This is a genomic window from Paenibacillus sp. OV219, assembly GCF_900110075.1.
Taxonomy (GTDB): domain Bacteria; phylum Bacillota; class Bacilli; order Paenibacillales; family Paenibacillaceae; genus Paenibacillus_Z.
Window position 1 is genome coordinate 576,714 of sequence record NZ_FOCJ01000001.1, and the last position, 115,343, is coordinate 692,056.

Sequence of the window (115,343 nt, forward strand, 5' to 3'; positions counted from 1 at the left end):
TTCATCGAGAAATTGGACGCTACTGAAGGTCAAGAGGTAACTTTCGACCGCGTACTGGCTGTTTCCAAAGGTGCAGAGCTTGTAACAGGAACTCCGGTTGTTTCCGGCGCTACTGTAACAGCGACTGTTGAGAAACACGGCAGAGGTCAAAAAATCATCGTTTATAAATACAAAGCGAAGAAAAACTACCGCCGTAAGCAAGGTCACCGTCAACCGTACTCCAAAGTAACGATTGGCAAGATCCAAGGCTAAGAGGTTCCATTATGATAACGGTCACGATTGAGCGCCTATCGGCAGCTAATACACGGATCTTATCGTTTGCAATTGAAGGACATGCCAAGTTCGCGAAGCCCGGCAAAGACATTGTCTGCGCTGGCGTATCGGCTGTATCAGTCGGTACCGTGAACGCGATTGAGCAGCTGGCGGGCATTGAGCTACCGGCTTCCATGAAGAGCGGCTGGCTCCGATCAGATATTCCGGTCACGGCTGATGCAGCCTCTAACGAGAAGGCTCAGCTTCTGCTGGAGGGTATGATCGTGATGCTGAATTCAATTGCGGCCTCATACGGGAAGTATGTTGATATTCGTCAACAATTTCGGGAATAAAGGAGGGAAAATCCATGTTGAAATTGAATCTTCAGCTCTTCGCTTCGAAGAAAGGTGTAGGTTCCACGAAAAACGGACGCGACAGCCAATCGAAACGTCTTGGCGCAAAACGCGCTGACGGCCAAACGGTTACTGCAGGTAGCATCCTGTTTCGTCAACGCGGAACGAAAGTTCACCCGGGCAACAACGTTGGTATCGGTAAAGACGACACACTCTTCGCGAAAATCGAAGGCGTTGTGAAGTTTGAGCGTTGGGGACGCGATCGTAAGAAAGTTAGCGTTTACCCAGTTGCAGTTGCTCCAGTAGCGGCAGCAGAATAATAGTTCTCCCTGGTCTGCATGCAGGCCGGGGTTTTCTTTTTTTTGCTCCGCTTTTTAGCGATGCCCACTAAAACTTTTTTAGAGGCCGAGGACGGCAAAAAGGTATAGCTTGTGCTATACTGTTTAAGCTAGGAAAGAATAGGAAAGTGGGCTCGGTTCATGAATCGGATCGGATTGACCAAACGACTTGCGGCTGCATCGTCAATTGTGGTGCCTGCGGCTGCAGTGCTCATCTGGCCGTCACAGCTGTGGCTGCTGGCTGTGTTCGTACTCTGGCTTACACTTGCTTCCGTATACTGGATATGGACAGAGCGCAAAGCGTATGAAACACGGATAGAGAGGTCAACAGAGGCGATACAGCAAACCGCAATTCGTACATTAAATCATCATCGACATGACTGGATGAATGATCTGCAAGTGATATATGGGTATATTCGGATGAACAAAACGGATAGAACCGTCCAGTACGTGGAACAGATAAGAGATAGAATGTTGACGGAGAGCAAGATCGCAAAGCTCGGTGTACCGTCGCTTGTCTTATTTATTCAATCCTTTCGCACGTTAACGCACTCATTAATTATCGATTGGGAGATTGACGGGGATTTGAATATGGCGGACCTGAATGTGGACGGTGAAGCCTGTGCGAAGACGATTATTGAAATCATTAACGCCTATCGGTTTGCAGTCCAGCCGGGAATGGGAGATGCCGCAAGGCTTGGCATTCAATTGTCGGAGATTGAGCGGAAGCTTCTTGTGACGTTCAGCTGTGAAGGGCAAGCCGGTGAGCTTGACGATTGGAAATTGAAATGCAATGAAGCGCTGGAAGGATCACCGCTGAAGCTGGCGGAGAACGGATTAAACAGCAGATATATGAGGCTGCAATCGCAGCTTGGGAACTAAACGGAGGCTAACACATGTTTGTCGATAAGGCGAAGATATTTGTAAAAGGCGGGGACGGTGGCAACGGGATCGTCTCGTACCGCAGAGAGAAATACGTGCCGAACGGCGGTCCTGCCGGCGGTGATGGTGGTCATGGTGGAGACGTTATCTTTCGAGTAGACGAAGGACTTCGTACACTGATGGATTTCCGTTACCAGAAGCACTTTAAGGGCGAGAAGGGCGAGCGCGGCAAAGTAAAGTCGATGCACGGCGCGAACGCGGAGGATACGATTGTTCGCATCCCGCCGGGAACGGTTATTCTCGACTCGGATTCGGAAGCCATATTGGCGGATATGACGCAGCACGGCTCAGAGATTATTGTTGCAAAGGGCGGACGTGGCGGACGCGGCAACTGCCGCTTCGCAACAGCGGCAAACCCAGCTCCTGACTTTTGCGAGAATGGTGAAGATGGCGAAGAACGCTGGATTACGCTTGAGCTGAAGGTAATGGCTGACGTCGGACTTGTGGGCTTCCCGAGCGTAGGCAAGTCGACATTACTGTCGGTTGTATCGGCTGCAACGCCGAAGATCGGCGCGTATCACTTCACAACGCTTACGCCGAATCTCGGTGTCGTTGATGTAGGCGATAGCCGCAGCTTCGTTATGGCGGATCTGCCTGGACTCATTGAAGGGGCGCACGAAGGTGTCGGACTTGGTCATGATTTCTTGCGCCACGTTGAACGTACGCGCATTATTTTGCACATTCTCGATATGTCCGGCTCCGAAGGCCGCGATCCTTATGAGGATTGGGTGAAGATCAACGAAGAGCTGAAGCTGTACAATCCGCTCTTGGCAGATCGTCCGCAAATTATTGTAGCGAACAAGATGGACATGCCAGATGCCGAAGAGCAGCTCGCAATGTTCAAGGAACAGCTGGAAGCGGCTGGCCTTGCTGAGAACCACACGCTCGTAGCAATGTCCTCCTTGACGAAGAAGGGGGTTCAGGAGCTGCTGTACAAGGCGGCTGACCTGCTGGAGACCGTTCCAGAAACCCGGACGATCGAGGAAGTGAAGGACGTTGCGGAGCGCAAGGTGTACACGCTTGATCAGGCAGAGGACCGTTCGTTCAAGGTTGGTAAGGAGAACGAAGGCTTCTATGTGGAGAGCGCGTATATTGAGAAGTTCATGAAGCGTGTTAACTTGAACAACTCCTATGATGCAATCATGCGTTTCGCGCGGACGATGCGTACGTTAGGTGTCGATGCGGAGCTGCGGAAGATTGGAGCGAAGGACGGCAATATCGTCAGAATCGGCGACTATTCGTTCGAGTTTTTCGAAGGAAGCGACTTCTATTACAACGAATAACGTGTATCAAGCTGCTTTGGCCAGGCTTGCAGAATCTCTGCAGGCTTGCATGCTGAAGTGGCTTTTTCTTTTACGTACAATGGGATATTCAGGTATAATATAAAAGTTGTAGATGTCACATTTCCTATTGCCGCATTCGTCGTTTTTCGATATAATGTCCTCTATGGAAGAACAGATGTCTATTGTAGGAGGACGGCGAGTGGAGGAACGATATTTTGTCGTCCGCGAGGATATGTTGCCGGAAGCCATCGTGAAGACGATTCAGGTGAAAGAGATGCTCCGTCGCGGGGAAGCGGCTACCGTTCATGAAGCAGCTGAGCGGGTTGGCCTGAGCCGAAGCGCTTTTTACAAGTACAAGGACGGCGTATATACGCAGAATCAGCTGCAGCGTGAAGCCATCGTAACGATCTCTATGGATTTGGATCACCGTTCAGGCGTATTGTCCAAAGTGCTTGGCCTTGTTGCCGGCTCGGAAGGCAATGTGCTGACGATCCACCAGACGATTCCGCTGCAAGGATTAGCAAGTGTCATTATTTCGGTCGAAACGTCGATGATGACAAAGCCGATATCCGAAATGATGGATGCCATTCGTAAGCATGACGGCGTCCGCAAGGCGTCGATAATAGGACAAGGATAAACTGAATTTTCATACATGGAGGAACTGGAATGAAACCGATTAAAGTAGGATTGCTCGGCCTTGGAACGGTCGGAACAGGCGTTGTCCGCCTCGTGGAAGGTCATCAGAGCGATTTGGAGAGCCAAGTCGGCTCGCCGATCGTTATCGAGAAAGTGCTCGTACAGAACAAGAGCAAAGCGCGTTCGATCAATATTGATTCGAGCAAGCTGACAGAAGATGTTTGGGAAATTATTCATAACCCTGAGATTGACGTTATCGTGGAAGTGATGGGCGGCATTGATCTGACGCGCAGCTACATCCTTGAGGCGATTTCTCGCGGTAAACATATCGTAACAGCGAACAAGGATTTGATGGCGCTGCACGGACCAGAGATACTGTCCAAGGCGCAAGAGCATGGCTGCGACATCATGTATGAAGCTTCCGTAGCTGGCGGTATCCCGATTATCCGTACGCTGGTCGAAGGCTTCTCCTCCGACCGCATTACGAAGATCATGGGTATCGTGAATGGTACAACGAACTACATCCTGACGAAGATGAGCCAGGAAGGTGCGGATTACAGCGAAGTGCTGAAGGAAGCGCAAGAGCTTGGTTATGCAGAATCGGATCCAACGTCTGACGTGGAAGGCCTGGATGCAGCACGCAAAATGACCATTCTCGCGACACTTGGCTTCCGTGCCAACATTGCGCTTGAAGATGTGGATGTAAAAGGGATTTCGTCGATCTCCCGTGAAGATATTCTCTATGCAAAGCGCCTTGGCTACGAAGTGAAGCTGCTTGGCATCGCGGAGCGTCAAGATGACTATATCAGCGTGAGCGTACAGCCGACGATGGTGAAGCGTTCGCACCCAATCGCTTCCGTAAACGGTGTGTTCAACGCGGTTTACGTGTATGGCGAAGCGGTAGGCGAGACGATGTTCTACGGCGCAGGAGCAGGCGAGCTGCCGACAGCGACTTCCGTCGTTGCTGACCTTGTTGCGGTTGTGAAGAATCTTAAGCTTGGCGTGAATGGCAAGCAAGAGAAGCTCGCGTACAAAGAGAAGAAACTTAAGACTGACGAACAGATCGCGTCGAAATACTTCCTGCTGCTGCATGTTGCGGACCGCGCTGGTGTGCTGGCACGTATTACGCAAGCTTTTGCCGAGTTTGAAGTAAGCCTTGAGTCTGTATTACAGCAGCCGAATGCGAGCAATCCGGAAGCGGAAATCATCATTATTACGCATGATGCGAACAAAGCGGCTATGAAGAAAGTGCTTGGCGTACTCGAGAGCATGGATGTCGTGAAAGTAATCAAGAGCGTTTACCGTGTAGAAGGCTAGTAAGCTAATCTTATAGACATAAAGGAGCATTACTTACGATGAGATACCTTGGCTTGATTGAAACGTACAAAGAATATTTGCCTGTAACCGACAAAACTCCCATGTTGACGCTGCAGGAGGGCAATACGCCGCTTGTTCGCGCAGAAAACTTGTCTAAGGAGCTTGGGCTGAACCTGTTCTTCAAGTATGAAGGCTTGAACCCGACAGGCTCGTTTAAGGACCGTGGTATGGTAATGGCAGTTGCCAAAGCGATGGAGGAAGGCAGCACGACAATTATGTGTGCGTCGACTGGCAACACGTCAGCAGCAGCTGCTGCTTATGCGGCTCGTGGCGGACTAAACTGCATCGTTCTTATTCCGAATAATAATATTGCGCTTGGCAAGCTTGCTCAAGCGGTTATCTATGGTGCCAAAGTGATCGCGATCAACGGCAACTTCGACCGCGCGCTCGAGATCGTCCGTGAAATTACGGCTAAACATCCGATCACGCTTGTGAACTCGGTTAACCCGTACCGTATCGAAGGACAGAAGACAGCTGCGTTCGAAGTTGTAGATCAGCTGGACGGCGTAGCACCGGACTATTTGGCAATTCCAGTAGGTAACGCGGGTAACATCTCTGCGTACTGGAAGGGCTTCAAGGAGCTTCAAGCACATGGCCGGATTTCGAAGCTGCCGAAGATGGTCGGCTTCGAAGCGGAAGGCGCGATGGCGATTGTGAAGGGCGAGCCAATCGCTGAGCCAGAGACGATTGCTACTGCGATCCGAATCGGCAATCCGGCTAGCTGGAAAACTGCGGTTGCTGCTGCAGAAGAATCCGAAGGTCAAATCAACTTCGTCACAGACGAAGAGATTCTTCATGCGTACAAGTTAATCGCAAGCCGTGAAGGAATCTTCGCAGAGCCTGCATCCGCGGCATCGATCGCTGGCGTGTTGAAGCTTAAGCGCGAAGGCAAATTCCAAGGCGGCGAGACGGTCGTCTGCGTACTTACAGGCCACGGTTTGAAGGATCCGAACATCGCGATCAAGAGCGTACAAGCTGAGCCGATCGTTGTTGACGATACGGAAGAAGCGGTTATGAATGCCATCCGCCAGCTTGAGGAAGCAGCACAGTGATGAATCGCCGGGTAATGGTGAAGGTTCCGGCCAGCACGGCGAATCTTGGTCCTGGCTTTGACGCGCTTGGCATGGCGTTGTCACTGTATGCCTGGATTGAGATGGCAATTCCCGAGGATGGCAGAACTGTAATCAACCTGCATGGAGATGGACTGGGCGGCATTCCAGTCGATAAATCCAACCTGATTTATAAAGTGGCTCAGCTCGTGTTCGAGAAAGCAGGCGTATCCGTACCTGAGATCACCATTGATATGTATATCGAAATTCCTCTGACAAGAGGGCTCGGCAGCAGTGCATCCGCCATTATTGGCGGACTCGTTGCCGCGAATGCACTAATCGGAAGCCCGCTCAGTGAGGACGAGCTGTTCCAGCTGTCAACGGAGCTTGAAGGCCATCCGGATAATGTCGGAGCATCGCTCTTCGGCGGTATCGTCGTAGCGTCATGGGACGGTACTCGCGCTGCGAAGGTGACGATTGCGCCGCCAGCGGATCTAGAAGTGCTCGTTGCGATTCCACAGTTTGAACTAGCAACAGAGAAAGCGCGCCATGCGCTTCCTACACAGCTTAGCATGAAGGATGCCGTCTTCAACGTAGCTAACAGCTCCTTGCTAGTTGCTGCGCTCGCAAGCGGTCAACTGGAACTTATCCCGCATGCGATGCGAGATCGGCTCCATCAGCCTTACCGGGCACCACTCGTGCCGGGTATGGCAGAAATACTGGAGCATGCCACAGAGCATGGCGCACTTGGAGTTGCACTCAGCGGAGCGGGCCCGACACTGCTGACGCTCGTTCACCGCGGCAGCACGCAGAAGGCAGAGCTAGAAGCATTCCTGATCGACACGCTGAAGCTTCACGGCATTGAAGCGGAGACGATGTGGCTTGAGCCATGCACCGGTGGGCCAGAGCTCACCGTTGTAAGGGAGCCAAGTGGACAATCGTTCATGGAACGGGTTAAAGGAGAAGTCAGGGCATGATAAATGTAGCATGTTTGACGAAAGGCTCCACCTCGGATGAGGCGGCAAAATATTTATTCGGTGCGCACAACGATTCGATTCAGTACACTTACCACCGAATGATCGCGGATGTATTTCTGGCGACGGCGGAGGGTAAAACGGACTACTCCATTATTCCGATTGAGAATACGATTGACGGCTCGGTGGGCTTACATACCGATTGGCTCGTTGATGAGGTCGATTTGCCGATTCAAGCCGAATGGGTATATCCGTCTATTCAGAATTTGATTGGCCCTGCATCAGAATTGCTTGATGATACGGGCGGTCTCGCTTACGAACGGATTACGAAGGTGATGAGCCACCCTGTGGCGATGGCTCAATGCACGCAATATTTGAAGCGCCATCTTCCTCATGCGGAGCTTGAACATGTTGGCAGCACATCAGAAGCTGTTCGTATTGTACGAGACAATCCGGGCCGCGGCTGGGCGGCGATTGGCCAAGTATCCGCAGCGGCGGACAACAACTTGTCCGTGCTGGAAGCTGCGGTGACCGATCACGACAACAATTTCACCAGGTTCCTACTTGTCGGCAGCAAGCCGTTCACCATTCGTGAATCGGCAGCGCATAAGACGAGCATTCTGATTACGATGCCAGAAGATTATCCTGGCGCTCTTCATCAGGTGCTGTCGGCGTTTTCGTGGCGTCGAATCAACTTGTCTCGCATCGAATCGCGTCCAACGAAGAAGAAGCTCGGCAATTATTATTTTCTGATCGACATTGAGATGTCGCTGGATACGGTGCTGCTTCCGTCAGCAATTGCTGAAATCGAAGCTATCGGCTGCCAGGTTCGTGTATTAGGAAGCTATCCTAGCTTTAAATATGTTACAGCGTAAACGATAATGGCTAGAAGCAAACATTTCGGAGGTGCATGAGCAGTCATGGCAGAGCAAGTCATTTATTTAAACGGTGAGTATGTAAGCAAAGAAGATGCAAAAATTTCCGTATTCGACCATGGTTTTCTATACGGAGACGGAATCTTCGAAGGGATCCGAATCTACGGCGGCAATATCTTCAAATGCAAAGAGCATCTAGACCGTCTCTATGACTCGGCAAAATCAATCATGCTGGATATTCCTCTAACTCAAGATGAGATGGAGCAGGCTCTAGTTGAGACGATTCGAAAGAATGGCCTGCGCGATGGTTATATTCGGCTAGTCGTATCTCGTGGTCCCGGCAACCTGGGCCTTGATCCGAAGCGCTGCCCGCAAGCTTGGGTTATCATCATCGTTGAACAGCTGGCGATTTACCCTGCAGAAGCTTACCGCGATGGACTTGTATCGGTATCGGTATCTCAGCGTCGCAACATTCCAGATGCGCTGAATCCGAAGATCAAGTCGCTGAACTACTTAAACAATATTCTCGTTAAAATCCAAGCAAACCTTGCAGGCGTTGGTGAAGCGATTATGCTGAACTCCCAAGGCTATGTTGCTGAAGGCTCCAGCGATAACATCTTCATCATTAAGCGTGGAGTTGTCTACACACCGCCTTGCTACGTAGGCGCGCTGGAAGGTATTACACGTGCAACGATTATGGAGCTGTGTGCGAAGCTAGGCTACACGCTGAAGGAAGAGCCGTTCACGCTGCATGATGTTTATGTGGCTGACGAGGTGTTCTTCACGGGGACGGCAGCAGAAGTTATTGCGGTTCGTGAAGTCGACGGCCGTACGATTGGAAGCGGTAAAGCTGGTCCAATTACGACGCATCTGCTTGAAGAATTCCGTATGACCGTTGAAGTGGACGGCGTTAAAGTTTACGAATAGTGGTTTCATTCATAAAGTTGAAGTTCTCTTGGCGCGGACCTGTGCCCCGAGGAACTTCAACTTTTTTTTGTATGCATAGGTGACACTCGCCTAGCTGGTGCATAAGATGTAGGGATTGATAACGGGCGTTTGCCGCGTCTTCCGCGTAAGGCGTACGAACGTGACAGGAGGTATTAAGCGGGTGAAAATTCATATTGTAAAAAAAGGCGATACCTTATACCTAATTGCACAAAAGTACAACGTATCGCTGGAAGAAATCATTAAGCTCAACCCGGATATTACAAATCCGGATCAAATCAACATCGGCATGAAAGTGAAAGTGCCAACGGGCTCGGGTCACCATGGCGGTCAAATGGACATCATGCATCAGCATGTTGTACAGCAAGGGGACACGTTATGGAAGCTGTCGAAGGCTTGGGGCGTGCCGCTTGGCGATATGATTAAGGCGAATCCGCAGCTGAAAAATCCGAACGTACTGCTGACTGGAGAGATCGTCAATATTCCGACACCAGGCTCTTCGGGCATGATGCATGACATGAGTGAGAATAGCGGCAAAGGCACGGGTCACCATATGTTGTCGCCGACTTCGGTTATGCACGGCGTTCAAGGCTTGATGGGCAAAATACCGACAGGGAAGAAGCCGACTGGCCAAAAGCCAAGCACAATGCCAATTCCGGAAGTGCTCCCGGAAGCCATCGAGCCAGCTCCGGCTCCAGAGCCAGTACCTACACCGCTGCCTGCCCCAGTTCCGGTAGTGGAGAAGAAGTATCCGGTTTATAATGCGCAGCAACACGTCGATCTGTTCAAGCAATATGGCGTGCCGGCAACAGAAGTGATGTCGCTTTATGATATGCCTAAGATGCCTGAAGCGGTATCGCCGGCATCACAAGGTCCAATGAAGCATGGTTATGGCTTCAGTAATCCGACTGTTGTATCGCCAGCGATGACAGGCGGCTATGGCAATCCAACGGCAGTATCGCCAGCGATGACAGGTGGTTATGGAATGAATCCAACTGCAGTGTCGCCAGCGATGACAGGTGGTTATGGAATGAATCCAACTGCAGTGTCGCCAGCGATGACAGGCGGTTATGGCAACCCAACGGCAGTATCGCCAGCATCGATAGGTGGCGGCTATGGGATGAATCCAACTGCAGTTAGCCCTGCGGAAGAAGGACCAGAATGGGGTCCGCCAATGACATTGCCATGGGGCGCGCCAAGCTACGGCTTTAACCCATCGATGGTATCTCCTGCAGAAATGGGTCCTCAAGGCGGCTATGGTTATGGTGGCTTCGATCCATCGATGGTATCTCCAGCTGAGATGGGACCCCAAGGCGGCTATGGTTATGGTGGCTTCGATCCATCGATGGTATCTCCAGCTGAGATGGGACCGCATGGGGGCTATGGCTATGATCCATCAATGGTATCTCCGGCAAACGTAGGCCCGCAAGGTGGCTATGGTTATGGCTATGATCCATCGATGGTATCTCCAGCTAATGTTGGACCGCATGGCGGCTATGGATTTGACCCATCAATGGTATCTCCAGCTAATGTTGGACCGCATGGGGGCTATGGCTATGATCCATCAATGGTATCTCCGGCAAACATAGGCCCACAAGGCGGCTATGGATTTGATCCATCAATGGTATCTCCAGCTAACGTAGGCCCGCAAGGCGGCTATGGTTATGGCTATGATCCGTCGATGGTATCCCCGGCTAACATGGGGCCACAAGGCGGCTATGGTTATGGCTATGATCCGTCGATGGTATCTCCAGCAAACATGGGGCCATCGGGCTACACGTATATGGGCAATGGTCAAGTTTCTCCAATCGTAGCAGGTGCAACCGACAAGAATTGCAACTGCGGCTGCCGCGATGACGAGGGGCCACACATTGACGAAGAAAGCATTGGGTTTAACGAGCCGAAAGCCAAAGTTGCCCGCAAGAAAAAGCCGGTTATTCGTACTGTACGTACTGCAAAACCGAAACGCCGTGGCAGCTACCCGTGGATTAACAGATAACAGATCAGAATAGATCGGTTTGCGTACAGCCCCGCGCTTGCTCCTGGCACTCTACTGCCGGGCGCCAGCCGGGGCTTTTGACAATGGAAGGACTTAATTAGAAAACGGTGCATATTTCACCAACAACGTTGAGAGACTAACAAAAAAGGAAAAAAGAGGAGTTCCCATTATGGAATTCAGCCTGTGGAAAAAAATAAAACAGAAACTTCGCCGCTCCCGCCGCCCTATGTGGCAGCTTGGCAGTATGATCGCTGCTGTAATGCTACTCTTTAGTTGCACAGGGAATGATGTATCTGCTGCTGAGCCGGACAAGCCTTTGTACGGTAGTCCAAGCAGTGTCATTGAGACACTCTCTGGGCAATCCGAGCAGGTTAATGTAAAGCTGCGACTGATCTATTTATGCGGAGATGAAATGAAGACGCTTGGCAAAATGAGTGCCAAAGCCGCGCTCAGCATGCTGGCGCAGCACCCCGAGTGGAACGCGGTCATGCATCCGGGCGGTGCGGTCGTTATGGAGCAGCGAGTTGATGATTTGTCAGATTCGTGCAAACGAAATGGCTATATCAGCCTCGATAAGTCGGGCAATTTGACTATGTTCGACGGTTCGCCGAAAGAGAAGAAAGTGATGCGCACCTTCTTTCAGCTTGATGTCCGCTACATGGAGAGCAGTTTGCCGAAGGAGCGTATCGACCAACTGATGAACGGCATCCGCATAAACGATAAAGACGAATTCAACAGTGTCATCTCGACGTTCAGCGATTATGCGATCGACCGTAATGAGAAGGTAGAAAAAGTAATGAAACGTTCATTTTGATCGAAAAGGAAAGCTGAAGGGACGGCCCGGAATTACGGTCCGTCCTTCTTCTTTGCCTATCTCTTGAACCCGAGACAAAACGCGTGTTCTCATCCTGCTCATCATTTGGTATAATAGGGGGAAGCCAATTTTTGATAGGTAGCATGAAGTTGGCCTGGGGAGAGAATTGCATTGCGAGTATTAGGTATCGATCCGGGGATTGCCATTGTCGGATTTGGATTTATTGACAAAATCGGGAGCAAGCTCGTTCCCGTTCAATACGGCTGCATTCAGACGGAGGCGCATACGCCTCAAGAGGAGCGGCTCAAGCAGGTTTACGAATCTACCTGTTCGCTTATTGACCGTTACAAGCCCGATACCGTTGCAGTCGAGAAGCTGTTCTTCAACAAGAACGTCACGACAGCCTTCTCGGTCGGGCAGGCGCGTGGCGTCATGATTCTAGCAGCGGCACAGCGCGGATTGCCTGTAACGGAATATACGCCGCTTCAAGTGAAGCAAGCGGTAGTCGGCTACGGTAAAGCGGAGAAACGTCAGGTCCAGGAAATGGTTAAGATGCTCCTGAATCTCTCCGCCATCCCGAAGCCCGATGACGTTGCGGATGCGCTTGCGGTGGCAATTTGCCATGCCCATTCATCGGTTCTGACGCAAAAAATTAACGAGGTGAACCGAAGATGATCGATTATATTCGAGGACGTGTCGTCCATTTGGATACCGAGTATGTCGTCGTGGATGTACGTGATATCGGCTACCAGGTTTTTACGCCGAATCCGTATGCCTTTGTGAAGAGTGATGATTCCGTTACGATTTTTACCCATCATCATGTGCGTGAAGATGCGAATCTGCTCTTCGGATTCTCGAATCGGGAGGAGCAGGCGATGTTCCGCAAGCTGCTTGATGTCTCTGGCATCGGTCCGCGCGTTGCGCTTGGCATTCTCGCTGGCGGTAAGCCGGAGACGATTGCGGCAGCAATTCAGCAAGAGAACTTAACGTTCCTGACGAAGCTTCCTGGCATCGGCAAGAAAACCGCGCAGCGGATGGTGCTTGATCTGAAGGATAAACTTGATCATATCCCCGGCGGGTTCAGCTTTGCGGCAGCTAGCTTTGTTCTTGATGATGAAGGCACGAGCGGCACTTTGCTCGAAGGTGGAGAAGTTTGGCGCGAGGCACGTGAAGCGCTTATGGCGCTTGGGTATACCGCAGCCGAGCTTGACCGAGCATGGCAGGGCATGAAACAGACTGAAGTGCCGAATGAGAGCGTGGATTTGCTCATGAAGCGGGCGTTGCAGCAGCTGTTTAAAGGCTGATTGAAGGAGGTAAGCGTAAATGGACGATCGGATAATTTCCGCCAACCTCATGATGGAAGATCAAGCGGTGGAGTATAGCTTACGTCCCCGCTATTTGTCTGAGTATATCGGCCAATCGCAAGTGAAAGAGAATTTGAAAGTATTCATTGAAGCGGCGAAGCTGCGCAAAGAAGCGCTGGATCACGTGCTACTATATGGGCCACCGGGACTTGGCAAGACGACGCTGTCGAACATTATTGCTAATGAGCTCGGCGTCAATCTGCGTACAACGAGTGGACCTGCAATTGAACGGCCAGGCGATCTTGCAGCGCTGCTCACGAATTTGCAGGAAGGCGAGGTACTGTTCATCGACGAGATTCACCGGCTGCACCGGACGGTAGAGGAAGTGCTCTACCCGGCGATGGAAGACTTCGCGCTCGATATTATGATCGGCAAAGGACCGAGCGCAAGATCGGTTCGCCTTGATTTGCCGCCGTTCACGCTCATCGGGGCAACGACGCGTGCGGGACTATTGTCAGCACCACTTCGTGACCGCTTCGGCGTTGTGAGCCGACTTGAGTTCTACACGGTCGACGAGCTGGCGTTTATCGTCTCGCGCGCGTCAGAAATTCTCGGCGTGAGCATTATCGGCGAAGCCGCGCAAGAGATTGCGATGCGCTCGCGAGGAACGCCGCGAATTGCGAATCGGCTCTTGAAGCGGGTGCGCGACTTCGCTCAAGTGCGCGGAGACGGTATTGTTACACATGAGCTGGCGCGTTCAGCGCTTAGCCTTATTCAAGTCGATCCGCTTGGTCTCGACAGCATAGACCATAAGATGCTCCGCGCGATGATTAGCATTTATCGCGGCGGACCGGTCGGGCTGGATACGATTGCGGCGACAATTGGCGAAGAAAGCCAGACGATTGAAGATGTGTATGAGCCTTATCTCATGCAGATCGGCTTCCTGCAGCGAACGCCGCGCGGCCGGATGGTTACTCCGCTCGCATACCGGCATCTAGGGCTTCCTGTTCCGGAGGAGAAAGGCGGCGCTGCCGATCAATCAGGCGATTCCGATGAAGGAGGCGTCATCCTTTAATGGCCCGAACACCGAAACAGTCGGAAGAGCGAAGTCGCGAGAAACTGATTGTGTTGTATGACGGTGAGTGCATTTTATGTCTGGCTAGCGTGAAGCGCTTGAAGGAACTGCAATCGAGCGCGATTGTTCGATTTATTGCCGTGCAAGCATTGGGTGAGACGTACGAGACCATTCCCGGTCTTGATCATGTAACTACGGAGCAGCTATTATCGAAGATTCATGTCGTGGAGATGGATGGGACGCTGCATGCCGGAGCGGCAGGCATTGTTCGTATCTTACGCACGACGAGAGGGCTGCGTTGGCTAGCATGGCTGTATCGGGTACCAGGCCTTCACAGTGCGGCAGATGGCTTATACCGGATCATAGCAGCAAAGCGCTATGATTGGTTTGGCAAAGCGGATCAAAGCTGTCATGAAGGGGCTTGTTCGCTGCCACCGCGCAAGGAGTAGACATGAGGGGGTTAATGAGGCCGATGAGTGGCGTTAACGTTCATACGAACGAGACGAAGGAACCGGCACGAATGCTGTTTCGGATGCCGATGACGATGCGAACGGTTACCGCGATTTTGGCTGGCGTAATTGGACTCTCTGTGTGGACGGCGCTTCCTTCTAATGGAGCGGCTGTCCCACATCTGGATACGATACGCGTTGGCATATTCATGGATACGAGTAAGTATAAGCTGAATACCACTGCTGCATCATTTAGTTCAGCAGAGGCTATGCAGGTTGGCCTGAGATTGCCGTCAGGGGTCATTCCGATGTTTCAGACGGGCAGTGGAGAGATGATCCGGTTCACGTTGGATGATTACAAGCCAATGCTGCTTGAGTCGACGAACTACCAGACTGCGCTTGCTTTGTTGAAGCGGCTGAAGGCGATGAGCGGCTCGGGCATGTTGACTACGACGAATGATCCGAGAGGGAAAGTGTATCAGATCGTTGAAGGCTCTTATTCTTCGGTAGCAGAGGCGAAGGCGGCAGGCGACCGCTGGCTCAAAGACGCTACGGTTGCGAGCTACGCCGGAAAGTCTAGCAATGCTAGCTTGATTGGCCCATTACATCTCGAGACAGGAATGACGTATACGTCGAAGAGCGAAGCTGTAAAAGCAGCGCAATCACTCAGTGCGAGCGGTGCTGAAGCGTATGCGGCGCTCAAGCAATCCGGCAGTGCTGCTGCGGTATATACGGTACTGATCGGTGCGGAGAGCGATCAGACGGCGCTTGGTAAAGCAAAGGCCGCGGCGCTGCAAGCGAATCCTGCACTTGCGCTTCGCCAGACGGATGCAGCGAATGTATACTCGCTTATCCGCGACGATTACACCACAGCGGAGTCTGCTTCTAAGCCGCCAGTCGCACTCTATTCCATTCCAGCTACAGGAGCGAAGCTGTGGGTTTCTACGATAGCAGGGGCCGGTATTAAGCTAACCGAGCGATACAATCGCAGCTATAGGGGAAGCTTTGAAGTGAGCGGCTTGAACAACAAGCTGGCTGTTATTAACGAGCTGCCATTTGAGCAATACGTTTACGCAGTAGTTGGCGCAGAGATGCCTGCGTCCTGGCCGGCGGAAGCGTTGAAGTCGCAAGCGATTGCGGCGCGTACATATGCCCTCTATCAAGGGTTTGGGTTTCAAATTGCACATGTCGTCGATACAACGCTGAGTCAGGCGTATGGTGGCATTGGCTCTGAGAAGCCGACGACGATCGCTGCCGTAGATGCGACACGCGGGGAAGTTGCGATGTATAACGGCAAACTCATAGAGACCGTGTTCTCCTCAAGCGCTGGCGGTATGACGGCGGACTCGAAAGAAATTTGGGGAAGCGACATTGCGTATCTGAAGAGTGTCTCGAGTCCTGACACCTCATCAGAGAAAGGGCTTTACAAGTGGTACCGGATCGTTACGCCGAGTGGAGCTGTCGGCTATATGCGAGAGGATCTGCTCGAACCGACGGACAAGCTCTCAACGGCAGGACAACCTTTGCTGCGCGTCAAAACGGGCGGCTCGAAAGTACGTCCGATTCCGCTCATTCAAGAGGATATTCCGATCGTAGATTCAGTTAGCGCCGGATCGCTTGTCGTTCAATTGGACATGGTGACCCAGTCCAATGAGATGTCTTGGGTTCGCGGTACGTATTCAGCGGATGCGTTGCTCAGTCTTACGAAAGGTAAGCTGCAGAAACCGATTAGCGGGCGGATTACGACACTTGAGGTCAGCCAGCGCGGCCCTTCAGGCAGACCGACCGAAATTCAGGTTAACGGCCAGAAGCTGCAGGTCAAGAATCCCGATGGATATCGCTCCGCATTCGGCGGCTTGCCGAGTACGTTCTTTACGATTGATGAGACAGCGAGAGTAACGATGGCGGGAGCGGATAATGCGCTTCGCAATCGGCCGGAAGACAGCGGGACTGTCTATATCCAAGGTGGCGATGGCTCTGCACGAGAGTTGAAGGAGTCGAACTATTTCATTCTAAGCGGTGACGGGCAGGTTCGGGCAGCGACGAAGGATCCAGGCTACCGCTTTGTTGGCGGGGGTTATGGCCATGGCGTCGGGTTATCTCAATACGGGGCTCGAGGATTGGCAGAGCTTGGGTATGACTATAAATATATAATGCAATACTACTACAAAGACGCGAAGATCGTTAAGGAATGACACTAAACTATGAATGTAAATGATTTTGATTTTGAACTGCCGGAGCAATTGATTGCTCAGACACCGCTTGTGGATCGAACTGCTTCGCGCCTGTTGACGCTAAACCATGCTACCGGTGATGTTGAGCATCATTCGTTCCCGTATCTTACGGAGATGCTCCAGGATGGCGATACGCTCATTCTCAATGATACGCGCGTGATGCCTGCAAGGCTGATGGGCGTAAAGTCGGACACTGGCGCGAAGGTGGAGTTACTGCTCCTCAAGCAGCTTGAAGGTGACCGCTGGGAGACGCTTGCGAAGCCAGGCAAACGGCTGAAGGTTGGCGCTCAGCTCTCCTTCGGCGACGATGGCAACGGCGAGCCGCTCCTTCGGGCGACTGTTGTTGCAGAAGGCGAAATGGGTGGACGCGAGATTGAGTTCCACTACGAAGGCATATTTAATGAGCTGCTGGATCGCCTTGGCGAAATGCCGCTGCCGCCTTATATCAAGGAGCGGCTGGATGACCGCGAACGGTATCAGACGGTGTATGCGAAGCATGAAGGCTCGGCAGCTGCGCCGACAGCGGGACTTCACTTCACGAAGCCGTTTCTCGAGCAGCTGCAAGCGAAAGGCGTGCAGATCGGCTATATTACGCTGCATGTCGGGCTTGGAACGTTTCGTCCGATGTCAGTTGACACGATCGAAGAGCATACCATGCACTCGGAGTATTACGAGCTGAGCGAAGAGACAGCCGCGATGCTGCGTGCTGCGAAGGAGCGAGGCGGTCGAATTGTCGCCGTTGGCACAACTTCTTGCCGAACGCTTGAAACCGTTGCATCCCGGTTTACGTATGAAGACATACGGGCATGCAGCGGCTGGACCGACATCTTTATTTTTCCGGGCTATGAATTCAAGCTCGTGAACGCACTGCTGACCAACTTCCATCTGCCAAAGTCGACTCTCGTGATGCTTGTGAGCGCGCTGGCTGGACGTACAGCTGTGATGAAGGCGTACAAGGAAGCGATTGAACAGGAATATCGGTTCTTCAGCTTCGGCGACGCAATGTTTATTTACTAGGAATAGAAAGAGGACGTGCTGCAGTGGCAATCACCTATGAATTAATTAAAACATGTAAACAAACAGGAGCACGGCTGGGCCGCGTGCATACGCCTCATGGCGTCATTGAAACACCAACTTTCATGCCGGTCGGCACACAGGCAACGGTCAAGACGATAAGCCCGGAAGAGCTGAAGACGCTTGATGCCCACATCATTCTAAGCAATACATACCATCTGTTCATTCGCCCTGGACATGAGATCGTCCGCCAAGCTGGCGGGCTTCATAAGTTCATGAACTGGGACCGTCCAATTCTGACGGACAGCGGTGGCTTCCAAGTGTTCAGCCTTAGCAATATGCGCAAAATCAGCGAAGAGGGCGTCGAGTTCCGCAACCATCTGAACGGAGACAAGCTATTCATCTCACCTGAGAAGGCGATGGAGATTCAGAATGCGCTTGGCTCTGACATTATGATGGCGTTCGATGAATGCGCTCCGTATCCGGCTGAATACGACTATGTGAAGAAGTCGATGGAACGGACGACGCGTTGGGCGGAGCGGTGCCTCGCTGCGCATGCCCGTCCGCAGGACCAAGCTTTGTTCGCCATTGTTCAAGGCGGCATGTACGAAGACCTGCGCCGTCAGAGCGCACTTGAGTTGACTTCCATGGATTTCCCGGGGTATGCTATTGGTGGACTAAGCGTCGGAGAACCGAAGAATCTCATGTACAATGTTCTCGAATGTACGGTTCCTTTGCTGCCGACAAATAAGCCGCGTTATCTGATGGGCGTTGGCTCGCCTGATGCACTGCTTGACGGCTCAATTCGCGGTATCGACATGTTCGACTGCGTACTGCCGACGCGTATTGCACGCAACGGAACGACGATGACCAGCCAAGGACGCCTTGTCATCCGCAACGCTAAGTTCGCTGATGATTTTGGTCCGCTTGATCCGGAATGCAGCTGCTACACATGCACGAACTACTCGCGAGCGTATATCCGCCACTTGATTAAAGCAGATGAGACTTTCGGCATCCGGTTAACTACGATTCACAACCTGCACTTCCTACTAGAGCTTATGCGTAATGTGCGTAAAGCGATTATGGAAGATAGGCTGCTTGATTTCCGCAATGAATTTTTTGAAATGTATGGCTTGAACGAGAACAACAAAGGATTTTAATTTGAGGAAAGAGGTGAATCATATATGTCAGCAGCATCCTTACTCCCATTTGTACTTATGTTTGCGGTATTCTATTTCCTATTAATTCGTCCACAACAGCGTAAGTCGAAGCATCGTAACTCCATGCTTAGCTCGCTCAAGAAAGGCGATAAGATCGTAACGATTGGCGGTATGCACGGTACGATCTTGGAAATTTCCGACGACAAGGTTGTATTGCGCGTGAACGACTCCACGAAGATTACGTTCGACCGTAGTGCAATCAACAACGTAACTTCCACAAGTGCCGCTACTTCAGCAGTACAAGCAGCGCCTGTAGTTGAGAAGGAAGAAGAGAAGGCAGACAATATTAAGGCCTAACTCACAAGTAAGTACATCGTTTTAATCCAAACGGCTCCGCCAGTTCTCGCTGGCTGGGCCGTTTTTTTAACATTCTAGAATTTATAAGTTTCACTTGTACACATTTCTATAAGTCTTTTGTGAAACGTAAGCTTTTGCGGAAAGGACGGCGACAGCCGTTTACAATTATTGCTCATAATTTCCAGTCCGTACGCCCATACTAATCTAAACCGTACAACTGGAAAATGGGGTGTAGGAACGAATGTCTTCTTGGATTGAGATTACCTTGCGTACGCTGTCAGCTGTAGCATTCCTACTTCTGATGACGAAATTGCTAGGGAAGAGACAGGTGACCGAGCTGTCCGTGTTCGAATATATAACAGGGATCACGATCGGGAATGTCGCAGCCTACATATCGCTTGACACCGATGCCGAGTGGTATTTGGGATTCCTCGCGCTTGGCGTGTGGGTTGCGGTCTCACTTGGCATCGAGATGCTGCAATTGAAGAGCAAGCGAGTGCGGAACTGGATTGATGGAACGCCGACCGTGCTCATTCAGAAAGGCAAAATATTAGAGAAAAACTTGAAGAGGGAGAAACTCACGACTGATGAGCTGCTGCAGCAGATGCGTACGAAGGACGTGTTCAACATCGATCAAGTTGAATTCGCCGTAATGGAATCAAGCGGTGCAATCAATGTGCTGCTGAAGTCGGAGCATCTGCCGCTCACACCGAAGACACTAGGCATGCGTGTGCCCACGGAGCATGAACCGAAGCCGGTCATTATGGACGGAAAGGTGCTGAGCGATTCACTTACCCAAAGAGGCTATGACGTGAATTGGCTGGAGAAGGAATTGAAGAAGTCCGATCTTCACATTGAGGACGTGTTCCTGGCACAGCTGGATGATTATGGGTCACTCTACCTTGATTTGTATGATGATCAGATGAAAGTGACCAAGTCGACGCAAAGCCAAGCGGCGCTGCTTGCTCAGCTCAAGAAGTGCGAAGCCGATATCGAAATGTATGGCCTACTGTCAGCTGATGAGAGCGAGAAGCTCAAATATGCAGCGTGCTCGAAGCAGCTGCAGCATCTGATTGACGAAGTAAGGCCGCTCATCTATCAGTAATTGTAACTAAAACCAAAAAGACCGTTCCTTCTCACGTACCAGCTGATTAAATCGCAGCTGCGTAATGAGAGTGAACGGTCTTTCTATCGTCATAAGAACGGCCTATTTGGCGTCTTCACGAAGGAACTGAACATGTGCCGGGTTTGTTATCGATCTGCCACGGCGGCTGCGCTGTGCGAGTGTCAGCCTGCTCAGCTTCATCCCAACGGTCGATGCGACAGTAGCGAGTACAACGCCGCCGCACATATCGATCAGCCAGTGGATGCCTAGGTAGAAAATCGCGAAGATGATGATGCTTGCACAGATACAGCAGAACCAAGCCCAACGCTTTATGCCGGAGCGGACTGCGAGAATGGCAAGCGTTACAGAAATGGAAGTATGCAAGCTAGGAAAGCAGTTGTCAACACCGGAAAGAGCACGATATTGATTCTCGAAATCTGGGAACACATCAAGCATCAGGAAACGGACATGCTGCGGATCATGCAGCCACACTTCGTTCACAGGAAGGAACAGATAGAACGGAATTGCCACCAGATAGTTAATCATGATCGCGTAGCAAATTGAGTAGAACATCATCCGGTCTTTGCTCCGGTTTGTGTAAATGGCAATTGAAGCAATAAGCATCGCCTGAAAGACGACAACATACATAAAGGCTAGAAATACCGTTAAGTATTTATTCTCGAAAGTGTGCTGAAGCGTGCTGACGAAATTGCCTTCAATGGACTGGAAGAATGTAGCGAAGTCATAAGATTGCGTCAAAGTGTTTTCGATGCGAAGCTCTAATTTATTGCAGAACAGAATTAAGATAACAGCGACGAAGTGAAGCATATATTTGCGATTGAAAATCATCTCTTTTAGAAATAAGCCTGCGACGGTGAATGGATTACGAGCAGCTCCAAACCAGATCAGCAGCGTCACGGTAATGGCCGTGTAGACTGCGACCGTCGTCATGTTGTCAAACAAAGTCATATAACTTCCTTGCCTCCTAAAGGACTTCCGTTGTTGCGATTCGATCTAGTATAGCACATTTAGCGTGTCAGATGGTATTCCAAAAGTGTTCATAATCGGGACATGCTGCCTATGACCGTCTCGCATTCACGCCGATGATGCCACCGAGTGCGCCGCTAAGCAGCGTTTCAACCAACATCGTGAAAGTGCGGCCGCTAATGCCGGTGTTCGACGCAAGGAAGCTGACAATTAGAATGAGGATACCGTAGGCGATCCCGAGCAGCCCTCCATAATACCAACCGCGCGTACCTGAGCGTTTGCCTGCCACGAAGCCGCCGGCAAGTGAAGAGCAGCCGTGGACAATTAAGCTGAACATAGGAAGCTGAGCTTCTTGCATGCTGCCCCATCGCAGCATTGCAGACAGGAGCAATGCGCCAAGTGCAAGCCATACGGAAGCATACAGGATGCCGGATAGCATCGGCGAAGCCATGTGAACCTTTGGAACATTTTTCATGGCATTAATCGTTTTCATATACTTATCCCTCCAATTATTTACGAACCTGTTCTCGATTATTACAACATATGGTCAAGCTATTATGTTTTATTACCATAAATTCGAATATCCCCCTTCGTATGATGGGATGTGCATCAGGTGACAATAGTTGTACTTTGACGGAAGCAGGAGGGCGATTACTATGGAATTAATGGAATTGACGTTCCGTACGCTTCTCATCTACGTTGTTGTTTTTCTCATCATGCGCATGATGGGAAAGCGGGAAATTGGCAAGCTATCGGTATTTGACCTTGTCATCTCAGTCATGATCGCCGAAATAGCGGTCTTTGTGATTGAAGATACGAAGCGACCGGTGCTCGACGGAATTCTGCCGATGATTGTGCTGCTCGTGGTGCAAATCGGAATCGCGGTAATATCTCTAAAGAGCCGGAAGATGCGCATGTTGTTTGACGGCAAGCCGACTGTACTGGTGGAGAGAGGGAAGCTGAATCGGGAAGCCATGCGCAAGCAGCGATATAATTTGGACGATCTGCTGCTTCAGTTCCGGGAGAATAAGACGAACATCGCCGATGTGGAATTCGCAATTCTGGAAACAACCGGGAAGCTCTCGATTATCCAAAAGGATCTAAAAGGTCGAGACAACTCAGGGCAGAGGGGATCACAAGGCTCGAACTCGAATCCAAATTCGAATTCAAATTCGGGATCGTCATTTCCGAAGCCTTTTCCGCGAAATTATAAGTTTGAATCGCTGCCGGTTCCGCTCATTATGGACGGTGAAATTCAGAAGACGAATTTGGAGCAGCTAGGCAAGGATCGGTTCTGGCTGAACAATCAGCTCCGGCAGAGGGGCATTGTTGATGCAAAGCAGGTTTTCCTCTTGACGATTGACCACCGGGGCAAAATATATCTAGACGCTAGGCGAACGAGAGGTCCGCGTAAGTAGAGTAGAGTATGTAGTTCGTTGACAGCATCGGCCGTTCTTGGTCGATGCTGCTGTGCGTTTACGGACGGAACCAGCGGCCTAAAAAAGGTATTCGCGCTGCATCGTAGCGGTTAATGATCCGCATCATCACCATGAGGATCAAGTAAATAAGGATACCGGCAAAACATGCGGTAATGAGGTTCTGCCATAGTGCGGGGAGTGCTTGCAGATTCATGATCCATAGCGAAGCGGCGCCCATGATGAACATGGCGGATCCGACTTTCAGAAAATCCAGCAGCTGCATACTAAATCCAGTCGCTCGTACAACGCTGATCCAGTGGAGCACCGTGACGAGCACGATGTTGGCATTAATGGCGATGAGTGCGCCATAGATGCCGAGCGACGGCTGCGAAGCGAGCTCTATGATGAGGACAAGCTTCACGACTGCTCCGATGAAGGTGTTCATAAGCGCGGTAGCGGGCTTGTCAAGCGCTTGAAGCGCAGCTTGCAGTGGTGCTTGCATGTAGATAAACAACCCAACAGGCGCAATCCACTTCAACATAGGCGCGATCTCGACATGGTTGTATAACACGCGGCAGATGGGCTCTGCGAACAAGATCATGACGACAACGAACGGCGCACCGGTGACGAGGGAGAGCCGCATGGACTGGTGAAGGCGCTTATGAATGGTCGTCTTGTCTCCTTTGGCAGCAGCCTCTGACAGTGTTGGGACTAGGGAGACTGCAAGGGAGTAGGTAAGTGCAGTCGGGAGAAGCAGGATGGGGATGATCATTCCTTGGAGCGCTCCATATTGCGCGGTTGCGGCGCTTGTTGCAATACCGGCTGCGAACAAGGCGCGAGCGGTTAGAATAGATTCAAGCAGATAAGAGAACGAGCCAATCATTCGGCTTGCGGTAACAGGAACCGATAAGCTAATCAGCTTGCGCATGACCGGCTCACGCTTGGAGGAGCGAGCGGCTCCATCTTCCTCGTGAATGATCGCCAGCTTCACGCGCTTACGGTCGCTTGCATACTGCCAGAGTAGAATGGCGAAGCCTGCAATCTCACCTGCCACAACGCCGAGCATCGCGCCGGCAGCACCCCATTCAAGCCCGTAAGGCAAGAGCATCTTGGCAAATAATAGCGCAAATATGATCCGGATGATCGTTTCGCATATTTGTGATAACGCGGTCGGAATCATATTCGCTTTCCCTTGAAAGTAGCCTCGGTATACGGAGGAGACTCCGATAATGATAAGAAGCGGGGACATCATGCGCAGCGTCTGATAGACGCGGTGATCCGTCATGAGTCGCGTTGATATCCAAGGAGTAAGAACGATAAACAGCATCGTGAGCAGCACCGACAAGCCGATAGTGAGCGCCATCGCTGCACGGAAAACTTGCTTCACGCGCTTTGAATCACCGGTTGATTCGGCTTCTGCGATCCACTTCGCAACCGCCAGCGGAATACCTCCCGTAATAAAGGTGAGCAGCACGATGAGAAAAGGATAGCCAAGCTGGTAAAGTCCGACGCCCTCGACGCCGATAATTCTAGGGAGTGCAATTCTCGGCACGAATGCAAGGAGCCGATTTACGACTCCAGCAACGAGTAATATGAGTGCGCCTTTAATAAACGTTTGCTTCGTCACGGTCATTTCCTCTCCCTTACCCTGGTTCCTGGAACTACGCACGACATGTCCTTGTTCTCATGCTTATGCGCAGCATGTCCGCGATCATGCAGTCATTTTTTCGGGTAGGAGCAGTTTTGGCAGGAAAAGTGTGACAGAGCAGCGAAATAGTAAAGAGATCATATGGAAATCAGTGTAAGGAGGCCCGAGGATTATGACAGGCGATAATGAGCCATTAACAAGCGAAGAGTGGGTCGCGTCCATCGAAAATTTATGTCAAAGCAAAGCTGAAGAGTTTCGCATGATTGGCTACGAGTATGTTTCAGGCAGCGATATTTGGGAATGCGTAAATGATCGGTACAAGAAGACTGGGCAGCCTGCGATGCACCAGGTCGTGAATGACATTTTATCGCTCAAAGTGAATAAATTTATGAACTTTATGACGATTAGTGCCTATAAAGGAACCCATTTTTAACAGATGGGCTCTTTTTTTTGACTCGTTTTTGAGGCATCGTTATAATAGGAATGTTGACACAAGAGAACTTAAGGGGGAAATGAGGGTATTATGAAGCGTCTGTTAGCATTCATAATCATCGTCGTCGTATCTGTCGGCGTTGTTGCTGGGACAAGCAATTGGCTTTTCCATGATGTAAAGCTAGGGCTTGATTTAAAAGGTGGCTTTGAAATTCTGTATGAAGCTCAGCCTATCGAGCCTGGCGGTAAAGTAACGAAAGATTCCTTGATCGAAACGGCCAAGAGTCTTGAAGCTCGCGCAAATGCTACAGGCGTAGCGGAACCGGAAGTGACAACGGAGGGCTCAAACCGTATCCGTGTTAAGATTGCCGGCGTTTCCGATGAGGCTAAAGTTCGTGACATTCTTAAGAAGCCTGCTGAACTGACTTTCCGCAGTGCTGATGGTTGTGCCGCTGACAAAGGTTACTGTAAAGTCGAGCTTCGCGGTAACGATTTCAAACAGAACGGCGCTGACGTTCAACAAACGAACCTCGGTGAGTACGAAATTACAATTAAGCTGAAGAGCGCTAAGCAATTCGCTGATGTGACTGGTAAAATCGCGAAGCTCGCTCCAAATAACCAATTGGCGATTTACCTCGACGATACGTTGCTGTCAGCACCGAATGTAAACGGTGAAATCAACAGCACGGATGCTTCGATCACAGGTAACTTTACCCGTGATGAAGCGAACAATCTGAAGAATACGATTAACCTCGGCGCACTTCCGCTAAACCTGACAGAGAAGTACACGCAAAGTGTAGGCGCTACTCTCGGTAAGCTGAGCTTGAAGGAAACTTTGTTTGCCGGTGCTATCGGTACAGTGCTCATACTGCTCTTCATGATGATTTTCTACCGTCTGCCGGGTATCGTCGCAAGCTTCTCGATTGTCGTCTATATTTGGCTGCTGCTGCTTGGCTTCAACATGATTGGGGCAACGCTGACGCTGCCGGGTATTGCGGCATTCATCCTCGGTATCGGTATGGCCGTTGACGCCAATATCATTATGGCTGAGCGGATTAAAGAAGAAATGCGCAGCGGCAAGAGCATCATGTCCTCGCAAAAAGCAGGCGCGAAGCATTCGTTCCGTACGATCATTGATGCGCACGTTACGACATCTATCGCAGCGCTCGTGTTGTTCTTTATCGGTGTAGGTTCTGTTAAAGGCTTCGCGGTTATCCTGCTTCTCAGTATCGTCATCAGTATCTTGACTAACGTGTTCTTCTCGCGTCTGCTTCTGGCTCTCATTATTCGCAGCGGCTTGATTAAGAAGAAATCCTTATTCGGTGTGAAGGAGAGTGAAGTACGTGCGCTTTAGTGGATTTGCACAAGTATCCGAAGGTAAATTCAATTTTGTAGAGAAGGCTCGTTACTTCTTTATTTTCTCGATTATCATTACAATTCTCGGTATCGTTACGCTCGGTGTCTTCGGCCTGAACTATGGCGTCGACTTCCGTGCAGGCTCCAGTGTAGATATTGCGCTCAAGAAGGATTTGTCGGGACAAAAGACAGAGATTGAGAAATATCTTACTGATAGTGGGTTCGGTAAACCAGGTCTTACCGTCGGCTCCAATCGTGTAACGATTCGTTTCGATGATGTGCTTACCGATGCGAAGGAGAAAGAGCTTAAGGCAGGCTTCTCCGAAAAATTCGATAAAGAAGCGTCGATGGAGGTTAACACCGTTGACGTTGAAATCGCCAAAGAGCTTCAAACGAATGCACTAAAGGCGGTTCTCGTTGCAAGTATCGGTATCGTCATCTATGTCAGCATTCGTTTCGAATGGCGCTTCGCTGTAGCGGCGATTGTCGCTTTGCTGCATGACGCGTTTATCGTTATAAGCTTGTTCTCGATCTTCCGGTTGGAAGTAAACCTGCCGTTCATCGTTGCGGTGCTGACCATTATCGGTTATTCGATTAACGATACCATCGTTATCTTTGACCGGGTCCGCGAGAATTTGCGGTTTGCGAAGCTTAAGACCTCCGCGGATGTGGCGAAGATCGTGAACGTCAGTATTTGGCAAACGCTTGTCCGTTCGATCAATACGGTTATGACTGTCGTTGTAGCGGCGTTGTGCTTGCTCATCTTCGGCTCCGAATCTATTAAGCTGTTCTCACTTGCCATTCTGTTCGGTCTTGTGAGTGGCGCGTATTCTTCGATCTTCATTGCGAGCCCACTCTGGCTTCTTCTGAAGAACAAACAAAAACCGAAGCCAGCAGTCAAGTCTCCGGCTGCTTCGTAGTATAGTAGGATAGAGGACAATCGAAGACCATTAAAGTCAACCCATAGGAGGCGTCCATGTCAGCGAACCAACGTTATGCCAATGCAGAGTCTGCCGCATGGACAGGGCTAATCGGCAATGTCTGTATCGCAGCAGTTAAAGGCGGGATCGGCTTATGGTCAGGCAGCAAAGCGCTGCTTGCAGACGCTTGCCGATCTGCGTCAGACGCAGCCGCATCGTTCGTCTCCTTAACAGGTGTCCGCAGATGCAGGCAGCTTGGCTCTCCTCATGCTCCGGTTCCGCCTTCCAAGGGTCGCTTGGAAGCAGGCTCGGGCATGGTGGCGTCTTTGCTGCTCATGATCGTCGGACTCGAAATTGGCATCTCGGCAATTAAATCGATTGCCGACGGTGTTGATGACGGACCGAGCTGGCCTGCAGCTGTCGTCGTCATGTTAGCTTTTCTGATTAAGGAATTTCGATTCCCATTGAAGGAACGAGGAGCAGACCTGTACGCTTCGGTAGCAGCGCTTGTCGGAACAGGTGGCGCCATGCTGGGGAAGCCGCTTCATATGCCGGTCTTATACTATTTTGATCCAGCGGCTTCGCTCATCATCGTTGTCATCGTGCTCACAAGCGGCTTTCGTGTCGCATCCGCATCTGTCATGCGTAGCCGGTACCTGGAAGTCGAGCCTGCGGACATGTCCGAGGTGAAGGCGGTTGTGCAGCGCATGGAAGGTGTAATCAACGTCGAAGTGCTTCGCGCTCGCGAGCACGGTCACTACGCTGTTGCGGAAGTTGTCATTAGCGTGAATCCGCGTATCTCCGTACTCGAAGGCAATGAAATTGCCAAACGAGTCAAATATTTCTTAATGAAGCGGTTTAGCCATATGACGGAAGTGACGGTACATGTTGAGCCTTACGATCCAGGGTATCCATACAAAACAAATCATGAAGTAAGTCAAGAACAAATCCCGACGCTCCTGCAATAGCAGCAGCGTTCGTTTTTTTTTCTACTCATGCTCAGAAAGGAGGAATCTGCGAATATGATTCAGTCAAGAACCAGATGGAGTATCGCTGCACTTGATATTGAAGGGGAAGCGCGGGCGGCGGTGCTAGCGAGAACGCTGTCACTGACACCACTCGTTGCAAGGCTGCTTGTGCAGCGTGGGTACGATCGTGTGGAGAGTGCCAAACAGTTTCTGAGCGGAGGCACCGAGTGCCTGCACGATCCGTTCCTGCTTAAAGGGATGGAGGCTGCCGCAGCACGTATTCATCAAGCTATTGAACGCGGAGAACGTGTGCGGATCTACGGCGATTATGATGCGGACGGTGTCTCTTCTACGACATTAATGACGTACCTGTTTCAGAGGCTTGAGCTAAATTTCGACCACTATATTCCCCATCGAACGCGGGAAGGCTATGGCCTAAACAAAACGGCGCTCGAAGCTTCCGCTGCAGCAGGTGTAACACTGATCGTAACGGTAGATACTGGAATTAGTGCAGTAGACGAAATTGCATATGCAAATGAGCTTGGTATTGATGTTGTCGTCACGGACCATCATGAGCCGCCGCATGTGCTGCCAAGCGCCTACGCAATTGTGAACCCGAAGCAGGAAGATTGCGAGTATCCATTCAAAGGGCTTGCCGGTGTAGGCGTTGCCTTTAAGCTGGCGACCGCCGTGTTGGGTGAGCCTCCGCTTGAATGGACGGATGTCGTCGCTCTCGGGACAATCGCCGATTTAATGCCGCTGACGGATGAGAATCGGGTGCTGGTCAGATTCGGAATTGAACAGCTTCGTTTGACCGATAAACCGGGCTTCCGCGCACTTGCAGAGGTTGGCGGCATTGAGCTTGCCACTCTGACGGCTACGAATGTTGCTTTCGGTATGGCACCCCGCATTAATGCTGCTGGCCGTCTCGAGCATGCGAATCTCGCGGTTGAGCTGCTTACCGCAGGGAATGATGAATCGGCAGCAGCCGGGGCATTAACGCTCGACAACTTGAACCGTGAACGCCAACAGATTGTCGAAGATATTGTGCAAGAAGCGCAGCAGATGTGGGTGGACAAATGCAGCTCCGCCACAGCTGCCAGTAAGCCGGCGCCATCGGTCATCGTGCTAGCAGGCGCAGGCTGGAATGCAGGCGTCGTCGGAATTGTCGCATCTAAGTTTGTCGAGAAGTATTATAAGCCGACGCTCATTCTTGGCCTTGACGTAGAGACTGGCAAATGCAAAGGCTCGGCGCGTTCCATTGAAGGCTACGATCTTCACGCAGCGCTGACAGCATGCGATGAGCTGCTCGAACATTACGGCGGCCATCAAGCTGCCGCAGGGATGACACTATACAGCAGCAACTTGGAGCCTTTCGAAGAGCGGCTGAGTAAGCTAGCGGATGAACGGCTAAACGAAGAGGATTGGATTCCGAAGACGACGATCGACCTCTCTTGCAAGATAGAAGACGCGACGATTAAAGTCCGCGAACAGTTGGCACAGCTTGAGCCATTCGGTGCAGGCAATTCGGCGCCGAAGCTGCTCCTGCATGGCATTACGGTCGCCGACCGCAAGGCTATGGGCAAGGAGAGTAAGCACCTAAAGCTGTCTGTCAGCGGTCAAGGAAAGCTGCTGGACGCAGTGAGCTTTGGCAGCGGGCATCTGACTGACCGATTGTCGCATGGCGCAGCGATTGAGCTGGTAGGCGAGCTATCGGTGAATGAATGGAATGGCCAGCGTAAAGCACAGTTTATGATAAACGATATGCGTATCCCGCTAATTCAGTTGTTTGACAAGCGTGCCGATGTAGGCAACGATTCGATTCGGCTGCTCGGCAAAATACTGAAGTCAGCCGCTTTCACCGAAGGGATTATCGTTGTACCGAATGAGACTTGGATGGAAGCTGCCCTGTCGTCCGGGGAAGAAGTCACAGTTTCTCAACATGTTCAGCTCTTGACATATGAGGCACTTATAGCTCAAAGTGTACGATGTCCACATTTATTTGTACTTGGCAAACCGGCTTCCGCAGAGAAGCTGGCGCTGTCACTGGCAGCATGTCAGCAGCTCGAAACGGTCCATTTGCTGTATGATAGCCGCAATGGAAAGTTCGACTTTCCGACGCGCGAGCAGTTCGGCCAATTGTACCAACTGCTTCGCCGTGATTGTCCAATAGCGGAAGTGAGCTGCACGCAGCAACTGGCTGCGAAGCTGAACCTGCCTGTGTCCACAATCGCACTTATGCTCCGCGTTTTCACAGAGCTTGAGTTTATCAGATTGGAATCAGGGCTTCTTGAATTGCTCCCAGTAACGGTGAAGCGTGAGCTGTCGCACGCCAAGGAATACCGCGAGGCGCAGCATGAAGCTGAATCGAACGAGATATTGTACGCATCTGCGAAGGAAATGATAGAGTGGATTCAAGCTGCTGTGTCCTTGCATGGACATGAGCAGGCATCATCATTTTAAAGAAACGAAGGAGTCGGTACTACATGAATTATAAAGATTACATTCGCATCATTCCGGATTTCCCGCAACCAGGTATCCGCTTTAAAGATATTACAACATTGACGAACAACGGTCCGGTATACGCATCTGCAATCGACGCACTCAAACAAGCAGTGGCTGACAAGCAGATCGACCTGGTTGCAGGTCCGGAAGCACGCGGATTCATCATCGGTGCGCCACTTGCAATCTCGCTTGGCGCGGGCTTCGTGCCAATTCGCAAGAGCGGCAAGCTGCCTGGCGAAGTGGTTGAGGCTTCTTACGATCTTGAATATGGCAAAGACAAGCTTGCCATTCATAAAGATGCAATCAAGCCTGGACAGCGAGTGCTCATTGCAGACGACCTGCTAGCAACTGGCGGTACAATTGCTACGTCGATCAACCTCATCCGCCAGCTTGGCGGCGAAGTGGTAGGCTCGGCATTCCTGATTGAGCTCGGCTACCTGGACGGTCGTACGAAGCTTGACGGCATCGACATCTTCTCACTGATTACCTATTAAGCAATAGCTACTTACGTGACACCGGACTAAAGGGGCAGACGCCTGCAATAGTCCGGTTTTCCTATTTAGCATAGTTGTAGGATAGAGGGATCTGCTTCCAGTACATACAGCATTCGGGTTTTTTCGGCAGTATTCTTCAGCGATTCCGCTCAGAATGAACAGCTAGAGGGGCTCGGAGGTTGACGTAAAGGCTTGATAACAGGCATAATAATAGGAAAAACTCGGGCTACCCTATTATTTTTTACAGGGCATACATGACTTTAAGAATTGGGAAGTAAACCGCGCTACTTTAGGGGCGCGCTTTTCCGGAAAGGACATTCATGGGCATAGAGCAATTACTCGACAAAGCATCGACCTATTTGAAGGAACAAGATTTGACACGGATCAAGGAAGCTTACGAATTTGCCGATCAGGCCCATCACGGGCAAGTGCGCAAATCGGGAGAGCCGTATATCTTACATCCTGTCGCGGTTGCAGAAATTCTCGTTAACATGCAGATGGATGTGTTGTCGATTATTGCTGCACTACTTCATGATGTCGTGGAAGATACAACTGTTCCGCTCGAAGAGGTTCGGTCCCGGTTCGGAGATGCTTGCGCTGCTGTCGTCGATGGCCTGACCAAGCTGGAGAAGATCAAATTCCGCTCCAAGGAAGAGCAGCAGAACGAGAACTATCGCAAAATGTTCGTCGCGATGGCGCAGGACATACGTGTTATTCTCATTAAGCTTGCAGACCGCCTTCATAATATGCGGACACTTAAATATCAATCGGAAGAAGCCCAGCGTCGTGTCGCTTATGAGACGCTCGAGATTTTCTGCCCCATTGCCCACCGACTCGGTATGTCGGCAATCAAGTGGGAGATGGAGGACATCGCGCTTCGTTACTTGAATCCGCAGCAGTACTATCGGATTGCCAACCTCATGAAGAAGAAGCGGGCAGAACGGGAGCAGTACATTACCGATGTCATTGGCCGGATTCGCGAGAAGCTTGAAGATATGGGCATCGAAGGTGACATTTCGGGCCGACCTAAGCACATTTACAGCATCTATAAGAAGATGACCGCACGCAGCAAGCAGTTTAACGAGATTTATGATTTGCTTGCGATTCGGATCATCGTTGACGGTATAAAAGATTGTTACGCTACGCTTGGCATCATCCATACGCTATGGAAACCGATGCCGGGCAGGTTCAAAGACTATATCGCTATGCCAAAAGCGAACATGTACCAGTCGCTCCACACGACCGTCATTGGACCTACTGGGGAGCCGACGGAGGTTCAAATCCGCACATGGGAAATGCACCGCACTTCGGAGTTCGGTATCGCGGCGCACTGGGCGTACAAGGAAGGCGGCGTTGTGCCAGCTGGTTCCTTCGAGGACAAAATGACATTGTTCCGCGAAATTATCGAGCTGCAGAACGATGCAAGCGACGCATCGGAGTTCGTGGAATCGCTCAAGATGGATTTCTTCTCGGATCTTGTATTCGTCTTCACGCCGAAGGGAGAAGTGTTCGAGCTGCCTGCAGGGTCGGTTCCGCTTGATTTTGCCTATCGTGTCCATACCGAAGTCGGCAACCGGACCATCGGCTCGAAGGTGAATGGCCGTATCGTTCCGCTAGATTACAAGCTCAAGACCGGCGATATCGTGGAGATTCTGACATCGAAGCATTCGTACGGTCCTAGCCAGGACTGGGTCAAGATTGCCCAATCTTCACATGCGCGCAACAAGATCAAGCAGTGGTTCAAGAAGGAGAAACGCGAAGAGAACGTGCTCAAGGGGCGCGATCTAATCGAGCGCGAGCTCAAGCGACTCGGACTCGAGCCGCCGAGCTTTATGTCGGATTCGCAGCTTCAAGAGGCGGCGCTTAAATTTACGTTTAATGATATTGATGACATGTTGTCTGCAGTCGGCTTTGGTGGCATCACGGCGGCTCAGATCTGTACGAAGCTAACGGAGAAAATGCGCCGTGAAGCCGAGGAAGCGAATCAGATCGAGCTGACGAACGAGATGAAGGAAGTGAAGTCAGCGCCTGCGCACCAGCGCAAATCGCGTCCAACGCATGGCGTTGTCGTCAAAGGCGTCGATAATCTGCTCGTTCGGTTTGCACGTTGCTGTAACCCTGTTCCAGGTGATGTGATCGTCGGCTACATTACGCGCGGCCGCGGTGTCTCCGTTCACCGGATGGATTGCCTCAATCTGACTTCAAGCGCAGAGGGCGAAGAAGCTGCTCGTATGATTGAAGTCGAGTGGGAGCAGTCTGTTGAAGCGAATTATAGCGTCGACATTGAAATTACGGGACATGATCGTCCAGGCTTGCTCAATGAAGTGCTGCAGGCTGTATCGGAGAGCAAAACGAATATTTCTGCGGTATCTGGCCGTTCGGACAAGAATAAATTGGCGATGATTCATATGACCGTGCTCATCCGCAACATTGAACATTTGGGAGCTGTTGTGGAGCGCATCAAACGGGTGAAGGATATTTATTCTGTTCAGCGGATTATGCAGTAGAAGGGGAATTCATCAGGCATGAAAGTAGTTGTACAACGAAGCAAAGGAGCTTCCGTCGTCATAAGTGGCGAAACGGTTGGCTCCATTGATAAAGGGCTTGTCTTGCTCGTGGGTATTACTCATGAGGATAAAGAAGCAGATATGAAGTGGATGGCAGAAAAAATTGCAGGACTTCGGATTTTCGAAGATGAGTCGGGCAAAATGAATCTGTCGGTGCAGGATATGGGCGGAGCTATCCTTTCCGTATCCCAATTTACACTTTACGGTGATTGCCGTAATGGCAGACGTCCGAATTTCATGGCGGCTGCTCGTCCGGAGCAGGCTGAGCCATTGTACGAAGCGTTCAATGCTGCTCTTCGCAGTACGGGATTGACCGTTGAGACAGGAAGATTCGGTGCGGATATGGACGTATCGTTGACGAACTGGGGACCGGTTACTTTGATTGTAGATTCAAAGACATAAGCAGAGTGGCGGTAAGCTCGGCTCTGATATGTGTTAGAAATGGGCAAAGCGGGCAAAACTAGAAACCTATACGCATGCAAGCTGGTTGTGTGCAAAAGGTGGAGGGATACTCGCAATGCATCAATCGCGTAAAGAGCAAGGGTATGAGCGCATGTCGCGCAGAATACTTCATGCAGACCGCCGCGAGGCGCTGATTTTCTCAGAGCTTGAAGAGGATATTGAGGCTGCTGCTGAGTGGGGCAGCGCTATGCCAAAGCGTGATCCAAAAGGAGAGCGCGGATAATATTGGCACGTTGCAGTCGAAAGATAGGGAATGGACAAGAAATCGCTTTATTTTTTGTAATATAACTGTAACTTGATTTCAATCTTTCTCTAACATGGTCGGCCTATAATAATAGGCGACCCCCTTTTTTGAATATATTACTTTGATGGACCTACAACTTGTTTGTAGGTCCTTTTTCTTTTCTTTGCACTTAAACTAACTTCTCCCGCGATTAAATGCGGGCCCCCAGGTTACCGTGGAGTGCAACGACACCTGGTAACCAATCCCCGCGCCAAAAGTAAAGCGGGTCCCGCAAGGGACGTAAAGCGAGCCAAGCACGGAATATCCACAATGCGCCTCACTCTCAGAACTCGTTCCCATGGTCCCGCAAGGGACACCAGGTCGCTAAACAACGCCAATCGTTAAGCGTGTCCCGCGAGGGACGAAAGCGAGCACCAGCACCAGTTCCAACTCGCGAGCGCTTCTCTGCAGCACCAACGTCCCCTCGTTCCGGGTGTCCAGAGGGTTGGTAAACCCTTGGGGTCCCCCTGATGAGGGGGATTTAGGGGGTCATCCCCTTGACTTGACTTGCGCCAATGAGTACAATAGAAGTTATATTGTGTCGATTCGTTGAAAGGACCGCTTCGTTCTACCCGCACCTACTCAGAGAGGGATTCCATGGCTGCAAGAATCCTTGGCGTGCATGAGCGAACAGACCTCCTGGAGGACATACGGTGAACCTGCATGTGCTGCCTCGCGGCGCTGCTCATTAGCTGTATTGCGTAGTCGGGCGTTAACCGAGTAAAGCGAATCAGTGACGACTTTTGATGTCAGATGTCATTGCTTCGGAATGTGGGTGGTACCACGGTAGCTTCGTACTTTACAAGCTCTCGTCCCTTTGCCTTATTTGAGGCGGAGGCGCGGGGGCTTTTTATGTATCCATTATGTTAAGGGGGTATGGACATGGGGTTTCAGAAGCCTCCGGGCACGCAGGACTTCCTGCCAGGCTCGGTAGAGAAATGGCAATTTGTCGAGAGCAAAGCGCGTGATATTTGCCGACGCTTTAACTTCCGTGAAATTCGGACGCCAATGTTTGAAATGACTGAGCTGTATAAGCGCGGTGTTGGCGAGACGACAGACATCGTTGAGAAGGAGATGTATACCTTCACCGACCGCGGAGACCGCAGCCTTACGCTGCGTCCGGAAGGAACGGCAGGAGCGGTTCGCGCTTATGTCGAGAACAAGCTGTATGGCGAACCTGATCTGACAAAACTGTACTATATCGGACCGATGTTCCGCTATGAGCGCCAGCAAGCTGGCCGTTACAGACAGTTCCACCAATTCGGCATAGAAGCGCTTGGAGCCGTTGATCCGGCACTCGATGCAGAAGTGATTGCTCTTGGCTACACGTTCTACAGCGAAGTGGGTCTGAAGGATGTACGCGTGGAGATCAATTCTGTCGGTACGCCTACAGTTCGCGCCGCTTTCCGCGAGCGTCTGCTTGAGTTCCTAACGCCAATGCGCGAAGTGCTTTGCAAAGACTGCCAATCACGTATGGAGCGCAATCCGCTACGTGTGCTCGATTGTAAGACGGACCAACATCATTTTGAAGGAGCGCCTTCGATTCTGGACAGCTTGGATGACGAATGCCGTACGCACTTTGAGGCGCTGCAGCAGCACCTTACAGGCATGAACATTCCATACTCCATCAATCCACGTCTCGTTCGCGGCCTTGATTATTACACGCACACAGCTTTCGAGTACAAAGCAGAAGGCATTGGTGCGATTGATACAATTGGTGGCGGAGGTCGTTACAATGGTCTTGTTGCAGATATCGGCGGACCAGACCAGCCGGGCGTCGGACTTGGTCTTGGCTTAGAGCGTACTGTAATGCTGCTTGAGAGCCAAGGCGCGCAGCTCGATAATCTGCACCAGGTCGATGTATACATGGTTGCACTCGGTGAAGCAGCTGACCGCGAAATAACGCGTCTGCTGCATGGCTTGCGTCTTCGCGGAGTGTCCGCTGAGCGTGATTACCAAGGCCGTAAGATGAAGGCGCAGATGAAATCTGCTGACCGTCTGCAAGTGCGCTTCACAGCAATTCTCGGCGATGATGAGCTTGAGCGCGGTGAAATTGCACTGAAGAACATGGCGACTGGTGAGCAGAAATTCGTAAAGCTCGATAAGATCGCAGACGAGATTTTGAGCTAACACAGTCACCACCACAATAGATGCTTTTTTCATACCCATAATAAAAGGAGCGAGTAACAATCATGATGTTAAAAACACACGCTTGTGGAACACTTACGAAAGCGGAAGTAGGCCAAACGGTTACACTAAACGGCTGGGTTCAGCGTCGTCGCGACCTTGGCGGCGTTCTCTTTATCGACCTGCGCGACCGTACAGGCATTGTACAAATCGTATTCAACCCGGACTTCTCCGGTGATGCGCTTGCTATCGCTGACCGCGCCCGCAATGAGTTCGTGCTTGCCGTTCGCGGTCAAGTCGTAGAACGTGATGCTGCAACAGTTAACAGCAACATCGCTACAGGCGAGATTGAAATTCGCGTTACGGAAATCGAGATCATGAACGCAGCGAAGACGCCTCCGTTCCCGATCGAAGACGGCGTTGAAGTGGATGAGTCTCTTCGCCTGAAATATCGCTATCTTGACCTTCGCCGTCCAGAGATGCAGAAGACGTTGCTTCTTCGTTCGAAGGCTGCGAAAGTATTCCGTGACTATCTTGACGGTCAAGGCTTCATCGATGTAGAAACACCGATCTTGACGAAGAGCACGCCGGAAGGCGCGCGCGACTATCTCGTACCGAGCCGTGTGCATCCAGGCGAATTCTTCGCACTGCCGCAATCGCCGCAAATCTTCAAACAATTGCTCATGGTGAGCGGACTTGAGCGCTACTACCAGATCGCTCGTTGCTTCCGTGACGAAGACCTTCGTGCTGACCGTCAGCCAGAGTTCACGCAAGTCGACATTGAGACGTCGTTCCTGTCTCAGGACCAATTGCTCGACATTATGGAAGAGCTTGTTGTGAAGCTGTTCCGTGAAACGGTCGGCGTTGAAATTCCACGTCCGTTCCAACGTATTACGCATGCAGATGCAATGAACAAGTATGGTTCCGACAAACCAGATCTTCGTTTCGGCATGGAAATGGAAGATATTACTGACATCGTTTCAAACAGTGACGTGAAAGTATTTGCATCCGTAGCAGCAAGCGGTGGCGTAGTAAAAGTGCTCAACGCTAAAGGCTGTGCGAGCTGGAGCCGTAAAGAGCTTGACGACCTGCAGCCGTTCGCTGCACGCTATGGCGGTAAAGGCCTTGCTTGGGTAACGGTAAAAGAAGGCGAATGGCGCGGTCCAATCGTGAAATTCTTCAAGCCAGAAGAGATCGAAGCAATGACAGCGCGTCTTGGCGTTGAAGAAGGGGACTTGCTTCTATTCTCCGCAGACAAGAAGAAGGTCGTAGCAGATGTTCTCGGCAACTTGCGTCTGAAGATCGGCAAGCAGCTTGGTCTGATTGACGAGTCCAAATTCAAGCTGGAGTGGGTAGTTGACTTCCCACTGCTTGGTTACGATGAAGAGGCAAAACGTTTCGTTGCGGAGCACCATCCGTTCACGCGTCCGAACGACGACGACGTTGCCCTGTTCGAGACAGATCCAGGCGCTATCCGCGCGCAAGCATATGACCTTGTTCTGAACGGCTACGAAGTAGGCGGCGGCTCGATGCGTATCTACAAGCGTGATGTACAAGAGTTGATGTTCAAAGCGCTTGGCTTCTCGATGGAAGAAGCTTACGAGAAGTTCGGCTTCCTGCTTGATGCGTTTGACTATGGTACGCCTCCGCACGGCGGCTTCGCATTCGGCTTTGACCGTCTTGTCATGCTGCTGGCTGGCCGCACTAACTTGCGTGAAACCATTGCATTCCCTAAGACGGCAAGCGCAACAGACTTGTTGACAGATGCTCCGTCCGAGGTGGATATTGCCCAGCTGCAACAGCTGCATATCCGTACGATCCAGAAGCCTGCGAAGCAGCCTGAAACAGCTGCTGCAGCCGCAGCTGCGCAAGAGAATTAATCCATTCACCGGCTTTCGCCCGCGGTATTAGCGGCGGAAGCCGGATTCTTTTGACACTAAAAATAAGTAAGAGGTGTATTTCATGCTGCACCAGTTTTCACGTACGGAGCTAGCGATCGGCCCGGAGGGGCTTGAGATCATGAAAGGCGCAACCGTTGCGGTGCTCGGCATCGGCGGCGTTGGCGCCATAGCAGCTGAGGCGCTTGCGCGTACAGGCGTAGGACGCATCATTCTGATCGACAAGGACGTTGTCGACATTACGAACATTAACCGCCAGATTCACGCGCTCACCACGACAGTGGGGCAGCCGAAGGCGGACTTGATGCGCGACCGCATCAAGTTGATAAACCCGGACTGCGAGGCGATATCGCTGCGCATGTTTTACACGGAAGAGACATACGAGAAGCTGTTCGAGTACGAGCTGGATTACGTGCTTGATGCCTCGGATACGATTTCGTACAAAGTCCATCTGATTAAACAGTGTTTGGAGCGGAAGATTCCGATCATCTCAAGCATGGGTGCCGCGAACAAAATGGATCCAACTAAGTTCCAGGTAGCGGACATTTCCAAGACGTCGATGGACCCGATTGCCCGCGTCGTACGCCAGAAGCTGCGTAAGGACGGCATTAAGAAGGGTGTTAAGGTGGTCTTCTCGACGGAGGAGCCTATGAAGCCACGCGTTGACGTCACGCAACGTATCGTTCCGGATAACGCGCCAGAGATTCGGAAGGCGCAGCAGCCGCCGTCAAGCAATGCATTCGTACCACCAGTCGCTGGACTCATTATGGTCAGCGTTGCTGTGAAAGATTTGCTCGCGCAAGGGGGACAACCAGTATGAACGCAGAACTCGTAAACAAGCTGCGCTTTTCGTTAGATATGCGCGCAGTCGTTATGGAAGTACCAGAGCCAGAGCTGCTTGAGGAGCTAGGCTTGGAAAAGAGCGGTAAGGTGGATGAAATGGACAGCGGCACGTTTGATTTTGTCATGCTGTTCGTCAAAGACATCGCGAGCTTGAATGAGCATGCGCCAAAAGCGCTCAAAGCGGTTAAGAAGGATGGCTTACTCTGGATTTGCTATCCGAAAGGCACATCCAAGATGAGGACAGACATTAATCGTGACCGTGGCTGGAGAGTGGTTAAGGATGAGGGCTGGGAAGGCGTGTCGCTTGTTTCGATCAACGAAACATGGTCTGCTATGCGTTTCCGTCCGGTTGGCGTAGCTCAGACAAGTGCTAGAGCGAGCCGTGCTGCTGACCTGAGCCGCAGAACAGAGCCAGTCTCCAAAGAGATCGTCGTTCCAGACGATGTGCAAGCAGCGCTTGCATCCTATCCGGAAGCGGAGGCATTCTTCGCGCAGCTCGCGACTTCACATCGCAAAGAATATATTCGTTGGATAAACGAAGCGAAACAGGAAGTAACACGGGTGAAACGGATCATGGAGATGACCGAGAAGCTATCTAACAAGCTGAAACGTCCTTCGGACAAGCCGGTCACTAAATAAATATTTACGAAAACCGCTTCGGTGTTTACAGTCAGGCAACTGCTGTAGGCGCTGCTAGCGGTTTTTTGTGCTTTTTCGGAGGGAACTTGTTTACCTAGTGATAAAGTTTTGTCCCATTCAACAAAAGTTGCCTTTGACAAACTTTTTTGGTGGTGTACAATGAAAATAGGAAACAATGGTTTCACACATGCATATTTGTAGGATGTAGCTTTTGCGCATAATAGGACGGTACGACGTTCATAAGAGGTGAAAGATCATGAGTGAACAATCGACTCCACTCGCACATGAGAACAGTGGCTGGCGTTATCCAAGGAAGCAGAATACATTGCCCGAAGTTTATCGCTCAATGAAGATCCCGAAATCAGCTTCCTGGTTTCGCAAGTTTCTCGCTTTTGCTGGACCTGGCTATTTGGTAGCGGTCGGCTACATGGATCCGGGCAACTGGGCAACGGACTTAGCTGGCGGTTCCAAATTCGGTTATACGCTGCTTGCGGTAATCTTGCTCTCCAACCTGATGGCGATTCTGCTGCAGGCACTCGCAGGCAAGCTCGGTATCGTGACAGGGCGGGACTTGGCGCAAGCCTGCCGAGATCATTACACCAAGCCAGTAGCGATGGGGCTGTGGGTGATGTGTGAAATCGCAATAGCAGCCTGCGATCTAGCGGAAGTAATTGGGTCGGCTATTGCGCTCAACTTATTGTTCGGTATACCGCTTATAGCCGGAGTTGCCATAACCGTGCTCGATGTGCTCCTCGTGCTATTGCTGCAGAATAAAGGGTTCCGGTATATCGAAGCACTCGTTATCGTGCTCATTGTCACAATTGGCGGTTGTTTCTTGATCGAGATTTTCTGGTCACAGCCTGAGATCGGTGCTGTAATGAAAGGTTTTATTCCAAGTAGTCAGATTATTACGAATCCGGAAATGCTCTACATTGCCATCGGTATCCTCGGTGCGACAGTTATGCCGCACAATTTATATTTGCACTCATCGATCGTGCAGACTCGGCAATTTGAACAAACAGCACTTGGCAAGCGCCAAGCGATTAAATACTCAACATGGGATTCGACGATTGCGTTATTTTTTGCACTTTTTATAAACGCTGCTATTCTCATTATCTCCGCAGCAACTTTCCATACGACGGGCCATACTGATGTAGCGGATATTGGAGAGGCATATGGCCTGCTGTCGCCGATGCTTGGCACAGCAGCAGCAAGTGTATTGTTCGGTGTTGCACTACTGGCATCCGGGCAGAACTCGACACTGACAGGTACGCTCGCAGGTCAGATCGTCATGGAAGGGTTCCTGAACCTCCGTGTCGCACCATGGCTCAGAAGGCTCATTACGCGGCTGATTGCGATTATTCCAGCGGTCATCGTTACATGGCTGTATGGCGCAAACGGAACGATGCAGCTGCTTATCCTGAGCCAAGTCATCTTGTCGCTTCAGCTGTCTTTCGCAGTCATACCGCTTGTGAAGTTTACAAGCGATAAGAAGAAGATGGGCGAGTTCGTTAATAAGCCTTGGATGAAGTGGTTGTCATGGACAGTTGCGATTGTGATCGCAGGACTGAATCTCTATTTGCTGTACCAGACGTTTAATGGATAATTTCATAAAAATGTGGCTAGGCGATGATAGGGCATTTCTCGGGTCTCGAGAAGTGCCCTTCTTGTTGTCTTCACACTTCATAGCGAACATTTGTGCTTGTGTGCTATTATAGATGGGTGAAAAGGATGTGTTTAAACGAATGGATCTGTTTACATATCAGAACGAAGAAGAGGCGTCTCGGGCCAAGCTGCTAGCTGACCGGATGCGACCTCAAACAATAGATGAATATATTGGGCAGACAGATATTGTGGGTCCAGGAAAGCTGCTAAGGCGGGCAATTGAAGCCGATCAGGTGTCTTCCATCCTGCTGTACGGCCCTCCTGGTTGTGGCAAAACAACACTTGCACATATTATTTCGATGCGGACGCAAGGGGAGTTTGTGAAGCTGAATGCTGTTGAGGCATCGGTAAAAGATGTCCGTGAAGTGATTGACCGCGCGAGAATGACCAAATCAATGTACGGCCGTAAAACGATTCTTTTCCTTGATGAGGTGCATCGCTTCAACTCATCACGGCAAGATGCACTGCTGCCGGCGGTTGAGCAGGGCATTATTATCTTCATTGGTGCTACGACTGAAAATCCGTTCCACTACGTGAATGGGGCTTTGCTGTCACGTTCCACGCTATTCCAGCTTGAATCTCTGACGCGCGAAGATGCGCTGACGGCCATGCAGCGTGCGCTTGCTAACAAGGAGCGGGGCCTTGGCTTCATGGACCTCCATGTGGAGGAAGCGGCGCTACAGCATATCGCTAGCATGGCTGGTGGCGATATTCGGCGTGCGCTTAACGCGATTGAGCTTGCGGCAGTGACGACTCCGTCGCAGCCGGACGGCTCTATCATCGTAACGCTTGAGGTAGCAGAAGAGTCCATCCGTAAGCCGACCATCCGTGCGGATGAATCGACTCAGTACGATGTGTTGTCTGCATTCCATAAGAGCGTACGTGGCTCGAGCGATGCGGCGCTGTTCTGGTTTCTCTATGCCGTCGAGAAGCTCGGCATGGACCCCATGACATTCGTTAGACGGCTAATCGTCGCGTGCAGCGAAGATATTGGCCTTGCGAACCCGCAGGCAATGGTACAAGCGGTAACGGCAATGGACGCGTATCATAAGATTGGATGGCCGGAAGCGAAGTACAACATTACGCAAGCGATTCTGTTCGCTGTCGAAAGTCCGAAGTCGAATGCTGCCGCAATTGCGATCGGCAATGTGATGAACACGATGGAGCAGATTGGTTCTGCGGAAGTGCCGCTGCATTTGCGGGACACGCATTACAGTGGGGCACAGCGGCTTGGCCACGTTGGCTACAAATATCCGCATGATTACCCTGGGCATTATGTGGAACAGCAGTATTTGCCGGATCGAATCGCGAAGAAGAAGTTCTATCAAGCGACGAATCAAGGCATGGAAGACAAGATTCGACAAAACCAAGAACGGCGTAAATAGTGATAAATTCCGCTCATAACTGCTTAAACGATAGCAGGAGCTAGAAAATGGCGCATAAAGGCCGACCTTTACGGAATAAACATTACTAAAACCCGAATTTGAGCCAGAAGGTGGGATGACGGCGTTTGACGTAAAGTTAATCCATCGACTAATCTAGTATTATAACATTTCTTTATAATTTTCAATCCCCGAAGGAGGTGCACCTGTTCGTCGTGAGCGTAGTTAACGTCAGCTGCGGGCGGCAAACAGGGAATCGTTGAGTAGTGACCCGTTACCCTTATTTTTAAGTCTTTTATTAATTGTAGTGCTCGTCTTTCTAAACGGATTTTTCGTTGCAGCTGAGTTTGCGATGGTTAAGGTGAGAAGCAGCCGGATCGATACGCTCGTCCTGGACGGCAATCGCCGCGCAAGTTTTGCTTCGCGGCTTACCAACAATTTGGACGCTTACTTGTCAGCCTGTCAGCTCGGAATTACGCTTGCTTCGCTTGGTCTTGGTTGGGTTGGTGAACCAGCGATCGGGCACATTATTGAGCCCTTGCTCAAAAGTCTTCACCTCGGCGAAGTTGCCGTGTCTACAGTATCCTTTGTACTTGCATTCTCGATTATTACGATATTGCACATCGTTCTTGGCGAATTGGCGCCGAAGACGTATGCTATTCGTAAGGCTGAGCCTGTCACGCTATGGACGGCGATTCCGCTTATCGCATTCCACAAGCTGATGTACCCGTTCATCTTCTTGCTGAACGGAACGGCAAACTGGTTGCTGAAGCGTATTGGCATTGAGCCAGCAGCTGAGCATGAATCGGCGCATACCGAGGAAGAAATTCGGATCCTCATGAAAGAAAGCCATAAATCCGGACTAATTGATAATACTGAGCTTACGCTTGTCGATAATATATTTGATTTTGCGGAGACGCATGCGAGAGAGATTATGATTCCGCGGACAGAGATGATCTGTCTATATGCGAACCTATCGTTCGAGGAGAACCAAGCGATTGCGCTCAAGGAGATGCATACACGCTACCCGGTTTGTGACGGCGATAAAGATAACATCATCGGCTTCGTGCACATTAAAGATTTGCTCAAGGTTACTCAGCAGGGACTATCCGATTTCCGCATCATTACGCGTCCAATGACGACGGTGCCTGATTCGATGCATATTAGCGCACTGCTGAAGCTGATGCAGAAGAAGAAGACGCAGATCGCCATACTTATTGATGAATATGGTGGTACCTCTGGTCTTGTAACGCTGGAGGATATCATGGAAGAAATCGTCGGTGAAATTCAGGATGAATTCGATGAGGAACGCCCTGATATCGAGCCGCGCGAGGGCGATTCACATTCGATTAACGGCATGATGTTGATTGAGGAAGTGAACAGCTATTTTGGTCTCGAAATCGAGAGCGACGACTATGACACGATCGGCGGCTGGATGTACGCACAGATCGAGAACCCGCCTACGAAGGGCGAACGGGTCGTTCATCCGGACGGCATCGAATTTGTAATCGAAGAGACCGATCATCTGCGCATTTCACGTATCGTCATCCGTAAACAGACGGAGAACGAAGAGCTTGAGGATGAAGAGCTGCGAGCTGAAACGGGCTAATTGAAATAGGTGGCACTCGAACTTTGGTTCGGGTGCTTTTTTTTATAGCGCCGCTGCAGAGCTACATCATGAGCTCAACTTCCAAAAAAAAAAATACCCCACGTCATCCGACGAGGGGCTCCATAACTTTACTGATTCACAATATCAATTGTACCGCCGCCCAAGCATACATCGCCGTCATAGAAGACAACCGCTTGTCCAGGGGTGATCGCTTTCTGCAAGCTGTCGAAGACGACATCCGCTGTTGTGCCGTCAGCGCGCAGCGTAATTGTTACGCCTTGGTCTGGTTGGCGATAGCGGAACTTCGCCGTGCACTTCAATGGTCCTTCTGGCTTAACCGGTGAAATCCAGTTGATTCCAGTCGCTACGAGGCTGTGCGAATATAGGCTCGCATGCTTATCTCCTTGAACGACGTAGAGGATGTTCTCCTTCAGGTCTTTCGCAGTGACGAACCAAGGCTCGCCATTGCCAGAGCCGCCGATGCCAAGCCCTTGCCGCTGACCGAGTGTGTAATACATGAGTCCGTCGTGACGGCCTTTCGTCTCGCCAGTCTCGATATCGACCATTGCGCCAGGCTGTGCCGGCAGGTAGCCGCTCAGGAATTCCTTGAAGTTACGCTCGCCAATGAAGCATACGCCTGTACTGTCTTTTTTCTTAGCGGTGTAGAGTCCGAACTCCTCCGCGATTCGTCTAACCTCTGGCTTCGGCAGATGCCCGATTGGGAACATCGCTTTCGCGAGTTGGTCTTGACGCAGCGCGTGCAGGAAGTATGTCTGATCCTTGTTTGAATCTACGCCGCGCAGCAGCTTCGATTCACCGTCTGCCGTGCGCTCTAAGCGGGCATAATGACCAGTAGCTAAGTAATCCGCGCCAAGCTCAATCGCCTTATGCAAGAAATCGCCGAACTTAATTTCACGGTTGCACATAACATCCGGATTCGGTGTACGGCCATTACGGTACTCATCGAGAAAGTATGCGAACACCTTATCGAAATATTGTTTCTCGAAATTGACCGTATAGTAAGGAATGCCGATCTGGTCGCAGACGCGGCGTACGTCTTCTGCGTCCTCTTCAGCCGTACAGTGGCCGAATTGATCGGTGTCATCCCAGTTTTTCATGAAAATACCGATAACGTCATAGCCCTGCTGCTTAAGTAACAGCGCGGTAACAGATGAATCAACGCCGCCGGACATGCCGACAACGACACGAATTGAAGAATTGCTCATAACTAGTTAGACACCTTCCTTTAGTTCCGGCCCATCTTCCAAACTAACGCGAAGTAAGCCGCTTGCGTTTTTATATTGTAGCACATTTTGCAAATGATTTTCATGAAAACGCCATGTTTTCACAACATAAAACTCGTCTAATATGTTAACATAGATATGATATGGGAATACCATGGATTGTGATTTCTTGATTGCATCAGCCTTAAAATAGGATTAAGTTTTGCTTGGGAAGAGGTGCAGCAGTTGAAAATTTCTACTAAAGGCCGCTACGGTCTAACGATTATGATGGAGCTTGCAGGCAAATTCGGTGAAGGACCTACATCGCTTAAAAGTATAGCGGAACGTAATCATTTGTCGGAGCATTACTTGGAGCAGTTGATTGCCCCTTTGCGCAACGCAGGTCTTGTAAAGAGCATTCGCGGAGCATATGGCGGCTATATTTTGTCCAGAGAGCCAGTAGAAATTACTTCGGGCGACGTCATTCGAATTCTAGAAGGGCCAATCTCTCCGGTTGACTTCACTGAAGAAGATGATCCAGCCAAGCGCGATCTATGGCTTCGTATTCGCGACAGCATTGCGGAAGTGCTAGACTCGACGACACTTGCAGATCTCGTCTCGTTTAAGGAAGAGGGTCCGAAGGACTCCTACATGTTCTATATTTAAGGATGATGTGCGAATGGAACGGATTTATTATGATCATGCGGCTTCCACGCCGGTACACCCTGAAGTAGTGAGTGAAATGATGTCTGTCTACACGGGCACATTCGGCAATCCGTCCAGCACACATGCATATGGTCGCGGTTTACGACAGCTGCTAAATCGTGCGCGTGACATACTTGCATCGAGCATCGGTGCTACACCGGCAGAGATTGTGTTCACTGGAGGCGGAACCGAGAGCGACAACATGGCGCTGATTGGTGCGGCCAGAGCAGTTCGTAAACAACACGGCAAAACCCATATCATCACGTCTGCGACGGAGCATCACGCTATCCTTCACGCAAGTGAAGCGCTCGAAGAAGAGGGATTCCGCGTAACGATATTACCAGTGGACGAGCAAGGAATCGTATCGCCCGCTGATGTGGCAAACGCAATTGAAGCGGAAACCGCGATTATAAGCATCATGTATGTGAATAATGAGACCGGAACCATTCAGCCGATCCATGAGATTGGCGAACTGGCCCGGTCTCACGGTGTGCTCTTTCATGTTGATGCCGTACAAGCGCTAGGTACGCTTGCTATTGATCTTAAGCAGTTGCCTGTTGATCTTATGAGCTTCTCCGCCCATAAGATTAATGGGCCGCAAGGCGTTGGCGCACTCTTCGTGCGTAAAGGTATAACGCTCGAGCCATTCTCACACGGCGGTTCGCAAGAACGAAGTAGACGTGCGGGCACAGAGAATGTTGCCGGCATTGTCGGATTTGCGAAAGCAGTTGAACTTTCTGTGAAATCAATCGATGAACGGAAACTTTTGCTCAGTCAGCTTCGTCTTAAATGGATAGAGCGGATGATTGAAACGGTAGGAGCAGATCAGATTGCAATTAACGGTCATGATACGATGCAAGCGCCGCACATTCTAAACATGAGCTTTATCGGCATCAGCTCGGAGACGATGCTCATGAATCTGGATTTGGCCGGCGTTGCGGCATCTGGCGGATCGGCTTGCACATCAGGTGCGCTTGAACCCTCGTATGTGCTTAGTGCGATGGACGTTTCTATCGAAAGACAAGCATCTGCTGTACGATTTAGCTTCGGATTGGGAAATACTATGGAGGAACTCGAGCAGGCCGCAAAAAAAGTTGCAACTTTTATAGGCCGTGTTCGTACTAATGCCTAGGAGGCTTTCCTAATACGGTGCTAAGACTACAGCATGTGATCGGGCTTCCGGTCGTTGAGATGAGTGCCGGCAAGCAGGTCGGCCATGTGAAGGATGCATGGTTTGACGAACACTGGCAGCTCGGCGGAATTATTTTGGACGCCGGCAGACGATTCTTGACCGCAATGAAAGCAGTGCTCTGGAGTGAAGTGCTCGTCTGCGGATCGGATACCGTTATTATTATGAATACGGCATCTGTACGGAAGACGAAGCAAGCAGAAATTCAGCGTTCGTTCCATACTGGAATGATCCGTTTGAAAGATTTACCCGTCGTGACTACTGATGGTGAACAACTTGGCCGAGTATCCGATGTTTATTTTGATCAATTACAGGGTACACAAATAGTAGGCTATGAGTTGACTGATGGTTTTATAGCGGACATGATGGAAGGCCGTAAGTGGCTTCCGGTGCCGCGACTAACAGAGGAAGTCATGCTCGGAGAGAATGTCATAATTGTACCGGCCGGCAGCGAGGCATACCTTACCCCGGTCGCAGTTTCTGAGTCGGATATAGGGAGAAATGAACGATGAAATGCCCAAATTGCAGTTCCAAGGATATCGGTAAAATCGGATCGCACCAGTATTATTGCTGGGGCTGCTTCATTGAATTGACGGTGAATGGCGAGAAGATGTCTGTGTACCAGGTTGAAGAAGACGGTACGCTGAGCTCGCTGGACGATCTATTCTTTGAAGATGATATGCCGCAGGTGCATGCGAATTAATGCATCATAAGGAACAGTTAGACGACCTCTGGCGAGAGGTCGTCTTTTTTATGAACCTTGAGCGATATTGATCTATCACTTTAGGTTCTCTTTGCTTAAGGGGATGAAAACGACAGCCTGTACATATACTGTTAGTACGTTTGCTATTTTTTGCGCGTCCAAGGGAGGAGTCAGTGCCGTGGAACGCTTTACGAACAATCGTCTATTTGTATGGCTCGTCTATCTGATTCTTGGGCTGGTTGCCCTTTATTTGCTGCTGCTGCTGAAGCCGATTATCGTACATATTTATGTTTTTCTGCGCGCGGTATTTGCACCGTTCTTAATTGCAATGATTATTTCATATGTGCTCAATCCGATTGTCAGTCTGCTGAACGAACGCAGAGTACCTAGGACGATCGCGGTTCTGCTCATCTATGCGGTGTTCTGTGGGACGTTAACCGTCATACTGATGAACGCCATTCCGATGTTTCTGGAGCAGCTGCAGGAGCTGAATGAGCATATGCCGGATTTGACGATGAAGGCGCAGGGGATCGTGAATGACCTGAACAATTCATCGTTTCTGCCCGAGAGCATTCGCGGCGGGATTAACAAGTCGATATACAAGCTGGAGAAGCAGAGCTCAGACGCAATTTTCAGCTTCATTAATAACATCGGGGCGATGATCAACATCGTATTTATTGCGTTCATCATCCCGTTTCTGGCGTTCTATATATTGAAAGACTTCGAGGTGTTTGAGCGGACGCTGCTGACCTATGTGCCCAAATCGCATCGCAAGCATGCCGTCAGGCTGTTAAAAGATATCGACAATGCGCTTGGCAGCTACATTCGTGGTCAGTTTCTCGTCTGTGTCATTGTAGGCACACTCGCTTATGTAGGATATTTGATTATCGGTATGCCATATGCGCTGCTGCTCGCAAGTGTAGTAGCTGTGACGAACATTATCCCGTATCTAGGTCCGTTCTTCGGCGCAGCGCCTGCGCTTGTAATGGCCTCAACGGTTTCTGTCAAAATGATGCTGCTCGTCGTTGTCGTCAATACCGCCTGCCAAATCCTTGAGGGCAACATTATTTCGCCGCAAGTGGTGGGCAGAACGCTGCATATGCATCCACTGTCGATTATATTCGTGCTGCTCGTCGGTGGCGAGCTGGCCGGTATTGTTGGCATGATTCTAGCGGTTCCGATTTTCGCTGCGCTAAAGGTTATCATTCAGCATTTCTTCGCTTATTACGTTAGGCGAAAGACGGTTTGACATTGTATGCCTCTTATGGATATACTAATGGCAACTACGTCAACCGAATATCGAAATCGTAGATGAAACATAAAGTAAGTCATAGACCGCTGCCCAGAGATAGAATTTCTTCGTGTGTGCTGTAAGGCGCCCACGTCGGCTGTGAGAATTCTAACGGCGAAGGATGGCTGAAAGCTGGTTTCGGAGAGTGAATGAACTTCACCGGGTGGACCCGTTAACGTCTAACTAAGGAGATTGCTTTGCTAATCGCGGGTAGATGCGAATATGCATGCAATAACCAGGGTGGTACCGCGAATGATTCGTCCCTGTTTTTTAGGGGCGTTTTTTTTATTTTCTATTAAATTTTGGGGGTTGAACGATTATGAAAGCAAGTGAAATCCGTTCGAAGTGGCTCTCTTTCTTCGAGAGCAAAGGCCATAAAATTGAGCCGAGCGCTTCCTTAGTTCCGCATAATGATCCTTCATTGCTCTGGATTAACGCAGGTATGGCGCCGTTAAAGCCTTATTTTGACGGTCGTGTCATCCCTGACAATCCGCGTATTACGAACTCGCAGAAATGTATCCGTACAAATGATATCGAGAATGTCGGCAAGACTCGCCGTCACCAGACGATGTTTGAGATGCTCGGAAACTTCTCGATCGGCGATTATTTCAAAGAAGAAGTCATCACTTGGGCATGGGAGTTCCTGACTAGCCCACAATGGATTGGCTTCGATCCAGAACGTCTGTCCGTTACGGTTTATCCAGAGGACGAGGAAGCATTCCGCTATTGGAATGAGAAGATCGGCCTTCCTGCAGAGCGTATTTACCGCTTGGAGGAGAACTTCTGGGACATCGGCGAAGGCCCTTGCGGACCTTGTACGGAGATCTTCTATGACCGCGGCGATGCGTTCGGTGACCTGAATGATCCGGAATGCTGGCCTGGCGGAGAAAACGAACGGTTCCTTGAAGTATGGAACCTTGTATTTTCGCAATATAATCATAATAAGGACGGCAGCTACACGCCGCTGCCTAATAAGAATATCGATACAGGCGCAGGTCTTGAGCGTTTGACTTCGATTCTGCAAAATGTCGATTCAAACTTCGATACGGATCTGTTCCGTTCGATCATTGATCGTACTTGCCAAATCGCAAATGTAACGTACCACACCGATGCAGAGAACGACATCGCGCTGAAGGTCATTGCTGACCATATTCGTACGGTGGCATTCGCAGTTGGCGACGGCGTTATGCCTTCTAATGAAGGCCGCGGTTATGTTATCCGCCGCTTGCTCCGCCGCGCGGTTCGTTACGGCAAGACGCTTGGCGTTGATCGTCCGTTCCTGTTTGAGCTCGTTAGCGTGGTAGGCGAGATTATGGGCAGCCATTACCCAGAAGTTGTCGATAAGCGCGAATTCATCGAGAGAGTCATCCGTACCGAAGAAGAGCGTTTCCATGAGACACTTTCCGATGGTCTGGCGTTGCTCGGTGACTTGGTTAAAACAGCCCAAGCAGGCGGCATCACACAAATTAGCGGACCGGATGCATTCAAGCTATATGACACGTATGGCTTCCCATTCGATCTGACGGAAGACTTTGCTGCTGAGCAAGGAATGACTGTTGACCGTAATGGCTTTGACGTTTCGATGGAAGAGCAGCGTACTCGTGCGCGTGCAGCGCGCCAAGACACTGGCGGCATGAATGTTCAAGGCGGACCGCTTGCTGATTTCACGACGAAATCCGAATTTGTCGGTTACCAGGATCTGACGATTGAAGGCGCAACAGTCGTTGCGATCGTAAACGGTGATGCGCTTGATGATTCTGCTTCTGAAGGAAGTGACGTGCTTGTCATTCTTGATCGCACGACGTTCTACGCAGAGAGCGGCGGTCAAATCGGCGACAGCGGTACGATTACAGGCGAAGGCTTCACGCTCACAGTAGAAAATGTGACGAAAGCACCACATGGTCAGCCCGTACACCACGCTGTTGTCACGAGCGGAACTGTTAAAGTTGGTGACCAAGTACAAACAGCTGTATCGACGCAATCACGTGAAGATACAATCAAGAACCACACGGCAACGCACTTGCTTCACCGCGCTCTGAAAGATGTGCTCGGCGAGCATGTTAACCAAGCTGGTTCCCTCGTTGAGCCAGATCGTCTTCGCTTCGACTTCTCGCACTTCGGCAGCATTACGCCGGAAGAACTGACGGAGATCGAACGCCGCGTCAATCAGCAAATTTGGCTTGGCACTGCGCTTGAGATCGACTACAAGACGCTTTCGGAAGCGAAGGAAATGGGCGCAATGGCTCTATTCGGCGAGAAGTACGGCGATGTTGTCCGCGTTGTTCGTGTCGGTGGCTACAGCCTAGAGCTATGCGGCGGCTGCCACGTAGTGAACACTGCGCAGATCGGTCTGTTCAAGCTCGTCAGCGAGAGCGGCATCGGATCTGGCGTTCGCCGGATCGAAGCTGTAACTGGCCGTAACGCGTACCTGTATATGGAAGGTCAGCTGGATCAGCTGAAGCAAGCGGCTTCGCTGCTGAAGACGAACTTGAACGATGTGCCTAAGCGTATAGAAGCGCTACACGTCCAAGTGAAGGAGCTCGCTCGCGAGAACGAATCGCTGCAAGGCAAGCTGAGCCGGATCGAAGCGGGCTCGCTTGAATCTCAGGTGAAGGTCGTTAATGGCGTAACTGTGCTCGCTGCACAAGTAAATGCTCCGTCCATGGACGCGCTTCGCGGCATCGTGGATGAGCTGAAAGTGAAGCTGCAAGGCGCAGTTATCGTACTCGGTGCTGTTGCTGAAGACAAAGTTAACCTCGTCGCAGCAGTTGCTCCAGAGCTTGTGAAGCAAGGCTTCAACGCAGGAAAGATCGTCAAAGAAGCGGCTGCAGCATGCGGCGGCGGCGGCGGCGGACGCCCGGATATGGCGCAAGCAGGCGGGAAAGATCCGTCAAAACTGGGCGAAGCGCTCCAAATTGCCGAAGAACTGGTTCTCTCGCAGGCAAATGTGATATGATAGCAATATTAAACGGCTGTTAAGCGGCTTGGAAAGTGAGGTGCTGGCGATGAATTCAATGGACAAGACAATGAAATTTGACGTGAAGGCGGAAGGGCTGGAAGCTTCTTCGAAAGAAATTATGCTTACGGTGTATGATGCACTGCTTGAGAAGGATTACAATCCGATTAACCAGATTGTCGGTTATCTATTGTCCGGAGATCCCGCATACATTCCGCGGCATAACAATGCTCGAAGTTTAATTCGAAGGAAAGAACGAGACGAGCTCATTGAAGAGCTGGTACGTTCCTACTTAAGTCAGCACAGCAAATAATGAAGCTCATGGAAAAGAGGCACCAGGTCGTATGCGTCTGATGGGATTGGATTACGGCGACCGCCGAATTGGCGTAGCCGTCAGCGATGCATTCGGCTGGACCGCGCAAGGCGTCGGTGTCGTGGAGAAACGTCGCGACAACGGTGAGGTTGGAGTCATTGCCCAGCTTGTGAAGGAACACGAAGTTTCTGAGATTGTAGTCGGTCTGCCCAAGAACATGAATGGCACTATCGGGCCGCGTGGCGAAATTTGCATCGCATTCGCAGAGGATTTACAGCAGAAGCTAAATTTACCCGTACACCTTTGGGACGAACGGCTAACGACCGTGGCCGCAGAGCGCACATTGCTTGAGGCAGACGTTAGCCGTAAGAAGCGAAAGTTAGTGGTGGACAAAATGGCGGCAGCGCTAATTTTGCAAAATTATCTCGATTCTAAAACGAAAAGGTGAGGGTAACGATGACAAAGGACGACATGCAGTTTGAAGAGCCGGAAATCATCTACATTCCAGATGAAGATGGCAACGAAGAAGAATTCGAGGTAGTCATGAAGTTCGAAGTAGACGGCTCCGATCAGAAATATATGATGGTCGTGCCGCTTAATGTCGAAACAAGCGAAGAAGATGATGAGGATTCTGATGAGGTTTACGCCTTCCGTTATGAGGAAGACGGCGACGATCTGAAGCTCTACACCATCGAAGACGAAGAAGAGTGGAACATGGTTGAAGAAACGTTCAACACGCTTCTCGCTGAGATCGACGATAACGACTAACAGCCATCCGTGTGGTTGAAGGGAGCTCTAAACAGTGTCTGAAGTGAAAAGCATTTCCGTGCTGAAAGCGATTTATGGCACAGAAGTAGATTTGATTGGCGAAGAAGGGGCGGCAGAGCCGTTTCAAATCGTCGCTGAATTCCAGCTGGGTAATCACTCCTATGCCGGATTGCAGTCGCATGATATGCAGAAAGAAGATGAAGTCGCTTTCTTCCGAATTACGATTCAGGATGGCGCCGATCCGGAGCTGGAATCGATCGAGGATGACGAGGAATGGGAAGCCGTCGCTGAAGCATACGATGATTTGATGTTCGCAGGCGATGAACAGCCTTGATTAGCGATTCTCTTGCATTAAACCGGGGCGGATCCATAAAGTGAAAGCTCGGTTTTACTTATAGGAGTACGGAAGGGGCGGCTTATACCGCCCTTTTTCCGCGCTGATTCGGAAACGGAGGATACGTCGGTTGCACTCATCAGAAGAACAGTCAGCTCAATATCGCCCTGCAGGACCTAGGCGGGGACGCATAACTTTCTGGGTCATAACAACAATTATCGGCCTAATGGTTATTTCGGTAGGCAGTGTGTACTTGTATATTTGGAACGGTTTACGACCTGCATCTTCCGGGGACGCCGTTCAAGTAGAACTCAAGAAGGGTGCTTCACCGTTCGAGTTCGCTGAAGTGCTTAAAGAGCAGGGCGTTATTCGCAATGCATTTATTTTTAAATATTACTTACGCTATAAGCATGAAGGTCCGAAGTTCCAAGCGGGCGTTTATGAACTTAAGCCTGGCATGACGAAGGAAGAAATTATCGCTAAGCTCAATGCTGGCGAGACGAAAAAGGAAGAAACCATTCGCTTTACGATTCCGGAAGGCTTCACTGTAGAGCAGATTGCGGATACGTTAAGTAAAGCGGGTTATGTCGATAAAGCAGCATTCATCGCACTTACTGATAAGGATCAAGTATGGAGCGATGTGGATGAAGTGAAGAATATACCGAAGGATGCTAAGCTGCGCCACCGGCTTGAAGGGTATCTGTTCCCGGAGACGTACGAGATGGTGAAGAGCAGTAAGCCTGAAGATATTATTACGCGCATGCTGCAGGAGCTCGATCATAAGCTCGATACGCTCCCTGACAATTGGGAAGAATCACTCACCGAGCATGATATTTCTATGCACGAAATGCTGACGATCGCTTCACTTGTGGAGCGGGAAGTGGTCATTGACGAAGAGCGTCCGATAGTGGCTGGTATTATCTATAACCGGCTGAAGAAAGGGATGCCGCTGCAGATCGACGCAACGGTGCAATACTTGCTTGATAAGCAGAAGGAGCGATTGCTTCTGACTGATCTGGATGTGGACAGCCCTTACAACACGTATAAGGTGAAAGGATTGCCGCCAGGTCCAATCGCATCGCCGAGCATCAAATCGATTGACGCAGCTCTGTTCCCGAAACAAACCGATTATTATTACTACGTGACGAAGAAAGATGGCAGTCATGAGCATCTCTTCGCCGAAACGCTTAAAGAGCATAATCGCAATATTGAGAAAAGCAATGAAACGGCAAAGCAATAGGAGGACTTACCATGGCAACAAAACCGGAGCTGCTCATTGATGCAGCATCCCTTGCCGACATGGAGCGGTTAATTACAGCGGGCGCGAATGCGATCGTTGTTGGTGAATCGCGCTATGGCATGCGGCTCCCGGGAGAATTTGATTTGGCGATGATTGCGGAAGCAGTGAATCTCGCGCATTCGCGAGGAGCCAATGTCTATGCAGCAGTGAATAACGTAATGGACAACGCTACGGTCGATTCGCTTCCGGGCTACATTCGCGGCTTGGCAGAAGCTGGCGTACACGGAATTATTTTCGGAGATCCCGCTGTATTGATGATAGCGCGGACGGAAGCGCCAGATATGAAATTGCACTGGAATGCAGAGATGACGTCGACAAACTATGCGACCGCCAATTATTGGGGCCGCCGAGGTGCGACAAGAGTGATTCTCGCGCGTGAGCTGAATATGGATCAAGTACTTGATGTGAAGGCGAATACGGAGATGGAGGTTCAAGTTCAAGTCCATGGCTTGACGAATATCTATCATTCCAAACGTCCGCTTGTGCACAATTACTTCGATCACCAGGCGAAGGATAGCGAAGTTCTACAAGATGTGCCCATTAATGGAACCATTGAGAATGGTTTGTATTTGGTGGAAACCGAGCGTCCGGACGAACGCTACCCGATCTATGAGGATGCGAACGGTACGCACATTATGAGCTCCGACGATCTCTGCATGATCGAGAACTTGCATGAGCTAATGGAAGTTAATATGGATAGCTTTCGGATCGAAGGCCTGCTAAAATCAATAGCATATAACGAAGCTGTCGTACGTGCATATCGCGCTGTTATTGATGCTTATTATGCGGATCCGGAAGGCTACGCATTTAATGAAGAATGGCTCGATTCCATCCGAGAATTGCAAGATCCGGCACGTGAATTGTCGTACGGATTCTTCTATAAGGAACAGGTTTACTAATTGTCACCGAAGGAAGTGGAGGTGAAGCTGGTGACTTCAACAACGAAAGTATCTCCCCGTTACACGGGAAAAAGAAACCGACTGGATAAGCCGGAGCTGCTGGCACCTGCTGGAAATTTAGAAAAATTAAAATTTGCCGTTCATTATGGAGCGGATGCGGTTTATATCGGCGGGCAGAAGTACGGTCTGCGTTCCAATGCCGATAACTTCAGCTTCGCTGAGATGAAGGAAGGCGTAGAGTTTGCGGAGAAATACGGCGCTAAAGTATTCGTCGCAACGAACATCTATGCTCACAATGAGGATATCGCGGGGCTTGAAGAATACTTGCGCGAGCTAGAGAATGCTGGCATCGCGGCGATTATTGCTGCAGATCCGATTATCATCGAAACGGCGCAGCGCGTAGCGCCTAAGATGGAAGTTCACCTTAGCACACAGCAATCGACGATGAACTGGCAAGCGGTCAAGTTCTGGAAGGACGAAGGCCTACCGCGTGTCGTATTGGCGCGTGAAGTGAGCTTGGAAGAAATTCAAGAAATTAAAGAACACGTCAATATTGAGATCGAAGCGTTCATTCATGGCGCAATGTGCTCTTCCTACTCTGGACGCTGCGTATTGTCGAACCATTTTACAGATCGTGACTCAAATCGTGGGGGCTGCTGCCAGTCGTGCCGTTGGAAGTACGATATTTACGAGGATGACCTTCAAATGGTCGGCATGGACGCAGATAAATTCACGATGGGATCCAAGGATCTCTGTATGCTTGAGAGCATCCCGGATCTGATTGATGTTGGTGTGGACAGCTTCAAGATTGAAGGCCGAATGAAGAGTCTTCATTATGTAGCGACAGTTGTCAATGCATATCGTCAAGCTATTGATTCGTATATGGCTGATCCAGAGAACTATGTGCTGAAGCAAGTATGGCTGGATGATATTCAGAAGGCGGCTAACCGTCCGGTGAATACCGGCTTCTTCTACGATACGCCAGGTGCAGAAGATCATATTTATGTACCAGAAGATAAGGCTACGCCTTATGACTTCGCAGGCGTTGTTATCTCGTACGATGAGTCGACAGGTCATGCGGTTATTCAGCAGCGTAACCATTTCAAGCCTGGTCAAGAGGTAGAATTCTTCGGTCCGAACGGGACGTTCTTTAAGCAGGTAGTCGGCGAAATTAAAGACGAGAGCGGTAATGTACTTGACGCAGCAAGACATCCGTTACAATATATCGTCATGAAGACCGAACAACCGGTTAAGCCTATGGACATGATGCGGAAGAAAGTGCGTTAATGTACACCATAAGTCTAATGACCTGATTTAATCCTAACTGAGTAATCAGTTAGGATTATTTTTTATGAAGATTTTTAAAGAAATGCTAACATCTTGGAGATCAGTTGCCGATATTAACGATACTATTGTTTAAGTAAAAATAGACAAAAATGGCGAAATATCCGCAGAATTGGTGGTGTCGGGCAGTGAAGTTGAAATTCAAGATGAACGCGAACAAGGAAAAAATGAAAACGCAATCAGAAGGTGAAAAACGGACTCCGAATGTCAAAGATCTGTACAGTAGCTCTGTGAACGGAATTAAGAATGTGAAGATGACGAACCCGATCAAATCGGTCGGCCTCATGCTCTTCTTAATTATTTTCAGTGCAATTCTAGTGTGCGTTCTTGTGGTTGGATTATTCTCCTATTCGACATCCAAGAGCATCATTAAGGATAAGGTAACTGAATCGAGCGCCGTGGCCATTGAGCAGTCGTCGGGTAAGCTCGACATGATGTTCAAGAACTACGAAGCGCTTTCCATGCAGATATTGCTCGATAAGACGGTTCAAGATAATTTGAGCGCTTTGGATGTTGTGTCAGACGATTATGAGAAATTCGATACGATGAAGAAGCTTAGCGATTCGTTGCAGTCTTATATTCTTGGTAACCAATCCATTCTTGGCGCAGCGATTATCCCGATTAAGGGAGATGTGACTTCTGTCTCGACAGGCTCTTCTGCCATGTCGACGGAGCTCGCTCAGAAGTCGGATTGGATGAAGAAGGTTGTGGAAGGCAAAGGTCGTCTTGTATGGCTTCCAGCACAAGCTAAAGGATACAGAGGCGATGTACCAGAGGCAACTTTTGCAATGGGCCGCGTGATGAAGAACACGGTTACGAATGAAGGCAATTTTGTTATGATTATTGAGATTTACTTGAGAGAGCTTAGCGAAGTGCTTTCAAGTGTGAAGCTAGGTGACGACAGTAGCATTACCATTGTTGATAGTGCTGGTAACTACGTACTTCCAAGCAATCCTTCAAGCAAGCCTGAAGATATCGGAAAGCCTTCGCCAATTGCACTTCCGAAGGAAGGCAAAGCTGCAAAGAGCGGCTCGAAGACAGCGACAGACGCAAACGGCAAAGAAGTGCTTGCGATCTACAATCAGTTTGAGAATGTGGACTGGAAGCTCGTTGGATCGGTACCGGTAGATGAGCTGGTGAAGGACGCTAAACAGATTTTGAATACGACGTGGATCATCGCAGGTATTGCAGCGTTGCTAGCCATTGGTATCGGCTTACTTGTTATCCGGATGGTTGCGATTCCACTCGTGAGATTGCGTAACCTGATGAATGAAGGCGAGCGCGGTAACCTGACTGTCCGTTCTACGATCAACAAGAAAGATGAGATCGGTCAGCTCGCGCAAAGCTTTAACCAGATGATGTCTCAGATTACAACGCTTGTAAATCAGTCGAATCAATCAGCACAGGACGTACTAGTTACTGCTGGAGAATTGTCCGACGCATCGAAGAAGACTGCAATTTCGGCACGTGAAATCGCGGTTGCGACCGAAGAGATAGCGAACGGCGCTTCGAGCTTGGCGACTGAAGCCGAGAAGGGCAGTGACCTGACCGGCGAGATCGGCGAACAGATGCAGCAGGTCATGATGTCGAACCAAGAGATGGGCGTTGCAGCATCTGAAGTAGAGAAAGCAAGCCGTCAAGGTACTTCGTATATGAACAGCCTCATCGAGAAGACGGGTATGACTGAAGAGATGACGCGCTCCATGGTGGAGAAGGTTGACCGCCTGAAAGAAAGCACGCGTTCCATTCGTAAAATTCTCGATGTGCTCAATAACATGACGAAGCAGACGAATATTCTTTCCTTGAATGCGACGATTGAAGCTGCTCGTGCTGGCGCAGCCGGCAAAGGCTTCATGGTCGTAGCGGATGAGATTCGCAAGTTGGCGGATCAATCCCGTCAATCTATTGATGTTGTTGGTCAAATTACAGAGACCATCCAGAAAGAAATCGACGAGACCGTAAACGTATTGTCGACGGCTTATCCGATCTTCCAGGAACAAATTCAATCCGTAAAAGAAGCAAACCAAATCTTCTTAACCGTACAAGGCCAAATGGGTGATTTCGTTGGTCGCCTCGGTACAGTAACGGAGTCGATCAGCAAGCTGGAACGTTCGCAGGTTGTATTGTCTGAAGCAATGAGCAATGTTAGCGCGGTAGCCGAGGAGTCTTCTGCTACTTCGGAAGAGGTTGCATCCCTAAGCACCGAGCAGAACAGCATCAGTGAAGGACTTGTTCGTCTGTCCGATAAGCTTGAAACCGTATCTTCGGGTCTCAAAGAAACGCTTGCCCGTTTCCGTACGGAATAGTATTAGACAGAAGACCGGCGCCCCCTCGGGCGCCGGTCTTTGTATATACAAAAAGGCGAGGAGCTAAGCTCCTCGCCCTTCATTCATACACATGTTAATTAATCGCGATCCGATTGCGTAAAGATAAGAATGTACTTTAGCAATTCAAGCAGTGAGATAAGCGCTGCGGCGACGTACGTGAGCGCTGCGGCATTCAATACTTTGGCAACGCCGCGTTCTTCATCGTTCGTAATAAATCCTTCAGAGACCATGATTTCACGTGCCCGGTTGCTGGCATTGAACTCGACCGGCAATGTAACGAGCTGGAATGCGACTGCGCAAGAGAAGAAGATAATGCCTAACCCGATGAGGCCTGTCGCATGGAACAGGAAGCCTGCAAGCAGCAAGAAAGGCGCTGCACCGGATGCGATATTCACGACCGGGAAGATCTTATGGCGAACAACGAGCATCGGGTAATGGACGCTATGCTGAATCGCATGACCAACCTCGTGACACGCCACAGAAACGGCCGAGATTGAATTCTCGTAATAAACGTGTTCTGACAGTCTGACGACGCGGTGGATCGGGTCGTAGTGGTCGGAGAGCGTGCCAGGGACCGGCTCAATCGGCACATCATGCAGACCGTTGCGGTCGAGCATCATCCGTGCTGCCTGGTAGCCTGTAAGCCCGCTCGCTGTATGAACTTCAGACCAGCGGTTGAATGTACCACGAACGCGGAACTGGGCCCAGAGCGACAATAGGAATGCAGGTAAGATTAGAATATCCAGCGGGTGAAAAAACATCGTTGTTCCCTCCAATTAAATAAATGCTACATAATACCGCCCTTATTAAGCAGAAGCATGAGTGCTTCGACGCAAGCTGCCGTTTGAGGTACAAGACGTTTGAAGACCTGCTTGGCCTGCTGCGGCTTCAATTGACTGAGCACAGGTTCAATCTCCTGCACCTCGCGCTGCAGCTGCTCGAGATGAAGCTGCAAGTCCATCAGCTTGTCGGATACTTGCTCCTCTGATGAAACTTTACGCCAGATCGCCATACTCGCTTTAATTTCGTCGAGCGATAATTTGTCTTTCTTCAATTGATCAATACGTTTGAGCCGATGCAAAGTTTCATCATTATAGAGACGATAATTTTTGGCGGAACGGCGTTCCGGCTCGATCAGTCCGAGCGACGTGTAGAAATCAATTGTACGGGGACTTACACCAGCCATTTTGGATAATTCACCAATCCGGTATAACGGCAATGACAAATCGGACATTGGAATCACCTCTTTCATTTCATCAGTATGTACCGCATAAGCTTCTAGTTCCTATGATACAGAAAGTTGAACCATACAGTCAAACGTAATGCTTTGGTGAATTTTCCATGTAGGAAACCTAACATCGAATCGGCGGATGTCCATATGAGGGGGTGATAGGAGATGATGGGAGCAAAATTAGAGGTATTAGAAGGTTGAGTGAAAGGTGCGATACAGCTCTAAATGCGAAGGATTTTCCATTGGGACGGGTGTTTTGACATGGAATTCGTTAAAAAACTTAACATTCGATTCGTTTGGAGAGACGAATGTTAGATTTTTTTTAGTAAATTAGGAAAAATGTATTGTCAAAATGAATACTCCAACCTATAATGACATTAAGTCTTTCTTATCATGTCAAGAAACATAACATTAGGGAGTGGTCGTTCATGGTCAAAAAGTTAATCATGTCACTAGGAGCTCTTTCGCTGTTATTCCCCGCTATGGCTTTTGCAGACGACCCGTCTGCAGCAACGCTCAATATGGGGCTCAACTCCATCTGGGTGCTCGTTGCAGCAGTTCTTGTCATTCTGATGCAAGGCGGTTTCATCCTACTGGAAGCCGGTTCGACCCGAATGAAGAACGCAGGTCACATCGCAGGTAAAACGGTGTTCACGTTAGGCCTTTGTACATTGGTTTATTGGGCAGTCGGTTATGCAATTGCTTTTGGCTCTGATAACGCGGAGAACTCGATCAGTAAGATCATCGGCTGGGGCAGCTACCTCTTTGCTCCGACAGTAGCAGCTGCTGATGGCGAGTCGCTTCCTTCAACCATCTTCTTCATTTTCCAACTGGCTTTCGCAGCTGTATCGCTGTCGATCGCATGGGGCGGCTTCGCAGAACGCGCTAAACTGTCCGCATATCTCGTATTTACAATATTGTTCACAGCAATTGTTTATCCGGTTATCTCCCACTGGATTTGGAGCCCAACAGGCTGGTTGTTCGCGAAAGGCGCGCAAGACTATGCAGGCTCCACGGTCGTACATTTAACAGGTGCGCTTGCAGCCTTTGCCGCAACCGTACTGCTCAAACCGCGGATCGGCCGCTTCAATAAAGACGGTTCCGCTAACGAAATTCTTGGTCACAACCAAGTATTCGGCGCATTGTCTGTACTTCTTCTGTGGGTTGGCTGGTTCGGATTTAACGCTGGTAGCGCGCTTGGCGTAGGCGATGGGTTCTTCGGCTATGTAGCATTCAACACACAGCTCGGCGCAGCTGGCGGCGCGGTTGCAGCACTGTTGATCTCCTGGCTCGTAAATGGTAAAGCTGATATCACAACAACGTTGAACGGCGGCTTAGCTGGTTTGGTTGCCATTACAGCAACTTGCGCATTCGTTGATCCTTGGGCAGCGGTTGTTATCGGTTTGATCGCAGGTGTGCTCGTATTCTTCAGCGCGAAGTTCTTCGAGAAAATTAAAGTCGATGATCCAATCTATGCACTTTCTGTGCACGGTGCTGCAGGAGTTTGGGGTACACTCGCGAATGGTATCTTTGCAACGGATGTACTTGCGAAGAAGCTGAACGTTGGTCAAGGCGGTATCATTGATACAGGCAATTGGCACCAAATGTGGGTACAGCTTGAATCGGTACTTGTGTGCGGCGGTTATGTGCTGGCTGTATCCTTCATCATCCTCGGTGTAATGAAGGTTGTTATGGGTCTTCGTGTAACAGAAGAGCAAGAGATTATCGGTCTTGACCTCTCTGAGCATGGTGCATTCGGATATCCGGAACAAATGAAAAAAGCACAAAGCAGCATGTAAGACCTACTATTCGTCGCTTCTATTACTAGGGCAGGGGTGAGCACAGCATGGGCGATTCAGTTCGTGCAAAGCTGTTCACACGCATCGGGACTACAGATGATGTGATTGCGCTGCGCGGCTTGCGGGATCAAATCCATGAGCAAATGGCTGTACTGCAGGCCGAGCAGCCGATCGAACAATTTTATACGGATCTGAATGAGGTACATGATGCGTTAATTCGCCAGGCGATCTCACTTTCAGAAGCGAAGCTGGCACGGATGGGGCATGGATCCCCACCCGTGCCTTACGCGTATCTATTGTTCGGCAGCGGTGGCAGACAAGAACAAACATTATCCAGCGACCAAGACAGCGGGTTGATCTATGAGAATCCGGTGGAAGAAGCGGAGCGGGAAGAGGTAGAGGAATATTTTCGTATACTAAGTGCTACGGTCGTTGCGACATTGCAAGATATCGGATATCCGCCGTGTGAGGGGAATGTCATTAGCTCTAATCCGCTTTGGTGCCAATCGCTCTCAGGCTGGCAAGCGAAGCTCGATGGCTGGTTTCAAGAGCCGAACTGGGAGTGTGTCAGGTATCTTCTCATTGTCGCAGATTGCCGGTGCGTATACGGTCAAGAAACATTGCTGCACGCGCTAAAAAGCCATTATTATTCCGATACGCTCGTAAACCAGACGATTGTTCAGCACATGCTTAACAATACGATGCGCCATAAAGTGCTGATTGGAGTATTCGGTCAGCTGCTCAAGGAGCAATATGGCGAAGAGGCGGGAAGTCTGGATTTGAAATATGGGGCCTACATCCCGATGGTCAATGCAATTCGGCTTATGAGCATTAAAGCAGAGGTGAGGGAAACTTCAACATTATCCCGAATCGCAATGCTGAGCGAGCGTGGCGTCATTGCAGGGCTGGATGGTGTGGAGTATAAAGGTGTCTTCAATCTGTTTATGCGCCTTCGGCTGATGACGATGACTCGCGCCGAGGACGGAGTGTATACAAACAGCGGCAAGCTGCCGCAGGCGAAGCTGTCGAAAGAATTAATTGACGAGCTTAAAGCTGCGCTCCGAGTCGTGAAGAAGTTGCAGCGACAGGTGCAGAAGCAAACGAAAGGCAGGCTCTTAAAGTAAGGCTGAGGTTTGACGGAGGGGAGAAGTATGAAGGAACAGCGCAGCATGGGTAGAATGTGGCATTTGTACAAAATGGGCGGACTTACGTCAGCGATTGCCGGCGCGGTCGGTGCTCAAAATGCGCAACAGATGGCCTTCATTCGCTCGATGTCTAAGGAGCAGCGAAAAGATTCCATTATGGATACGCCGCTAAGTGACATGGAGGTGGTCGTCTTCGACCTGGAGACGACGGGCTTCTATCCGACGAACGGCGATGAGATTATATCGTTCGGCGCCGTCTTGCTGAAAGGCGAAGAGTTGGTGCCTGAGCAGACATTCTACAGCCTCGTCAATCCGAAGCGGAGAGTGCCGAAGCATATTACGGAGCTGACCGGCATCACGAATGCGATGACCGAGGATGCCCCAGATCTGATGCAAGTGCTGCATGATTTCATGGAGTTCGTCGGCAAAAGAATGCTGATCGCGCATGCGAGCGGTCATGATAAACAGTTTCTAAACGCTGCCCTTTGGCGGACGTCGAAGGTTAATTTGACGCATCGGGTACTTGATACAATGCTTGTGGCAAAGTGGTTGGAGCCAAATCGCGAGAGCTATAGCCTCGACGATCTGCTGGAGCATAGCGGCATTGAGATCACGACGCGGCATCATGCCTTGGAGGATTCGATTATGACCGCGAAGCTGTGGCAGAATTACTTGCGGCGAATTCTAAGCCGGAATGTCATTACTCTTGGGGACTTATACGCGTATCTCAGTAAGCATTAATGGACTGCAGCATAGCTGGCCGTGCGGGTCGTTATGGATCCAGTAAGGCTGAACGACTGGGTGGCGAGCCGAATTGGCTAGCGAAATAATCCAATACGACGTATCACGCGCAGCAGCAGTCCGAATGCCGATCATATCGGCAGCGCTCGGTAGTGGCATCGATGTAGGATGAGAATGGTAGTAACCGACAAGTGATTGTCGGTTTTTTTGCATGTGATAAAGGGCTTGGATCCACGAAGCGGGTTCGAACGCGAATTGGTTGTTCAAACGGGAAACTGCTTCTGCATTGTTTACCGGATATACATGGGTGACGCTCACGAGAGGTACGCCGTCGATATGTTCGAGCGTTCCCGCCAAGACGCCGCATGCTTCGCTAGGCATGGCATCAGAGCAGCTGCGCAATAGCTGCTCATGTGCCTCTAGAGCCAACCTGGCGGCTGTTGGCATTGAAACGAATGTTCGATTCGGTACTGCATTCGGCTGATCGTTATCGGGCGTTAGTTCGGTATTTCTGTATGACATACGAATGCGAGGCCTCATTCCTGAATGGTGATGGTTGACTCCATTCATTATAAGTGTTCATGCCTCGCATTCGTCAACCGCTGTCTCCCGCTTTCTGAGGCGGGTGAACGAGGAAGATGATGATGAGCAGCGCGCATGCGGAAAGCGCGGATACGACGCTATACAGTAATGTGTCTGAGCGTGAAGCCATCCATCCAAACAATGGCGGACCGAAGGCTACGCCGAGGAAACGAAGGCTGCTGTATAGCGATGTAACCATGCCGCGATGAGGCCGATCAACAGCGCCGGTAATGAGCGTGTTCAGGCAGGGCAGGAGCATTCCCGTGCCGAGGCTGCTGAGCGCAGCGAAGCCAATCAGCGCGTAGATGTTATGATGCAAGAATGCTGCAGCGGCTAGTGCGCCGCTCATGACAGCGAGCCCAATAATCATGAGTCGGCGCATGAGGGTGCCGTTGTTCTTAATGCGATGCCCCGTGATGTATGCCGTGATGACGAGGAAAAGGAGCGGTATGGCGAGCACGCCGCCTTTGGCAACGCCGTCAATATGGTAAGGAGCCTTCTCGAGCAGATCGGACAACCGGAAGAGCACGCCGAACAAGATAAAGAGTCCAAGTGAACCCGCAATAAAGGACGAGATGAGCCAGCGGCCTTTCTCGCGGAACACCTTCTTAATGTCTCCGACATATTGTTTGACGGGAACCGCTTCTTTGCTCGCTTTAGGTGGTTCCTTAATGAGCAGCATCATGGCAAAGAAGGAGCCTGCGCAGAACAGTGGGAACGCGAATAGCGGCATATACCAGGCGATGAGCGCCAACAGAGAGCCTATGATCGGGCTGACCACCTTGCCAGCGCCATTGGAAGCTTCAATAAGGCCGAGCGCTTCGCTTTCGGTACCGTCCTTGTACATGTCGCCGACTAGCGCCATCGCAATAGGTGAAGTGCCGGCTGCTCCTATCCCTTGCAGTGCGCGAGACGCGATGAGCAGCCAGTAGGAGTGCATTACAGCGCCAATGCCTGCGACGATGCCGGCTATGCCATATAGCGCGAGCGAAGGTAAGATGACGGCTTTACGTGAATAACGATCGGATAAATAGCCGGATATGGGAATAATGAGACCAGCAGATACGGAAAATAATGTGATGACAAGGCTTGATTGGAAGCTCGTAATATGTAGCTTCTTCTCCATATCCGGGAGAATCGGAACAAGCATGGAATTGCCTAGAACGAGGACGAGCGGCACGGTGGCGAGTGCAATATACTCCAGCCATTTTCTACCTCCGGCTTGCTTCTGCTTCTTCGTATCGTCCTTGCTGCGGCTGCTATGGTCTGCTGTACGCAGCTTGCCAGGCTTATTCGCAGCCCATTTCGATGTTGTTGATTGCTTCATTCGCGCGGATGCCCCCATGCTTGTGGTTTGACCTTCGCCCTGTAATGTGCCCATGAGCTTGAGCTACCATTCTCAGACATGGTAACATGTAGGGAGGCAACCTCGAGCTAACGTAAAATGTAGAAAGAAGGCGCAATATGAAACGTTCAATCGTCTTGATCGTCATCGTGCTCGCACTCGCAGGTGCGGCCATTTATCAGAATACAGGGAAGCATGACAAAGCGCTTGCCGCTTCTAGCGATATGCTGCCAAAGCCGGGCTACACAGCGCCGACGCTGCAGCTGCCGAATTTGGATGAACAGCCCGAGAATATCGGTGGCAAGCGGGACAAGCTGCTGCTGCTTAATTTCTGGGCTTCCTGGTGCGGACCTTGTGAGCTGGAAGCTCCTGACCTACAGGCGTTGTCGAAGAAGTACGGCGATAAGCTGGAGCTGTATGGCGTGAATGCAACGAGTATGGATAAAGAGCGGCAGGCGCGAGAGTTTGTCGATCAGCAGCAATTTACGTTCCCGATACTCATGGACCGAGACGGCAAAGCGACAGATTTGTACAAGGTCAATCAATTCCCGACAAGCTTGCTTATTGATAGCAATGGAGTCGTGAGGGAGCGGGTCACAGGGGTGATCTCGAAGAGCAAGTGGGAATCAATGATTGATAAGTGGATTGCGGTTCAGGAAGAGACAGAGCAGAAGCCGAGCGCATAATAACAGAAACGCCAGATCAGCTAATCAAGCTGATCTGGCGTTTCTCGTTTAATGAATATTAGTGATTAACCAATCCGTGCTGCTCGCGCGGCTCTTCGTGGGCATTGTCAATCTTATTCATGCTAAGCAGCGCATATCGGATACTATCAACAAGCGCTTCCCAGCTCGCTTCGATGACGTTGTTCGAGACGCCAACTGTGTTCCAAGTCGTCTTGAAGTCGGTTGATTCGATAAGTACGCGGACTTTGCCTGCTGTCGCGCCTTTCTCGTCGATCACGCGAACCTTGTAATCAGATAGGTGGAAATCATTAATGCTCGGATAGAATGGCTCCAATGCTTTACGCAGAGCGTTATTGAGTGCATTAACTGGACCGTTGCCTTCCGCGGCTGTGTAGATCGGCTGGCCGTCGACATTCACTTTCACAATCGCTTCCGCGTTCATGCAACCGTTCGTTTTCTCAACGAGCATCTTCATCGATTCGAGCTTGAAAATTTCTTTCATCTCACCGAATGCGTCTCGGAGCAGCAACTCCAGTGAAGCATCTGCGCCTTCGAACTGATAGCCTTGATGCTCCAGTTCTTTAATGCGTTCCATAATTTCCTTCGTCTTCTCGTTGCCAGTGTTCACGTCGAGACCGAGCTCTTGTGCCTTGGAGATAATATTGCTCTGGCCTGCCAGCTCGGAGACGAGTACGCGCTGTTTGTTGCCGACCAATTCAGGGCGAATATGCTCGTACGTCTTCGAGTCTTTCATAATCGCGGAGACGTGGATGCCGCCTTTGTGCGCGAACGCAGCGTTGCCGACATAGGGTTGTGCGACAGGCATGTGCACGTTAGCGATCTCGCTAATATAACGAGCTGTCTTCGTGAGCGATTGCAGTTGATCGTCGCTTACGCAGCGATAGTTCATTTTGATTTGCAAATTCGGGATGATCGAGCACAGGTTTGCATTGCCGCAACGCTCACCATAACCGTTAATCGTACCTTGTACTTGACGCGCACCGGCTTGAACGGCTGCCAATGTATTCGCAACAGCAAGCTCGCAATCATTATGCGTATGGATACCAAGCGGCGCATTCAGCTCTGCGCGGATGCGGGAAACAATGTCATTCACTTCTGTCGGCAGCGTGCCGCCATTCGTATCACAGAGTACGATCCAGTCTGCGCCAGCATCCTGGGCTTTGCGCAATACCGCAAGCGCATACTCCGGATTATGCTTATAACCATCGAAGAAATGCTCCGCATCGAAGATCGCTTCAACATCGTTCCGTTTCAGAAAAGCAAAAGAATCATAGATCATCGAGAGATTCTCTTCAAGTGTCGTTTGAAGAGCGGTATGTACATGGAAATCCCAAGACTTGCCTACGAGAGTTGCCGCCGGAACGCCGGATTCGACAATACGCAGCAAGCTGCTGTCTTGCTCTGCAAGGCTGTTCTTCCGTCTTGTGCTGCCGAAAGCGGTAATCTTCGCGTTCAGCTGTAAGCCTTTGGCGCGCTGGAAGAACTCGATATCCTTGCTGTTGCTGCCCGGATTTCCGCCTTCAATATAATGTACGCCGAGCAAATCGAGCTTCTGGGCGATTTTTATTTTGTCGTCTGCTGAGAGGCTGATGCCTTCGCCTTGCGTGCCGTCTCGCAGCGTCGTGTCAAAGATGGAGATAGTGTTTGCCATGATTGCTTAGAGCTCCTTTCTATGTGAAACAATGCATTGTGATAATTTTTTATTATATCATTACTTATCCAGTGCGTAAATGCGACTTTCTTTCTGACAGAGTCGGTGTTGGATCAGAATGCGAAGTTGACGGTGATTTTCGCCAAAGGTATGCTGAAATGAGTTCATGAGTGAGTGGGAAGAGGGGGTTTGTTCAGCGGTGGATAAGGAGACGGGGCAAGAGAAAACAGGGAAAAACCGCGTTATTCTTCACTTGGATATGAACGCCTTCTACTGCTCGGTGCACGAAGCGGAGGAGCCTCATCTCTATAAAGATAAACCGACCGCTGTCGCCGGAAGCGTCGAGCAGCGCAGAGGCATCATTGTCACCTCGTCCTATGCCGCCCGGAAGCTAGGCGTTAAGACAGGCATGACGGTTCGCGAGGGGCTGCGTCGCTGCCCGGATCTTCTATTGATCAAGCCGGATTTTCAGCTGTACCGTAAGTACTCGCAAGGGTTTATGTCGATTGCGAAGCAGTATACACCGCTTGTAGAAGCCATGTCGATAGATGAGTGCTACTTGGATATTACGGGCTCGTCCACCTTCGGCGAACCGCTCGAAATCGCACACCAAATACAGGATCGAATCCGGTCCGAGTGGAACCTGCCCAGCTCGATAGGAATCGCGCCGAATAAGCTCCTTGCGAAGATGGCCTCTGATATGCAGAAGCCGAACGGGTTCACGGTATTGCGCATTCGCGATGTGCCCAGGCTTCTATGGGACAAGCCGTGTGACACCCTGTTCGGGATTGGCCGCAAGACGGCAGAGAAGCTGACGAAGCTGAATATCAGAACGATCGGGCAGCTCGCGGATACGGACGAAGCGATGCTGAACAAGCATTTTGGCGTGATCGGCTCTTGGATGAAAGCGGCAGCACATGGCCACGATAGTTCGCAGGTCAACGCTTCAAGGGAACGCAACAAGTCAATCGGACACACAACGACGCTGCCGAAAGATGTGAAGGAACGCGAGGATGCGCACAGGGTTCTGCTCAATCTAGCGGACCAGACAGGTCGTAGAATGCGCCACCAGAAGATGATGGCCTCTACCATTCAGCTTGTAATGAGGCGATCGGATATGTCGACGTTTAATCGATCCGTTACGCTAACATCGCCTACGGATTCGGCATATGATATTCACAGAGAAGCTTGCAAGCTGTTCGATAAACATTGGAAGGAAGGCGAACCGCTTCGGCTGCTCGGCATCACCCTTCAAAATCTATCACTTCAATCAGAGACTGCGGTCCAGCTTGATCTATTCGATTATAAAGAGCAGCCTCGAAAGGATGCTTTGACGAAGACAATGGATATGCTGCGAGACAAGTTTGGCGAGGATGCAGTGCTCACTGCAGGAATGCTTGGCGACGATCCTTCTGCGCTCATTCGCAACAAACGAATTAGAGGGACATCCTTGCAAACTGACGATCATATGTTATATAGTGATGAGTGAAGGTTGTTCGCTAATTTGTTTGCACAAGCAACAAGTAAGCGGTTTTAAGGTTAGAACTAATAGGAGGGAAAACGATGTCGAAGTTTACATGGGTTGAGAAAGATACTTGCATTGCTTGCGGTGCATGCGGCGCAACGGCACCGGATATTTATGACTACGATGATGAAGGACTTGCAGAGGTTATCTTTGGCAGCGACGGCAACCACGGTAACACTGAAATTCCATCCGATCTATATGATGACTTGCAAGACGCAGCAGACGGCTGTCCAACAGATTCCATTAAGATCGCAGACACTGCTTTCAACAATTAAGAGCGCTTCATAGGATCGCACTAAAGTCCCATTCCTTGTTACGACAAGGGATGGGACTTTTCTTGTTTTTTCGACAATTATGATTGCCATTGGCTGTAAAACTACAATAGAATAGAAGAAAAGAATGAGAGGTAATATTATCCGTTCCAAAATAGAATAGGAGGTAATTATGCGAAAGCGCAAATGGTTGTTGACAACCGCGGCAGCACTGGTCATTTGCTTGTTCTGGTCCTTCCTTAGCAGCTTGGGAACTGGCGGCTCATTGAACCGGATGGAGTCCTTTCTACAGGACAAAGTAACCCAGCAAACAGACGCGGAGAGAGCGCCTAACGTCAACATTAAACTGATCAAGATTGACCAGACGTCACTCGATAATTTAGGTCAATTTCCATGGGACCGAAGTCTCTACGCGCAGCTCATCTCGATGCTTGCGGATGCTGGGGCGAAAGCGATTGCGCTCGACGTTGTGCTTGCAGAGCCGGGGAAGGAGCCCGAGAGCGATGCGCTGATGGCGGAGACGATGAAGAAGTACCCTAACGTCATTCTGCCGGTTATCTTCAATTTCAAAGCAAGGCAGGACGAGGCTGGAGAGCTGGAGACAGAGTCGATCTCCTATCCAGCGGATACAATCGGGGCAAGCCAAGAACAGCTCGGCCATATCAATGTCATGCAGGACCAGGACGGTACGGTCCGTAAATTGACTGTCGGCCTTAAGAATGATGATGAGCAGATGATTCCGGCATTCAGTGTCAAGCTCGCGAACTATTTGCTTGATAAGGATCAACAAATTACCTGGAATGTAGACAAGTCCGGCTGGTACCGGGGCAGCCAGCATATTCCTGTGGACAAACGCAATCAGATTGCAACAGAGTTCTATACGATGCCAAGGGAAGAGATGAGCGCTGATACAGGCTATGATTCGCAATCGTTCTTCGATGTGCTCTCAGGCAACGTGCCTGCGGATTACTATAATGGGGATGTTGTTTTAATCGGCCCGTACGCGCCTGGCCTACAGGACGAATATTTAACACCACTCAGTACAACGCTCAAGATGTATGGAGTCGAAATTCACGCCAATATGGTGCAGTCGCTCGTAGCAGGCAAGTTCTCTACGAAAGCAACACCTGCCGTAAATTACGCCTTGATTGTGCTGCTTTCGCTGCTCACGATTCTTTTATTTGAAAGAGTAACTGGCGGCAAAGCGTTTCTCGTATACGGTGCGCTGGCAGCAGGTTATGTTCTGACATGGATTGAACTCTATCAATTTAAATCTCTATTTATTACGATTACATATCCTTTCCTCGCGATGACCACAGCCTTTGTCTGGTCAGTCGTCAGCCATTATGTTACTGAACGGCGTGAAAGAAGCCGTGTGACTAACATCTTCGGTCGATTCGTTCCGCGTACCGTTGTGGATGAAATGCTGGCTTCCGGCGAAGAAGTGACCGTGGGCGGACAGCGCCGCGATATTAGCGTGATCTTCGTCGATATCCGCGGCTTCACCCCAATGTCCGAGAAGCTGCAACCAGAGCAGGTCATTCAAGTCTTGAATGAGTATTTGGATATCTGTACGAAAGCGGTCTTCAAATGGAATGGCACGCTCGACAAGTTCATTGGCGACGGCGTTATGGCGATCTTCGGGGCTCCGATCTCGCAGCCGAATCATCCGGAGCTAGCGGTTTTGGCGGCTCTTGAGATGAAGCGCCAATCGGCGGAGCTGGAGGAGCGCTGCTTGCGTGAGATCGGCGTACCGGTAAGGTTCGGCGTCGGTGTAAACAGCGGTCCGGCGGTCGTTGGCAACATCGGCTCGCAGATGCTTCGACTCGACTATACAGCGATCGGTGATACGGTTAACTTGTCGGCGCGGCTTGAGGCCAATGCGAAGCCAGGACAAATCCTTATTAGTGAAGAGACGCTTGCTCGCGTGAAAGGCAAATTTATTACGCAGAGCATCGGTGAAATCAAAGTAAAGGGTAAGGAACTGCCTGTACTCGTAACGGAAGTGCTCGGCGTTGCCGAGGAACAACCGGAAGATGAGCAGGAATTACTACATGTGGGGAGAGAAGGAGCATGAGGTTTCGCAGAAGCATAAATATCCGTTCGCTCCTAATGCTGCTATGCCTACTGCTTATTATTGGGCCAGGCTCGTTACTAGCAGGTGTGGGACATGCCTCCGCGCAAGTGATGCGCGTAGCTGTCGTCAAAGAGATGAGCGGTACGGTGAACGTACTCAAATCAGGTGGAGCGAAGTCGTTTAAGGCATTCCGCAATATGAGCTTGAACGAGGGAGATCAAATTGCAACAGGCAAAGACGGTAAAGTCACACTAACGCTGTCGAGCAGCGCTGCAGATACAGACGAGATCAATATTAGTAATGGCTCGCAAGTCACGTTCTCGAAGATGAAGGACAGCAGCGGTGCGAAGACGAAGATGAGCGTTTGGGCCGGTTCACTCTGGGTGAAGGTGAAATCCGTCTCCAACGCGAGCGATCAGTTCGAAATCGAAACGCCAACGTCCATTATGGGTGTACGTGGAACACATTTCTTCGTGAAGGTGAATCCATTGACAGGTGAGACGAGTGTATTCTTGGCAGCAGGCGTAGTCGAATCGAGCACGAATAAAGACCGGCATAATACTGACATCGACTCGGGTATGTCGAACACGGTAACGATCTATCCGTCGCAGCAGTTAGGTGAAGCGAATGGCGAGGATGGGGTTGAAACTTCCATTTCTATTGTAGACCTCGCTACTTTTGTTAACGGGGCCTCACCGGACGTGGTGAAAGCGATTCTGCAAGATGCGGTATCCATTGCTGCGGAACAGAAGCAGATGATTGAGAAGGCGAAAGAGAGCTTGAATACAGAGCAGAACAAGGATAACTTTGGCGGCCTCATTCAAACACCTGAAGATTTGCGGCGCATGACTGATAATTTAACAAACCTAGTATCTATTATTGCAAAAGAAGCGATCGCGCAGAAAAAGGTAACTCAAGACGTGATCGATCAAATTAATAAAGACGCTGGCACTAAGTTGATTGATTCGAAGACGACCAGCGAACTCCAGCTGACCGATATCGAGAAGAAGGCGCAGGAGCAAGCGAAAAAATTCGAAGAGCTTCAGAAGCAGCTGGCTGACAAAAAGGCGGAAGAGCAGAAGAAAAAACAGGAATTGCTGCAAGAAGCCATCAAGAAGGCCCAAGAGCTGAGAGACAAACTGGAAGAAGCGAACAAGCAAGCACAGCAAAAGCAAAAAGAGAAGGATAATCAAACCTACTACAATCAACAAACACTTGAAGAACAGAAGCGAATTGACGAAAATCGTAATACTGCCGGATTGCCAAGTATTCCGACGACCGGTGGAACGAACAGCGGATCAGGAAGCGTAGGCACGAATTCGACGGTAAGCTTGCAGGCGACTGCGAATGGGACAATTTCGTCTGGTTTCATCGACCTCGGCGTCGTGTTTAAGGGATTCACAGGATCGAAGAAAATTATGGGCTATCAAATTGAAGTGGAATATGACAATCAGCTTGCTCAGTTTGCGACTGGCGCGTTTGACAGTGGAGAATCGCTTATGTACCGCGGCGGTGGTACTTCCGGCTTTGTCGTTGAACCGGAGAACCAAACTGTAGAAGAGGCGAACAGCGTTGATGATTATCGTATCATCGAAGGAACTAACCATCACTCAACATTGCTATATACCGTTGTGAAAATCAGCGGCAGTTCGGTAGAGATCAACGAGGAGACAACAGTTGTCCGGCTTCCGTTCCTACTAGGCATGCATACCGAGTTTCCACCTGCGCCAGCAACGGTGCCAGTGACGTTCAAAATCAAATCTGTAACGGCTGTAGATCAGAACGGCAATGCAGTCGCAGTTATTAAAGGTTCAGATCTAACTGTGCAAGTGGCGCAAGTATTATGATAAGGAGGGACAGAGCCTTCATGCAGAATAGAATAAGAGGTGCCGCACTGCTGCTAGCCGCAGCGGTGTCGGTTGGTACGTTTAGCAGCAACAGCTTCGCTGCAGCAGGCAATGCCGCGCAGCCTTCGATTGGTAATATGGACTTATATGAAGTACATACTTTAGCTGGCTCTGGTGCTTTTGATCGGAATGACGGGAGTTCAGCTTCATCTGCATTCCGCGAGCCGACTTCACTGCTCTACTCCGCGAAGTCGGGCAGTTATCTCGTCGCAGATGCTCGCAACCAGATGCTTCGAGGTGTAACCGCTGCAGCAACGACTACTACTTCAGGGCTGTACATCGGAGCCGATGAATATAACGCTCCGCTCGGCAGCTTGCTTGACGGAGACGCAGCGAAAGCGGCGTTCAACCTGCCGTCGGGGCTCGCAGCAGATAGCGATGGCGTGGTGTATATCGCGGATACAGGCAATAACAGCATTCGGAGTTTATCAGCTACTGGTGTCGTTAGGACTGTTGCAGGGACCGGAGGGATAGGTTCGGATAATGGCGCTGCAGCGAACGCGAGCTTCTATCATCCGCTTGACATTGCGGTGAATAAGGAAGGCGTCATCTATGTCGCAGACACGCTCAACCATGTCATCCGTCAGATTAAAGATGGTCAAGTAACGACATTGAACGCACCGTCGAAACGAATTATCGAGTATTATCCGGGGGCCATTGAAGCTGTCGGCGATTATGCGGACGGGCCGCTTGCCCAAGCGAAATTCAATGAACCTAGCGGCTTGGCGCTCGACTCCAGTGGCAATCTGTATGTCAGCGACACAGGAAATAATCGCATTCGATACATTGATTTCAAGACGAATTCGGTCACGACGGTAGCTGGCGGGGTAACTAGTGAGAAGCTTAATTATGATGCGGGCTCGCCGTACTCAGAAGGCGGCTTTGCAGATGGAGCTGCTGCAACAGCGGAGCTGCATGCACCGCGCGGACTTGCTGTAACGCCGGATGGCGGATTGCTCATCGCTGATTCATTGAACCATGCGATTCGTTACCTCGCGAGCGGAAAAGTAACAACACTTGCCGGTACACCTCAGGAAGAAGGTATTGTTGACGGCATTGCTCGCTATTCCGCTTTTAACCGGCCAACAGACGTTGAATGGGTTGGCGGTGGTGCTTTCGCGGTTGCAGATTCCGGCAGCAACACCGTTCGTATTGTTGCTCCCTATGCCTCTCCGACAGGTGTCAAGGCAGATGGCAGCATACACCTTTTGTATAATAGCGTGGAGCTGAACAGCGATGTAACGCCTGTTATTCAAAACAATGTAACATTCGTGCCTGTCCGCGTGCTGACGGAGAAGCTCGGCTTCAAAGTGCAATATGCGAATGGTCAAACGGTGCTTGGGTTTGCAGGTACAACTTATACCGTGAAGAATGGCTCCACTCAAGTGGTCAAACAGGTGGAAGGCGGATCGACAACTACGGTGACGCTACCGAAAGCGCCAATCATCTCCAATAACCGGCAGTTCCTGCCTGTTCGCTTCTTCGCAGAAGAGTTGGGACTTGATGTGCAATGGCTATCCGATCTACGCGCAGTTCTCCTCCGTGATAAGCAGTTCACGAAGTAAAAAATATAAAAATTGCCGTCCGGTGCAAACCAGGCGGCTTTTTTTGCCGATATAGTACCTACATAAAGTAAATGGAGGTCCTACCTGTGCAGCTGCAAGAAGACACTATGAGCTATTTAAAGCGCTACGTGCAGAACCATCCGAAGAATCGAATGGCATGGTATTTGCTAGGCAAACAGTATTTGCTCGAAGGGAAAGAAGGCAAAGCAAACTACTGTTTCTTGCAATCAGGCAGTGTATACGATGCTTATGAACGTAAAGAGCATCCACTGGCGAATCGGCCGAAAGAATTGATAGCCAATTGGAACCGCAAGCAGAAGCTCATGATGCTCGCGGCTCGCGCCTCGACAGCGATGTTGTTGCTGCTGGGTCTCATGCTTGTACTGCCAGTCAGCGGGGAGAAGGATGAAGCAGATTCGCTAGCCGATATGGCTACGAATACAAGCCCGAAGGGGAATAATTCGCAGCAGCAGCAAGCAAGTGCGCCGCAGAGCAATCAGCCGGGGATAAACGTTGCGATCGTAAAGCCAGCCGGTGACAATACAATGGGCAAGGCGCTAAGTAGCTTATTGAAAGGAACAGGGGCTAAACAGCAAACCGGCATAGCCGCGATGCTTCAGCAAGCCGGCAAGTGGCGTAAATGGACGGGAGAGACACGTCTGCTTGCGATGACGAAGCGGCAAGGCGAAGCGGATCCGGTCGCAGTCAGTTTGCTTGATGGCGCTGCATGCGACTGTCAGCCAGGCGATTCTAGTACGGCATATAAGTTATATGAGAAATGGAGCGCACAGCAAGAGCAGCAATGGACGCTGCGCAGCGCGATTGCACAGTATCGTGCTATCAATAAAGTGTGGCCATCCGGTATGGATGATCTGACACGTCCGTACCCGGACAACGTGCTGGCAGGTACTTCGCCAGCAATGAAGCAACTGTTCCCGAAACTGCTTAGAGAGCTGAAAGCCGGGGCACGTCCTGATGCGTCAGAAGGCAATAAAGAAGATAAGCCGTCGTCTGGAAATGGGTCAGCGGCGGGAGGTGCGAGTGACGCGTCGGGGGCAGGAACGAAGAGTGAAGCAACCTCTGGAGAAGCGGATACGAAGCTGCCGTCAGAGCCGCTCTCGATCGTAATTGATAAAGATAGTCACCAGCTCGCCGTAATCAGCGGAGATGTCATTGTGCGTAGCTATAACGTAGGGCTAGGTGGCGAGAAGACGCCAGCTGGAAGCTTTACTATTAGTGAGAAGGTCCGTCACCCGAACGGGCGGGATGATAGCGAATTCGGCAGCAGGGGGATGACAATGTCGAAGACGTTGTACGCCATTCACGGAACGAATGATCCAGATAGCATCGGGAAGGATGAGTCGCATGGCTGTGTACGGATGAATCAGAAGGATCTCGAGGAGCTGTATGATTTGGTGCCGCTGGGCACGAAGGTGACAATAAAAAGCGGCGTTCTCCCCGCCGGAGCACCCCAGGCTTCCGAGCGTTTCCGCTTGAAGCCGGTGCAGGACGAAACGAACACCGCTGTTGTTTATAAGTGGCTTGATTAGAAGCGCAGGTGTTACTTATCAATTACAAGTAGTACGGCCATAATGATAACGATGACGATAAAAATAGTTCCGATCCATATGAGCGCCTTCTTGTTAATTTGTTCCTTCTGCTGCTTCTTCATAATCGGTGGCTTCTTCTTCGCTTGACTCATGTGGATCAACCTTTCTCTCACAATGAATGGGTTTGTACCTATATTGTAATCGTTTTCTTATGCGGGCACAACTGATCAGCCTCGCGAAAATGTTAAGCTAGCCCCTAATGAATGCAGGGGCTGGCTCTTTCTTTTTCCTGCCTAACGCGTTAAACTGTTCGATAGAGCTAACACGAAGAACGGAGTGAACGTAAGTGTTGTATACGAAATTGGCCAAGCCTTATTTCTTCCGAATGGATGCTGAGAAGGCCCACCACATGGTAATTGATGGTTTACATACGGCAAGCGGGGTCCCTGGAATCCCCGCACTCATGCGTACGATGTACGGTGTAGAGAAAGCGAAAGAACTGGCCATTGACCTGTTTGGCCTCCATTTCGCCCATCCGATTGGACTTGCGGCAGGCCTTGATAAGAACGCGAAAGCGGTTGATATGTTTGCAAATATCGGCTTCGGATTCGCCGAAGTTGGAACTGTAACACCGAAGGGACAAGCAGGCAATGACTTGCCTCGCCTATTCAGGCTTCCTTCTGACGAAGCGCTCATTAACCGCATGGGCTTCAATAACGATGGAGCCGACGCGATGGCGGAGCGGCTTGCAAAGGATACGAAGCGCCGTATTCCGATTGCAGTGAACATCGGCAAGAACAAAACGACTCCGAATGAGCTTGCGCATGAAGACTATCGCACTTGTTTGCAGAAACTGTATACATATGGCGACTTCTTCGTCGTCAACATTAGCTCGCCGAATACACCGGATCTTAGAGCGCTCCAGCATGGCGATGAGCTGCGGCTGCTGCTCCAGACGGTTATGGACGAAATGAACGTCCAGGCGAAGCGGGCAGGCGCGGCGCGAAAGCCGGTACTGGTTAAGATCGCACCAGACATGTCGAATGAGCAGCTTGCGTATACGGTCGATACGATTGTAGCAAGCGGAGTAAATGGCATTATTGCTACGAATACGACGATCAGCCGAGACGGACTGCAGCATCCGAACGCGAAGGAAACCGGCGGTCTGAGCGGCAAGCCGGTGAAGGAACGTTCGACAGAAGTTATCCGCGAGGTGTACCGCCAAACAAGCGGCAAATTGCCCATTATTGGTTCAGGCGGCATCTTTACGGCTGCTGATGCATACGATAAAATTCGCGCAGGCGCAAGTCTTGTAGAAATCTACACAGCGCTCATCTACAAAGGGCCGGAGCTGCTGCGTGAAATTGCGGGCGGCTTGAAAGACGCACTCCGCAAAGATGGATTTAAATCAATTAGTGAAGCAATAGGAGCAGATCATCGGTCTTAAGATAGGAGGCGGCCGGATGGACGGAAGAGACTGGGGACTATTTTTACAGCCATATGAGCAAGCAGTAGAAGAATTGAAGGTCAAGCTAAAGACGTTGCGTACGGAACTGAAGAATCGAGAAGCATATTCGCCGATGGAGTTCGTAACCGGGCGGGTAAAGCGTATTTCTTCCATATTGGAGAAAGCGAAGCGTTTATCCGTACCGATGGAGAAGATTGATACGGGGATTGAGGACATTGCGGGCATTCGCATTATGTGTCAATTCGTCGATGATATTCACCGTGTTGCAGGGTTCATTCGTATGCGTAAAGATTTGAAGCTCGTATATGAAAAGGATTATATTACGAATTTCAAAGAAAGCGGCTATCGCAGCTACCATATGATTGTCGAATATCCGGTTCAGACGGCGATTGGCCAGAAACATGTGCTGGCAGAAATTCAAATTCGTACGCTTGCGATGAATTTCTGGGCGACAATCGAACATTCGCTGAACTACAAATATAAAGAAAGCTTGCCCGACGTTGTGCGCGGCCGATTGAAGAAGGCAGCAGAAGCAGCATCCGTGCTTGATGCGGAGATGTCGAGCATTCGCAACGAAATATTGGATGCACAGCGGGAATTTGAAGAGAAATCGAATATGTTCTCGAGCGTATTGAGTGATATTCAAGAGCTGTATTTCTTCCATCGCGTACGCGAGGCGGTACAGTTCCAGCTGCGATTCAACGAGCTGTGGGAGCAAGAGGATACATTCGGTATCCGTATGCTGTCAGATGAAATCAGATCGTCCCTTTACAGAGCGAAGAAGGGCGGTACGACATAAATGGCGGTGCATGGAGAGCGTTCATATGATGAGCGGTTTGTCCATTTTGTCGTGCTGTTTAACGTGGATCTCGATTACTTTGAATGCCATGAGGTGATGGAGGAGCTGTGGCTTGAAGAAGGCCGCAATCTCCTTTATCAAGGGCTGCTGCAGGCTGCAGTTGGCCTTCATCATTGGCGCAATGACAATTTCTCGGGAGCCGTTAAGCTGTTCAACCAAGCACTGCAGAAGCTGGTGCATTATCCCGATGCCAAGATGGGCCTTGATCTTCGGCAGCTTCGTATTGATGTGGCGAGAAGTCTGACTTTGCTAGGCAGCGGTGCGGATCCTCGTCCAGCCTTCGTTCCCTTCGAGGTTGTCGTAGAGGATGATCAGCTGCGTCTGCTGGCGAAAGCGCTTGCGGAAATTCCGCTTGAATTGCGTCTTCATGAAGGAGATTAGATCCCTTGTCCCGAGTCCGGGGCAGGGATTTTTTGTTCCCTTGAAACGTTAGCTTGGGTTGGTCAATAGAGCGGACTTATTATACAATAGGATGAAGTGCGTAAGACGTCTGGAGGAAATGAATGACATGGCAAAACGAATGCGGCTGGATAAGCTGCTGTCTAATATGGGCTTTGGAACGCGCAGTGAGATTCGCAAGGTTGTCAAGCAAGGACGGGTTACTGTCGATGGCGTGATTGTAAAAGATTTCGGGATGCTGCTGGACCCGGAAGCTCAAACGGTTATGTTCGATGATGAAACGGTTATATACAAGGATACGATCTATGTCATGCTGAATAAGCCTCAGGGAGTCATCTCCGCGACAGAGGACAAGCGTGAGCGGACAGTGCTTGATCTGCTCGACCCAGAGGATCAGGTACTGCAGCCATTCCCTGTTGGCAGGCTCGACAAGGACACCGAAGGTCTGCTGCTTCTAACGAATGACGGGAAGCTTGCCCATGAGCTGCTGTCGCCGAAGAAGCATGTGCCGAAGACGTATGAAGCGCTTGTGCATGGTGATGTTGATGCGAGTGACCAGGATGCTTTTGCACAAGGTGTTACGCTTGAGGATGGTTACGAGACGATGCCGGCGAAGCTTATCATTGGCGAGAAAGAGAGCCGTGAGGATGGCGTCTACAGCAGCATCACGCTAACGATTCATGAAGGCAAATTCCATCAAGTGAAGCGGATGTTCGAGTCCGTCGGCAAGAAGGTCGTTTATTTGCGCAGGATTTCGATGGGACCACTTCTCCTTGACGAGTCGCTTCCGCTTGGCGCATATCGCCCGCTTACAGAGGCGGAGCTGGAATCGCTTCAAAATGCGCACCGTTAGTGTAGTGGTAGTGTAGTGTAGGATAGGACACAGAGATAGAGATAGAGATAGAGATAGGATGGTGGGAGAGAAATGAGCAAACTGAACTATGATTTAATTGCGCTAGATATTGATGGGACGCTGTTAACCGATGACCATGTGCTGACAGAAGGTGTACGTGAGGCTGTGCGAGAAGCGGCCAGTCTTGGCGCGGAGATCGTGCTATGCACGGGGCGAGGCCCTGGCTCTGCGCTTCCGGTGCTGGATGCGCTCGGATTGTCCGGCACGATGATTACGCATAATGGAGCCGCGACGATCGACGCCGCTAGTCGTGAGGTTCTGCACCAATATAGCATTGACGCGCATGAAATAGCACGGTTCCGCGATTACTGCAAGAATAGCGAATTGCACTATGACTTTAATACGGCCTTCCAGATGTTGATCGACGGCATTACGCCGGAAGCGGAAGAGATGTACAAGATGTTTGAGGCGAAGCCGGTCATGCGCAGCGCGAATGAGCCGTTGCCGAATGATCTCGTAAAGTTCACATTATTTGGAGAAAAAGCCGACCTTGATCGTGTTGAAGCAGAATGGAACGGCTGGACTCACGGCCTGTCGCATATCCGCAGTGGTGAATTTTTTATTGATGTGATGCATAAAGAAGCAAGTAAGGGAACAGCGCTGCGTCAGCTCGCGCTCGCAAGAGGCATTGACCCGAGCCGTGTCATGGCGATCGGCAATTATTTTAACGATCTGGGGATGCTTGAATTCGCAGGCCTGGGCATCGCAGTAGCGAATTCGCCCGATGGCGTCAAGGAAGCGGCAGATCAGGTGACACTCTCCAACGAAGAAGACGGCGTCGCTCATGCCCTCTATACGTATGCATGGCAGCGCTAGGAAACCGAAAAACCGTCGAGAGGTCAAGCCTCTCGACGGTTTTTGCAATATCGGATCAGAGGATGTTGTTTACAGGAACAATCCGCGGGTTACGATGACCAGCAGGATAAACAACACCAAGATCACGCCAGCAGAAGTGAAACCACCGTGCATACCGGACATGCAACTTCCTCCCTTGAAAGGTATTTCCGGTGCCCTGGCTGCGATTAACCATTATGTTCGGCACCCGGTATACAACATAGTATGAAAAACAGGGCTAAACGATTGGACAGATGTCCCGTTGCATTTACAATTAGGCACTTGTATGAGGAAGGATGTCCCGAATATGAGATGATTGCCGGGGAGTGATTTGCCACGGAGTTCCCGCCTATAGCCGAATGCCTTATCTATGACTGAGCTGTGCTGGAGGTACTGGACTGGATACAAAAGGGAAAAGATCGCCTGATGTCGAATGGGTAGAGAAATTGAGGTAATGGAAGCAGGATTAGGGGGAGGTCGAAGATGGGTGAAACCATAATAAGAACGGAAGCAGACGCGGATTATGCCATCGTTCGCGTAGTGAATTATAGTGCGTTCGGCAACCGAGATGATGAGGCGGATTTGGTCGAGCGCATCCGAGCGTCAGCGGAGTTCCTTCCCGAGCTGTCGCTTGTGGCGGAGCAAGGCGGCAGTATCGTAGGTCATTTGCTAATCAGTAAAGCTTCTATAGAAAGCGGGAGTGCTCGTACTTGCTCCAATAGCTGTGCTTCCTGCTTATCAGAGGCAAGGTGTGGGTGGAGAGCTTATGCGAGAAGGGATGAAGAGGAGTATAGCACTAGGCTATCCAGCTGTTCTGCTTATTGGACATCCGACCTATTATCCTAAATATGGCTTTATACCTGCGAGCAGCTTAGGCATAGAGCTTAAACAATTTCCGGTGCCCGATGAAGTGTTCATGGCCTTCGAGCTTCATGATGGCGCGCTTAACGGGGTTGTTGGCGAGTTAAAATATCCGTCGGCCTTCTCAGGCTAACGGTGGTACGAGGAGCAAAGCGATGGTTACGGTCGAGACAGTAGTGAGAATCAACGCGCCACTCGAGCACTGCTTCGATCTGGCACGAAATATAGATGTGCATACCCGCACGGTTTGGCCGCATACGAAGGAGCTTGCCGTTGCCGGTGTTACAACCGGACATATCGGGCTTGGTGAGACGGTTACGTTCGAAGCGACACATCTTGGCGTGAGGCAGCGGCTGACGTCACGAATAACGGATTTTCGTGCTCCACATTATTTTGTGGATGAAATGCAGCGGGGCGCTTTCAAATACTTGCGGCATGAGCATCATTTTGAACGAGTGGATGGGATGACGCTCATGCGAGACCGGTTAACATTCTCCGCACCGCTAGGTGTCATTGGCTGGATTGTCGAACGGGCCGTCTTGCGTAGGTATATGAGGAGCTTCCTTATGTATCGCAATGAACAAATGAAGGTGCTGGCAGAAAGAAACTAGCCAAGGAGATGATAGGCAATGAACATGGAGCATCTTTCTAGTCATGTTAATAACAAAGGTGTCCTTATTCATTATTTGGATTCGATTCAAGCTGCTGATCCTAGGCTGACTCCGCTGCTCATTTGTCCGGGCCTGTCGGAGACGGCCGAAGAATATGCGGACTTGCTAGAGTATCTGCTTCCTCGGAGATGTGTTGCGCTTTCTTTCAGAGGCAGAGGCGGGAGTGATACTCCAATGAGCGGATATAATCTGGATTCGCATCTTGCTGACTTGGAAGGTGTAATCCGCGCAGCTGGCTTAGAGCGATTCCATCTATTCGCGCATTCAAGAGGCGCCTCTTACGCACTGGGATATGTACAGCAGCAATGTCAGATCGGCAGTTCGTCAGTCGTTTCACTGATTCTCAGTGATTACCCACCGGAGCATCGCCAAATGCCTGAAGACTGGGCGAACGATTATATAACGAATTATCTCATTCCGTTCGAGCGAACAGCCAATATCCGTCCAGAAGCAGTGTGGGGCATCCAACATGAAGCGAAACAGATTGCACTCACCGCACCGCTAGACACCGTGCATAATGCGCTGATTTTAAGAGGAGCGCTAGAGGACTCGCTGCTAAGTGACACGGACACGGAGAAGTATAATTCGATGTTCACGCATTGCCGAGTAGAAGTGCTTGAGCAGTCTGGTCATAACTTGATGGATAATGAGCGAGAGGGTTGCTTCCGGTTGATTCGCGGCTTCCTTGACGAGAAGATTTAGAAGGAGACGATTGAACATGAGCGTTGTCATCGTCATTATGCTAGGCATCATTATCATATTGCTGCTTGAAATCAACAGTAAACTACCGAAAAAAGATCCAGGCAAGGAAGCGTTAGCCCGTGACATGCAGCTTAGGCAGAGCGGAGAGGATTATCCTTCCAGCGAAGTCTGAGCTTACTATTATCCAAGAGGTGATTCAGATGGGAACTGCTTATTCAACGATACTGCCAGAGCATGAACAATTTATCCGTGAGCAGAAGCTGTTCTTTGTCGGTACGGCAGCGCAGGAAGGGCATGTGAACTTATCTCCGAAAGGACATGATGCGTTCCGGATACTATCGCCGAACCAGGTCGCTTATCTGGATTTGACTGGAAGCGGCAACGAGACGAGCGCCCACTTGTCGGCAGTGAATCGCATTACATTCATGTTCGTTGCATTCGAAGGAAAGCCGCTCATTCTTAGGTTGTATGGAACTGGAAAAGTCATTCTTCCAAGTTCACCGGAGTGGGAAGACATTGCAGCGCATTTTAACCTCTATCCCGGCTACCGGCAAATTATCGTTTCAGACATTGATATTGTGAAAACCTCGTGCGGATTCAGCGTGCCCTACTATTCGTATGAGGGAGAACGCGACCTGCTGCTGAAATGGGCGACAAACCAAGGTGAGGAGAATTTAATCGATTATCGCAAAAGGAAAAATTCCGAGAGCATGGACGGCTTCGTCACGCCAATCGGCAAGGAGTTCGACGCCGATGGGAAGCTAGGTTAGGTAGACTATCAAGCGCAAAGGAGGCGAAGTAACGAGCATGCAAGCCGAAGAACGAATTCTAGAGCAAAGGCTGATCGATCTACTCCTGGAGCATGGATCACTCATGGATGAACTGCGTCTCGTGAGAAGCTTGCAGCTGCCTCAGTGCTACATCGCCGCCGGCTATATTCGCAATTATGTCTGGGATCGGATATGTGGCTATAGCGGCCGCTCTCTTCATGATGACATCGACTTGGTGTACTACGACAGCACCCATCTCTCACCTGTGCGGGATCATGAGCTTGAACAATACCTCATCGCTGTTACAGGCAACCCAAAGTGGTCAGTTAAAAATCAAGCGAGAATGCATACTCGGAATGGAAATCCAATTCCTTATCAGTCCACCTCCGATGCGCTAAGCCGATGGCCGGAGATGGTCACTGCGATCGGAGTCCGATTGAGTGAAGAGGACCAGCTGGAGTTTTGCTGCCCACATGGACTTGTCGATCTGTTTGGGATGCGTGTACAGCGCAGCCCTTACTTCTCGGATCACGTTTATTATCTAGAGAGAATTTCGAGGAAAGCTTGGAATCAGCATTGGCCGAATTTGACCATTATCAGCTGAAATTTGATGGTGGGCGAGACGTAGTTAAATCGGTTAAACTAGGATAGTGCAGCAAAGCCTAACAGGGCAACTAGAGAGTAGAAGGGTATGTCATTGTCATGTTGGTTTGGAAAGGTATTGTTATTGGTTTATCGATCGCGGCCCCAGTAGGTCCGATCGGTGTATTATGCATGAAGAGAACAATTAATCAAGGCAGGCTGTACGGCTTCTTCGCCGGGCTAGGCGCTGCGACTGCAGATGGGTTATACGGCTTGATTGCCGCTTTTGGCTTCAATTTAATTACGAGCGGATTGCTCGCACAGCAGTTCTGGATTAGCCTCATAGGCGGTTTGTTTCTATGCTACTTAGGCATTCAGTCCATCCGTTCCAATGCCGCTCCTGGTGCGGAAGCGGTAAAGAGTCGTAACATAGCTACGGCTTACTTGACAACATTTCTACTGACGATAACGAACCCGATGACAATTCTGTCGTTCCTTGGCATTTTTGCGGGACTTCAAATAACTAGCGCAACAACGGGAGATTCACTGCTGCTTGTGCTAGGCGTTTTCACAGGGTCGATGCTGTGGTGGCTGTTCCTCAGTGTTGTTATCGGCGCGTTCCGCAAGACGTTAAGCGGCGGAGCGATGAGGTGGATCAACCGGCTATCCGGGCTCGTACTGCTCGGATTTGGGATCGCCTCTATCTGGCATGTGATTAAGTAATAGCAAGAAGGATGAGAGATAATGACTGGACGTTCTGAACACGCGCCTACACTCCGCACGAAACGGCTTGTGCTGCGCACGATTGATGAGACGTTTGCGGAGCAAGCGCTGGATTTTGTGCTGCGTAACAGGGAAGCGCTCATCGAATGGGAGCCTGCAAGAAGTAAAGAGTATTACACATTAGACGTTCAGAAGCGGTTCATCTTGGATGATTTGCATGGTGTCCGCAGTGGGCAAATCGCGAAGTTCTGGTTCAGTGAATCGGATCAGCCAGGCGCTCCACTGCTCGGCACGGTTACGCTGAATAATATTGTGAAAGGCGCGTTTCAGTCCTGCCATCTCGGATACCGGACAGATGCAGCTGTGCGCGGTAAAGGTTATATGACCGAAGCACTTGCACAAGTAATCAGTTATGCTTGGAAAGAGTTGAATTTGCACCGGATTGAAGCGAATATTATGCCCCGTAACGCAGCTTCGCTGAAGGTTGTAGAGAAGCTGGGCTTTAAGCACGAGGGAGTAGCCCGTGACTATTTGCGTATTAATGGCAAATGGGAGGATCACATCCACATGGTGCTGCTCAATCAGGCGTGGGAAGAACGGTGAGCCTAGTCTTCAGCTTTATTTGATGCGGATATTTCAGAACCTCATAGGATCGTGGTAAACTATAGGTTATATTCATTTTTGCTTTAAACGGAAGGTGAGTGCAGCTAGACATGCTGACTATGATTCGGTCTTGTAAGCCTGAACATATCGAGCACGAGCTTGATATTTTTAATACCAACCCCCAATTCAATTTGATTTCCAAAGATAAATCGACACTAACTGCCGAAGACATTGCTGCCGAGCTGAAGGATGCTGAACAAGCCGGGGCTGAACGATATTTGCTTCACGATAATGATCAATTTGTAGGCATTCTTGAGCTGCTCATGCACAATCCCAAAGATAGTTGCACTTGGATTGGACTGCTCATTATTAACGGTCGCTGCCATGGGCAAGGTTACGGCAGTGCTGCACTTGAGCTGTTTGACAGCGTCATGCGCGAACGCGGCGTACAGTCGCATCGGCTCGGCGTGCTTGTGAACAATCCGAATGCGCATCGCTTCTGGCAGCGGCATGGCTGTGTAGAAGTCCGTCCAGCTGAGCTGCCGGATGGAAAAGCAATTATGATTTATGAACGTGCTGTAGGAAGTGAAATTAATAATTAAAGACGGGAGAATACAACCATGTACAGAAGGGCGACGCTCGGCGCGCTGCTGAGCATGATGCTGCTGGTAAGTGCCTGTACAGCCAAAGATGAACCGAGATCAGAAGGTACTGCGCTCGGGGAACAGATGGATTACTCGAAGTCAGGCGCCAATCGGACGATGAATGCGTATGAAGAGTCGATGGTGGAGGCGATCAATAAGAACCGTTTCTCTCTTGTGGAAGGGCTGCTTGATCCGGCTGGACCGCTCTATAGGCAGCAGGAAAGCTTGGTTCGCAGGCTCAGCTCTAAGAATATCAAGGAGAAGCTGATCCGCTATCAGATCATGAATATCCAGAAGATGAATGGGAACTACAAGTTTTATATTATCGAGAAAATCGGCGTCTACTACCCGGATGGCCGTGTCGATATGAATGAATACGAGTGGATCTATACCGTGACAGAAGATTCGGGAACAGCCCAGACGAAAGTATATAGCATCGAACGATGGGTCTAGCAGTAGATAACGACAACCAGATACGAGGATGAGGTGCAAGATTGATGTCAGAGTTAACGTTTGAGAGTTATTCAGATACTTACTTGGAAGCAGTTTGCAATACTTATAATTACTATGTGGAACGTACTACGGTTACGTATGACTTGTGTCCGTACACAACAGATCAGATGAAGCAGCTTATTGAACCGCTCTCGGATTTGTACCGCTCGTATGTCGTTCTCGTAGATGGTCAATATGCGGGGTATGTGCTTCTTACTCAGCATAAGAAGCGTCCGGCATTTAACGTAACGGCGGAAGTGAGCATTTATCTGGACCAGGCGTTTATCGGTCAAGGGATCGGTCGCAAAGCAGCGGAGTTCATCGAGCGCGTGGCGCGCGAGCTGAATTTCCACTCCTTGCTTGCGGCGATTTGTACGGAGAACACAGGCAGCGTAGCCCTGTTCGAGAAGCTCGGCTACAAGCAAGTGGCGTACTATCAAGAAATCGCACGCAAGTTTGACCGCTGGCTGGACTCGGTTTCTTTCCAGAAAATTTTAGCCTAATCTGAGTTTCTACCACCGATAAAAGGCGGGATGGACGGATGCACTGGCAAACGAAGCTGCGAATTGTAGTTGCAGTTGTTATTGTTGCTGTTATGTTCTCAAGTAACATCCACCGCAGCAATATGATGCAGCAGCGGCTGAATACCCAGGAAATGCAACTGACTGCGGAGCTGGAGAGAAGTAAGCATCTGCAGACACAGCTCGACGTGCTGAACGGCCAACTAAATGTTGAGCGGACGAATGTAAGCGAATTAACTACGAAGCTAAATACGGCAACGGACAAGCTAAAGCAGAATGAGACTGCATCTACTTCGCAGGCTACAAGCGCGGGAGAGCAAACAGGGCCAATTATCCGCATTGACTCGCAAATCCCGGCTGACGCCGTCGCGTTTCTATTTGCTTTTATCGATATCGTTCATCAGCAGCCTAAGCCTGAAGCGAAGGTATGGGACGACTATCTCGCCGACAGCAGCCGTCTTCGTTGGCTGATCGAGGCCGTGAGGAAGCAGCCGGATTTGACATATACAGAGCTGCAATATAAAGGTGAGACCACCTACAAGAAGCCCGGCAAGACGAATGTGATCATTGGTGTGTACGGGGTTAATGGGGATCGCACAGATGCTTATGCCCTAAGCAATATTAACGGAGCAGGGTGGAAGATTACCGACGTCGACTAAGCATAAGGCATTCGGAAGAGCCTTCGCTCGCAAGGGGAACCGTGCATATTCATGAAGAAACTATACGGACTTATTTTGTTTGGTTATACGTTATTACTCTTTTACTCGATGTTTATCGGTTTTGGCCGGTCAGCGGTTCATTCGACGGAATACCGATACAACGTCATTCCGTTTCAAACTGTCCGCTTATACTTTGAGCATGCGGACAGCTTCGACGCGAAATATTGGATCGTCAATATGGTAGGCAATGTGGCGGTGTTCATGCCGTTCGGGCTCATGCTGCCGTACTTGCTGGGAATGAAGCTTATCCGATTTTCGCTGCTGTTTATTACGTCGCTCTTCGTGCTGGAGCTGTTGCAGCTACTACTTCATCGCGGTAGCTTTGATATTGACGATGTCATTCTCAATACGATCGGTGCGTGGCTAGGATACTTGCTATATCGGATAAGTGTGAAGCGGAGCTAGAAGCTAGAGCTAACGAGAGAAGAGGGAACATAATGAAATTCAGACCTTGTATCGACCTACATAAAGGGAAAGTGAAACAAATTGTCGGTGAGACATTAAGCCAGAACGATGATCAGCAAGTCGTCGAGAACTTCGTATCGGAGCATGATTCAGCGTATTATGCCGACATGTTCAAGCGTGATCAGCTTACTGGAGGTCATGTCATCATGCTCGGTGGCGGCAATGAGGAAGCGGCGTTGGCAGCGCTTCGCGCGTATCCAGGCGGACTCCAGATCGGCGGAGGCATTCGCGCCGAGAATGCCGCGCAGTATCTCGAAGCAGGCGCTTCGCATGTTATCGTCACCTCCTATATTTTCCGCGACGGCGAGCTTGATATGGACAACCTGCAGCGTATCGTCTCTGAGGTCGGCAAGGAGAGGCTGGTCATTGACCTGAGCTGCAAGAAGCGGGATGACAAATGGTTCGTCGTTACGAATCAATGGACAACCTTCAGCACCTTTGAAGTGAAAGCCTCACATCTTGAAGAGCTTGCGCAATATTGCGATGAATATCTCGTTCATGCCGTTGATGTTGAGGGCAAACGGAGCGGAATTCTAACAGATCTAGTAGAGCAGCTGGCTCAATGGGTGACGATTCCGACGACATATGCAGGCGGTGCCCGTTCATTCGACGATCTCGAATTGTTCCGCAAGCTCGCCGCTGGCAAGCTTGATATTACTATCGGCAGTGCGCTTGATATTTTTGGTGGCTCAATGTCCTATGAGGATGTTGTAGCTTTCTGTAAACCGCGTGCGTAGTGGTACGCCATAAAGAGACACCTTGCAAGGATTGAGCGTGGATCATCTAGTACGAAAACAGCCCTAAATTGCTGGAAATAGCAGCCAGGGGCTGTTTTTGTGCATATTTGTGGTTGCGCTAACACTTTCCAAATAAAATCGTTCCAAAATCACACAATCCAAACGATCATTAAGAACTTACCAAATACTTAGCCCTTATAATCAGTGTAGCGGTATTACGAAGGAGGAACGCAACTTGGGACAGACAACGATGCGAATAGGTGATCATACATGATGAAACTACTCGAATTTTATAAAGAATTGTTCGAAGACTCTACGAGCCGATTTGAGCCTGTATGGCAAGCCGATCTTGCTTACGCACATGGTTTCCGTTGGACAAAAGATAACTATCCAATACAAGAGCAGTTTCGTATCACTGATATGGGGGATGAGCCCCCTGTCATTATGTTCTCAGTTGTTCTCCCAGACATGTACTCGGAAACGAATGTTTTTGACGAAGTGTACCGGTATCCGTCGCATAACGATATGTCGATTGTGCTGATGAGTCAGCAGATCTGGGTAAACGCTTCACTCTGTACGAGCAAGCTGGAGCAATCGGTGCTTGGATTCATTCATCAGGCTCGAAGTGAGATTATGAATATTTTTGATTGTGTCATTTTGAAGACAGATGTTGTTCATACAAAAGAAACGGAACGACATATCCGATAAACATTATAGAGAGATGAACAAGGAGGTCCGAGCGGTGGCCAATTACATCGTAGTAGGGTTGAATGAGGAGAAATTTGCACTCCCAATCACAGACATTCAAGAGATTATCAAAGACATGCCAATCACCGAAATACCGGCCGCGAGGGCACATGTGAAAGGCGTTATTAATTTGCGAGGTACGATCGTTCCAGTTATCGGGCTTCGCTCGAAGTTTCGCATGATGGAGAGCCATTCGACGACTTCCTCCCGTATTGTCATCGTCCAGACGCCGGAAGGCGAGCCAGTTGGATTGTATGTGGACCGTGTTGAGCAAGTGGCGTTTTTCTCGGAAATTTTACCTACTCCAGATGGTATTGGCGGCGCGCAATCAGGCAACTTGTCAGGTATCGGGAAGATTAATGACCAGCTTGTCAGCATTCTGCACTTGCCGTCTATCTTGAATACTGGAGGAGGTCTATAATGAACGAATCATTCGCACTTACATATCTAAGCGTTTTTCTAGATGAATTAGAAGAACAGCTGCAAGTTCTGGATGAGTCGATTCTAGAGCTCGAGAACGGTGGCAATTCACCGGAAACGATACAGACGATCTTCCGCGCTGCACACACGCTCAAAGGTTCTTCCGCAGCAATGGGCTTCCAATCGATGAAGGAAGTAACGCATAAGGTTGAGAGTGTATTCGAGCTGCTTCGTCAGAATCGGCTGCAAACGAGCAAGCCGCTCATCAATGTGCTGTTCAAATGTATTGATTATTTGAAGGCGAAGAAGGAAACGCTGCGCAAAGGCGATTTCAATGATGAGCCGATTGAAACGCTCGTTGAGCTGCTGAACGGCATATTGACCGACCAGCCTGCAGAAGAAACGATAGCGGCGAACGCTGCTGCAAGTGAGGCGGTTAAGGCCATATCGGCGCAGGAGACAGCGATGTATGACGGCTGGACCGAAGCCGTGCTTGCCGCTAAAGCGCAGAAACTGGCTGAAGGACTCCATTCATACGAGATTAGTGTGACGCTCGCTGCAGATGTTGAGATGCCTACGGTAAAAGCAATGGTTATTCTACGCAATCTGGGCGAGCTCGGCGAAGTTGTCGGCACATCGCCGGAAATCGGCTTGTGGGAGCAGGAACAGCTTCTTACAGCTGGACCGATCCATTTCTTGCTTGCAACGAAGCATACAGAAGCGCAAATCGTTCGCAAAGTGGAGGAAGCGTCGCAGATTGAGAGCTTCACCGTGAAGCAGCTTCAAGTTTCAGGCGGCATTCAGATTGGGACCAAAGCGTCCGTCGTATCTGTGAATAAACAAACAACGGCTTCAGCTCCACCTGCTGTCAGCGTGTCGCAAATAAGCTCAGAACAAGGGGCAGCAGGACAATCCGACGCCAAAGTGCACATTCAGCAAACCGTACGGGTCGATGTGAACCGCTTGGAGCATTTGCTGAACCTTGTCGGAGAATTGATTATTGATAATACACGGATTCGCGAAGTGCGTAGACGGTTCGAGGATCGGTTTAAGCAAGAACCGGAAACGCTGCTGCTCGGTGAAATTACGGACCACCTGGGCCGTGTCGTTGCAGAGCTGCAAGAAGGTACGATGAAGACGCGGATGATGCCAATCGAGCAGTTGTTTAATCGTTTCCCGCGTATGGTTCGCGACGTTGCGGAGCAAGCCGGCAAAGAAGTGACCTTCCAAGTGGAAGGTAAAGAAACGGAGCTGGACCGCACATTGATCGAAGAGATCAGCGATCCGCTTATCCATATTATCCGTAATGCGATCGACCACGGCTTGGAGCCGCCGGATGAGCGCGAGAAGCTGGGCAAGAACCGCAAAGGTAATTTACTCCTGCGTGCAAGCCATCAAGAGAACGCAATCGTTATTACGCTTGCCGATGATGGTCGCGGTATTGACTTGCAACGGATTAAACAGAAGGCCGTTCAGAAAGGTTTCATCGGTGCGGAAGAGGCGGAAGCGTTAACGGATAAAGAAATCATAAGTCTTATCTTCCATTCAGGCATGTCAACTGCGGAGAAAGTAACGGAGCTTTCCGGTCGCGGTGTAGGGATGGACATCGTCCGCTCCCATATTGAGAAGCTGAACGGTATTATTAACATTGAGACGACAGCTGGCGAAGGCACCGTATTCACGATAAAGCTTCCGCTTACACTCGCAATTTCTCGTTCGCTCCTCGTGCAGCTTGGCAAGCATACAATTGCGATTCCGCTCACGAATGTGATTGAGACTTTCCGTTTGACGCCTGAAGATGTTCAAATCGTGAACAGTGAAGAGGTCTGTGTCGTTCGCGGAGAAATATTGCCGCTCGTACGGATGCACAGAAGACTTGGCACAGCAGAGAACGATACTGATTCCAAGGGTTACGCAGTTATGATCGGACTTGCAGAGAGACGCGTATGCCTCTATGTCGACAAGCTGGTTGCGAACCAGGAGATCGTAATGAAGTCGCTTGGCAATTACTTGGGGCAAGTCGCATACGTATCCGGCGCTACCATTATGGGAGACGGCCGCATCGCTCTCATTCTAGACGTGAACGCGGTCATCCGCGACTCCGGTGCAACCATTAGCAAGACGAATGCGAATGAGCAGAAGGTATCTGGACGCAAAGTGAAGCTTGTGACTTTCGATCTCGAAGATGAGCATTATGCACTCGACATTAATCAAGCGAAAGAAATCATCAAGGTTCCTTCTATACTGCGGATGGCGAACGCACCGGTAGAAGTGTTGGGACTTATGAATTTACGGGGCGAGTTGATGCCGGTTGTCGATATTAAGTCATGCCTTGGCATGCGCCATACCGAGCCGGATCAGCATTCACGCGTCATTATTCTGAACGAAGACGGCCGCGATATCGGTATTCTCGTTGATCGCGTTCGTGAAGTCATTCATGTGACCCATAGCCAGATCGAATCGGCTCCGAAGGATGTTACGATGATCTCCGACCAATACATCGGAGGTATTTGCAAGACAGACGAGCAGCTTGTAATTGTACTTAAGCTTGACAAAATGCTCCGATCAAGGGGTTGGGACACGATTCATGCGTAAACTTCTAGGCTTGGCCGATCCGCCTGCTCCATACGGTGTGCTCGTCGTCGATGATTCTGCCGTCATGCGGCAGATGATTAGCAGGCTGATCGAAAAAGACCCTAAGCTATGGGTGATGGGGACAGCATCCAATGGTCAGGAGGCGCTTGAGAAATTAAAGGTCATGCGCCCTGACCTCGTTACAATGGATATTGAAATGCCAGTGTTGGATGGCTTATCTGCGCTTAGCCAGTTGATGGTTGAGAATCCGATGCCGGTCATTATGCTAAGCAGCTATACGGATGAAGGCGCTTCCCCGGCAATTGCTGCGCTTACGAATGGCGCGGCAGACTTTTTCCACAAAGACAGCTTGTTCCAGTTCCCAGCCAATGCACAAATGGAAGAAGAGTTTTTACTACGCTGTCATGCAGCAATTGAGTCCAAGCCGTTCTGGAAAACACTTGACCAAGAGGATCTCGCCAATCACGAGATGAAGGTGCTGTTAGAGTTCATGACGGGGTGCCTTGCATCAGAGCATACGATTCACGAAGAGCTGAATCAGACGCTGCAGCAGCTAAACGGCTTTTATTGTTCGTTGATTAAGCAAGCTAATGAGTTCATTGTTACGGAATGCAAAGGCGAGCTGTTAACTCGATTTGGACAATTGAGCCAGAGCCTCATAGGCCACTCGCTTGAACATATTGTACCGGCTGAAGTGATGGCGCAGCATTCGGAGTATCTGACTAGAGTGTGGAACGGTGAAGATTGCGTCAGTTACGATACAGAATGGCGGAAGTATCACTTTACGACCGTTGCTCGTCCGGTCCGTGTTAACGGCATCGTAAAAGAAATTATTGTCGTCACCTTCGAAGTTACAGACCGGAAGCGGATGGAAGAGAAAATTAAGTTTCTGCTGAACCACGACCAGCTGACGGGGCTGCCGAATCAGAATCAGCTCTTGACGGAGATGGATCGCGCAAAAACGAAATATGGACGGTTTGCAGTTTTATTCTTCAAATTCGATCATTTCAAACAAATTAATGACTCCATGGGCCATGAAAAGGGCGATTCGCTGCTTCAGCTTATGGCTAGAAGATTGAAGCGATTTACTTCTGAAGACACGACGATTATCCGCGCTGGCAGTGATGAGTTCATTTGTGTGATGGGCGGAGCGACCTTCGATACGATTGAACGGTATGCCGAGCGGCTGCTGGATGCGATTCGTCAGCCTATTATACTGGACGGATTAGAGATTCATATGACATCAAGTCTCGGCATTAGCCAATACCCAGACAATCATACGAATATCGAGCACATCATCCGCTATGCGCATATGGCGATGAATATTGCGCAGACAGAAGGCGGCAACCTGATTCAGTTCTATGAGGCGCGTTTCCAAGAAGAGATTCACCGCAAAATGGAGATTGAGCGCAGATTGCGTAAAGCGATTGATCGTGAAGAATTTTATTTAAACTATCAGCCAGTCTTTAACGGGATTGATCGGACAATTAAAGGCTTGGAATGCTTAATCCGTTGGCAAAGTCCAGAGCTTGGACGCGTGTCGCCTGCGGATTTTATCCCGATTGCTGAGGAAACAGGTTTGATCCATGCCATTGGCGAATGGGTCATGCTTGAAGCATGCCGTACGAATAAGCGTTGGCAGGATGAAGGGCTAATGAAGATTCCGGTCGCTGTTAACCTTTCGACACAGCAGTTCAATGATGGGAAGATTATCGAGCGGATCGAGAACATTCTTCAGGAGACCGGACTTGATCCGAAGTATCTCGTCGTAGAAATTACCGAGAGCATGACGATGAACAAGCATCACGCGCTTATGATGCTGAAGAACTTGAAGCGCATTGGCGTATCTATCGCAATTGACGACTTCGGTACAGGCTACAGCTCTTTAAGTTATTTGAGCGAGCTGCCGATTGACAAGCTGAAGGTTGACCAGTCGTTTGTGAAGAAGATGGACACACACGGCGTGAATGCTTCCATTGTCCATACGATCATCACGATGGCGGAAAATTTAAAGCTTGAAGTTATTGCAGAAGGCGTGGAAACTGAAGCGGAATTCGGATTGCTGCTGCGTTATGGCTGCAATACGATGCAAGGCTACTTGCTTGGTCGTCCGATGGAAGCGGCTCAAATTGCCGAGGAACTCAAATTGAGCAAACCAATTAAAAAGATGAGGATCCAGTAACGTATGTTAGCTGAATCCTCTTCTTCACTTTTAAAGACTATTGTCAGAATATAACGACTTTTCCAAAATAGCTCAAAGGCTATTGGCCTATATTTAGAGAGGGGATCAGCAGTCATGAATATTCGAACGAAGCTTTTCAGTTGTTTTGCCTTTATTATTCTGTTAATGGGTTTACTTGGTTATGTTGCTTACGATCATACGAATAAGACAAGATCGGCCTACACGGAAATGCTGCAGGACAATGCAGTTCAACTACAATTGCGAGAATTTCAGTTCAAGGTTGCTGGTATTTCGAACGATGAGCGGGGTTATCTGTTGACGAAAGAGAAAACCTATCTCGATGAAATTGCAGCGAAGGACAAGGAGGCTAGAGCGATCCTGGGCTCCATGCTGATTAATCCGACGCTGACGGCTGAGAATAGGAAACAAGTCGAACAGTTGAAAACTGACTATGATCCATTTATAGGCGACAGTGAGAGAGCTAGAGCATTAATGGATCAGGGGAAAGCTCAGGAGGCTTACGCACTCCACTTCGGCGATGAGCGCTCTGCCCGCAAAACGATGGATAAGCTCAACAGTGATATGCTCACTAGCATCACACAGGAGCTTGAAGGTGATAAGAAGCAGCGGGTTGAGGAGTCAGATCAGCAGAACATGATTATGGCGATTCTCGTAAGTATTGCACTGCTACTTGCAGCTATTCTCGGAGTTCTGCTCACCCGTTCGATTGTGAAGCCGATCAAGATCATCAACCGACAACTCCATGAAATTGCTGAAGGGAGAGGGGATTTAAGCAAGGAACTGACGATTCGGTCGAAGGGGGAGCTTGCAGAGCTGGCCGGTGCTTTCAACAAGATGTTGGCAAATCTCCGGACGATTCTATCTAAGGCGTTAAACACAGCTAATCTCGCAGCAAACTCGTCGGAGCAGCTGAGTGCTAGTGCGGAGCAGACGACACGCGCAACAGAGCATATTGTGGAGGCGACGCAGTTCATCGCTGTTCGCGCTGATCAAGAGCAGGAGCAGCTTGGTGAAGCGATCCGTGCGATTACGCAGATGTCAGAGGACATCAGCGCCGTGTCAGCCGGCAACGAAGTGGTCGCGAAGCTTGCTTCTTCTGCTTCTGATGCTTCGAAGCAAGGAGCGCAATCTGTCAATGAAGTGCTTCATGAGATGGAGACGATACATGAAACGGTGCAGCATGCGACGGAAGTGATGCAGCTGCTTGAACAGCAGTCCCAGCAAATTGGGGGAATTACGGAGATGATTACCGAAGTGGCAAACCGCACTAATCTGCTCGCGCTTAATGCATCCATTGAAGCTTCACGGGCAGGAGAGCACGGCAGAGGCTTTGCCGTAGTCGCTCTGGAAATTCGTAAACTGGCGGAGCAGTCCAAACTGTCTGCGCAGCAAATTAGCGAGCTTATTGGAGATGTGCGTCTTCGTGTAAGCCAGGCAGCTACCGGGATGAAGACGGTGTCGGCGCAAGCGGCAAGCGGGCTAGTGCGTACGAATCAGGTAAATCAGATGTTCCAAACGATTGAAGGAAGTATCGAAGCGGTATCCACGCAAGTAAGCGACATCTCGCAGACGACGATGGCGCTCTCCGATTCGGGAAGACAGGTGGTCGAGATGGCACAGAGCGTTGCGGAAGCGAGCAATCAAGTCGTCGCATCTTGCCAGAACAACTCGGCAGCGACGGAAGAGCAGCTTGCGACGATGGAGGAGATTACGTCGTCAACGCTGGAGCTTCGGAAACTAGCGGAGGATTTGAATGATGTTCTTCATGGCTTCAAGCTTAACTAATGAAGCCATATAGATGTATCCAGAGAAGCTGCCTCGCCCGGAGCTTCTTTTTTTTGCACGTAGGTATTATTTTAGAAAAACAGGATAGCTTTTCAATCTGCAAGCGATTACAATGAGGGAGTGTGAACAAGCAGTAAACTATTTTCTTGAAAGAGGAGAGGCTGACTAATGGCAGGGAATCGTGCGATAGTCTTTGTAGAGCCCGGTAAAGTTGAGGTACGGGATATTTCGTATCCTGATTTGATTTTGCGTGACGGGCCTGGCGTTAACCCACTTAATGTTGGCAGAAAATGCGAACACGGCGTCATTATTAAAGTCATTACTACAAACATTTGCGGCAGCGACCAACATATGGTGCGTGGGCGGACGACAGCTCCTAGCGGGCTCGTGCTCGGACACGAAATTACAGGTGAAGTCATTGAGGTTGGGCGTGACGTTGAATTTATTAAGAAAGGCGATCTCGTCTCCGTTCCATTCAATATCGCATGCGGACGTTGCCGGAACTGTCGCGAGCGGAACACGAATGTGTGTTCAAACGTGAATCCGGATCGTCCGGGCTCTGCTTATGGTTATGTCGATATGGGCGGCTGGGTTGGCGGTCAATCCGAGTATGTAATGGTTCCTTACGCAGACTTCCAACTGTTGAAGTTCCCGGATAAAGAACGTGCGATGGAGAAAATTCTCGACCTCACGATGCTATCTGATATTTTCCCAACTGGTTATCATGGTGCTGTGAGTGCGGGCGTGAAGCCAGGCTCTACGGTCTACGTGGCAGGGGCAGGTCCAGTCGGCCTTGCTGCGGCACACTCCGCTCAGCTGCTTGGCGCGGCAGTGGTAATCGTCGGAGACCTGAACAGTGAGCGTCTGGCGCAAGCGAGAAGCTTCGGTTGCGAGACGGTCAACCTTCGCGAGCATCCGAACCTTGGCGAGCAGATCGACCAGATTCTCGGCGTTCCTGAAGTGGACTGCGCCATTGACTGTGTAGGCTTCGAAGCGCATGGTCATGGACATGCTCATGGTGAAGCACCGGCAACGGTACTGAACTCCATCATGCAAGTCACGCGTGCCGGCGGACGTCTCGGTATCCCTGGTCTCTACGTAACAGGCGACCCAGGTGCGGTTGACGATGATGCGAAGGTCGGTACGTTGAAGATTCGCTTCGGCCTCGGCTGGGCGAAATCCCATACTTTCGTAACAGGTCAGACGCCGGTTATGCAATACAACCGCGAGCTGATGACAGCAATATTAAGCGGCAAAGCGCAAATTGCGAAAGCCGTTAACGCAACGCTTATTTCGATCGACCAAGCTCCTGGAGCGTATACGGAATTCGATCGCGGCGCATCGAAGAAGTTCGTCATCGATCCGCATGGCTCGGTAAGACGCTAATTGAACGAAGAAGGTGACACAGGAGAAGCAATGCTTCAGGTGTCACCTTCTTTTTTCTCGATCATTAGGACTGCCATTCCCTCTTCAGAATGGAGTACATTTTGAGGTCGATCAAGTTGCCTTTAACTAGCATCTGCTCTCTCAGGAGACCTTCGTATTGCAAGCCTACCTTTTGCATGACGCGTTCAGAAGCGGTATTTTCCGCAAAACATCTTGCTTCGATTCGATTCAAATTGAGATCTTGGAAACCAAACTGTAGAATCATTGTTACGGCTTCAGACATGTAGCCTAGATTCCAGTAGCTCCGTGACAGCACATACCCAATTTCCGCCCGACGATGGTTCTCATTAACGTATACCCATCCGCATGCTCCGATTAGCTTGTTCGTTACTTTATCAATGATGCCCCAATCGCTTGGCTGGTTATTGTCGTATTTCTGCCTAACAACATTCACGAAGGAATGTGAATGATCGATCGTTTGATGCTGTACCCAAGACGTGAACCTCGACACCTCATAATCACTCGCATACTCAAATATATCATCTACGTCGTCAGGCGTAATTCTACTCAGTTGCAGGCGATTGCTCTCTAATTGCTTATTGAAATCAGTCACTTCCATGGGATCATTCCTTTATCTTGTTATATTGAATGTTAGGCACTGGAACGGAGCAGTGGCAGCGGCTCAAATGTTCACTGAAACATGTAATTCGAACTTTATGCGTGATCTCCTTTACTTTGAATAAATATAATTGGCAACAAATAGATACCAAACAAGCTCTCGATCATGGTAAACTGATAACGGGTTAACCTATAGCTTCTACTCAAACTTTGCAGGAGGTTATTCGCGATGGATAATTGCACATTAGTTACGAAACCTGCCTTGAACGTGGTTGGAATTAGCTATTGCGGTCCTTACTCGTCTTTCCCTGATGAAGCTATTCTTCTGCAAAGCGCATTCCTTCAAAGGAAGCATGAGATTGAAGGAGAAGTAAAGACAACTGTGCTTTACAGCCCGTATTTCGGCAACGAAGTATTTGCTACATATTGGGCTTGCTTTGAGGTGCCCCATCTGGAGCAGGTGCCGCCAGGCATGGTGCAATTTACGGTTCCGCAGCGCACCTATGCAATGGCCGCTTGCACAAATAAACGAATCGGTGAAGGCTATGAGCAGCTCTCGGCATGGATCAACGAGCAGAAGCTGACGAGACGGGAAAATGCGGTTTCCCTTGAAATTTTTTATATTGACGAGCATTTGGAAGAGGAGCAGGTTGAACTGCTTATCCCCATTGAAGAGCAATAAAAGTTTCACATGAAGTGGCTGCCTGCACCGAAGAAGGAGAAACGAATAAAGCTATGAACGCAGCCAAATTTTTCACCAATCCATTAGGTATTATTGGAGCTTCTATCAGCGCGACTCTGCTCTGGGGGAGCTCTTATCCGTTTATTAAGCTTAGCTACGAGAGGCTTGGCATTGGCTCTGGAGATACGCTCCAGCAGCTGCTCTTCGCAGGCTACCGGTTCACGCTGGCCGGCGTGCTTATTCTGCTGTATATGCTTATTAGGCGTGAGCGACTCAGCTATCAGCGAGGCAGCGGAGGTATGGTAAGCACGATCGCGCTACTGCAAACGGTATTGCAATATACATTCTTCTACGCAGGCTTATCGATGAGCGCAGGCGTCGTAGGAGCAGTCATTGCGGGGACGATCTCATTCTTCCAGATCGTAATCGCGCATTTCCTGTACAAGAATGACCGGATTAACGGGGCAAAAGGACTTGGGCTCATTGTTGGCTTTGTCGGCTTGCTCGTGCTCGGATTATCCAAGCATGACGGCAATTCTGGCCTCCATTTCTCAGTGGGCGAGCTGCTGCTGATGGCGGCGACGCTCTTCAATGCATGCGGTAATTTGCTGTCTCGCAAGGCGTCGGCTTCGTACAGCATCTCGTATATTAACGGCTACCAAATGCTGCTCGGAGGCGTTATGTTGTGCGTCATCGCAGCTTGGAGTACGGGCCTTACGCCGTTTCATTTTGACGGGATTGCGCTGCTAATGCTTCTGCACCTTGCCCTTGTTTCGGCGCTGGCGTTTACGCTTTGGAACAATGTGATGAAGTACAACCAAGTCGGCAGCGTATCCATGTATTTGTTCCTCATTCCGGTATTCGGAGTGCTGCAGTCCGCTCTCTTCTTGAATGAGCCGCTTTCAGGCGCTGTTATTGGCGCGCTTGCGCTTGTCAGTAGCGGAATTATTATTGTTAACCGCAAGAAGAAACAGAAGTTGCTCACGCCGTCCGAGGCGTAATAACGACGAATGCCGAACCGGATAAGCTCCGGGATCGGCTTTTGTTACATAGAGGAGGAACATAATAGGATGAATCGTTCCATTTCAATTCCGATAGCGCTAATTGATGCTTTTACAAGCAAGCCGTTTAAAGGTAACCCGGCCGCAATCTGCCTGCTGCAAGAGGAGCGGGATGCAGAATGGATGCAAAGCGTTGCTTCTGAGATGAACCAGTCGGAGACGGCTTTCCTCGTTCGCCGCGAAGACGGCAGCTATTCACTTCGCTGGTTTACGCCAACGATTGAGGTCGACCTGTGCGGTCATGCGACTTTGGCGAGCGCGCATTACTTGTGGGAGAACGGGCATCTTCCAAGCAGCAGCCAGGCAAGATTCCATACGCTCAGCGGTCTGCTGACAGCAGATCTTTCGGTGGAAGGCATTATGCTTAACTTTCCGGCAGAGCCGGCAGCACCTGTGACAGCGCCGGAAGAGTTGATTCAGGGGCTTGGACTCATTCCGAGATATGTAGGTAAGAACCGCATCGACTATCTCGTTGAAGTCGACAGTGAAGAGACGGTGCGAACGCTGAAGCCAGACTTCGCTATGCTCGCGCGTGTTGAGGCACGAGGTGTTATCGTGACGAGCAAAGCTGGCAACGGCAGCGAATATGACTTCGTATCGCGAGCATTCTATCCGGCGACCGGATGCGATGAAGACCCGGTAACCGGCTCTGCACATTGCGCACTCGCGCCGTATTGGCAGCGTAGGCTGCGCAAGGATGATTTCCTTGCGTACCAGGCTTCTGCAAGAGGCGGGGAGCTGCAGCTTGCGATTGTTGGGAGCCGAATTCTAATTTCGGGAAAAGCGGTAACTGTTTTGAACGGACATCTTTCCGTATAATGCAAGTTGTGCTATAATACTATATTGCAATTGCATAAGAGGAGAAGGTGTAAAACGTGACTTACGAGATTCCGAAGCACATTGAGCAGTTCGGGACCGATATTGAGGAGCAACAGCTTCGTTATCATAATAGGCGCGTGCTCGTTTCGAAGGAATTTACTTTTGACAGTGCGCATCATTTGCATTTATACGAAGGCAAGTGTAAGAGCTTGCACGGCCATACTTATAAACTTCAAACGATTATGTCCGGGAAAACGGATAAACGCGGGTTGACGATTGATTTTGCCGATATGAAGCGGATTGCCAAAGAGCGTGTCATCGACAAGCTGGACCATCGTTACTTGAACGAGGTACTGCCGCCGATGAATACAACGGCTGAGAATATGGTCGTCTGGATTTATGAACAAATTCACGAAGCGCTTGTTGAGGAAGGTCACTACCCGGCTATCCGGATCGAAGAGATTCGCCTATGGGAAACGCCAACCAGCTTCGCCGCTGTCACTCGTGAATTGATGGAGGCGGATGAGCATGCAGAATAACACTGCAGAGCAAGAGAAGCGCTCCATTCGTCTGCCCATGGTTGAGATTTTTGAAACGGTCGAAGGCGAAGGCACACGTGCCGGGTTCCCGACCGTTTTTGTACGTCTGTTCGGCTGCAACCTCCGTTGTGTCTGGTGCGATACGAAATATAGCTATCCACCTGCCGAAGCGGAATTTACAATGACCATTGAGGATATTGTTGCCGAAGTTACGCAGAAGTATAAAGCGGAGCATATTTGCATGACAGGCGGCGAGCCGCTGCTGTATGGCAGCCGTTCAGGCGCACTGCTGCAGGCGCTATGCGATATTGATCGCATGAAGGACGTGCATGTGGAGACGAACGGGGCGATTGATCTGGCACCATTCCTTCGCGACATCGCATCGCCTAAAGCGAGGTACATTATGGATTACAAGCTGCCGGACTCCGGCGAGAATGAAACGATGATTCATGAGAACTTCGCCCTGTTGCGCGAGCAGGATGAAGTCAAGTTCGTAATCGCAAGTGACCGCGATTTCGATGCAGCGGTGGAGACACTTGCGAAATATCCGACGAAGGCACTCGCGATGTTCAGCCCGGTATGGGAGTCAATGCCGCCAGCGCGTCTTGTTGAGAAGATGCTCGCAAGCGGGCTTACTGGCGTTAAGCTGAATATGCAGCTACACAAAATTATTTGGGATCCAGCTAAGAGAGGTGTGTAAGTAAATGAAAAAAGCAGTCGTTATTCTAAGCGGCGGTTTGGATAGTACAACTTGCATGGGATATGCGAAGGAAGCGGGATATGAGCTGTACCCGATAACGTTCGACTATGGCCAGCGCCATAAAATCGAATTGAACAACGCGCGTGCAGTTGCGGAGCACTACGGCGTGAGCGACCGGTTCAGACTGGTCGAGCTCGGCTTTTTGCGTGATTTCGGCGGCAGCGCGCTGACTGATGACAGCATTGACGTGCCAAAGGTTGGCACAGATCCTGTGCCGGACGAAGTTGGCGAGATTCCAGTTACGTATGTGCCTGGACGGAACCTGTTGTTCCTGTCCATTGCAACATCGTTCGCGGAGACGGTAGGCGCTGAAGCCATTTATATCGGCGTGAATGCACTGGACTACAGCGGTTATCCGGACTGCCGTCCAGAGTTTATCGCGAAGGTGGAAGAAGTAATCGCCATCGCGACGAAGATCGGTGTAGAAGGCAGACCGATCTCGATCGAGACGCCGCTCATCCACTTGACTAAAGCTGATATTGTCAAAGAAGGTACGAGGATGGGCGTTCCATATCATCTGACAACATCGTGCTACAATGGCGAGCCAGATGCTTGCGGCGAATGCGACAGCTGCAGACTGCGATTGAAAGGCTTTGCTGAAGCGGGTATGAAAGATCCAATTCCGTATAAATAATAGGTTGGGAAGAACCAAACCGCCCTTTTCGAGGGCGGTTTGGTTTTTATTGCATAGGGTTACTTGCGCGTTGGCGAGTTAGTGAGTGGGCTCACGAGAGGTACGGAGAGTCGGCGGTTCGCGCAGCCGAGGACAGGCTTGAAAGGTCTTGGAAAAGAGGCTGAGAGAGTAAATAGGCACTCAGCACCATATTCGCTGGCTTACGCTAGGGAACTCTCTCAGCTCAACTTTTGCCAAATGGAGTTGCTGGGAAGTCTGAAAGTTGGAAAACACTACTCTCAGACCCAAAACAGCCACAGTTCTGCTCCGAGAGGCGGAGAATCCGGCTCTCAGCGCCAAAGTCCCTCCGAAAAAAAGTAAAGAGCAGATAAATCAGATGGTCACTATACGATGTCCGCTGAAGTAAAATAGCCGCCTCGTGAGCCACTACCTTTGGCTAACGAGGGCGGCGCTTGTTTTTACAAAATAACCGTTATGCTTGCTTGCTGCGCTTCGCTCCTTCACCTTCCGAACGGGATCGCTTCTGCACGGACGGGTGCAGCGAAACCTTGTTCTTGCCGGTCGTTTTGGACTGGTACATTGCTTCATCCGCTTGCTTGACGACTTCGGCAATTGTTGTACCTTCGCGGGAAACGCTGACACCAACGCTGATTGTTACCATCGTTTCTTTCTCGACGCGGCTCCGGATAGCTTCCGCCACATCCTCCGGCTTGACGCCAGGTGCTGCGACGAGCCCTAATAGTTCTTCGCCCCCGTAACGTCCTGCTGTGCCGATGCCTGCTGTCTCTTCTTTAATGATATCGGCGACGTGCTTCAGTACGCCGTCCGCTTTATGATGGCCTTGCGTATCGTTCAGCTTCTTGAAATTGTCGATATCGCAGAAGATGATGGCGATCCGATTCATCTCGCGCAGCAGCTGCTCCGCTTTCTTGTTGAAGTGCCGCCGGTTGTACAGGCTGGTCAGACCGTCGGTAATCGACGACTGGAACGTCATCATAAGCCGTTCAAGCACCCATTCGAACAAGAGCAGAAACAAGAGCGTATAATAGACGATAGGCAGCAAATGTATGAAGATGACCAGTATCGGTTTGTCTCCATGGAACACATAGCTGTCGGCCATAGCTGAGAGCTGATAAACGAAATAAACGATCAGGCTGGCGGAATAGTTGAATCGCTGGTCGATACCGCGCAGGTTGAGCAGAATAGCAAAGTTTAGAATGAGTCCATAGAAATCAAGCGCAAGTAGATCAACACTACCTGCGGCGATTGGATTGCTTAGCATCTCAGGTTTATATGCAATTTGAGCAGCGGTAACGAGTCCTAAGCCGATCATCATCAATAAGAAGGGCATGCCCTTCAATCTTGCGGCTGGGCCGGTATATAATTTCATGAAAACAAAGTTTATAATGATAAAAGAGAGTAAGCTGACAAACGAGTATCCAATATGTAAGTATGGCGAGGCTGACCAGTCGGGAACAGATAGGCTGATGAGTGCCCCGTTCTGGATAATGACGAGCGGAAGTACGATAATGAGCAGAAGATGCGTCTGGTTTCGTCTGTAGCTCTTGTACAGCTTTATCGCCATGAAGAGCATGAGTACGAGAATTGTCATCACGCAAGCGGATGTGAAGGTTTGTCCGGCTTGTCCGGCGAGCCAATTAACAAATGTCATGTTTGAACCACCTAATTATGAGAGTAGACGCACGGTGCAGAATAGAGTCGGTTAAGCCCGGCACATCAGCTTTACAGAAACGTATGTTCTAGTATATCATGTTTTTGGCAGGTCGAGAAGTAAAATGCAGGTTTGTTTGAGGAGGTTCGCGGGCACATGAATATTTTGCAGGCATTGTTTTTTCCACCGGAGCAACCGGGCGGCGTGTCCTCAATGGTTCCGTATATTCAAGAACGTTTCAATAAGCTCGGCTGGGATATGGAGCTGTTCTCGCTGCCGAAACGAGTACGTGGCAAAGGTCAGGAACGTGTCACATTCGATACTTTCGATATAAGCATTTATGAGGGAAACCCTATTATTGATAAATATTTGCAAACCTACCGTGATTACGTTTGGTGGACGAAGCTACGGCTGAACAAGACATACGATCTCATTCACGCGCATCATCCGATTCCGGCGCTTGTTATGAAGCAGCTGTTCCCGGATACGCCGCTTGTCATGACGATTCATTCCAGTTATGAGCGCGAGCTTATTCTGAATGGCAAAATCACCGAAGGCGGCATGGAGCATAAGTTCCTCACGTCGATCTACCGCGAAATTGAATCGAAGGCAGAGCGGATTTTGACGGCTTCGGATTCGTTCCGCAATTATATGCGTCCTTATGTCAATGATGCAGACCGGATCGTTGTCATCCCGAACGGTTTCGATGAGAAGCGATTTAAGCCGATTTCCCATGAAAATGCAGTCGTGCAGCTCATTACCGTCTGCCGACTCGTTCCGGCGAAAGGGCTTGATATACTGCTTCATGCGTGTGCGCAGCTGAAAGAGCGCGGCCAGCCGTTTGTCCTTCATATTATCGGTGATGGGCCAATAAGGCCGGAGCTGGAGCTGCTGGCGCAGCAGCTGAATTTATATGACGACATTATTTTTTACGGCTACATGCTGCATCCGGAAGAGTTCATGCCGTTCTTCGACGTCTTCGTGCTCCCTTCGCGGGCAGAGGCGTTCGGATCGGTTTTCGCGGAGGCAGCGCTCTGCTGGCTGGCGCTTATCGGCACGAATGTAGGCGGTATTGCCGAGCAGATCGATGACGGCATTAACGGCTTGCTAGTCGAACCGGAGAATCCGACCGCGCTAGCGAAAGCGCTGGAGAAAGTGGTATCGGATCCGGATTTCCGCTATAACATGGCAAGAGCGGCATGGAACAAAGCCAAAAAGGCTTATTCGCTGCAGCGCGTAATCGCACAGTTGAAGCAAGTGTACACCGAGATCAATCCAGCTACGGAAGAGTTGGAATAGAGAGGAACAGGTGACATGGGAGTCACATTTCGATTCATGCACGCAGCTGATTTGCATGTCGACAGTCCGTTTCGCGGGTTGACGGATGCTCCGGCTCATGTGCGAGAAGCGCTCCAAATGTCCACCTTTCAGGCCGTTCGAAATTTAGTGGATACGGCGCTGTCAGAAGCGGTAGATTTCGTCGTCATTGCGGGCGATCTCTACGATTCGGCGGACCGCTCGCTGCGTGCGCAATTGTATTTGCAGCGGGAATGGCAGAGGCTGCACGCCAACGGTGTGCAGCTTTTTGTCATTCATGGCAACCATGATCCGCTGTCCGGACAAAGAGCGAAGTTAGAATGGCCGGAGTCCGTTTATTTCTTCGGCACTGAGAAGGTGGAGAAAGCAGCCGCTTACACGAAGTCAGGGGAGCTTGCCGCGTATGTACACGGCATCTCATATGGCACAAGATCGGTCACGGATAATTTGGCTGCAAAATATTACGCAGATAATGGGAGCGGCGTCTATCAGATTGCTATGCTGCATGGCAATGTAGACGGGCAGCAGGGACATGATCCTTATGCGCCGTGCAGCTTGTCAGAGCTGGCAGGTTCAGCGTTTCATTATTGGGCGCTCGGACATATTCATCAGCGAGAGGTGCTGCATACTTTTCCTCATGTCGTCTATTCGGGGAACACACAAGGCAGACACTCGAAGGAAACCGGTGCAAAAGGGGCGTACATCGTCGATGTGTCAGCCTCATTTGATACGGAGCTTAAGTTCGTGCCCCTCGATACGGTAAGGTGGGAAAATGCTGTCATTGAAATTGATGGCATTGAATCAGAGCAAGCATTGTTAGGCGTGTTGGAACAGGCTATTGCATCTGTTGCAGCTGGTTGTGAGAGACGAAGCTGTATGCTGAGATTGAGTCTGCAAGGCAGAGGGCCGCTGCATCATCAACTGTCAGAGGCTAGCTTCATGCAAGAGCTGCTTCATGGCATTCGAGTGCGGATCTCTGATTTGCATGAATCACTTGACGATGCTGCCGAGCCCTGGTGTTGGGTTTATCAGATCGATGCGTTGTCCGGCGCTGAGATTGATTATGTGATGCTTGCTAGAGAGGATAGCTTCACTGGCGAGCTAATCCGAAGCAGCTTGATTATAGAGGCAGATGAAGCTGCGCTCGGAGAATTGGCGAATGAAGCGCTTCAGTCTCTGTATGCAAATACAAGGCTGCGAAAGCTCGCTTTGCAGATGCAGGGAGAGCGGTCGCGTCAATGGCTCGTTGGTGCGAGAGAGCTGGCTGCGGGACTGTTAATCGAGGATTCACCATTAAGAATGACTGATAAACAAGCAGAATCGGGGTTAGAGGGAGGCGACAAGGCATGAAGCTGCGGGGCTTGCATATTGATGGCTTCGGCAAGCTAAGCGACCGAGCGTATCGCTTCGATGCGCCTGTTACGATCGTCTATGGCCCGAATGAAGCGGGTAAGAGCACGATGATGAGCTTTATTCGCTCGATGCTGTTCGGCTTTGCGAGCAAAGGCAACCCAGCAGAACGGCTGGCACCAGTGAACGGTGGTCGCCATGGCGGGAGATTGTTTTTTGAAAATGCCGATGGGGTCGGTTATGTGCTCGAGCGCTTTGGAGAAGTGTCCAGCAGAATCAGTGTCCGAATCGAGCAAAATGAAGATGTACATAGCGCTTCCAGTGGAGCAACGCTTGCAGCAGAAGTGCTTACACAGCAGCAGTGGGAGCGAATGTTTCTTGGCGGTGTCAATGAGCGGTTGTTCCGCGAGCTGTACGCCATTACGCTAACAGAGCTGCAGGCAATCGGGATGCTCGAAGGGGACGAGCTTGGCAAGCAGTTATATCACACCGGATGGAATGGCGGTGGCGCCATTGCGAAGACGGAGAAGCTGCTAACCGCGCAGCAAGACAGTCTGTATCGGCCTCGAGGCAGCACGCAACAGATGAATAAGCTCGTGAAATCACTGGAAGAGACGGAAGCGCAGCTGAGACAGCTGGAGGACGGAATTGCTGCGTACAATGCGTTATCCGAGGAACTGGCTGGCGCGGAAGCGGAGCTCGATCAGATCGATCATCAGCTGCCTATGCTGCGCGAACGCGAGCAACTGCTTGCGAGAGCGTGTGAGCTATGGGAGATTTGGGTGGAGCGGCTGGCGCTGCTTCATGAGCAGGCGGCAATGGGGACTTCGATGCCTAGGCTCGCCGCGGATGCGCGTTCTCGCTGGGAAGTTATTGCGGCAGATCTCTATCGCTTGAAGCAGGAGCTGGAGCAATCGAGTGCGCTTGTAGAGCGGCAACAACGAGAATATAACGCTCTGACTGTCGATGAAGAACTGTTAATAAGAAAGATTGAGATTGAGTCGCTTATGCTGTCAGTGGAATCCATGAACGCAGCTCGTCAGTCGCTCGTTGAGCTGATCGCAGAAGCGAGGGAAGATATTGAAGCTGTGCACCGGTTAATCGCTCAGATCTCGCCGGAATGGAATGAAGGCTCGGTGCGCTCCTTTCAATCTGGTGTAGCGGAGCGGGAAGCGATTCGGGTATTCCGAGCTGCGCTTCAGGAGCGAGAGAAAGCACTCAGTCAAGCTGAAGCGGAGCTTCGTGCTGCTACTGTGCAGCTTAAGGAAGCGGATGTGCAGATTGTGGGGCTGGATACGGAACGGGAGCAAGCTCCGGGGCAAGGGATCGAGCTGCTTCCTCAAACATTGGAGGCGCTGCGAAGCGTATCCAGACAATTCGAGGAAGCATGGCATGAGCTTGAGCTTGCGCAGGTTCGCGCGCAAGCGGGTTCTGTTGTGGTGGGGCGGCGGCGCGTACCTGACGCTGCATATTGGACTGCCAGCGGGGTGATGGCCGCTGGTGCTGTTTTGTTAGCCGCGGCAGGCCGGCCTGCCGCGGCAGCGGCCGCCGGGGCTCTGGCGGCTGCGCTGGCGGCACCGCCGCTGCTGCGTCTTGCGCAGCGGCAGCCGCAAGCCGCGGCCGCAGGCGCGCGCGCCATGGCTGCGCCGCTGGGCCGTGGCGGCCGCGCGCGGCGCGGGCGTGCGCCAGCGCTAGCGGCGGCAGCGCCAACAGCGGCTGCGGTGCATGCGCAGCCGCTTGCAGCCGCGCAGCGGCGCGTCGCGGCCGCGCTGCAGCAGCTCGCGCGCGAAGCCGAGCCGCTGCTGCACGGCCTGCTCGCGGCGAGCGCAGCGCCGCCGCAGGCGCTTGCTGCGGCGCACAGCGAAGCTGCCGCAGCGGCGCAAGAGTCGCCGCTTCGCGGCTATTCCGGCGCAGCCGAGGGCGCTGCGCCGCTGCTCTCGCGCCTACGCGCTGCGATCGACGCGCGGCAGGATGAGCTCCGCGCGAGCGCTAGCACCGCGGAGCGCGTTCGCGAGCTCTCGCGCCGGCAAGCCCGGCTGCGCGCGCAGCATGAAGCCGCAACAGCCGCGGCCGAGCACGCGGCCGATGCGGCGGAAGCAATCGCGGTCAAGTGGCGCGATTGGCTAACGGCAAGGGCGCTTCAGGCGGAGTTATCGCCTGAAGCAGCCCTTGAAACATACGATCTCGCTGAGCAGGCGCAGCTTCGATTACAAGCCTATGACCGCGCCGCAAGCAAGGCGGCGCGAATTGAACAGCAGCTTGCTGATTTCGAGCAAGCCGCCTTCGGACTGTCCGAAGCGTTCCCGTCGGTCTGTTACAGGGCGCACGGCGATGCTGCAGCGGCACTTCGACTGCTTCAGGCAGAGCTGGACAAGCAAAACTTGCTTGAGAGGCAGAAGAGCGAGCTTAAGCGTCAGCTAGCTGACCAAGAGCTGTTGCTCGCACAGCAGAGCAAGCATGCCCAGGATCTCGACAATAAACAGCAGCAGTGGTTCCAAGCTGCACATGCTGCTGATGAGCTGGAATGGCTCGATGCGCTTGAGCGCTCTGAGCGGCTTGCGGCGATTGAGAATGCACGATTTAAGCTAGATGCCCAATTGACTGCCGGCTTATCAAATGTACAGCGCGAGCAGCTTGAGAGCTGGTATACGAACGATGGCACTCAGCTTGAACGCATGAAGACTGAGGCTGGAGTGGAGTTGTCGCAACAGGAAGCGCGGAATGTTGAGCTGCTAGAGCATATTGGACGAAAGCGTCAGCGCATGGAGCAGCTTCTACAAAACAGCGACAGGCAGCGATTGATGATGGAGCGCGAGCAGGCCACTGCTTCATTAGAGCAGCTTATTGACCGCTACGCGGTCTTGTCCTTCAGCATGTCGATGATACGCCGTACGAAGCGAATGATGGAGGAGCAGCGTCAACCGGCGGTTCTACGCGAAGCGTCGAGACTGATGAGCATCATGTCTGGCGGCAAATACAAGCGGATTTGGATGCATGAAGAGAAACAGGCTATCTCCCTGGAAACGGAAGATAGCCGGATTATTGAAAGTATGTATTTGAGCAGAGGGACCGCTGAACAGCTGTACCTCGCAATGCGGCTCGCTCTTGCCGAAGAGGCCTCTTCATCCTCCAACGCATTGCCGCTGATTCTTGATGATCCGCTTGTCAATTTCGATTACGGTCGGCTGATCGGATCGGCAGCTGTTTTGAGGGAGCTAGCCGAGCGAAGACAGATCATCCTTTTCACCTGCCATGATCATATGAGGGACGCATTGCTAAGCGCTATCCCAGATGCAGCTATCATCGAACTTATAACATAGCCGCTGAGGCTTCTCTTTCACTTTCATGAGCTCTCACGCCGCCTAGGCTTTCTTACCAATCACTTCTATAGCTTTCTCATACTCCCAATTCACCCTAATCCCTAGCCGGAGGTCGCTGCCGAATGAGCAGCACCAGCCACCCGAGGCTGATCAGTCCGAATAGTGGGTAGAGCGTTGAGAGAAGCGGCCCGAAGCCGATCTGGCTGGCGACGTAGCAGCAGGCGAGGGTGATGATCGTGAGCAGCGTCCGAGAGATTTTTAGCCGCTCCTGAAGCTGTAACGTCAGACCATAGATGTCAGCGATGAGCGTCGTGAAGATCTCTGCGAAGATCAGGAAGATATAGATCAGCTGGATGCCATGCCCGAGCTCGCGAGCGATGCCGCCCATCGGTATGGCGAATTGACGGATGCCCGGCATATAGACGGATAAGGCTATGTGACCTGCGAGCAGCATGAAGCCGATGCCAATGCCGCCGACCCAGGAGCCGTATACAATCGTTTTACGGTCATGCATTTCCGCCCCGAGCGGAACGAGTACGGCTTGCGCCATAGAGAGATTGAACGCAGCATACAAGAACGGTGAAGCCCAGATCGAGAGCAGCGAATGATCACTGCTTAGAAGCAGCCATCTGTTCGCACCTGGCGTCTGCACCGTATCAATAATAATAAGCACCGTGAACAACAGCATAATGGGTACAACGATGGCATTGACAGCCAGAATGGCGTTCATTCCTTTGCGAAGCAGCAAGAAGCAGCCGAAGATTGTAATTAACAGGCCTGACTGATAGGAGATATTCCAGTTCTCCGAGAATATCGAGCCTGCACCTGCGAGCATGACTGCGCACACGCCGAACAGCATAAGCAGCATGAAATGGCTGACCCATCGCCCGTACCGCTCGCCGAACAGCACTTTATTGACATCTTCATACGATTTGGCGCGGATATCGGCGGCGATAAGCATCATTTTGGCGCCAAGCCATATAAACATAAGTGTCGCCATAATAATGGTAATCGCGCCAGGTAATCCGAACCGCGTAAAAAACTGCAATATTTCTTGGCCAGTTGCAAACCCTGCACCAACAATTGTACCCATATACGTAAAAGCAATTTGTAGTACCTTGCTCGTCCGTTTCATCATCTAAGCCACGACCTCCTATTTCCCAAACGATACCTAATAACAAGGTATGTCCAAAGAGGGACGGGCATGACTATTATGACAGGTTAGTGAGTTGATCCTACTTCATGAATATCGCAATTGCAGTTAGTGTCTTCTCTGCCTCACTTGCACTTATTGTTTGGCGACCTCGAGGCATTCATGAAGCTATTATTGCGCTTATCGGCGCACTTCTATTATTCGCAGCAAGGCTGCTTGCCCCTTCGGACGCCGCATATATATGGAGCTTCGTCTGGGACGCGACATTCTCGCTTATCGGTATTATGCTATTCACTTCACTGCTGGATGCGAACGGCTTCTTCCGGTGGGCGGCGCTTCATATCGTACGAAGGTTTCACCATCATCAGTTAACACTGCTTGTGTTGCTGTGCTTGCTCGCAGCTGGCATTACGATCTTCTTCAACAATGATGGCACGATTCTCATCATGATCCCGATTGTGCTTGAAGTCACTTCTCTGCTCGCTTTATCGCGCAAGTCGAGGATCGCTTTTTTGTTAGGCGTTGGGCTTATGGCGGATACAGCAAGCGCTCCGCTTATGATGAGCAATTTGACGAACATTTTAACAGCCGATTTCTTCGGAATATCGTTTGGGGAGTATGCGAGAACAATGCTGCTGCCTGGCTTAAGCGCCATTGTCGGAACTGTTGTTGTAACGGCAGCATATTTTGGTCGGAGCATTCGGAGAGAAGAACATAGGTCGGATGCGCCTCAATCGTTTCCTGAACCGGCTTCAGTTATTGGAAGTAGACCGCTGTTCATTTTATCGTGGGTGATAATGGGTGCAATGCTGGTAGGGTACTTTCTAGCAGAGCGGATACACTTGCCGGTGGCAGCAATCGCACTTGGTGGAGCGGCGGTTCAATGGGCGGCTAGCTTGTTCGCACGGCAAGGGGATTTCGGGCGTACGGTAAGACAAACGCCGTGGCTCATTATCGTCTTCGCGCTGTCGATGAATCTAATTGTTTACAGTTTATATTTGCACGGCGCAATCTCATGGTTCCCTGAGCTGCTTGAGCCTTTGGTGAAGCATGGTGAGTTTGTCGGAATCGTCAGTTCGGGGATTGTCTTCTCGTTGCTCAGCGCGGCGGTTAACAATTTACCGGCTGTTCT

At 50.5% G+C, this 115,343-nt stretch carries 111 protein-coding genes and 1 pseudogene (2 of these 112 cut by a window edge); 98 read left to right on the forward strand and 14 right to left on the reverse strand.

Annotated elements, in window-relative coordinates:
• The 22 genes from rplU to BMY11_RS02525 all read left to right on the forward strand — a co-directional run.
• Positions 1-252 carry the 3' portion of a 50S ribosomal protein L21 gene (gene rplU / locus BMY11_RS02420; RefSeq protein WP_090572869.1) on the forward strand. 60 nt of this gene lie to the left of the window's left edge, so 252 of the gene's 312 nt are visible here — the last part of the coding sequence; its start codon lies off the left edge, out of view; the stop codon is at positions 250-252.
• An 11-nt stretch (positions 253-263) separates the two neighbouring features.
• Positions 264-605 (forward strand): ribosomal-processing cysteine protease Prp, encoded by a 342-nt coding sequence (locus tag BMY11_RS02425; RefSeq protein ID WP_090572870.1) that lies wholly within the window; start codon positions 264-266, stop codon positions 603-605.
• Positions 606-619: 14 nt separating this feature from the next.
• Complete coding sequence (gene rpmA / locus BMY11_RS02430) at positions 620-925, forward strand: 50S ribosomal protein L27 (protein WP_090572871.1); 306 nt, start codon at positions 620-622, stop codon at positions 923-925.
• Positions 926-1,084: 159 nt separating this feature from the next.
• Positions 1,085-1,825 (forward strand): Spo0B domain-containing protein, encoded by a 741-nt coding sequence (locus tag BMY11_RS02435; protein ID WP_090572872.1) that lies wholly within the window; start codon positions 1,085-1,087, stop codon positions 1,823-1,825.
• Between the two features lie 14 nt (positions 1,826-1,839).
• On the forward strand, positions 1,840-3,168 hold the full coding sequence (gene obgE / locus BMY11_RS02440; protein ID WP_090572873.1) for a GTPase ObgE: 1,329 nt from the start codon (positions 1,840-1,842) through the stop codon (positions 3,166-3,168).
• 199 nt (positions 3,169-3,367) lie between these two features.
• Positions 3,368-3,805 carry an ACT domain-containing protein gene (locus tag BMY11_RS02445; protein WP_090572874.1) on the forward strand — a complete coding sequence of 146 codons (438 nt, stop codon included), beginning with the start codon at positions 3,368-3,370 and terminating at the stop codon, positions 3,803-3,805.
• A gap of 29 nt (positions 3,806-3,834) precedes the next feature.
• The gene (locus tag BMY11_RS02450; RefSeq protein ID WP_090572875.1) at positions 3,835-5,121 is read left to right on the forward strand and encodes a homoserine dehydrogenase; all 1,287 of its coding nucleotides are present in this window, start codon (positions 3,835-3,837) and stop codon (positions 5,119-5,121) included.
• A 38-nt stretch (positions 5,122-5,159) separates the two neighbouring features.
• Positions 5,160-6,233 (forward strand): threonine synthase, encoded by a 1,074-nt coding sequence (gene thrC / locus BMY11_RS02455; RefSeq protein ID WP_090572876.1) that lies wholly within the window; start codon positions 5,160-5,162, stop codon positions 6,231-6,233.
• Complete coding sequence (thrB, locus tag BMY11_RS02460; RefSeq protein WP_090572877.1) at positions 6,233-7,207, forward strand: homoserine kinase; 975 nt, start codon at positions 6,233-6,235, stop codon at positions 7,205-7,207. The genes thrC and thrB overlap by 1 nt, the downstream gene beginning before the upstream one ends.
• A complete protein-coding gene (gene pheA / locus BMY11_RS02465) occupies positions 7,204-8,079 on the forward strand; it encodes a prephenate dehydratase (protein ID WP_090572878.1) in 876 nt (291 codons plus the stop codon). The genes thrB and pheA overlap by 4 nt, the downstream gene beginning before the upstream one ends.
• Before the next feature lie 45 nt (positions 8,080-8,124).
• The gene (gene ilvE / locus BMY11_RS02470) at positions 8,125-9,006 is read left to right on the forward strand and encodes a branched-chain-amino-acid transaminase (protein WP_090572879.1); all 882 of its coding nucleotides are present in this window, start codon (positions 8,125-8,127) and stop codon (positions 9,004-9,006) included.
• 181 nt (positions 9,007-9,187) lie between these two features.
• Complete coding sequence (locus BMY11_RS02475) at positions 9,188-11,023, forward strand: LysM peptidoglycan-binding domain-containing protein (RefSeq protein ID WP_090572880.1); 1,836 nt, start codon at positions 9,188-9,190, stop codon at positions 11,021-11,023.
• A 169-nt stretch (positions 11,024-11,192) separates the two neighbouring features.
• A complete protein-coding gene (locus tag BMY11_RS02480) occupies positions 11,193-11,837 on the forward strand; it encodes a BofC C-terminal domain-containing protein (RefSeq protein ID WP_090572881.1) in 645 nt (214 codons plus the stop codon).
• Between the two features lie 171 nt (positions 11,838-12,008).
• On the forward strand, positions 12,009-12,512 hold the full coding sequence (ruvC, locus tag BMY11_RS02485; RefSeq protein ID WP_090572882.1) for a crossover junction endodeoxyribonuclease RuvC: 504 nt from the start codon (positions 12,009-12,011) through the stop codon (positions 12,510-12,512).
• Positions 12,509-13,141: a Holliday junction branch migration protein RuvA gene (ruvA, locus tag BMY11_RS02490; RefSeq protein WP_090572883.1), complete on the forward strand. Its 633-nt coding sequence runs from the start codon at positions 12,509-12,511 to the stop codon at positions 13,139-13,141. The genes ruvC and ruvA overlap by 4 nt, the downstream gene beginning before the upstream one ends.
• A gap of 19 nt (positions 13,142-13,160) precedes the next feature.
• On the forward strand, positions 13,161-14,216 hold the full coding sequence (gene ruvB, locus BMY11_RS02495; RefSeq protein ID WP_090572884.1) for a Holliday junction branch migration DNA helicase RuvB: 1,056 nt from the start codon (positions 13,161-13,163) through the stop codon (positions 14,214-14,216).
• Positions 14,216-14,665 (forward strand): thiol-disulfide oxidoreductase DCC family protein, encoded by a 450-nt coding sequence (locus tag BMY11_RS02500; RefSeq protein WP_090572885.1) that lies wholly within the window; start codon positions 14,216-14,218, stop codon positions 14,663-14,665. The genes ruvB and BMY11_RS02500 overlap by 1 nt, the downstream gene beginning before the upstream one ends.
• Before the next feature lie 23 nt (positions 14,666-14,688).
• The gene (locus tag BMY11_RS02505) at positions 14,689-16,860 is read left to right on the forward strand and encodes a SpoIID/LytB domain-containing protein (RefSeq protein ID WP_256217269.1); all 2,172 of its coding nucleotides are present in this window, start codon (positions 14,689-14,691) and stop codon (positions 16,858-16,860) included.
• Between the two features lie 9 nt (positions 16,861-16,869).
• Positions 16,870-17,916, forward strand: a complete 1,047-nt coding sequence (gene queA, locus BMY11_RS02510) for a tRNA preQ1(34) S-adenosylmethionine ribosyltransferase-isomerase QueA (RefSeq protein WP_090572886.1) — start codon at positions 16,870-16,872, stop codon at positions 17,914-17,916.
• Positions 17,917-17,939: 23 nt separating this feature from the next.
• Positions 17,940-19,073: a tRNA guanosine(34) transglycosylase Tgt gene (gene tgt / locus BMY11_RS02515; protein ID WP_090572887.1), complete on the forward strand. Its 1,134-nt coding sequence runs from the start codon at positions 17,940-17,942 to the stop codon at positions 19,071-19,073.
• A 24-nt stretch (positions 19,074-19,097) separates the two neighbouring features.
• The gene (gene yajC, locus BMY11_RS02520; RefSeq protein WP_090572888.1) at positions 19,098-19,430 is read left to right on the forward strand and encodes a preprotein translocase subunit YajC; all 333 of its coding nucleotides are present in this window, start codon (positions 19,098-19,100) and stop codon (positions 19,428-19,430) included.
• A 241-nt stretch (positions 19,431-19,671) separates the two neighbouring features.
• A complete protein-coding gene (locus BMY11_RS02525) occupies positions 19,672-20,535 on the forward strand; it encodes a DUF421 domain-containing protein (protein WP_090572889.1) in 864 nt (287 codons plus the stop codon).
• A gap of 102 nt (positions 20,536-20,637) precedes the next feature.
• On the opposite strand, the gene BMY11_RS02530 is transcribed toward BMY11_RS02525, so the two are convergent.
• Positions 20,638-21,504, reverse strand: coding sequence for a phosphatase PAP2 family protein (locus tag BMY11_RS02530; RefSeq protein WP_090572890.1), 867 nt, complete (start codon positions 21,502-21,504; stop codon positions 20,638-20,640).
• Positions 21,505-21,613: 109 nt separating this feature from the next.
• Positions 21,614-22,015: a TIGR04086 family membrane protein gene (locus BMY11_RS02535; protein ID WP_177182464.1), complete on the reverse strand. Its 402-nt coding sequence runs from the start codon at positions 22,013-22,015 to the stop codon at positions 21,614-21,616.
• 163 nt (positions 22,016-22,178) lie between these two features.
• On the opposite strand from BMY11_RS02535, the gene BMY11_RS02540 reads away from it, so the two are divergent.
• Entirely contained in the window at positions 22,179-22,940 is a 762-nt protein-coding gene (locus tag BMY11_RS02540; RefSeq protein WP_090572891.1) for a YetF domain-containing protein, read from the forward strand.
• A gap of 58 nt (positions 22,941-22,998) precedes the next feature.
• Here BMY11_RS02540 and spoVB read toward each other — a convergent pair whose 3' ends face one another.
• Positions 22,999-24,573: a stage V sporulation protein B gene (gene spoVB / locus BMY11_RS02545; protein WP_256217270.1), complete on the reverse strand. Its 1,575-nt coding sequence runs from the start codon at positions 24,571-24,573 to the stop codon at positions 22,999-23,001.
• A gap of 187 nt (positions 24,574-24,760) precedes the next feature.
• On the opposite strand from spoVB, the gene BMY11_RS02550 reads away from it, so the two are divergent.
• From BMY11_RS02550 to BMY11_RS02620, 16 genes are all read left to right on the forward strand, one after another.
• The gene (locus BMY11_RS02550; RefSeq protein ID WP_090572892.1) at positions 24,761-25,021 is read left to right on the forward strand and encodes a post-transcriptional regulator; all 261 of its coding nucleotides are present in this window, start codon (positions 24,761-24,763) and stop codon (positions 25,019-25,021) included.
• A 90-nt stretch (positions 25,022-25,111) separates the two neighbouring features.
• Positions 25,112-26,374, forward strand: coding sequence for a protein translocase subunit SecD (gene secD / locus BMY11_RS02555; RefSeq protein WP_090572893.1), 1,263 nt, complete (start codon positions 25,112-25,114; stop codon positions 26,372-26,374).
• Positions 26,364-27,296: a protein translocase subunit SecF gene (gene secF, locus BMY11_RS02560; protein ID WP_090572894.1), complete on the forward strand. Its 933-nt coding sequence runs from the start codon at positions 26,364-26,366 to the stop codon at positions 27,294-27,296. The genes secD and secF overlap by 11 nt, the downstream gene beginning before the upstream one ends.
• Positions 27,297-27,352: 56 nt before the next feature.
• A complete protein-coding gene (locus BMY11_RS02565; RefSeq protein WP_090572895.1) occupies positions 27,353-28,264 on the forward strand; it encodes a cation diffusion facilitator family transporter in 912 nt (303 codons plus the stop codon).
• Positions 28,265-28,318: 54 nt separating this feature from the next.
• The gene (gene recJ / locus BMY11_RS02570) at positions 28,319-30,727 is read left to right on the forward strand and encodes a single-stranded-DNA-specific exonuclease RecJ (protein WP_090572896.1); all 2,409 of its coding nucleotides are present in this window, start codon (positions 28,319-28,321) and stop codon (positions 30,725-30,727) included.
• Positions 30,728-30,750: 23 nt separating this feature from the next.
• A complete protein-coding gene (locus BMY11_RS02575; protein ID WP_090572897.1) occupies positions 30,751-31,263 on the forward strand; it encodes an adenine phosphoribosyltransferase in 513 nt (170 codons plus the stop codon).
• Positions 31,264-31,583: 320 nt separating this feature from the next.
• Entirely contained in the window at positions 31,584-33,770 is a 2,187-nt protein-coding gene (locus BMY11_RS02580; RefSeq protein WP_090572898.1) for a RelA/SpoT family protein, read from the forward strand.
• Between the two features lie 18 nt (positions 33,771-33,788).
• On the forward strand, positions 33,789-34,232 hold the full coding sequence (gene dtd, locus BMY11_RS02585; protein ID WP_090572899.1) for a D-aminoacyl-tRNA deacylase: 444 nt from the start codon (positions 33,789-33,791) through the stop codon (positions 34,230-34,232).
• Between the two features lie 115 nt (positions 34,233-34,347).
• On the forward strand, positions 34,348-34,515 hold the full coding sequence (locus tag BMY11_RS28690; RefSeq protein ID WP_177182465.1) for a hypothetical protein: 168 nt from the start codon (positions 34,348-34,350) through the stop codon (positions 34,513-34,515).
• A gap of 942 nt (positions 34,516-35,457) precedes the next feature.
• Positions 35,458-36,705, forward strand: a complete 1,248-nt coding sequence (hisS, locus tag BMY11_RS02590) for a histidine--tRNA ligase (protein WP_090572900.1) — start codon at positions 35,458-35,460, stop codon at positions 36,703-36,705.
• A gap of 62 nt (positions 36,706-36,767) precedes the next feature.
• Positions 36,768-38,582, forward strand: a complete 1,815-nt coding sequence (gene aspS, locus BMY11_RS02595; protein WP_090572901.1) for an aspartate--tRNA ligase — start codon at positions 36,768-36,770, stop codon at positions 38,580-38,582.
• Between the two features lie 82 nt (positions 38,583-38,664).
• Entirely contained in the window at positions 38,665-39,420 is a 756-nt protein-coding gene (locus BMY11_RS02600; protein WP_090572902.1) for a tRNA threonylcarbamoyladenosine dehydratase, read from the forward strand.
• Positions 39,417-40,082 (forward strand): YdeI/OmpD-associated family protein, encoded by a 666-nt coding sequence (locus BMY11_RS02605; protein ID WP_090572903.1) that lies wholly within the window; start codon positions 39,417-39,419, stop codon positions 40,080-40,082. The genes BMY11_RS02600 and BMY11_RS02605 overlap by 4 nt, the downstream gene beginning before the upstream one ends.
• 256 nt (positions 40,083-40,338) lie before the next feature.
• On the forward strand, positions 40,339-41,688 hold the full coding sequence (locus BMY11_RS02610; RefSeq protein ID WP_090572904.1) for an Nramp family divalent metal transporter: 1,350 nt from the start codon (positions 40,339-40,341) through the stop codon (positions 41,686-41,688).
• A 139-nt stretch (positions 41,689-41,827) separates the two neighbouring features.
• Positions 41,828-43,132, forward strand: a complete 1,305-nt coding sequence (locus BMY11_RS02615; protein ID WP_090572905.1) for a replication-associated recombination protein A — start codon at positions 41,828-41,830, stop codon at positions 43,130-43,132.
• A 256-nt stretch (positions 43,133-43,388) separates the two neighbouring features.
• Positions 43,389-44,738 carry a hemolysin family protein gene (locus BMY11_RS02620; RefSeq protein WP_090572906.1) on the forward strand — a complete coding sequence of 450 codons (1,350 nt, stop codon included), beginning with the start codon at positions 43,389-43,391 and terminating at the stop codon, positions 44,736-44,738.
• A 128-nt stretch (positions 44,739-44,866) separates the two neighbouring features.
• Here BMY11_RS02620 and mnmA read toward each other — a convergent pair whose 3' ends face one another.
• Complete coding sequence (mnmA, locus tag BMY11_RS02625; RefSeq protein ID WP_090572907.1) at positions 44,867-45,964, reverse strand: tRNA 2-thiouridine(34) synthase MnmA; 1,098 nt, start codon at positions 45,962-45,964, stop codon at positions 44,867-44,869.
• Positions 45,965-46,207: 243 nt separating this feature from the next.
• On the opposite strand from mnmA, the gene cymR reads away from it, so the two are divergent.
• From cymR to BMY11_RS02695, 14 genes are all read left to right on the forward strand, one after another.
• Positions 46,208-46,627, forward strand: coding sequence for a cysteine metabolism transcriptional regulator CymR (cymR, locus tag BMY11_RS02630; protein WP_090572908.1), 420 nt, complete (start codon positions 46,208-46,210; stop codon positions 46,625-46,627).
• A gap of 13 nt (positions 46,628-46,640) precedes the next feature.
• Positions 46,641-47,798 carry a cysteine desulfurase family protein gene (locus BMY11_RS02635; protein WP_090572909.1) on the forward strand — a complete coding sequence of 386 codons (1,158 nt, stop codon included), beginning with the start codon at positions 46,641-46,643 and terminating at the stop codon, positions 47,796-47,798.
• Between the two features lie 17 nt (positions 47,799-47,815).
• Positions 47,816-48,367: a PRC-barrel domain-containing protein gene (locus BMY11_RS02640; RefSeq protein WP_090572910.1), complete on the forward strand. Its 552-nt coding sequence runs from the start codon at positions 47,816-47,818 to the stop codon at positions 48,365-48,367.
• Positions 48,364-48,558: a hypothetical protein gene (locus tag BMY11_RS02645; protein ID WP_090572911.1), complete on the forward strand. Its 195-nt coding sequence runs from the start codon at positions 48,364-48,366 to the stop codon at positions 48,556-48,558. Before BMY11_RS02640 ends, BMY11_RS02645 begins: the two co-directional genes overlap by 4 nt.
• A gap of 178 nt (positions 48,559-48,736) precedes the next feature.
• Positions 48,737-49,807 carry an AI-2E family transporter gene (locus BMY11_RS02650; RefSeq protein ID WP_090572912.1) on the forward strand — a complete coding sequence of 357 codons (1,071 nt, stop codon included), beginning with the start codon at positions 48,737-48,739 and terminating at the stop codon, positions 49,805-49,807.
• Between the two features lie 361 nt (positions 49,808-50,168).
• Entirely contained in the window at positions 50,169-52,805 is a 2,637-nt protein-coding gene (gene alaS / locus BMY11_RS02655; protein ID WP_090572913.1) for an alanine--tRNA ligase, read from the forward strand.
• A gap of 49 nt (positions 52,806-52,854) precedes the next feature.
• Positions 52,855-53,118, forward strand: a complete 264-nt coding sequence (locus BMY11_RS02660; protein WP_090572914.1) for an IreB family regulatory phosphoprotein — start codon at positions 52,855-52,857, stop codon at positions 53,116-53,118.
• A gap of 31 nt (positions 53,119-53,149) precedes the next feature.
• Positions 53,150-53,566, forward strand: a complete 417-nt coding sequence (gene ruvX / locus BMY11_RS02665) for a Holliday junction resolvase RuvX (protein WP_090572915.1) — start codon at positions 53,150-53,152, stop codon at positions 53,564-53,566.
• An 8-nt stretch (positions 53,567-53,574) separates the two neighbouring features.
• Complete coding sequence (locus BMY11_RS02670) at positions 53,575-53,886, forward strand: DUF1292 domain-containing protein (RefSeq protein WP_090572916.1); 312 nt, start codon at positions 53,575-53,577, stop codon at positions 53,884-53,886.
• Positions 53,887-53,920: 34 nt separating this feature from the next.
• Positions 53,921-54,220: a DUF1292 domain-containing protein gene (locus tag BMY11_RS02675; RefSeq protein ID WP_256217271.1), complete on the forward strand. Its 300-nt coding sequence runs from the start codon at positions 53,921-53,923 to the stop codon at positions 54,218-54,220.
• 130 nt (positions 54,221-54,350) lie between these two features.
• The gene (mltG, locus tag BMY11_RS02680) at positions 54,351-55,460 is read left to right on the forward strand and encodes an endolytic transglycosylase MltG (protein WP_256217272.1); all 1,110 of its coding nucleotides are present in this window, start codon (positions 54,351-54,353) and stop codon (positions 55,458-55,460) included.
• A gap of 11 nt (positions 55,461-55,471) precedes the next feature.
• On the forward strand, positions 55,472-56,419 hold the full coding sequence (locus tag BMY11_RS02685) for a peptidase U32 family protein (RefSeq protein WP_090572917.1): 948 nt from the start codon (positions 55,472-55,474) through the stop codon (positions 56,417-56,419).
• A 30-nt stretch (positions 56,420-56,449) separates the two neighbouring features.
• Complete coding sequence (locus BMY11_RS02690) at positions 56,450-57,706, forward strand: peptidase U32 family protein (RefSeq protein ID WP_090573501.1); 1,257 nt, start codon at positions 56,450-56,452, stop codon at positions 57,704-57,706.
• A gap of 203 nt (positions 57,707-57,909) precedes the next feature.
• The gene (locus BMY11_RS02695) at positions 57,910-60,069 is read left to right on the forward strand and encodes a methyl-accepting chemotaxis protein (RefSeq protein WP_371262759.1); all 2,160 of its coding nucleotides are present in this window, start codon (positions 57,910-57,912) and stop codon (positions 60,067-60,069) included.
• A gap of 98 nt (positions 60,070-60,167) precedes the next feature.
• Here BMY11_RS02695 and BMY11_RS02700 read toward each other — a convergent pair whose 3' ends face one another.
• Together BMY11_RS02700 and BMY11_RS02705 are read right to left on the reverse strand one after the other, a co-directional pair.
• A complete protein-coding gene (locus BMY11_RS02700) occupies positions 60,168-60,851 on the reverse strand; it encodes a zinc metallopeptidase (protein WP_090572918.1) in 684 nt (227 codons plus the stop codon).
• A 26-nt stretch (positions 60,852-60,877) separates the two neighbouring features.
• On the reverse strand, positions 60,878-61,324 hold the full coding sequence (locus BMY11_RS02705) for a MerR family transcriptional regulator (RefSeq protein ID WP_090572919.1): 447 nt from the start codon (positions 61,322-61,324) through the stop codon (positions 60,878-60,880).
• Between the two features lie 425 nt (positions 61,325-61,749).
• Here BMY11_RS02705 and BMY11_RS02710 point away from each other — a divergent pair, with 425 nt between their 5' ends.
• Genes BMY11_RS02710 through BMY11_RS02720 form a run of 3 tightly spaced genes read left to right on the forward strand, consistent with a single transcriptional unit; the run spans position 61,750 to position 65,006 of the window.
• Entirely contained in the window at positions 61,750-63,120 is a 1,371-nt protein-coding gene (locus BMY11_RS02710; RefSeq protein ID WP_090572920.1) for an ammonium transporter, read from the forward strand.
• 47 nt (positions 63,121-63,167) lie between these two features.
• A complete protein-coding gene (locus BMY11_RS02715) occupies positions 63,168-64,244 on the forward strand; it encodes a DUF294 nucleotidyltransferase-like domain-containing protein (RefSeq protein ID WP_090572921.1) in 1,077 nt (358 codons plus the stop codon).
• A gap of 27 nt (positions 64,245-64,271) precedes the next feature.
• On the forward strand, positions 64,272-65,006 hold the full coding sequence (locus BMY11_RS02720) for a 3'-5' exonuclease (protein ID WP_090572922.1): 735 nt from the start codon (positions 64,272-64,274) through the stop codon (positions 65,004-65,006).
• On the opposite strand, the gene BMY11_RS02725 is transcribed toward BMY11_RS02720, so the two are convergent.
• Positions 64,980-65,528 (reverse strand): M67 family metallopeptidase, encoded by a 549-nt coding sequence (locus BMY11_RS02725; RefSeq protein WP_177182466.1) that lies wholly within the window; start codon positions 65,526-65,528, stop codon positions 64,980-64,982. The genes BMY11_RS02720 and BMY11_RS02725 overlap by 27 nt on opposite strands.
• Positions 65,529-65,601: 73 nt before the next feature.
• Complete coding sequence (locus tag BMY11_RS02730; RefSeq protein ID WP_090572924.1) at positions 65,602-66,915, reverse strand: MFS transporter; 1,314 nt, start codon at positions 66,913-66,915, stop codon at positions 65,602-65,604.
• Between the two features lie 137 nt (positions 66,916-67,052).
• On the opposite strand from BMY11_RS02730, the gene BMY11_RS02735 reads away from it, so the two are divergent.
• Positions 67,053-67,619 carry a TlpA family protein disulfide reductase gene (locus BMY11_RS02735; RefSeq protein ID WP_090572925.1) on the forward strand — a complete coding sequence of 189 codons (567 nt, stop codon included), beginning with the start codon at positions 67,053-67,055 and terminating at the stop codon, positions 67,617-67,619.
• Positions 67,620-67,677: 58 nt separating this feature from the next.
• Here BMY11_RS02735 and cimA read toward each other — a convergent pair whose 3' ends face one another.
• Entirely contained in the window at positions 67,678-69,291 is a 1,614-nt protein-coding gene (gene cimA, locus BMY11_RS02740; RefSeq protein WP_090572926.1) for a citramalate synthase, read from the reverse strand.
• 199 nt (positions 69,292-69,490) lie between these two features.
• On the opposite strand from cimA, the gene BMY11_RS02745 reads away from it, so the two are divergent.
• The 6 genes from BMY11_RS02745 to BMY11_RS02770 all read left to right on the forward strand — a co-directional run bounded on the left by BMY11_RS02745 (position 69,491) and on the right by BMY11_RS02770 (position 78,187).
• Positions 69,491-70,780 (forward strand): DNA polymerase IV, encoded by a 1,290-nt coding sequence (locus BMY11_RS02745; protein ID WP_256217274.1) that lies wholly within the window; start codon positions 69,491-69,493, stop codon positions 70,778-70,780.
• Positions 70,781-70,854: 74 nt separating this feature from the next.
• Positions 70,855-71,091, forward strand: a complete 237-nt coding sequence (locus BMY11_RS02750) for a ferredoxin (protein ID WP_090572928.1) — start codon at positions 70,855-70,857, stop codon at positions 71,089-71,091.
• Positions 71,092-71,260: 169 nt separating this feature from the next.
• Complete coding sequence (locus tag BMY11_RS02755; RefSeq protein ID WP_090572929.1) at positions 71,261-73,165, forward strand: CHASE2 domain-containing protein; 1,905 nt, start codon at positions 71,261-71,263, stop codon at positions 73,163-73,165.
• Positions 73,162-75,012, forward strand: coding sequence for a FecR domain-containing protein (locus BMY11_RS02760; protein WP_090572930.1), 1,851 nt, complete (start codon positions 73,162-73,164; stop codon positions 75,010-75,012). Before BMY11_RS02755 ends, BMY11_RS02760 begins: the two co-directional genes overlap by 4 nt.
• Before the next feature lie 20 nt (positions 75,013-75,032).
• Complete coding sequence (locus tag BMY11_RS02765; RefSeq protein ID WP_177182467.1) at positions 75,033-76,637, forward strand: NHL domain-containing protein; 1,605 nt, start codon at positions 75,033-75,035, stop codon at positions 76,635-76,637.
• A gap of 86 nt (positions 76,638-76,723) precedes the next feature.
• A complete protein-coding gene (locus tag BMY11_RS02770) occupies positions 76,724-78,187 on the forward strand; it encodes a L,D-transpeptidase (protein ID WP_177182468.1) in 1,464 nt (487 codons plus the stop codon).
• An 11-nt stretch (positions 78,188-78,198) separates the two neighbouring features.
• On the opposite strand, the gene BMY11_RS28695 is transcribed toward BMY11_RS02770, so the two are convergent.
• Positions 78,199-78,339: a hypothetical protein gene (locus tag BMY11_RS28695; RefSeq protein WP_177182469.1), complete on the reverse strand. Its 141-nt coding sequence runs from the start codon at positions 78,337-78,339 to the stop codon at positions 78,199-78,201.
• Between the two features lie 194 nt (positions 78,340-78,533).
• Here BMY11_RS28695 and BMY11_RS02775 point away from each other — a divergent pair, with 194 nt between their 5' ends.
• The 5 genes from BMY11_RS02775 to BMY11_RS02795 all read left to right on the forward strand — a co-directional run bounded on the left by BMY11_RS02775 (position 78,534) and on the right by BMY11_RS02795 (position 82,642).
• Positions 78,534-79,634, forward strand: coding sequence for a quinone-dependent dihydroorotate dehydrogenase (locus BMY11_RS02775; protein WP_090572933.1), 1,101 nt, complete (start codon positions 78,534-78,536; stop codon positions 79,632-79,634).
• Between the two features lie 16 nt (positions 79,635-79,650).
• Positions 79,651-80,454 carry a GTP diphosphokinase gene (locus tag BMY11_RS02780; RefSeq protein WP_090572934.1) on the forward strand — a complete coding sequence of 268 codons (804 nt, stop codon included), beginning with the start codon at positions 79,651-79,653 and terminating at the stop codon, positions 80,452-80,454.
• Complete coding sequence (locus BMY11_RS02785; RefSeq protein WP_090572935.1) at positions 80,455-80,895, forward strand: DUF309 domain-containing protein; 441 nt, start codon at positions 80,455-80,457, stop codon at positions 80,893-80,895.
• 127 nt (positions 80,896-81,022) lie between these two features.
• A complete protein-coding gene (locus BMY11_RS02790) occupies positions 81,023-81,766 on the forward strand; it encodes a pseudouridine synthase (protein WP_090572936.1) in 744 nt (247 codons plus the stop codon).
• 72 nt (positions 81,767-81,838) lie between these two features.
• Positions 81,839-82,642 carry a Cof-type HAD-IIB family hydrolase gene (locus BMY11_RS02795; protein WP_371262750.1) on the forward strand — a complete coding sequence of 268 codons (804 nt, stop codon included), beginning with the start codon at positions 81,839-81,841 and terminating at the stop codon, positions 82,640-82,642.
• Between the two features lie 69 nt (positions 82,643-82,711).
• On the opposite strand, the gene BMY11_RS02800 is transcribed toward BMY11_RS02795, so the two are convergent.
• Positions 82,712-82,804, reverse strand: a complete 93-nt coding sequence (locus tag BMY11_RS02800; RefSeq protein WP_090572937.1) for a dihydroorotate dehydrogenase — start codon at positions 82,802-82,804, stop codon at positions 82,712-82,714.
• Positions 82,805-83,143: 339 nt separating this feature from the next.
• Between BMY11_RS02800 and BMY11_RS02805 the strand changes: the two are divergent.
• The 20 genes and pseudogenes from BMY11_RS02805 (at position 83,144) to fdhA (ending at position 100,286) form a co-directional block, all read left to right on the forward strand.
• Positions 83,144-83,654 (forward strand): annotated as a pseudogene (locus BMY11_RS02805) (GNAT family N-acetyltransferase).
• A 22-nt stretch (positions 83,655-83,676) separates the two neighbouring features.
• Positions 83,677-84,132 carry an SRPBCC family protein gene (locus tag BMY11_RS02810; RefSeq protein ID WP_090572938.1) on the forward strand — a complete coding sequence of 152 codons (456 nt, stop codon included), beginning with the start codon at positions 83,677-83,679 and terminating at the stop codon, positions 84,130-84,132.
• Between the two features lie 18 nt (positions 84,133-84,150).
• Positions 84,151-84,894, forward strand: a complete 744-nt coding sequence (locus BMY11_RS02815) for an alpha/beta fold hydrolase (RefSeq protein WP_090572939.1) — start codon at positions 84,151-84,153, stop codon at positions 84,892-84,894.
• Positions 84,895-84,910: 16 nt separating this feature from the next.
• Positions 84,911-85,066, forward strand: coding sequence for a hypothetical protein (locus tag BMY11_RS28700; RefSeq protein WP_177182470.1), 156 nt, complete (start codon positions 84,911-84,913; stop codon positions 85,064-85,066).
• Positions 85,067-85,094: 28 nt separating this feature from the next.
• Positions 85,095-85,664, forward strand: a complete 570-nt coding sequence (locus BMY11_RS02820) for a pyridoxamine 5'-phosphate oxidase family protein (protein WP_090572940.1) — start codon at positions 85,095-85,097, stop codon at positions 85,662-85,664.
• A gap of 37 nt (positions 85,665-85,701) precedes the next feature.
• Positions 85,702-86,268 (forward strand): nucleotidyltransferase family protein, encoded by a 567-nt coding sequence (locus tag BMY11_RS02825; protein WP_256217275.1) that lies wholly within the window; start codon positions 85,702-85,704, stop codon positions 86,266-86,268.
• A 98-nt stretch (positions 86,269-86,366) separates the two neighbouring features.
• Positions 86,367-86,969: a LysE family translocator gene (locus BMY11_RS02830; protein WP_090572941.1), complete on the forward strand. Its 603-nt coding sequence runs from the start codon at positions 86,367-86,369 to the stop codon at positions 86,967-86,969.
• A gap of 21 nt (positions 86,970-86,990) precedes the next feature.
• Positions 86,991-87,572, forward strand: coding sequence for a GNAT family N-acetyltransferase (locus tag BMY11_RS02835; protein ID WP_090572942.1), 582 nt, complete (start codon positions 86,991-86,993; stop codon positions 87,570-87,572).
• 110 nt (positions 87,573-87,682) lie between these two features.
• Complete coding sequence (locus tag BMY11_RS02840) at positions 87,683-88,174, forward strand: GNAT family N-acetyltransferase (RefSeq protein ID WP_090572943.1); 492 nt, start codon at positions 87,683-87,685, stop codon at positions 88,172-88,174.
• A gap of 18 nt (positions 88,175-88,192) precedes the next feature.
• Positions 88,193-88,669 carry a TcaA NTF2-like domain-containing protein gene (locus BMY11_RS02845; RefSeq protein ID WP_090572944.1) on the forward strand — a complete coding sequence of 159 codons (477 nt, stop codon included), beginning with the start codon at positions 88,193-88,195 and terminating at the stop codon, positions 88,667-88,669.
• Positions 88,670-88,713: 44 nt separating this feature from the next.
• Positions 88,714-89,211 carry a GNAT family N-acetyltransferase gene (locus tag BMY11_RS02850; protein WP_090572945.1) on the forward strand — a complete coding sequence of 166 codons (498 nt, stop codon included), beginning with the start codon at positions 88,714-88,716 and terminating at the stop codon, positions 89,209-89,211.
• A 38-nt stretch (positions 89,212-89,249) separates the two neighbouring features.
• On the forward strand, positions 89,250-89,888 hold the full coding sequence (locus BMY11_RS02855) for a hypothetical protein (RefSeq protein ID WP_090572946.1): 639 nt from the start codon (positions 89,250-89,252) through the stop codon (positions 89,886-89,888).
• 51 nt (positions 89,889-89,939) lie between these two features.
• Positions 89,940-90,353, forward strand: coding sequence for a VanZ family protein (locus tag BMY11_RS02860; protein WP_090572947.1), 414 nt, complete (start codon positions 89,940-89,942; stop codon positions 90,351-90,353).
• Positions 90,354-90,385: 32 nt separating this feature from the next.
• A complete protein-coding gene (hisA, locus tag BMY11_RS02865) occupies positions 90,386-91,150 on the forward strand; it encodes a phosphoribosylformimino-5-aminoimidazole carboxamide ribotide isomerase (protein WP_090572948.1) in 765 nt (254 codons plus the stop codon).
• A 270-nt stretch (positions 91,151-91,420) separates the two neighbouring features.
• Positions 91,421-91,858 carry a hypothetical protein gene (locus BMY11_RS02870; protein WP_090572949.1) on the forward strand — a complete coding sequence of 146 codons (438 nt, stop codon included), beginning with the start codon at positions 91,421-91,423 and terminating at the stop codon, positions 91,856-91,858.
• A gap of 34 nt (positions 91,859-91,892) precedes the next feature.
• Positions 91,893-92,318 carry a chemotaxis protein CheW gene (locus BMY11_RS02875; RefSeq protein WP_177182471.1) on the forward strand — a complete coding sequence of 142 codons (426 nt, stop codon included), beginning with the start codon at positions 91,893-91,895 and terminating at the stop codon, positions 92,316-92,318.
• On the forward strand, positions 92,318-94,912 hold the full coding sequence (locus BMY11_RS02880) for a chemotaxis protein CheW (protein ID WP_090572951.1): 2,595 nt from the start codon (positions 92,318-92,320) through the stop codon (positions 94,910-94,912). Before BMY11_RS02875 ends, BMY11_RS02880 begins: the two co-directional genes overlap by 1 nt.
• Positions 94,905-97,094, forward strand: a complete 2,190-nt coding sequence (locus BMY11_RS02885) for an EAL domain-containing protein (RefSeq protein ID WP_090572952.1) — start codon at positions 94,905-94,907, stop codon at positions 97,092-97,094. Before BMY11_RS02880 ends, BMY11_RS02885 begins: the two co-directional genes overlap by 8 nt.
• A 114-nt stretch (positions 97,095-97,208) precedes the next feature.
• Positions 97,209-98,900 carry a methyl-accepting chemotaxis protein gene (locus BMY11_RS02890; protein WP_090572953.1) on the forward strand — a complete coding sequence of 564 codons (1,692 nt, stop codon included), beginning with the start codon at positions 97,209-97,211 and terminating at the stop codon, positions 98,898-98,900.
• Between the two features lie 168 nt (positions 98,901-99,068).
• Complete coding sequence (gene fdhA, locus BMY11_RS02895) at positions 99,069-100,286, forward strand: formaldehyde dehydrogenase, glutathione-independent (RefSeq protein ID WP_090572954.1); 1,218 nt, start codon at positions 99,069-99,071, stop codon at positions 100,284-100,286.
• Positions 100,287-100,350: 64 nt separating this feature from the next.
• Here fdhA and BMY11_RS02900 read toward each other — a convergent pair whose 3' ends face one another.
• Positions 100,351-100,905, reverse strand: coding sequence for a GNAT family N-acetyltransferase (locus BMY11_RS02900; protein WP_090572955.1), 555 nt, complete (start codon positions 100,903-100,905; stop codon positions 100,351-100,353).
• 228 nt (positions 100,906-101,133) lie between these two features.
• Here BMY11_RS02900 and BMY11_RS02905 point away from each other — a divergent pair, with 228 nt between their 5' ends.
• The 6 genes from BMY11_RS02905 (at position 101,134) to queC (ending at position 105,399) form a co-directional block, all read left to right on the forward strand.
• Positions 101,134-101,586, forward strand: coding sequence for a GyrI-like domain-containing protein (locus BMY11_RS02905; protein WP_090572956.1), 453 nt, complete (start codon positions 101,134-101,136; stop codon positions 101,584-101,586).
• A 53-nt stretch (positions 101,587-101,639) separates the two neighbouring features.
• Positions 101,640-102,587 carry a DMT family transporter gene (locus tag BMY11_RS02910; RefSeq protein WP_090572957.1) on the forward strand — a complete coding sequence of 316 codons (948 nt, stop codon included), beginning with the start codon at positions 101,640-101,642 and terminating at the stop codon, positions 102,585-102,587.
• A 69-nt stretch (positions 102,588-102,656) separates the two neighbouring features.
• Positions 102,657-103,466, forward strand: a complete 810-nt coding sequence (locus BMY11_RS02915; protein ID WP_090572958.1) for a PhzF family phenazine biosynthesis protein — start codon at positions 102,657-102,659, stop codon at positions 103,464-103,466.
• A 56-nt stretch (positions 103,467-103,522) separates the two neighbouring features.
• Positions 103,523-104,005, forward strand: a complete 483-nt coding sequence (gene queD, locus BMY11_RS02920) for a 6-carboxytetrahydropterin synthase QueD (RefSeq protein ID WP_090572959.1) — start codon at positions 103,523-103,525, stop codon at positions 104,003-104,005.
• On the forward strand, positions 103,989-104,705 hold the full coding sequence (locus BMY11_RS02925; protein WP_090572960.1) for a 7-carboxy-7-deazaguanine synthase QueE: 717 nt from the start codon (positions 103,989-103,991) through the stop codon (positions 104,703-104,705). Before queD ends, BMY11_RS02925 begins: the two co-directional genes overlap by 17 nt.
• Before the next feature lie 4 nt (positions 104,706-104,709).
• Positions 104,710-105,399: a 7-cyano-7-deazaguanine synthase QueC gene (queC, locus tag BMY11_RS02930; protein ID WP_090572961.1), complete on the forward strand. Its 690-nt coding sequence runs from the start codon at positions 104,710-104,712 to the stop codon at positions 105,397-105,399.
• A 472-nt stretch (positions 105,400-105,871) separates the two neighbouring features.
• Here queC and BMY11_RS02935 read toward each other — a convergent pair whose 3' ends face one another.
• Positions 105,872-107,071, reverse strand: a complete 1,200-nt coding sequence (locus tag BMY11_RS02935; RefSeq protein ID WP_090572962.1) for a GGDEF domain-containing protein — start codon at positions 107,069-107,071, stop codon at positions 105,872-105,874.
• A gap of 156 nt (positions 107,072-107,227) precedes the next feature.
• On the opposite strand from BMY11_RS02935, the gene BMY11_RS02940 reads away from it, so the two are divergent.
• Genes BMY11_RS02940 through BMY11_RS02950 form a run of 3 tightly spaced genes read left to right on the forward strand, consistent with a single transcriptional unit; the run spans position 107,228 to position 113,058 of the window.
• Positions 107,228-108,370 carry a glycosyltransferase family 4 protein gene (locus BMY11_RS02940; RefSeq protein WP_090572963.1) on the forward strand — a complete coding sequence of 381 codons (1,143 nt, stop codon included), beginning with the start codon at positions 107,228-107,230 and terminating at the stop codon, positions 108,368-108,370.
• Positions 108,371-108,385: 15 nt separating this feature from the next.
• A complete protein-coding gene (locus BMY11_RS02945; RefSeq protein WP_090572964.1) occupies positions 108,386-109,738 on the forward strand; it encodes a metallophosphoesterase family protein in 1,353 nt (450 codons plus the stop codon).
• Positions 109,735-113,058, forward strand: coding sequence for an AAA family ATPase (locus BMY11_RS02950; RefSeq protein ID WP_090572965.1), 3,324 nt, complete (start codon positions 109,735-109,737; stop codon positions 113,056-113,058). The genes BMY11_RS02945 and BMY11_RS02950 overlap by 4 nt, the downstream gene beginning before the upstream one ends.
• A 94-nt stretch (positions 113,059-113,152) precedes the next feature.
• On the opposite strand, the gene BMY11_RS02955 is transcribed toward BMY11_RS02950, so the two are convergent.
• Positions 113,153-114,196: a YkvI family membrane protein gene (locus BMY11_RS02955; protein WP_090572966.1), complete on the reverse strand. Its 1,044-nt coding sequence runs from the start codon at positions 114,194-114,196 to the stop codon at positions 113,153-113,155.
• 104 nt (positions 114,197-114,300) lie between these two features.
• Here BMY11_RS02955 and BMY11_RS02960 point away from each other — a divergent pair, with 104 nt between their 5' ends.
• Positions 114,301-115,343, forward strand: the 5' portion of a protein-coding gene (locus BMY11_RS02960; protein WP_090572967.1) for an ArsB/NhaD family transporter. It continues 244 nt past the right edge of the window; the window shows 1,043 of its 1,287 coding nt (coding positions 1-1,043); its start codon is at positions 114,301-114,303; the stop codon falls past the right edge of the window.

Bases quoted from the DNA above. Each gene is read 5' to 3' on its own strand.
- BMY11_RS02425 (WP_090572870.1), top strand. From the start codon at position 264: ATGATAACGGTCACGATTGAGCGCCTATCGGCAGCTAATACACGGATC.
- rpmA (WP_090572871.1), top strand. From the start codon at position 620: ATGTTGAAATTGAATCTTCAGCTCTTCGCTTCGAAGAAAGGTGTAGGT.
- BMY11_RS02435 (WP_090572872.1), top strand. From the start codon at position 1,085: ATGAATCGGATCGGATTGACCAAACGACTTGCGGCTGCATCGTCAATT.
- obgE (WP_090572873.1), top strand. From the start codon at position 1,840: ATGTTTGTCGATAAGGCGAAGATATTTGTAAAAGGCGGGGACGGTGGC.
- BMY11_RS02450 (WP_090572875.1), top strand. From the start codon at position 3,835: ATGAAACCGATTAAAGTAGGATTGCTCGGCCTTGGAACGGTCGGAACA.
- thrC (WP_090572876.1), top strand. From the start codon at position 5,160: ATGAGATACCTTGGCTTGATTGAAACGTACAAAGAATATTTGCCTGTA.
- thrB (WP_090572877.1), top strand. From the start codon at position 6,233: ATGAATCGCCGGGTAATGGTGAAGGTTCCGGCCAGCACGGCGAATCTT.
- pheA (WP_090572878.1), top strand. From the start codon at position 7,204: ATGATAAATGTAGCATGTTTGACGAAAGGCTCCACCTCGGATGAGGCG.
- ilvE (WP_090572879.1), top strand. From the start codon at position 8,125: ATGGCAGAGCAAGTCATTTATTTAAACGGTGAGTATGTAAGCAAAGAA.
- BMY11_RS02480 (WP_090572881.1), top strand. From the start codon at position 11,193: ATGGAATTCAGCCTGTGGAAAAAAATAAAACAGAAACTTCGCCGCTCC.
- ruvA (WP_090572883.1), top strand. From the start codon at position 12,509: ATGATCGATTATATTCGAGGACGTGTCGTCCATTTGGATACCGAGTAT.
- ruvB (WP_090572884.1), top strand. From the start codon at position 13,161: ATGGACGATCGGATAATTTCCGCCAACCTCATGATGGAAGATCAAGCG.
- BMY11_RS02500 (WP_090572885.1), top strand. From the start codon at position 14,216: ATGGCCCGAACACCGAAACAGTCGGAAGAGCGAAGTCGCGAGAAACTG.
- BMY11_RS02505 (WP_256217269.1), top strand. From the start codon at position 14,689: ATGAGTGGCGTTAACGTTCATACGAACGAGACGAAGGAACCGGCACGA.
- queA (WP_090572886.1), top strand. From the start codon at position 16,870: ATGAATGTAAATGATTTTGATTTTGAACTGCCGGAGCAATTGATTGCT.
- yajC (WP_090572888.1), top strand. From the start codon at position 19,098: ATGTCAGCAGCATCCTTACTCCCATTTGTACTTATGTTTGCGGTATTC.
- BMY11_RS02525 (WP_090572889.1), top strand. From the start codon at position 19,672: ATGTCTTCTTGGATTGAGATTACCTTGCGTACGCTGTCAGCTGTAGCA.
- BMY11_RS02530 (WP_090572890.1), bottom strand. From the start codon at position 21,504: ATGACTTTGTTTGACAACATGACGACGGTCGCAGTCTACACGGCCATT.
- BMY11_RS02535 (WP_177182464.1), bottom strand. From the start codon at position 22,015: ATGAAAACGATTAATGCCATGAAAAATGTTCCAAAGGTTCACATGGCT.
- BMY11_RS02540 (WP_090572891.1), top strand. From the start codon at position 22,179: ATGGAATTAATGGAATTGACGTTCCGTACGCTTCTCATCTACGTTGTT.
- spoVB (WP_256217270.1), bottom strand. From the start codon at position 24,573: ATGACCGTGACGAAGCAAACGTTTATTAAAGGCGCACTCATATTACTC.
- BMY11_RS02550 (WP_090572892.1), top strand. From the start codon at position 24,761: ATGACAGGCGATAATGAGCCATTAACAAGCGAAGAGTGGGTCGCGTCC.
- secD (WP_090572893.1), top strand. From the start codon at position 25,112: ATGAAGCGTCTGTTAGCATTCATAATCATCGTCGTCGTATCTGTCGGC.
- BMY11_RS02565 (WP_090572895.1), top strand. From the start codon at position 27,353: ATGTCAGCGAACCAACGTTATGCCAATGCAGAGTCTGCCGCATGGACA.
- recJ (WP_090572896.1), top strand. From the start codon at position 28,319: ATGATTCAGTCAAGAACCAGATGGAGTATCGCTGCACTTGATATTGAA.
- BMY11_RS02575 (WP_090572897.1), top strand. From the start codon at position 30,751: ATGAATTATAAAGATTACATTCGCATCATTCCGGATTTCCCGCAACCA.
- BMY11_RS02580 (WP_090572898.1), top strand. From the start codon at position 31,584: ATGGGCATAGAGCAATTACTCGACAAAGCATCGACCTATTTGAAGGAA.
- dtd (WP_090572899.1), top strand. From the start codon at position 33,789: ATGAAAGTAGTTGTACAACGAAGCAAAGGAGCTTCCGTCGTCATAAGT.
- BMY11_RS28690 (WP_177182465.1), top strand. From the start codon at position 34,348: ATGCATCAATCGCGTAAAGAGCAAGGGTATGAGCGCATGTCGCGCAGA.
- hisS (WP_090572900.1), top strand. From the start codon at position 35,458: ATGGGGTTTCAGAAGCCTCCGGGCACGCAGGACTTCCTGCCAGGCTCG.
- aspS (WP_090572901.1), top strand. From the start codon at position 36,768: ATGATGTTAAAAACACACGCTTGTGGAACACTTACGAAAGCGGAAGTA.
- BMY11_RS02600 (WP_090572902.1), top strand. From the start codon at position 38,665: ATGCTGCACCAGTTTTCACGTACGGAGCTAGCGATCGGCCCGGAGGGG.
- BMY11_RS02605 (WP_090572903.1), top strand. From the start codon at position 39,417: ATGAACGCAGAACTCGTAAACAAGCTGCGCTTTTCGTTAGATATGCGC.
- BMY11_RS02610 (WP_090572904.1), top strand. From the start codon at position 40,339: ATGAGTGAACAATCGACTCCACTCGCACATGAGAACAGTGGCTGGCGT.
- BMY11_RS02615 (WP_090572905.1), top strand. From the start codon at position 41,828: ATGGATCTGTTTACATATCAGAACGAAGAAGAGGCGTCTCGGGCCAAG.
- mnmA (WP_090572907.1), bottom strand. From the start codon at position 45,964: ATGAGCAATTCTTCAATTCGTGTCGTTGTCGGCATGTCCGGCGGCGTT.
- BMY11_RS02635 (WP_090572909.1), top strand. From the start codon at position 46,641: ATGGAACGGATTTATTATGATCATGCGGCTTCCACGCCGGTACACCCT.
- BMY11_RS02645 (WP_090572911.1), top strand. From the start codon at position 48,364: ATGAAATGCCCAAATTGCAGTTCCAAGGATATCGGTAAAATCGGATCG.
- alaS (WP_090572913.1), top strand. From the start codon at position 50,169: ATGAAAGCAAGTGAAATCCGTTCGAAGTGGCTCTCTTTCTTCGAGAGC.
- BMY11_RS02660 (WP_090572914.1), top strand. From the start codon at position 52,855: ATGAATTCAATGGACAAGACAATGAAATTTGACGTGAAGGCGGAAGGG.
- ruvX (WP_090572915.1), top strand. From the start codon at position 53,150: ATGCGTCTGATGGGATTGGATTACGGCGACCGCCGAATTGGCGTAGCC.
- BMY11_RS02670 (WP_090572916.1), top strand. From the start codon at position 53,575: ATGACAAAGGACGACATGCAGTTTGAAGAGCCGGAAATCATCTACATT.
- BMY11_RS02685 (WP_090572917.1), top strand. From the start codon at position 55,472: ATGGCAACAAAACCGGAGCTGCTCATTGATGCAGCATCCCTTGCCGAC.
- BMY11_RS02695 (WP_371262759.1), top strand. From the start codon at position 57,910: ATGAACGCGAACAAGGAAAAAATGAAAACGCAATCAGAAGGTGAAAAA.
- BMY11_RS02700 (WP_090572918.1), bottom strand. From the start codon at position 60,851: ATGTTTTTTCACCCGCTGGATATTCTAATCTTACCTGCATTCCTATTG.
- BMY11_RS02705 (WP_090572919.1), bottom strand. From the start codon at position 61,324: ATGTCCGATTTGTCATTGCCGTTATACCGGATTGGTGAATTATCCAAA.
- BMY11_RS02710 (WP_090572920.1), top strand. From the start codon at position 61,750: ATGGTCAAAAAGTTAATCATGTCACTAGGAGCTCTTTCGCTGTTATTC.
- BMY11_RS02715 (WP_090572921.1), top strand. From the start codon at position 63,168: ATGGGCGATTCAGTTCGTGCAAAGCTGTTCACACGCATCGGGACTACA.
- BMY11_RS02720 (WP_090572922.1), top strand. From the start codon at position 64,272: ATGAAGGAACAGCGCAGCATGGGTAGAATGTGGCATTTGTACAAAATG.
- BMY11_RS02725 (WP_177182466.1), bottom strand. From the start codon at position 65,528: ATGTCATACAGAAATACCGAACTAACGCCCGATAACGATCAGCCGAAT.
- BMY11_RS02730 (WP_090572924.1), bottom strand. From the start codon at position 66,915: ATGAAGCAATCAACAACATCGAAATGGGCTGCGAATAAGCCTGGCAAG.
- BMY11_RS02735 (WP_090572925.1), top strand. From the start codon at position 67,053: ATGAAACGTTCAATCGTCTTGATCGTCATCGTGCTCGCACTCGCAGGT.
- cimA (WP_090572926.1), bottom strand. From the start codon at position 69,291: ATGGCAAACACTATCTCCATCTTTGACACGACGCTGCGAGACGGCACG.
- BMY11_RS02750 (WP_090572928.1), top strand. From the start codon at position 70,855: ATGTCGAAGTTTACATGGGTTGAGAAAGATACTTGCATTGCTTGCGGT.
- BMY11_RS02755 (WP_090572929.1), top strand. From the start codon at position 71,261: ATGCGAAAGCGCAAATGGTTGTTGACAACCGCGGCAGCACTGGTCATT.
- BMY11_RS02760 (WP_090572930.1), top strand. From the start codon at position 73,162: ATGAGGTTTCGCAGAAGCATAAATATCCGTTCGCTCCTAATGCTGCTA.
- BMY11_RS02765 (WP_177182467.1), top strand. From the start codon at position 75,033: ATGCAGAATAGAATAAGAGGTGCCGCACTGCTGCTAGCCGCAGCGGTG.
- BMY11_RS28695 (WP_177182469.1), bottom strand. From the start codon at position 78,339: ATGAGTCAAGCGAAGAAGAAGCCACCGATTATGAAGAAGCAGCAGAAG.
- BMY11_RS02780 (WP_090572934.1), top strand. From the start codon at position 79,651: ATGGACGGAAGAGACTGGGGACTATTTTTACAGCCATATGAGCAAGCA.
- BMY11_RS02785 (WP_090572935.1), top strand. From the start codon at position 80,455: ATGGCGGTGCATGGAGAGCGTTCATATGATGAGCGGTTTGTCCATTTT.
- BMY11_RS02790 (WP_090572936.1), top strand. From the start codon at position 81,023: ATGGCAAAACGAATGCGGCTGGATAAGCTGCTGTCTAATATGGGCTTT.
- BMY11_RS02795 (WP_371262750.1), top strand. From the start codon at position 81,839: ATGAGCAAACTGAACTATGATTTAATTGCGCTAGATATTGATGGGACG.
- BMY11_RS02800 (WP_090572937.1), bottom strand. From the start codon at position 82,804: ATGTCCGGTATGCACGGTGGTTTCACTTCTGCTGGCGTGATCTTGGTG.
- BMY11_RS02810 (WP_090572938.1), top strand. From the start codon at position 83,677: ATGGTTACGGTCGAGACAGTAGTGAGAATCAACGCGCCACTCGAGCAC.
- BMY11_RS02815 (WP_090572939.1), top strand. From the start codon at position 84,151: ATGAACATGGAGCATCTTTCTAGTCATGTTAATAACAAAGGTGTCCTT.
- BMY11_RS28700 (WP_177182470.1), top strand. From the start codon at position 84,911: ATGAGCGTTGTCATCGTCATTATGCTAGGCATCATTATCATATTGCTG.
- BMY11_RS02820 (WP_090572940.1), top strand. From the start codon at position 85,095: ATGGGAACTGCTTATTCAACGATACTGCCAGAGCATGAACAATTTATC.
- BMY11_RS02825 (WP_256217275.1), top strand. From the start codon at position 85,702: ATGCAAGCCGAAGAACGAATTCTAGAGCAAAGGCTGATCGATCTACTC.
- BMY11_RS02830 (WP_090572941.1), top strand. From the start codon at position 86,367: ATGTTGGTTTGGAAAGGTATTGTTATTGGTTTATCGATCGCGGCCCCA.
- BMY11_RS02835 (WP_090572942.1), top strand. From the start codon at position 86,991: ATGACTGGACGTTCTGAACACGCGCCTACACTCCGCACGAAACGGCTT.
- BMY11_RS02840 (WP_090572943.1), top strand. From the start codon at position 87,683: ATGCTGACTATGATTCGGTCTTGTAAGCCTGAACATATCGAGCACGAG.
- BMY11_RS02845 (WP_090572944.1), top strand. From the start codon at position 88,193: ATGTACAGAAGGGCGACGCTCGGCGCGCTGCTGAGCATGATGCTGCTG.
- BMY11_RS02850 (WP_090572945.1), top strand. From the start codon at position 88,714: ATGTCAGAGTTAACGTTTGAGAGTTATTCAGATACTTACTTGGAAGCA.
- BMY11_RS02855 (WP_090572946.1), top strand. From the start codon at position 89,250: ATGCACTGGCAAACGAAGCTGCGAATTGTAGTTGCAGTTGTTATTGTT.
- BMY11_RS02860 (WP_090572947.1), top strand. From the start codon at position 89,940: ATGAAGAAACTATACGGACTTATTTTGTTTGGTTATACGTTATTACTC.
- hisA (WP_090572948.1), top strand. From the start codon at position 90,386: ATGAAATTCAGACCTTGTATCGACCTACATAAAGGGAAAGTGAAACAA.
- BMY11_RS02870 (WP_090572949.1), top strand. From the start codon at position 91,421: ATGATGAAACTACTCGAATTTTATAAAGAATTGTTCGAAGACTCTACG.
- BMY11_RS02880 (WP_090572951.1), top strand. From the start codon at position 92,318: ATGAACGAATCATTCGCACTTACATATCTAAGCGTTTTTCTAGATGAA.
- BMY11_RS02885 (WP_090572952.1), top strand. From the start codon at position 94,905: ATGCGTAAACTTCTAGGCTTGGCCGATCCGCCTGCTCCATACGGTGTG.
- BMY11_RS02890 (WP_090572953.1), top strand. From the start codon at position 97,209: ATGAATATTCGAACGAAGCTTTTCAGTTGTTTTGCCTTTATTATTCTG.
- fdhA (WP_090572954.1), top strand. From the start codon at position 99,069: ATGGCAGGGAATCGTGCGATAGTCTTTGTAGAGCCCGGTAAAGTTGAG.
- BMY11_RS02900 (WP_090572955.1), bottom strand. From the start codon at position 100,905: ATGGAAGTGACTGATTTCAATAAGCAATTAGAGAGCAATCGCCTGCAA.
- BMY11_RS02905 (WP_090572956.1), top strand. From the start codon at position 101,134: ATGGATAATTGCACATTAGTTACGAAACCTGCCTTGAACGTGGTTGGA.
- BMY11_RS02910 (WP_090572957.1), top strand. From the start codon at position 101,640: ATGAACGCAGCCAAATTTTTCACCAATCCATTAGGTATTATTGGAGCT.
- BMY11_RS02915 (WP_090572958.1), top strand. From the start codon at position 102,657: ATGAATCGTTCCATTTCAATTCCGATAGCGCTAATTGATGCTTTTACA.
- BMY11_RS02925 (WP_090572960.1), top strand. From the start codon at position 103,989: ATGAGCATGCAGAATAACACTGCAGAGCAAGAGAAGCGCTCCATTCGT.
- queC (WP_090572961.1), top strand. From the start codon at position 104,710: ATGAAAAAAGCAGTCGTTATTCTAAGCGGCGGTTTGGATAGTACAACT.
- BMY11_RS02935 (WP_090572962.1), bottom strand. From the start codon at position 107,071: ATGACATTTGTTAATTGGCTCGCCGGACAAGCCGGACAAACCTTCACA.
- BMY11_RS02940 (WP_090572963.1), top strand. From the start codon at position 107,228: ATGAATATTTTGCAGGCATTGTTTTTTCCACCGGAGCAACCGGGCGGC.
- BMY11_RS02945 (WP_090572964.1), top strand. From the start codon at position 108,386: ATGGGAGTCACATTTCGATTCATGCACGCAGCTGATTTGCATGTCGAC.
- BMY11_RS02950 (WP_090572965.1), top strand. From the start codon at position 109,735: ATGAAGCTGCGGGGCTTGCATATTGATGGCTTCGGCAAGCTAAGCGAC.
- BMY11_RS02955 (WP_090572966.1), bottom strand. From the start codon at position 114,196: ATGATGAAACGGACGAGCAAGGTACTACAAATTGCTTTTACGTATATG.